The 115,343-nt window shown below is 58.3% G+C and carries 102 protein-coding genes and 5 pseudogenes (2 of these 107 running past the window's edge); 78 read left to right on the forward strand and 29 right to left on the reverse strand.

The features are described from left to right. Both ACLBWT_RS07630 and ACLBWT_RS07635 read left to right on the forward strand, forming a co-directional pair. A protein-coding gene (locus tag ACLBWT_RS07630; protein ID WP_447662462.1) for a glycosyltransferase family 2 protein crosses the window boundary here: on the forward strand, positions 1-751 show its 3' portion. 500 nt of this gene lie to the left of the window's left edge; only the last 751 of its 1,251 coding nucleotides appear in the window; the start codon falls outside the window, past its left edge; it ends in the stop codon at positions 749-751. 37 nt (positions 752-788) lie between these two features. Then, positions 789-980, forward strand: a complete 192-nt coding sequence (locus ACLBWT_RS07635) for a hypothetical protein (protein WP_447662464.1) — start codon at positions 789-791, stop codon at positions 978-980. A 619-nt stretch (positions 981-1,599) separates the two neighbouring features. On the opposite strand, the gene ACLBWT_RS07640 is transcribed toward ACLBWT_RS07635, so the two are convergent. Further along, on the reverse strand, positions 1,600-1,896 hold the full coding sequence (locus ACLBWT_RS07640; RefSeq protein ID WP_447662466.1) for a class I SAM-dependent methyltransferase: 297 nt from the start codon (positions 1,894-1,896) through the stop codon (positions 1,600-1,602). A 335-nt stretch (positions 1,897-2,231) separates the two neighbouring features. Between ACLBWT_RS07640 and gpmA the strand changes: the two genes are divergently transcribed. Further along, positions 2,232-2,981, forward strand: a complete 750-nt coding sequence (gene gpmA / locus ACLBWT_RS07645; protein ID WP_447662468.1) for a 2,3-diphosphoglycerate-dependent phosphoglycerate mutase — start codon at positions 2,232-2,234, stop codon at positions 2,979-2,981. A gap of 97 nt (positions 2,982-3,078) precedes the next feature. On the opposite strand, the gene ACLBWT_RS07650 is transcribed toward gpmA, so the two are convergent. Beyond that, positions 3,079-4,044, reverse strand: a complete 966-nt coding sequence (locus tag ACLBWT_RS07650) for a phosphotransferase family protein (RefSeq protein ID WP_447662469.1) — start codon at positions 4,042-4,044, stop codon at positions 3,079-3,081. Between the two features lie 251 nt (positions 4,045-4,295). Between ACLBWT_RS07650 and ACLBWT_RS07655 the strand changes: the two genes are divergently transcribed. The 8 genes from ACLBWT_RS07655 (at position 4,296) to wsfD (ending at position 12,926) form a co-directional block, all read left to right on the forward strand. After that, the gene (locus ACLBWT_RS07655) at positions 4,296-4,619 is read left to right on the forward strand and encodes an ArsR/SmtB family transcription factor (RefSeq protein ID WP_447662471.1); all 324 of its coding nucleotides are present in this window, start codon (positions 4,296-4,298) and stop codon (positions 4,617-4,619) included. A 105-nt stretch (positions 4,620-4,724) separates the two neighbouring features. Beyond that, positions 4,725-5,735, forward strand: coding sequence for an NADP-dependent oxidoreductase (locus ACLBWT_RS07660; protein ID WP_447662472.1), 1,011 nt, complete (start codon positions 4,725-4,727; stop codon positions 5,733-5,735). Between the two features lie 734 nt (positions 5,736-6,469). Next, positions 6,470-7,516, forward strand: coding sequence for an ABC transporter substrate-binding protein (locus ACLBWT_RS07665; protein ID WP_447662474.1), 1,047 nt, complete (start codon positions 6,470-6,472; stop codon positions 7,514-7,516). 7 nt (positions 7,517-7,523) lie between these two features. Further along, positions 7,524-8,483, forward strand: coding sequence for an ABC transporter permease (locus ACLBWT_RS07670; protein WP_447662475.1), 960 nt, complete (start codon positions 7,524-7,526; stop codon positions 8,481-8,483). After that, positions 8,483-9,277: an ABC transporter ATP-binding protein gene (locus tag ACLBWT_RS07675; protein ID WP_447662476.1), complete on the forward strand. Its 795-nt coding sequence runs from the start codon at positions 8,483-8,485 to the stop codon at positions 9,275-9,277. Before ACLBWT_RS07670 ends, ACLBWT_RS07675 begins: the two co-directional genes overlap by 1 nt. 304 nt (positions 9,278-9,581) lie before the next feature. Next, positions 9,582-10,214, forward strand: coding sequence for an HAD family hydrolase (locus tag ACLBWT_RS07680; protein ID WP_447662478.1), 633 nt, complete (start codon positions 9,582-9,584; stop codon positions 10,212-10,214). 220 nt (positions 10,215-10,434) lie between these two features. Further along, entirely contained in the window at positions 10,435-11,478 is a 1,044-nt protein-coding gene (locus tag ACLBWT_RS07685) for a glycosyltransferase family 2 protein (protein ID WP_447662480.1), read from the forward strand. Then, positions 11,475-12,926: a glycan biosynthesis hexose transferase WsfD gene (wsfD, locus tag ACLBWT_RS07690; protein WP_447662482.1), complete on the forward strand. Its 1,452-nt coding sequence runs from the start codon at positions 11,475-11,477 to the stop codon at positions 12,924-12,926. Before ACLBWT_RS07685 ends, wsfD begins: the two co-directional genes overlap by 4 nt. Before the next feature lie 479 nt (positions 12,927-13,405). Here the strand turns inward: wsfD and ACLBWT_RS07695 are convergent, their stop codons facing one another. After that, complete coding sequence (locus tag ACLBWT_RS07695; RefSeq protein ID WP_447662483.1) at positions 13,406-15,115, reverse strand: PucR family transcriptional regulator; 1,710 nt, start codon at positions 15,113-15,115, stop codon at positions 13,406-13,408. Positions 15,116-15,305: 190 nt separating this feature from the next. Between ACLBWT_RS07695 and ald the strand changes: the two genes are divergently transcribed. After that, positions 15,306-16,418 carry an alanine dehydrogenase gene (ald, locus tag ACLBWT_RS07700; protein WP_447662484.1) on the forward strand — a complete coding sequence of 371 codons (1,113 nt, stop codon included), beginning with the start codon at positions 15,306-15,308 and terminating at the stop codon, positions 16,416-16,418. Between the two features lie 278 nt (positions 16,419-16,696). On the opposite strand, the gene ACLBWT_RS07705 is transcribed toward ald, so the two are convergent. Continuing rightward, positions 16,697-17,377: a general stress protein gene (locus ACLBWT_RS07705; RefSeq protein WP_447662485.1), complete on the reverse strand. Its 681-nt coding sequence runs from the start codon at positions 17,375-17,377 to the stop codon at positions 16,697-16,699. Positions 17,378-17,640: 263 nt separating this feature from the next. Beyond that, positions 17,641-19,068, reverse strand: a complete 1,428-nt coding sequence (aspA, locus tag ACLBWT_RS07710; protein WP_447662486.1) for an aspartate ammonia-lyase — start codon at positions 19,066-19,068, stop codon at positions 17,641-17,643. 134 nt (positions 19,069-19,202) lie between these two features. Here aspA and ACLBWT_RS07715 point away from each other — a divergent pair, with 134 nt between their 5' ends. Next, complete coding sequence (locus ACLBWT_RS07715; protein WP_447662487.1) at positions 19,203-20,414, forward strand: ornithine--oxo-acid transaminase; 1,212 nt, start codon at positions 19,203-19,205, stop codon at positions 20,412-20,414. Between the two features lie 110 nt (positions 20,415-20,524). On the opposite strand, the gene ACLBWT_RS07720 is transcribed toward ACLBWT_RS07715, so the two are convergent. The 5 genes from ACLBWT_RS07720 to ACLBWT_RS07740 form a co-directional block, all read right to left on the reverse strand. Then, entirely contained in the window at positions 20,525-21,850 is a 1,326-nt protein-coding gene (locus ACLBWT_RS07720) for a GNAT family N-acetyltransferase (protein ID WP_447662488.1), read from the reverse strand. 258 nt (positions 21,851-22,108) lie between these two features. Beyond that, positions 22,109-23,341, reverse strand: coding sequence for a cation:proton antiporter (locus ACLBWT_RS07725; protein WP_447662489.1), 1,233 nt, complete (start codon positions 23,339-23,341; stop codon positions 22,109-22,111). Between the two features lie 2 nt (positions 23,342-23,343). Then, positions 23,344-23,835 carry a cation:proton antiporter regulatory subunit gene (locus tag ACLBWT_RS07730; RefSeq protein WP_048748754.1) on the reverse strand — a complete coding sequence of 164 codons (492 nt, stop codon included), beginning with the start codon at positions 23,833-23,835 and terminating at the stop codon, positions 23,344-23,346. Positions 23,836-24,050: 215 nt separating this feature from the next. Beyond that, positions 24,051-24,434: a hypothetical protein gene (locus tag ACLBWT_RS07735; protein ID WP_447662490.1), complete on the reverse strand. Its 384-nt coding sequence runs from the start codon at positions 24,432-24,434 to the stop codon at positions 24,051-24,053. Between the two features lie 137 nt (positions 24,435-24,571). Then, positions 24,572-26,272 (reverse strand): M3 family oligoendopeptidase, encoded by a 1,701-nt coding sequence (locus ACLBWT_RS07740; protein ID WP_447662491.1) that lies wholly within the window; start codon positions 26,270-26,272, stop codon positions 24,572-24,574. Positions 26,273-26,474: 202 nt separating this feature from the next. On the opposite strand from ACLBWT_RS07740, the gene rbsK reads away from it, so the two are divergent. Next, positions 26,475-27,449, forward strand: a complete 975-nt coding sequence (gene rbsK, locus ACLBWT_RS07745) for a ribokinase (protein WP_447662492.1) — start codon at positions 26,475-26,477, stop codon at positions 27,447-27,449. 1,354 nt (positions 27,450-28,803) lie between these two features. On the opposite strand, the gene ACLBWT_RS07750 is transcribed toward rbsK, so the two are convergent. Then, positions 28,804-29,454 (reverse strand): transcriptional regulator, encoded by a 651-nt coding sequence (locus ACLBWT_RS07750; RefSeq protein WP_447662493.1) that lies wholly within the window; start codon positions 29,452-29,454, stop codon positions 28,804-28,806. Positions 29,455-29,737: 283 nt separating this feature from the next. Next, on the reverse strand, positions 29,738-30,355 hold the full coding sequence (locus tag ACLBWT_RS07755; protein ID WP_447662494.1) for a TetR/AcrR family transcriptional regulator: 618 nt from the start codon (positions 30,353-30,355) through the stop codon (positions 29,738-29,740). Positions 30,356-30,613: 258 nt separating this feature from the next. Here ACLBWT_RS07755 and ACLBWT_RS07760 point away from each other — a divergent pair, with 258 nt between their 5' ends. Then, entirely contained in the window at positions 30,614-32,053 is a 1,440-nt protein-coding gene (locus tag ACLBWT_RS07760) for an MDR family MFS transporter (protein WP_447662740.1), read from the forward strand. A gap of 313 nt (positions 32,054-32,366) precedes the next feature. On the opposite strand, the gene ACLBWT_RS07765 is transcribed toward ACLBWT_RS07760, so the two are convergent. Next, a complete protein-coding gene (locus tag ACLBWT_RS07765; protein WP_447662495.1) occupies positions 32,367-33,338 on the reverse strand; it encodes an aldo/keto reductase in 972 nt (323 codons plus the stop codon). Positions 33,339-33,471: 133 nt separating this feature from the next. Here ACLBWT_RS07765 and ACLBWT_RS07770 point away from each other — a divergent pair, with 133 nt between their 5' ends. Then, the gene (locus ACLBWT_RS07770; RefSeq protein WP_447662496.1) at positions 33,472-34,065 is read left to right on the forward strand and encodes a hypothetical protein; all 594 of its coding nucleotides are present in this window, start codon (positions 33,472-33,474) and stop codon (positions 34,063-34,065) included. A 13-nt stretch (positions 34,066-34,078) separates the two neighbouring features. Here ACLBWT_RS07770 and ACLBWT_RS07775 read toward each other — a convergent pair whose 3' ends face one another. Then, positions 34,079-35,440, reverse strand: coding sequence for a hypothetical protein (locus ACLBWT_RS07775; RefSeq protein WP_447662497.1), 1,362 nt, complete (start codon positions 35,438-35,440; stop codon positions 34,079-34,081). A 442-nt stretch (positions 35,441-35,882) separates the two neighbouring features. On the opposite strand from ACLBWT_RS07775, the gene ACLBWT_RS07780 reads away from it, so the two are divergent. The 14 genes from ACLBWT_RS07780 (at position 35,883) to ACLBWT_RS07845 (ending at position 53,718) form a co-directional block, all read left to right on the forward strand. Continuing rightward, positions 35,883-37,118, forward strand: coding sequence for an ABC transporter ATP-binding protein (locus ACLBWT_RS07780; RefSeq protein ID WP_447662498.1), 1,236 nt, complete (start codon positions 35,883-35,885; stop codon positions 37,116-37,118). Continuing rightward, positions 37,118-37,918, forward strand: coding sequence for an ABC transporter permease (locus ACLBWT_RS07785; RefSeq protein ID WP_447662499.1), 801 nt, complete (start codon positions 37,118-37,120; stop codon positions 37,916-37,918). Before ACLBWT_RS07780 ends, ACLBWT_RS07785 begins: the two co-directional genes overlap by 1 nt. A gap of 62 nt (positions 37,919-37,980) precedes the next feature. After that, entirely contained in the window at positions 37,981-38,766 is a 786-nt protein-coding gene (locus ACLBWT_RS07790; protein WP_447662741.1) for an ABC transporter permease, read from the forward strand. After that, a complete protein-coding gene (locus ACLBWT_RS07795) occupies positions 38,763-39,839 on the forward strand; it encodes an ABC transporter substrate-binding protein (protein WP_447662500.1) in 1,077 nt (358 codons plus the stop codon). The genes ACLBWT_RS07790 and ACLBWT_RS07795 overlap by 4 nt, the downstream gene beginning before the upstream one ends. 343 nt (positions 39,840-40,182) lie before the next feature. Next, positions 40,183-41,532 (forward strand): outer membrane protein assembly factor BamB family protein, encoded by a 1,350-nt coding sequence (locus ACLBWT_RS07800; protein ID WP_447662501.1) that lies wholly within the window; start codon positions 40,183-40,185, stop codon positions 41,530-41,532. A gap of 420 nt (positions 41,533-41,952) precedes the next feature. Next, positions 41,953-43,254, forward strand: coding sequence for a multidrug effflux MFS transporter (locus ACLBWT_RS07805; protein WP_447662502.1), 1,302 nt, complete (start codon positions 41,953-41,955; stop codon positions 43,252-43,254). A 226-nt stretch (positions 43,255-43,480) separates the two neighbouring features. Further along, positions 43,481-45,268, forward strand: coding sequence for a histidine kinase N-terminal 7TM domain-containing protein (locus ACLBWT_RS07810; RefSeq protein WP_447662503.1), 1,788 nt, complete (start codon positions 43,481-43,483; stop codon positions 45,266-45,268). Further along, a complete protein-coding gene (locus tag ACLBWT_RS07815; RefSeq protein ID WP_447662504.1) occupies positions 45,265-46,410 on the forward strand; it encodes a response regulator in 1,146 nt (381 codons plus the stop codon). Before ACLBWT_RS07810 ends, ACLBWT_RS07815 begins: the two co-directional genes overlap by 4 nt. A gap of 161 nt (positions 46,411-46,571) precedes the next feature. Continuing rightward, the gene (locus ACLBWT_RS07820) at positions 46,572-49,037 is read left to right on the forward strand and encodes a hemoblobin-interacting domain-containing protein (protein WP_447662505.1); all 2,466 of its coding nucleotides are present in this window, start codon (positions 46,572-46,574) and stop codon (positions 49,035-49,037) included. A gap of 23 nt (positions 49,038-49,060) precedes the next feature. Then, positions 49,061-50,890 (forward strand): S-layer homology domain-containing protein, encoded by a 1,830-nt coding sequence (locus tag ACLBWT_RS07825; RefSeq protein WP_447662506.1) that lies wholly within the window; start codon positions 49,061-49,063, stop codon positions 50,888-50,890. A gap of 158 nt (positions 50,891-51,048) precedes the next feature. Continuing rightward, entirely contained in the window at positions 51,049-52,203 is a 1,155-nt protein-coding gene (locus ACLBWT_RS07830) for a DUF4062 domain-containing protein (RefSeq protein ID WP_447662507.1), read from the forward strand. Further along, positions 52,200-52,388, forward strand: coding sequence for a hypothetical protein (locus ACLBWT_RS07835; protein ID WP_021881857.1), 189 nt, complete (start codon positions 52,200-52,202; stop codon positions 52,386-52,388). Before ACLBWT_RS07830 ends, ACLBWT_RS07835 begins: the two co-directional genes overlap by 4 nt. Positions 52,389-52,486: 98 nt before the next feature. Then, positions 52,487-52,891: an acyl-CoA thioesterase gene (locus tag ACLBWT_RS07840; RefSeq protein ID WP_447662508.1), complete on the forward strand. Its 405-nt coding sequence runs from the start codon at positions 52,487-52,489 to the stop codon at positions 52,889-52,891. A 47-nt stretch (positions 52,892-52,938) separates the two neighbouring features. Next, the gene (locus ACLBWT_RS07845; protein WP_447662509.1) at positions 52,939-53,718 is read left to right on the forward strand and encodes a Cof-type HAD-IIB family hydrolase; all 780 of its coding nucleotides are present in this window, start codon (positions 52,939-52,941) and stop codon (positions 53,716-53,718) included. Between the two features lie 312 nt (positions 53,719-54,030). Here ACLBWT_RS07845 and ACLBWT_RS07850 read toward each other — a convergent pair whose 3' ends face one another. Beyond that, positions 54,031-55,245, reverse strand: coding sequence for an MFS transporter (locus ACLBWT_RS07850; RefSeq protein WP_447662510.1), 1,215 nt, complete (start codon positions 55,243-55,245; stop codon positions 54,031-54,033). 256 nt (positions 55,246-55,501) lie between these two features. On the opposite strand from ACLBWT_RS07850, the gene ACLBWT_RS07855 reads away from it, so the two are divergent. From ACLBWT_RS07855 to ACLBWT_RS07865, 3 genes are all read left to right on the forward strand, one after another. Next, on the forward strand, positions 55,502-56,452 hold the full coding sequence (locus ACLBWT_RS07855) for an NAD(P)/FAD-dependent oxidoreductase (RefSeq protein ID WP_447662511.1): 951 nt from the start codon (positions 55,502-55,504) through the stop codon (positions 56,450-56,452). Between the two features lie 1,164 nt (positions 56,453-57,616). After that, positions 57,617-59,056 (forward strand): GIY-YIG nuclease family protein, encoded by a 1,440-nt coding sequence (locus ACLBWT_RS07860; RefSeq protein WP_447662512.1) that lies wholly within the window; start codon positions 57,617-57,619, stop codon positions 59,054-59,056. Positions 59,057-59,507: 451 nt separating this feature from the next. After that, positions 59,508-60,380: an SDR family oxidoreductase gene (locus tag ACLBWT_RS07865; RefSeq protein WP_447662513.1), complete on the forward strand. Its 873-nt coding sequence runs from the start codon at positions 59,508-59,510 to the stop codon at positions 60,378-60,380. 178 nt (positions 60,381-60,558) lie between these two features. Here the strand turns inward: ACLBWT_RS07865 and ACLBWT_RS07870 are convergent, their stop codons facing one another. Then, the gene (locus tag ACLBWT_RS07870; RefSeq protein WP_447662514.1) at positions 60,559-61,383 is read right to left on the reverse strand and encodes an alpha/beta fold hydrolase; all 825 of its coding nucleotides are present in this window, start codon (positions 61,381-61,383) and stop codon (positions 60,559-60,561) included. A 252-nt stretch (positions 61,384-61,635) separates the two neighbouring features. Then, positions 61,636-61,836 (reverse strand): annotated as a pseudogene (locus ACLBWT_RS07875) (alcohol dehydrogenase catalytic domain-containing protein); the annotation flags it as partial. 152 nt (positions 61,837-61,988) lie between these two features. Here ACLBWT_RS07875 and ACLBWT_RS07880 point away from each other — a divergent pair. From ACLBWT_RS07880 to ACLBWT_RS07925, 10 genes and pseudogenes are all read left to right on the forward strand, one after another. Next, a complete protein-coding gene (locus ACLBWT_RS07880) occupies positions 61,989-62,606 on the forward strand; it encodes a TVP38/TMEM64 family protein (protein ID WP_447662515.1) in 618 nt (205 codons plus the stop codon). A 134-nt stretch (positions 62,607-62,740) separates the two neighbouring features. Then, entirely contained in the window at positions 62,741-63,448 is a 708-nt protein-coding gene (locus ACLBWT_RS07885) for a TrkA C-terminal domain-containing protein (RefSeq protein WP_447662516.1), read from the forward strand. 30 nt (positions 63,449-63,478) lie between these two features. Continuing rightward, a pseudogene (locus ACLBWT_RS07890) lies at positions 63,479-63,646 on the forward strand (DUF4385 family protein); the annotation flags it as partial. A gap of 34 nt (positions 63,647-63,680) precedes the next feature. Next, complete coding sequence (locus ACLBWT_RS07895) at positions 63,681-64,004, forward strand: thioredoxin family protein (protein WP_447662517.1); 324 nt, start codon at positions 63,681-63,683, stop codon at positions 64,002-64,004. A 235-nt stretch (positions 64,005-64,239) separates the two neighbouring features. Continuing rightward, positions 64,240-64,968: an amino acid ABC transporter ATP-binding protein gene (locus tag ACLBWT_RS07900; protein ID WP_447662518.1), complete on the forward strand. Its 729-nt coding sequence runs from the start codon at positions 64,240-64,242 to the stop codon at positions 64,966-64,968. 28 nt (positions 64,969-64,996) lie between these two features. Further along, on the forward strand, positions 64,997-65,854 hold the full coding sequence (locus ACLBWT_RS07905) for a transporter substrate-binding domain-containing protein (protein WP_447662519.1): 858 nt from the start codon (positions 64,997-64,999) through the stop codon (positions 65,852-65,854). Between the two features lie 4 nt (positions 65,855-65,858). Continuing rightward, the gene (locus ACLBWT_RS07910; RefSeq protein ID WP_076358822.1) at positions 65,859-66,512 is read left to right on the forward strand and encodes an amino acid ABC transporter permease; all 654 of its coding nucleotides are present in this window, start codon (positions 65,859-65,861) and stop codon (positions 66,510-66,512) included. A gap of 18 nt (positions 66,513-66,530) precedes the next feature. Then, positions 66,531-67,169: pseudogene (locus ACLBWT_RS07915) on the forward strand (amino acid ABC transporter permease); the annotation flags it as partial. Between the two features lie 172 nt (positions 67,170-67,341). Then, a complete protein-coding gene (locus ACLBWT_RS07920; RefSeq protein ID WP_447662520.1) occupies positions 67,342-68,103 on the forward strand; it encodes a sulfite exporter TauE/SafE family protein in 762 nt (253 codons plus the stop codon). A 25-nt stretch (positions 68,104-68,128) separates the two neighbouring features. Further along, on the forward strand, positions 68,129-68,926 hold the full coding sequence (locus ACLBWT_RS07925; RefSeq protein WP_447662521.1) for an alpha/beta hydrolase: 798 nt from the start codon (positions 68,129-68,131) through the stop codon (positions 68,924-68,926). Between the two features lie 200 nt (positions 68,927-69,126). Here ACLBWT_RS07925 and ACLBWT_RS07930 read toward each other — a convergent pair whose 3' ends face one another. The 4 genes from ACLBWT_RS07930 to ACLBWT_RS07945 all read right to left on the reverse strand — a co-directional run bounded on the left by ACLBWT_RS07930 (position 69,127) and on the right by ACLBWT_RS07945 (position 72,516). After that, a complete protein-coding gene (locus ACLBWT_RS07930) occupies positions 69,127-69,615 on the reverse strand; it encodes a C40 family peptidase (protein WP_447662522.1) in 489 nt (162 codons plus the stop codon). A gap of 264 nt (positions 69,616-69,879) precedes the next feature. Next, complete coding sequence (locus ACLBWT_RS07935) at positions 69,880-70,920, reverse strand: ABC transporter ATP-binding protein (RefSeq protein WP_447662523.1); 1,041 nt, start codon at positions 70,918-70,920, stop codon at positions 69,880-69,882. A 16-nt stretch (positions 70,921-70,936) separates the two neighbouring features. Continuing rightward, positions 70,937-71,746 carry an ABC transporter permease gene (locus ACLBWT_RS07940; RefSeq protein WP_447662524.1) on the reverse strand — a complete coding sequence of 270 codons (810 nt, stop codon included), beginning with the start codon at positions 71,744-71,746 and terminating at the stop codon, positions 70,937-70,939. Continuing rightward, positions 71,743-72,516 (reverse strand): ABC transporter permease, encoded by a 774-nt coding sequence (locus tag ACLBWT_RS07945; RefSeq protein ID WP_447662525.1) that lies wholly within the window; start codon positions 72,514-72,516, stop codon positions 71,743-71,745. The genes ACLBWT_RS07940 and ACLBWT_RS07945 overlap by 4 nt, the downstream gene beginning before the upstream one ends. 171 nt (positions 72,517-72,687) lie before the next feature. Between ACLBWT_RS07945 and ACLBWT_RS07950 the strand changes: the two genes are divergently transcribed. Beyond that, positions 72,688-73,551: a DUF421 domain-containing protein gene (locus tag ACLBWT_RS07950; RefSeq protein WP_447662526.1), complete on the forward strand. Its 864-nt coding sequence runs from the start codon at positions 72,688-72,690 to the stop codon at positions 73,549-73,551. Between the two features lie 38 nt (positions 73,552-73,589). On the opposite strand, the gene ACLBWT_RS07955 is transcribed toward ACLBWT_RS07950, so the two are convergent. Continuing rightward, positions 73,590-74,405 carry a YhcN/YlaJ family sporulation lipoprotein gene (locus tag ACLBWT_RS07955; protein ID WP_447662527.1) on the reverse strand — a complete coding sequence of 272 codons (816 nt, stop codon included), beginning with the start codon at positions 74,403-74,405 and terminating at the stop codon, positions 73,590-73,592. Between the two features lie 456 nt (positions 74,406-74,861). On the opposite strand from ACLBWT_RS07955, the gene coxB reads away from it, so the two are divergent. The 7 genes from coxB to ACLBWT_RS07990 all read left to right on the forward strand — a co-directional run bounded on the left by coxB (position 74,862) and on the right by ACLBWT_RS07990 (position 81,405). After that, a complete protein-coding gene (gene coxB, locus ACLBWT_RS07960; protein ID WP_076358831.1) occupies positions 74,862-75,902 on the forward strand; it encodes a cytochrome c oxidase subunit II in 1,041 nt (346 codons plus the stop codon). Between the two features lie 34 nt (positions 75,903-75,936). Next, positions 75,937-77,826 (forward strand): cytochrome c oxidase subunit I, encoded by a 1,890-nt coding sequence (ctaD, locus tag ACLBWT_RS07965; protein WP_447662528.1) that lies wholly within the window; start codon positions 75,937-75,939, stop codon positions 77,824-77,826. Next, on the forward strand, positions 77,823-78,443 hold the full coding sequence (locus tag ACLBWT_RS07970; protein WP_021878464.1) for a cytochrome (ubi)quinol oxidase subunit III: 621 nt from the start codon (positions 77,823-77,825) through the stop codon (positions 78,441-78,443). Before ctaD ends, ACLBWT_RS07970 begins: the two co-directional genes overlap by 4 nt. 3 nt (positions 78,444-78,446) lie before the next feature. Continuing rightward, positions 78,447-78,764 carry a cytochrome C oxidase subunit IV family protein gene (locus tag ACLBWT_RS07975; RefSeq protein ID WP_447662529.1) on the forward strand — a complete coding sequence of 106 codons (318 nt, stop codon included), beginning with the start codon at positions 78,447-78,449 and terminating at the stop codon, positions 78,762-78,764. Positions 78,765-79,002: 238 nt separating this feature from the next. Then, the gene (ctaG, locus tag ACLBWT_RS07980) at positions 79,003-79,908 is read left to right on the forward strand and encodes a cytochrome c oxidase assembly factor CtaG (RefSeq protein ID WP_447662530.1); all 906 of its coding nucleotides are present in this window, start codon (positions 79,003-79,005) and stop codon (positions 79,906-79,908) included. A gap of 48 nt (positions 79,909-79,956) precedes the next feature. Continuing rightward, on the forward strand, positions 79,957-80,421 hold the full coding sequence (locus tag ACLBWT_RS07985) for a DUF420 domain-containing protein (protein ID WP_447662531.1): 465 nt from the start codon (positions 79,957-79,959) through the stop codon (positions 80,419-80,421). A gap of 24 nt (positions 80,422-80,445) precedes the next feature. Next, on the forward strand, positions 80,446-81,405 hold the full coding sequence (locus ACLBWT_RS07990) for a carbohydrate kinase family protein (RefSeq protein WP_447662532.1): 960 nt from the start codon (positions 80,446-80,448) through the stop codon (positions 81,403-81,405). A gap of 159 nt (positions 81,406-81,564) precedes the next feature. Here ACLBWT_RS07990 and ACLBWT_RS07995 read toward each other — a convergent pair. Continuing rightward, positions 81,565-83,147, reverse strand: a pseudogene (locus tag ACLBWT_RS07995) (alpha-keto acid decarboxylase family protein). A gap of 208 nt (positions 83,148-83,355) precedes the next feature. Here ACLBWT_RS07995 and ACLBWT_RS08000 point away from each other — a divergent pair. The 5 genes from ACLBWT_RS08000 (at position 83,356) to ACLBWT_RS08020 (ending at position 87,874) form a co-directional block, all read left to right on the forward strand. Further along, positions 83,356-84,072 carry a hypothetical protein gene (locus ACLBWT_RS08000; RefSeq protein ID WP_447662533.1) on the forward strand — a complete coding sequence of 239 codons (717 nt, stop codon included), beginning with the start codon at positions 83,356-83,358 and terminating at the stop codon, positions 84,070-84,072. Between the two features lie 37 nt (positions 84,073-84,109). Then, positions 84,110-84,499: a GntR family transcriptional regulator gene (locus tag ACLBWT_RS08005; RefSeq protein ID WP_447662534.1), complete on the forward strand. Its 390-nt coding sequence runs from the start codon at positions 84,110-84,112 to the stop codon at positions 84,497-84,499. A gap of 23 nt (positions 84,500-84,522) precedes the next feature. Next, a complete protein-coding gene (locus ACLBWT_RS08010; protein WP_447662535.1) occupies positions 84,523-85,497 on the forward strand; it encodes an ABC transporter ATP-binding protein in 975 nt (324 codons plus the stop codon). Positions 85,498-85,659: 162 nt separating this feature from the next. Beyond that, on the forward strand, positions 85,660-86,562 hold the full coding sequence (locus tag ACLBWT_RS08015) for an ABC transporter ATP-binding protein (RefSeq protein WP_447662536.1): 903 nt from the start codon (positions 85,660-85,662) through the stop codon (positions 86,560-86,562). Next, the gene (locus tag ACLBWT_RS08020; protein ID WP_447662537.1) at positions 86,555-87,874 is read left to right on the forward strand and encodes an ABC transporter permease; all 1,320 of its coding nucleotides are present in this window, start codon (positions 86,555-86,557) and stop codon (positions 87,872-87,874) included. Before ACLBWT_RS08015 ends, ACLBWT_RS08020 begins: the two co-directional genes overlap by 8 nt. 214 nt (positions 87,875-88,088) lie before the next feature. On the opposite strand, the gene ACLBWT_RS08025 is transcribed toward ACLBWT_RS08020, so the two are convergent. Further along, positions 88,089-88,457: a hypothetical protein gene (locus ACLBWT_RS08025; protein ID WP_447662538.1), complete on the reverse strand. Its 369-nt coding sequence runs from the start codon at positions 88,455-88,457 to the stop codon at positions 88,089-88,091. Between ACLBWT_RS08025 and ACLBWT_RS08030 the strand changes: the two are divergent. The 3 genes and pseudogenes from ACLBWT_RS08030 to ACLBWT_RS08040 all read left to right on the forward strand — a co-directional run. Further along, a pseudogene (locus ACLBWT_RS08030) lies at positions 88,426-88,617 on the forward strand (tyrosine-type recombinase/integrase); the annotation flags it as partial. The gene ACLBWT_RS08025 and the pseudogene ACLBWT_RS08030 sit on opposite strands and share 32 nt — an antisense overlap. Before the next feature lie 88 nt (positions 88,618-88,705). Further along, positions 88,706-89,386 carry a hypothetical protein gene (locus ACLBWT_RS08035; RefSeq protein WP_447662539.1) on the forward strand — a complete coding sequence of 227 codons (681 nt, stop codon included), beginning with the start codon at positions 88,706-88,708 and terminating at the stop codon, positions 89,384-89,386. 274 nt (positions 89,387-89,660) lie between these two features. Next, a complete protein-coding gene (locus ACLBWT_RS08040) occupies positions 89,661-90,779 on the forward strand; it encodes a hypothetical protein (protein ID WP_447662540.1) in 1,119 nt (372 codons plus the stop codon). Here ACLBWT_RS08040 and ACLBWT_RS08045 read toward each other — a convergent pair. Together ACLBWT_RS08045 and ACLBWT_RS08050 are read right to left on the reverse strand one after the other, a co-directional pair. Further along, entirely contained in the window at positions 90,765-91,073 is a 309-nt protein-coding gene (locus tag ACLBWT_RS08045) for a hypothetical protein (protein ID WP_447662541.1), read from the reverse strand. The two genes, ACLBWT_RS08040 and ACLBWT_RS08045, sit on opposite strands and share 15 nt — an antisense overlap. Before the next feature lie 472 nt (positions 91,074-91,545). Beyond that, the gene (locus ACLBWT_RS08050) at positions 91,546-93,177 is read right to left on the reverse strand and encodes a diguanylate cyclase domain-containing protein (RefSeq protein ID WP_447662542.1); all 1,632 of its coding nucleotides are present in this window, start codon (positions 93,175-93,177) and stop codon (positions 91,546-91,548) included. A 333-nt stretch (positions 93,178-93,510) separates the two neighbouring features. Here ACLBWT_RS08050 and ACLBWT_RS08055 point away from each other — a divergent pair, with 333 nt between their 5' ends. From ACLBWT_RS08055 to ACLBWT_RS08090, 8 genes are all read left to right on the forward strand, one after another. Next, positions 93,511-94,677, forward strand: a complete 1,167-nt coding sequence (locus ACLBWT_RS08055; protein ID WP_447662543.1) for a helix-turn-helix domain-containing protein — start codon at positions 93,511-93,513, stop codon at positions 94,675-94,677. 93 nt (positions 94,678-94,770) lie between these two features. Beyond that, positions 94,771-95,154: a hypothetical protein gene (locus ACLBWT_RS08060; protein WP_447662544.1), complete on the forward strand. Its 384-nt coding sequence runs from the start codon at positions 94,771-94,773 to the stop codon at positions 95,152-95,154. 168 nt (positions 95,155-95,322) lie between these two features. Continuing rightward, complete coding sequence (locus ACLBWT_RS08065) at positions 95,323-96,261, forward strand: ABC transporter substrate-binding protein (RefSeq protein ID WP_447662545.1); 939 nt, start codon at positions 95,323-95,325, stop codon at positions 96,259-96,261. A 300-nt stretch (positions 96,262-96,561) separates the two neighbouring features. Then, entirely contained in the window at positions 96,562-97,788 is a 1,227-nt protein-coding gene (locus tag ACLBWT_RS08070) for a methyl-accepting chemotaxis protein (protein ID WP_447662546.1), read from the forward strand. 186 nt (positions 97,789-97,974) lie between these two features. Further along, positions 97,975-99,603, forward strand: coding sequence for a thiamine pyrophosphate-binding protein (locus ACLBWT_RS08075; protein WP_447662547.1), 1,629 nt, complete (start codon positions 97,975-97,977; stop codon positions 99,601-99,603). Between the two features lie 36 nt (positions 99,604-99,639). After that, entirely contained in the window at positions 99,640-99,981 is a 342-nt protein-coding gene (locus ACLBWT_RS08080) for a hypothetical protein (RefSeq protein WP_447662548.1), read from the forward strand. Positions 99,982-100,006: 25 nt separating this feature from the next. Next, positions 100,007-100,990: a 3-oxoacyl-[acyl-carrier-protein] synthase III C-terminal domain-containing protein gene (locus ACLBWT_RS08085; protein WP_447662549.1), complete on the forward strand. Its 984-nt coding sequence runs from the start codon at positions 100,007-100,009 to the stop codon at positions 100,988-100,990. Between the two features lie 202 nt (positions 100,991-101,192). Further along, positions 101,193-101,525: a hypothetical protein gene (locus tag ACLBWT_RS08090; protein ID WP_447662550.1), complete on the forward strand. Its 333-nt coding sequence runs from the start codon at positions 101,193-101,195 to the stop codon at positions 101,523-101,525. 442 nt (positions 101,526-101,967) lie between these two features. On the opposite strand, the gene ACLBWT_RS08095 is transcribed toward ACLBWT_RS08090, so the two are convergent. From ACLBWT_RS08095 to ACLBWT_RS08105, 3 genes are all read right to left on the reverse strand, one after another. Continuing rightward, positions 101,968-102,120, reverse strand: coding sequence for a hypothetical protein (locus ACLBWT_RS08095; protein WP_447662551.1), 153 nt, complete (start codon positions 102,118-102,120; stop codon positions 101,968-101,970). 147 nt (positions 102,121-102,267) lie between these two features. Next, positions 102,268-102,366, reverse strand: coding sequence for a hypothetical protein (locus ACLBWT_RS08100; protein WP_447662742.1), 99 nt, complete (start codon positions 102,364-102,366; stop codon positions 102,268-102,270). 80 nt (positions 102,367-102,446) lie between these two features. Further along, positions 102,447-102,935, reverse strand: coding sequence for a tetratricopeptide repeat protein (locus tag ACLBWT_RS08105; protein ID WP_447662552.1), 489 nt, complete (start codon positions 102,933-102,935; stop codon positions 102,447-102,449). Between the two features lie 187 nt (positions 102,936-103,122). On the opposite strand from ACLBWT_RS08105, the gene ACLBWT_RS08110 reads away from it, so the two are divergent. The 11 genes from ACLBWT_RS08110 to ACLBWT_RS08160 form a co-directional block, all read left to right on the forward strand. Next, positions 103,123-104,037 (forward strand): M15 family metallopeptidase, encoded by a 915-nt coding sequence (locus ACLBWT_RS08110; RefSeq protein WP_447662553.1) that lies wholly within the window; start codon positions 103,123-103,125, stop codon positions 104,035-104,037. 175 nt (positions 104,038-104,212) lie between these two features. Beyond that, on the forward strand, positions 104,213-105,583 hold the full coding sequence (locus ACLBWT_RS08115; protein WP_447662554.1) for a helix-turn-helix domain-containing protein: 1,371 nt from the start codon (positions 104,213-104,215) through the stop codon (positions 105,581-105,583). Then, positions 105,580-107,859, forward strand: coding sequence for a glycoside hydrolase family 3 C-terminal domain-containing protein (locus ACLBWT_RS08120; protein WP_447662555.1), 2,280 nt, complete (start codon positions 105,580-105,582; stop codon positions 107,857-107,859). Before ACLBWT_RS08115 ends, ACLBWT_RS08120 begins: the two co-directional genes overlap by 4 nt. 325 nt (positions 107,860-108,184) lie before the next feature. After that, positions 108,185-109,144 carry an acetylxylan esterase gene (locus ACLBWT_RS08125; RefSeq protein ID WP_447662556.1) on the forward strand — a complete coding sequence of 320 codons (960 nt, stop codon included), beginning with the start codon at positions 108,185-108,187 and terminating at the stop codon, positions 109,142-109,144. A gap of 83 nt (positions 109,145-109,227) precedes the next feature. Further along, positions 109,228-109,473, forward strand: coding sequence for a hypothetical protein (locus ACLBWT_RS08130; protein ID WP_447662557.1), 246 nt, complete (start codon positions 109,228-109,230; stop codon positions 109,471-109,473). A 229-nt stretch (positions 109,474-109,702) separates the two neighbouring features. Beyond that, positions 109,703-111,340, forward strand: a complete 1,638-nt coding sequence (locus tag ACLBWT_RS08135) for an ABC transporter substrate-binding protein (protein ID WP_447662558.1) — start codon at positions 109,703-109,705, stop codon at positions 111,338-111,340. 24 nt (positions 111,341-111,364) lie between these two features. Continuing rightward, positions 111,365-112,321 (forward strand): ABC transporter permease, encoded by a 957-nt coding sequence (locus ACLBWT_RS08140; RefSeq protein ID WP_447662559.1) that lies wholly within the window; start codon positions 111,365-111,367, stop codon positions 112,319-112,321. 13 nt (positions 112,322-112,334) lie between these two features. Further along, positions 112,335-113,213, forward strand: coding sequence for a carbohydrate ABC transporter permease (locus tag ACLBWT_RS08145; RefSeq protein ID WP_447662560.1), 879 nt, complete (start codon positions 112,335-112,337; stop codon positions 113,211-113,213). A 108-nt stretch (positions 113,214-113,321) separates the two neighbouring features. After that, positions 113,322-114,125, forward strand: coding sequence for an alpha/beta hydrolase (locus tag ACLBWT_RS08150; RefSeq protein ID WP_447662561.1), 804 nt, complete (start codon positions 113,322-113,324; stop codon positions 114,123-114,125). 207 nt (positions 114,126-114,332) lie between these two features. Continuing rightward, positions 114,333-115,058, forward strand: coding sequence for an SDR family oxidoreductase (locus tag ACLBWT_RS08155; protein ID WP_447662562.1), 726 nt, complete (start codon positions 114,333-114,335; stop codon positions 115,056-115,058). Between the two features lie 44 nt (positions 115,059-115,102). Further along, a protein-coding gene (locus ACLBWT_RS08160) for a ThuA domain-containing protein (RefSeq protein ID WP_447662563.1) crosses the window boundary here: on the forward strand, positions 115,103-115,343 show its 5' end (the start). Its footprint extends 398 nt past the window's final position; 241 of the gene's 639 nt are visible here — the first part of the coding sequence; it begins with the start codon at positions 115,103-115,105; its stop codon lies off the right edge, out of view.

Genomic DNA, 115,343 nt, shown 5'->3' on the forward strand with positions numbered 1-115,343 from the left:
GGAAATGGGCGGCTTCGACGAGCGCTTCGGCCTGGGCAACTATGAGGACGACGACCTGTGCATGAGAATCCGCAGCCGAGGCTACCGGCTGGTCGTCGCCTGCGATTCGTTCATCCACCATTACGGCCATGTGACGGTCAATGCGCTGGAGGATTTCGACCTGACGGCATTGCTCAGCGTGAACCGGGAAATCGCCCGGCGCAAATGGGGCGAAGATCTGATCGACCTGATCTACAAGGTCCAGCCTACGCTGACCTTATGCGTCGGCGCCGGTCCGGATGCCGGGCAGGAGCAAATGGAGCGGACCCTGGACAGCATGGCCGGGATGGCCGACGAAATCCTGCTCGTCCACTATGGAGGCAGGGAAAGCCGCGAGTCCGTGCACCGGACCGGTCTGATCCGCAATCTCAAGACGGTCTACGCCGAAGCGGAGGGGGAGCAGGGAGCGGAGGCGAATGGGGTGGCGGCCGGACTGAACGAAGCCGGGTGTGAATTCATGCTGTGGCTGCGGGCGGGCGAGGAGCTGCACCGGGATGATGCGCTCGCCTTCCGAAGCTTCCGGCGTTGTCTGAGCGCGGACATTCCGCTCGTTGCTTTCTCCTCGATTGGCTCTTCCCAGCCTGTGCGGATGGCTCTCTGCACCGGCGGCCTGCGCTGGGACCATGCGCTTGGGTTTGCGGCTGCTGGCGGAGACGAACGGCCGTATCAGCTGGACATCCGGGTGGGCGGCAGCGCCTGGGCGAGTCCATGAAGAAGCAAGGCCATAGCGGTCCCCGCAACGGAGCGGAATGCGGCTGCTCAGGCCCGGCGTTACCTTCGAGACCAAATGCTACGAGGAGGATTGGCGGGAGCTGCTGCTGACGGATCGGCTGAGGCAGGCGATCGAGCGCCATGAGCATCCTTTTGCCGAGAAAATTCTGTACATCAACAACGTCAGCCGCCCGGAGCTGGTCGCGGCATGCGCAACGCCTGGTGGATGAAGGCGTCCTGACGTCTACGCGGTCGTGGAGGCATTCAGCGGGGAGGCGCTGGATTTCTTCGGTCTGAGCCGGGACAGCTTCGAGGGAGGCTACTATTATTCTATCGCGGAGCTCGTCGCCATCTACCGGTGCCGGACGGAATATCTCCTCCACTGTTCGGGAGACTCGATGCTGGACGATACGCTGCCCTGGATCTCCCCTTCCCTGGACGGATGCGCGCCCAGCCTGCCCTTGTATGCGCGAGTCCGGTTCCGAACGGCAAGGAGGAGGAGGAGCGGCAGGAGGCATTCGCCGCCGATGAGGATTTCTACATCGGTTAAGGCTTCTCCGATCAGTGACGAATGGGCGGCATGCGCTTCCATGGACATCGTTATCACTACGATTGGGTCGCGAAGCCGCCTGGCTGGTACGCCGTCAGGTAGGACTGCGAGGCCCGAAACGGAATGCCGGCAAGCAGGGTTGCGGCTCGATCGGAGCGCACGCACGGTAGGCTGCAAGACCGGCATAAACGCGAATGCTGCCCATAAAGGGCTTATTGACCAGGCACGTAAAAAGGCTGCCGTGCGGCAGCCTTTTTGTCCTGCGGAGCAAGCTTATTCCGTGTCTGAATAATAACGGCTCAACGCCTGCCATTCGGCAAACAAAGACTTGGCCGCAGCGGAAATGCCTTTGGGAGCCAGAATGCCGAGACCGGCGGAAGGTGCTGGAAGTTTCTCGCGGGATGGCGCTCCGACAGCTCTCCCCACAGCTTCCAGACGCCGAAGTCCGCGATCTTGATCTCGGTGTCATGCAGCAGCACGATTCCATCCTCGGCCAGCTTCGGCAGCCAGCTCTCGTAGTCGGGGCGAACCGCTTCGTACGTATGGAGACCGTCGATGTGGAGCAGATCGATGGAATTCTCTGCAAAGGCGGCCAAGCTTCATCGAAGGGTGCCCGATGCAAAGCTGCAGGCCTCCGATCCGCTCCTCCAGCTGGCCGCGGGCGGTCATCATGATGACCGGAATCCGGCTGCCTTCCGTCATGCGGACGATGGAAGCATCGTCGTCCACGATTAGAATTCGATCCGTCATGCCGAGTCGGCTCCTCTCCCTTGCAGGGAGTAGTGGTATCTCCATAGAAGACGACTAAGCGAACTTAAAGTTGTGGCGGGATGGAGTTGGACAGGAGGGCTTGCATGCCGGCCAGGTGGGTAAAAATAGACTGGAGAAGAGCGCAGGAGTTCCACAACCGAAACGAGGAGTTGAACAAGCCATGATAAAAATCGTGCTTGTCCGCCATGGACAGAGCGAGTATAACGCACAGAACCGCTTTACGGGGTGGACGGACGTCGATCTGACCGACAGCGGCAAGGAGGAGGCCCGCCGTGCCGGGGAGATTCTCCGTCAGAACGACTATGTGTTCGACGTCGCGTATACGTCGGTGCTGAAGCGCGCCATCCGGACGCTCTGGATCATTCAGGATGAAATGAGCCTGCTCTGGATTCCGACGGACAAGACCTGGATGCTCAACGAACGGCATTACGGCGCCCTGCAGGGGCTCAACAAGGAGGAGACGGCGCAGGAGTACGGGGAAGAGCAGGTCTATCTGTGGCGCAGATCCGTGACCGTCCGGCCGCCGGCGCTGGAGAAGGACGATGAGCGCTATGAGGGAAGGGATCCGCGCTACAAGGATATCAAGGACCGGGTGCCGGTGACGGAGAATCTGGACGATACGGAGCAGAGGGTGCTGGATTATTGGAGAGAGAAGGTCGAGCCTTCGCTCCATGAGAACCGGCGGGTGCTGATCGTCGCTCATGGCAACACGATCCGGGCGCTGGTCCGCTATCTGGACGACATCCCGGGCGACGACATCGCGACGCTCAACATCCCGACCGGAACGCCGCTCGTGTACGAGCTCGGGGATGACCTGAAGCCGGTCCGTCATTACTATCTGGAGGAAAACAAGGAGAAGACCGATGTCAAGAAAGCGGCTCAAGGCGCTCCCGACGTCCGGTCGGAATAGTCGCCGGCGGCTTCCGCCGCGTCGCTGCAGTCTGCATAGCCGTACCGATTTCGTCATCGAAGCCGGACGGCTGTTTTTGTCTTCTTGCCGGTTGCCGTCAGCGGCTGCGCCAGGCCCGAGCCACGCTGGCCGGCGGCTGCGAATCCAGCTTCAGAAGGAAGTCGCGGGTGCCGTTGTAGGCGTCGGTCCAGCCCATTTTCGCATAAAAGCGAAGGCCGTCCAGTCCTTTCATATAGTAGGCGCCCAGCAGCCTCTCGTTGAAATCTGGAATCGTGATTCCTGCTTTCTCCTGGAAGTCTCGATAGGCGCGAACGACTCCGAGTCTCTCCATATGCCGGTCCAGAATCGCGAGATCGACAAGATAATCGCCATAAGCGCAGTTGCCGTCAATGATGCCGGTAATGCGGGTGCCGCTGGACAGAATGTTCCACTGGTGAAAATCTCCATGGATGAAGCTGCGGTGGGGTTCATTGTAAGGCGCGTAAGCCATCAGCCGGCTGTAGCACTCGTCGAACACATCCTTTTCCAGGCAAGTGCTGCGGAACAAGCCATGCCAGTTCTCCCAGAAGGTGCCCGTCTGATCCTCCGCGAACGAGGCCGTCAAGTAGTCCTTCCAGGTCGGATGCTTTCCATTGCCGTCCGGCCCGATCCACCCATAGCCGCTCGTAAACCCTATGTCCACCTGATTGAGCCGCGTCAAAATACCGATAAGCTCCGGCAGCTGCCCGGCTTGCTGCTCGGGGGTGCAGGCCGCGAGGCTGCCGCCATCGATCCGTTCCATGATGACGTAGGCCAAGTTTCCATGCTTCCCTTGTCCCAAACATCGGGGATACGGGATTCCCTGGCCGGACAGCAGCTCCGATAGGAACCGTTCGGTCTCGTAGGCTCCTTCCAGGTCGCTGAACTTGATGACATGCCCTGTTCCTTCGTGGTTGAAGGAGAAGACGCTGCTCAAGTTGCCGCCGTCCATGGACTTTATCTCCGTCGCGATTGATCCTAGATGAGCCTTCACCACGTCCTCGACTTCGCTTTCAGCCACGCTTGGCTTGTTGTAGGCCGTCATGGTCCGCACTTCCCTTCGTTGCGGCGCAAGGAGAGAGCCCGCATTTCCTTTCATCCCTACTATAGACGGATCGGCCTTCGCGTTCGAGGGAGAGGATGGGTATAAGCAAATAATCCGAAGAAGCGGACAAATGCGCCGTGAATGGAACCGGAAGCATAGAGAGGAGCTTCGAGCCCGGTCTTGATTTTATTTGCCGGACGGTTATAATTCAGTTTAAACGATTAAACCAATGAACGGATCGGGGGAGAACGATGAGCGAGCAAACCGGGCATGTCCTGCAGCAATTCCAAGAATGCATCCCTTTGCTGGATGTGTTGACCGATGCTGGCCGCCAAGCCATCATCTTGCTGCTGGCGCAGCACAAATCGGGACTTAACGTGAATACGATATCCAGCCATATGAAGCTGTCCAGACCGGCCGTCTCCCATCATCTGAAGGTGCTGAAGCAGGCCGGCTATATCGAAGCCGAAAAGAAGGGCGTCGAAAATGTTTATGTGCTGACTGTGCGCAAGCCGCTTGAACAGCTCAAGTCGTTGATTGCGGCCGTTGAAGCCGAGTGCAGCGGATCTCGGTAATGGGCGCCGGCAGAGGGAAATGCAGCCGCATAGACGGATGCTCTTGCTGCTGCTCGCCTAGTAGGTTGATTTGTTTAAACGTATAAACATTCAAGGGGGATGGACATGAAGGCCATGATCATTGAAAAGTATGGAAAGAACAGTCCATTGGTGATGGCGGAACGGCCCATGCCTTCTATTGGCGAGCATGACGTGCTGGTGGAAATTCATGCGGCCAGTTTGAATCCGATTGACTTCAAGATCAAGGAAGGGAAAGTGAAGTTCCTGCTGAAGTACAAGTTTCCTCTTGTTTTGGGAAATGATTTTTCCGGAACCGTCGTCCAGGCAGGCGGGGCTGTGAGGACATTCAAGCCCGGAGACCAGGTCTACGGGAGGCCCCGCAAGAACAGGATCGGGACACTGGCCGAATACATCGCCGTTCATGAGGATGACCTGTCCCTGAAACCGCGAAATCTAAGCTTTGAAGAGGCGGCCTCCATTCCGCTCGTCGGACTTACCGCTTATCAAGCGTTCACCGATATTCTCAAGCTTCAGGAAGGCCAAAAAATCTTGATCCACGCAGGGGCAGGAGGCGTCGGAACCTTCGCGATCCAACTGGCCAAAGCAATGGGCGCATTTGTCGCCACGACGGCAAGCGATAAAGGCTTTGAGCTGGTAAAATCGCTTGGCGCCGATCGGATCATCAATTACAGGAAAGAAAAGGCTGAAGAGCTGCTTGCCGGGTATGACGCGGTGTTCGACACTTTAGGAGGTGCCGCCCTGGAAAAGTCGTTTCGGATCTTGAAGGAAGGCGGGCAGGTTGTCTCCATATCGGGAGCGCCGAACGCCGCCTTCGGAAAAGAACAGCAGCTCGGCTGGATAAAAACGGCCTTGTTGGCCTTCGTCAGCCGCAGGATCACCGCGCTGGCGAAAAAAAGCCGGACGAGCTACCGCTACCTGTTCATGAAGCCGAGCGGAGCGCAATTGAACATTTTAAAAGAAATGCTCGAGAGCGGCCGCATCAAGCCGGTGATAGACAAAGTGTTCCAATTGGAGGATGCCGGGCAAGCTCTTCAGTATTTGGAAGGCGGAAGCGCCAAGGGAAAGGTGGTCATCCGGATAAAACCATTGGAATGATTGCTTTCGCCGATCCTCCATGAGCGCCTGCCGACTTTTATTAGCCTCGATCATTCCTGCCAATTCTTGATGAAGTTCTTTTGAAGGGATGTCCGCAGCTCATCCGATGATCCGGAACTCCGATTCGATGAAGCTCCCATGCGATGTCTTTCGGACGGCTTCTTCCTTTTATCCTTCCAGCAACTGCCTCGGTCCCACAGGATGGAAAAGCCGCGTTCTATTCGGATTCAATGCATCGTCAATTCGCTTGCAGGTGAAATCGCTGATCGGTCTCGGAAGCCCGTCTCTTGCCCAGAAGCGGCATTCCAGGATTTCCGGCGAGCTTGGCCGAGGAGCCCGCTGGGAAGGGGCGGCATCCGCCATGAACACAAAATGATGCATGGTCAGGGTCCGGATCGTAATATACGCCCGTCAGCTGTCCGATTCCATATGGACACGCATGAATAGAAAAAGATGCGCCCTTTCCGGCATTGTCTGCCCGTTCCGGAGAGAAAATTTCAGCCGCTGCCGGCTTTCAACCGATTGGAAATGAAAAGGCAGAGAAGGGCATGGGCTCATTTAAAGGAAAGCCGCTTTCAAGCACTGTCTGTTTCCTGCCTTTATGCGGTCGCGCTTTAATTGACGAAATTTCAGTTCCCCCTTAAACTGGGTACAGAAAGCTTTACAAAATGCTCAAAAGAGTGGAAGCAAAACCGGTCTGGACAAATTCATGAAATGGGAAAAGGGGTCTATTCATGGGAAAAAGAATGTGGGCATCGGCGCTCCTCGCGGTCGCATTGATGACGGCGGCAGGCTGCGGGGCAAAAAACACGAATGAGGGCGGCGCGGCGAGCCCGGCTCCGTCCGCAGGAGGCGCAGCGGAAGGCAAGACGTATTCCATCGCCATCTCGCAGATCGTGGAGCATCCGTCTCTGGATGCGACGCGCGAAGGCTTCCTCGCCGCCTTGAAGGATGCCGGCATCGTGGAGGGCGACAACCTCAAGGTCGACTTCAACAACGCGCAGGGCGACCAAAGCAACAACCTGTCGATCGCTCAGAAGATCGCCTCGGGCAAGAACGATCTCGTGCTCGCCATCGCGACTCCATCCGCGCAGGCTGTAGCGGAGAAGGTCAAGAACGCGCCGATCCTGTTCGCGGCCGTCACGGATCCGCTCGACGCCAAGCTCGTCACGAGCCTGGACAAGCCCGGCGGCAACATCTCCGGCGCCTCCGACACGAACCCGGACGCCATCGTGCAGCTGATGGACTTCATCGCCTCCGACTTTCCGAATGTGAAATCCGTCGGCCTCGTCATCAACGAAGGCGAGTCCAACGCCGTCATCATGGCCAAAAACGCCGAGCAGGCGCTTGCCAAGCATGACATCAAGCTGGTGAAAGCCCCGGTATCCAACACTTCCGAGGTGAAGCAGGCGGCCGAGTCGCTCGTAGGACGCGCGGACGCGCTCTTCACGACGCTCGACAACACGGTCATCAGCGGCGTCGACACGATCATCCAGGTGGCGAATTCCAAGAAGCTTCCGTTCTTCTCCAGCGACCGCGATACGGTCGAGAAGGGCGCCTTCGCCACAGTCGGCTTCAAATACTATGACCACGGCTATCAGGTCGGACAAATGGCGGCCGAGGTGCTGAAGGACGGCAAGAAGGTAGGGGACATGAAGGTAAGCATGCAGGAGAAGCTCGACCTCATCCTCAATCTCAAAGCCGCAGAGGCCCAGGGCATTGCCGTTACCGACGATATGAAGGCCAAAGTGAAAGACCAGGAAACGAACATTATCCAATAGCTAAGAGGTGGCTTCCTTGATCCTATCCCTGAACGGAGCGGTTGCGCTTGGGCTGATGTACGCCCTGATGGCGCTCGGGGTCTACATCACGTATCGCATCCTTGATTTTCCCGATTTGACGGTAGACGGCAGCTTCACGACGGGAGCCGGAATCGCGGCCGTGCTCCTGACGCATGGCTGGTCGCCGTGGATTGCCACGCTTGCCGCCTTCGGGGGCGGAATGGCAGCCGGCGCCTGCACAGGGCTGCTGCATACGAAGGGCAAGGTCAACGGCCTGCTGGCCGGCATACTCATGATGATCGCCTTGTATTCCATCAATATGAGAATCATGGGCAAGCCGAACGTGTCCATCTCGGGCGAGAATACGCTGCTCGGCAGCATCGCGGGCTCCGAATGGCTGACGTTCGGCGGCGTCTCCTGGTTCTATCCCGTCGTGCTGCTCGTCGTGGCGATTGCCGCCAAGCTCCTTCTGGACGGGTTCCTGCACACGGATCTCGGCCTGGCGCTGCGGGCGACAGGCGACAACAAGCGGATGATCCGCAGCTTCGGCGGCAACACGGACCGTTCCACTGTTCTCGGCGTCAGCCTCTCCAACGGTCTCGTGGCGCTGTCCGGCGCGCTCATCGCGCAGGATGCCAGCTTCGCGGACATCAATATGGGCATCGGCATGATCGTCATCGGCCTCGCTTCCGTCATCATCGGCGAGGCTCTGCTCGGCGCTCGCGGCGTCTTCATGACGACGCTCGCCGTGCTGGTCGGCGCCGTCGTCTACCGGATCGTCATCGCGCTGGCGCTGCGTTCCGACTTCCTCCATCTGGAGGCGTCGGATCTCAAGCTGATCACGGCGGCGATCGTCATCATCGCGCTCGTCATTCCGACGGTCAACCGCTCGATGAAGCAGAAGCGGCAGGCGCGCAGGCGCACCGCCGAGCTTGCGGCTGGGACTGCCGGAAGGGGGGAAGCCTGATGCTGCATGTGCAATCGGTATCCAAGCTGTTCAACCCCGGCACGCCGGACGAGAAGGTCGCGCTCATGAACATCGACCTGCAGCTGAAGGCGGGAGACTTCGTCACCGTCATCGGCAGCAACGGCGCGGGCAAGTCGACGCTCATGAATATGATCTCCGGCGTCATGAAGCCCGACATCGGACGCATCTCCATCGCCGATGCGGACGTGACGGGGGTATCCGAATCGAGCCGGAGCCGCTGGATCGGCCGCGTCTTCCAGGATCCCATGGCCGGCACGGCGCCGAACATGACGATCGAAGAGAATCTGGCGATGGCCTACAAGCGCGGCAAGCCGCGCGGACTGAGCTGGGCGGTGTCGGGAGCGAAGCGCGGGCTGTTCCGCAAGGAGCTCAGCCGCCTCGGCATCGGGCTGGAGAACCGGCTGCGCGCCAAGGTCGGCCTGCTGTCCGGCGGCGAGCGCCAGGCGCTCAGCCTGCTGATGGCCACCTTCACCAAGCCGGACATCCTGCTGCTCGACGAGCATACGGCCGCGCTCGACCCGGCGAGGGCCGAGCTGATCACCCGGCTGACGGAAAGCATCGTGCGCGACATGGGCCTTACGACGCTGATGGTCACCCACAACATGGAGCAGGCCATCCGGCTCGGCAACCGTCTCATCATGATGGACAAAGGCCGCATCATTCTCGATATTCCCGAGAGCCGCAAGCAGGGGCTCACGGTCCAGGAGCTGCTGCGTGAGTTCGAGGGCATCAGCGGCCAGAAGCTGTCGGACGACCGGCTCATCTTGGGCTAGGAGGGCTTTCTTCCAGGGGCGGGCCGATCGGCCGCAGGCAGAGAGCCGGCGCAAGCTGCACGGAGATCCAAGTCGCAAGGCTGCACGGAGATCCAAGTCGCAAGGCTGTGCGGAGATCCAAGTCGCAAGGCTGCGCGGAGATCTAAGTTGCAAGGCTGCAAGGAGATCCAAATCGCAAGGCTGCCTTTTCAGGCAGCCGATGAAAGCCTGCCCTGCATAGGGCAGGCTTTCGGCATGATCGGGGGGCGTTGCCGGGTGGACTCCCGGTTTCACGAAGGAACAATATTGAAAGGAAAGATAGAGCATGAAGATGGATTACATGCCTGATCGCAAGCCGCTGTCTGGTCCGCGGCCGCAGCTCGTGCTCGATGCGGGTGGCGTGCTCGTCTCCAATCTGACGCCTTCCATGTGGCAGGAGCTGGCGGAAATAAGCGGCCATGCCTACGGCGAGCTGAGGGACAGGTACAAGCGCGATATAGCGGGAAGGCTGTGGACGGGAGAGCAAGCGGCGGCGGAATTTTACCGCTGGATCGCCGGCTTCCGTCCCGATTGGACGGATGAGGACGCAGAGAAGCTGCTGAGATCCCATCTTCTGCCGCTGCCCGCCATGGACAGGCTGCCGGAGCTGGCACGGTCGGCCGACGTGCATCTGCTCAGCAACCATGTCTCGGAATGGCTTCGGCCGGTGCTGGAGCCGGCAGCGGAATGGCTCGCGAGCTTGACGATCTCCAGCGAGGAAGGGCTGAGCAAGCCGGATCCGGCGCTGCTGGAGCGGTGCGCGGGCAAGCTGGAGCCGGGCGCGCCGGTCCTGTTCGTGGATGACTCGCCCCGCAATGTCGCGGCCGCCGAGGCGTTCGGCTGGCATGCGCTGCTTGCGGACGATGACGGTCTGTGGGTGGATGCGGCGGCAGAGCGGCTGCGCGTCCTTAGGCTTTGAGCCGGCGCCATGCGTTTCGCCCATCGTTTAGGTTTCTGCAGGATGGGTTTAAATGGAAAGGAAAGAGGCTGCACTCCGCCATCTTCCACGGCGGCTGGCGCAGCCTCCTGTTTGCCTGTTATTCCCTCCAGCAGGGACTTTTCCCCGGACATGCGGTATAATAGGGCTAATTTTCGCGGCAGCCGGGGCGGCAGCCGGAAGCTTAGGAGTGAGTTTTGCCATGAGAGAACATAGGCCTGTACTGGGCGTCGTCGTGCCCTGTTATAACGAAGAGGAAGTGCTGGAGCTGACTGCGCCCGAGCTGGACGGCATGCTGGAGAGCATGGAGAAGGAAGGCATCATCGCGCCGGGGAGCTTCATCATGTTCGTCAACGATGGCAGCAAGGACGGCACCTGGCCGCTTATTGCGGATCTGGCCTCGCGCTGCCGGAGAGTGTCGGGACTCAACCTGGCGGCCAACGTCGGCCACCAGAACGCCCTGCTCGGGGGGCTGATGACAGCGAAGCGCCATGCGGACTGCCTCGTCTCGATCGATGCCGACCTGCAGGATGACGTCCGGGCGATCCGCGACATGGTGCTCCGCTATCTGGAAGGCTGCGAGATCGTCTACGGCGTGCGCAGCAGCCGGCAGCGCGACACCTGGTTCAAGCGCACGACAGCCGAAGGCTTCTACAAGGTCATGGAAGGGCTGGGCCTGCGCATCGTGAACAACCACGCCGACTACCGGCTGATGAGCCGCCGGGCGCTGGACGAGCTGGAGAAGTTCACGGAGGTGAACCTGTTCCTGCGCGGCATCGTGCCGATGCTCGGCTTCCAGACCGGCGTCGTGTATTACGAGCGGCTGGAGCGCGCAGCCGGCGAGTCCAAGTACCCGCTCAAGAAAATGATAAGCTTCGCCCTGGAGGGCATCACCTCCTTGTCCGTCAAGCCGATCCGCATGGTGACGGCCGCCGGCTTCATCGTGTTCGGCGTCAGCATCGTGATGGGTTTGTACGCGCTGATCTCCAAGATGTACGGCAACACCGTCTCCGGCTGGGCGTCGCTGATCGTCTCGCTCTGGTTCATCGGCGGCGTGCAGCTGCTGTCGGTCGGCTTGATCGGCGAATACATCGGCAAAATCTATCGCGAAGTCAAAAGGCGTCCGCTCTATATCGTGGAGCGCGAAGTGGAGCCTGCGGTCCGTCCCGCGTCCGCTGGGGTCCCGGCGGCGACAAGGTCTCAGAGCGGTCCCGACGCGCTGAGCTATCTGGGGGTGCAGCCGTGAGAACACGGTTCCGAATCGAATATCTGGCCGCCGCCGGCGCGGCCGGGATCATCATCTGGCTGCTGTTCACCCGTCCCTTCATCGGCATGGCCGATTCGGGGGACTTTTTGCGCGTGCTTATGACGGCGGGACTGGATTACAATCCTGCCGCCACTACATACGAGGACCGGTTCTTCAGCTACGCCAACCAGCATTTCGCTTATGGGAGCCTGAGAGGGGCGTACATCACCTCGCAGCTGATTCCGGTCTTCATCGCGCGGGGGCTGGGATGGCTCTATGATCCTTCCCTGTTCAACATCCGCATTCTGGCGGCGGTGTACGGAGCGCTGCTGATCGCAGCGGTCTACCTGCTGGTCCGCACGGGCAGGAAATACTCCATGGCGGCAGGCGTCGTTCTGACGGCCGGGCTGCTGTTCATATTCCTGGATGTCCGCTACTTGGCCTACTTCAATTCCTTCTTCGCCGAGCCGGTGTCGCTGATCTTCCTTCTGCTCACGCTCGGAACGGGCCTCCGGCTCGCCCATCAGGAGGAGCCGGGCCGCTGGACGCTGATCTTCTTTTTCTTCTGCGTGTTCATGCTCGTCTGCGGCAAGCTGCAGAATACGCCGCTGGGCGTCGTGTTCGCCCTCTACGGGCTCCGCTTCCTGCCGCTCCGCTGGGACCGCGCCTGGCGCAAGCTCGTGCTGGTCTGCTGCTCCGCGCTGTTCCTGCTGTCGGCGCTGCTGTACGCGTTCGCCCCGGACGGGCTGAAGCATATCAACCTGTATCAGACCGTCTTCTACGGCATTCTGAACGGCTCCCCCGATGTGAAAGGGGATCTCGACGATCTTGGCTTGCCGCAGAAGCTGGCGGGCAACGCCGGCTCGAACTATTTCCAGAGCGACGTTCCGATCAAGCAGGACGCGCCGGAAATGAAGGCCGACTTCTACGACCGGATGTCCCACGGCAAGGTCATGCTCTATTACGCGACCCATCCGCAGCGGCTGATCGGCCTCATGGAGCGCGCCGCCCACCAGAGCGTCTACTTGAAGCCGGGCTATCTCGGCAACTACGAGAAGGCCGAAGGCAAGCCTCCGGGCGCGTTCAACGACACGTACAGCGGCTGGAGCCGGTTCAAGGCGGCGCATATGCCGAATTCGCTGCTGTTCATCGTCCTGTTCTATATCGTGTATTACGGCGTGTGCGTGATCGAATGGCTGCGAGCGCGCGAGGGGTCGGCCAAAATGACCTCCGAGCTGCTCATGCTCGTCGCATTCGTCGGCTTCTTCGCTTTCCTGATTCCGATCATGGGCGACGGCCTGGCCGACATCGAGAAGCATCTGTTCCTGTTCAATGTCGCCTACGACATCATGCTGCTTGCTTCCGTGACCTGGCTGACGTACCGCATCGCGGTGCTGCTCGGGTTCGGAAGAGACGGCAGGAGAATCAGCTACGGCTCGTACCGGTAACCGCAAGCCTTCCGCAGGGATGACCTGGCGGAAGGCTTTTTTGCTTAGGGGACAGAGGTGCAAGGCTGCGTTGCCGAAAAGGCGGATGGCGTAAAAGTGAAATGGCATTGGCTAGAGTGTTGTCGAAGTCGAATTGCGGATACTTAGGAGGTAACTCCGCCTGCGGGCCGCAAGCGGAAAGAAGCCGAAAAAGTCGGCTTATTCCGCGAGCGAACGGCCCGAAGGCGTGAATAAGCCGAAAAAGTCGGCTTATTCCGCGAGCGAACGGCCCGCAAGCGGGAATAAGCCGAAAAAGTCGGCTAACTCCGCGAGCAAACGGCCCGCAAGCGGGAATAAGCCGAAAGAATCGGCTTATTCCGCGAGCGAACAGCCCGCAGGCGGGAATAAGCCGAAAAAGTCGGCTTATTCCGCGAGTGAACGGCCTGCAGGCGGAAATAAGCCGAAAAAGTCGGCTTATTCCGCGAGTGAGGCTTCCATCCTTACGGCCCCAGCCGCCTGCCGAGCGCGGTGCCCGTCTGAAGCTTATAGGCCATCAGCGCGATTTCCAGCCCGACGCGCTTATGCGGCTCCAGGAACGGCTCGCCGATCAGCTCGGTCAGCTTATCCATCCGGTTGTACAGCGTCTGCCGGTGGATGAACAGCCGTTTGGCGGTTTCATGCTTCGAGCCGAAGCATTTGAGATACATGTCGAGCGTCTCCAGCAGCTGCAGGCTGCTCTCCTTCTCCAGGCGCAGGATTGCGCCGAGATGGTCCTGGACGAACCGCTCCAGCAGCTGCGGATCGGGAATGGCTTTGAGCAGCTGGTAAGCGCCCAGGCTGGAATAGAACACGACCGGGCCGAGCTCGGTGACGCTCCGCGCTACCTCGAGCGCTTGAGCTGCTTCGCGAAAGCCTAGCGGCGCATCCAGCAGCCTGCTCCGCGGCTTGCCGGCGGCGGCGCGCAGCGTGAGGCCGTCGAGCTGTTCTTCGCCGAAGCGGCGGATGTCCTCCAGCAGCGACTGCGAGGACGACAGCAGCCGGTCGGAGGCCGCGGCAGGCGAAGCCTCCAGCGCCAGCAGGAACTGCAGTCCGCCGCTGCGCGCCTGCACGCTTCCCTTGAGGCTGTACTTTCGGATCAGCGTGCGCAGCAGCACGGCCAAATCCCTCAGAGCGGCTTCGAGGCGGTCTCCGCCATCCTCCGGGGAGCGCTCCTCAAGCTCCAGCTGTCCGGGCAGGCTGAGGCAGATGCGGTCCTGCGGAATGCGCCCGGTCAGCCCGATCATGGTGCGGGCTTGATCCTCGCTCGCGATCCGCCCTTCCTGCAGCTCCGGGATGAGCTGATCCTGCAGCCGGCTGTCGTGCTCCCGCCGGAATTGGGTGCGGAGCATGAGGGCGGCGATAGCCGAGGCGGCCGCATCCAGATAAGGAGAGAGCTGCGCGGCAGCCTCCTCGTCCGGCTCATGGTCCGGCAGAGGCATTCCGACAGCCGCGAGCAGCTGGCCGTAGCAGGACACGGGCCGCAGCAGCAGGCTGCCGCCGCTGTCCAGCGGCAGCAGAAGCTCGCTTTTGCCGTCGCCGAGAACGCCTTCGCGCTCAAGCCGGCGGAACGGGAAATCGGCAAGGCTGGAGGCTTCGCCGGAGACAGGCGGCAGCTGCGGGTAATGACGATCCGCTTCAATAAGGGAATAAAAGACAATTTGCCGTCCCGTGTCCCCATGAAGCAGGCGAAGGACGGGCATAATATCGCTGTGCTGGAGCGTCAGCTGCTGCAGGCGGCGGGAGAAGCCCTCCGCAAGATCCCTCTGGGAGCGCTGACGGTTGATGATGAGAGAGTGGATGTCTTGAGTAATCTCCGAGAAGCGCACCGGATGGTCGAAAACGATGACGGGGAAGCCATGCTGCTCAGCCAGCTCGAGCACCTCCGCGGGAACCTCCTCGATGCTCGTTCCGAGCTCGAGAATAAGCCCGGCGGCTTCCTGACGGATAAGCTGGCGCAAATATTCGAGACGGTCCTGCTGGGCTTGCTTCAGCCATAGGCCGGTCGTCAGGATCAGGTCGTCCCGGCTGATGAACGGGGCTACCTGCACGATTTCGATGACATGCACCCAGCCGACGCGCTTGCCGAGGCCTACCTGACCGGCGGCGAGCCGGGCATGGGCGAACAAGGGACGCTGAAGCACGTCCCGGACATGCAGATCGGTTGTTTTCACTCGCTAAGACACCTTTCCGGGCAATCGCGACATGCCGACGGCGGCAGAGCTGCCAGAGCCGTGTGAGCAATCGGCAAGAAGTCGAGCCCAAGGAGAGAAAATATCGACAACGTGTAAGATGCCAGACTTGGCCCCTTCCCGTATCATGACAGTAGAAGGCAATATCCATTATAGACGAGGTGGCTGTCCCATGAAAATCGGAATTCCAAAGGAAATCAAAAACAACGAGAACCGCGTCGCGCTGACGCCGATGGGAGCGGCCGAATTCGTGCGCGCAGGGCATACAGTGCTGGTCGAGCGTTCCGCCGGAGCAGAAAGCGGATTCGAAGACTCCCAGTACGAAGCCGCAGGCGCGGCCATCGTGACGGAAACAGCCGATGTATGGGGCAAAAGCGACATGGTCATGAAGGTCAAGGAGCCTCTATCCTCCGAATACGGCTACTTCCGTGAAGGCCTTGTCCTGTTCGCCTACCTCCACCTCGCAGCCGAGCCGCATCTTGCCGAAGCGCTTCGCAAGTCCGGCGTTACCGCCATCGCCTACGAGACGATCCGCGTGAACGGCGCGCTGCCGCTGCTCGCTCCGATGAGCGAAGTCGCCGGCCGCATGTCGGTGCAGGTCGGCGCGCAGATGCTGGAGCGCGCACGCGGCGGCAAAGGGATTCTGCTCGCCGGCGTAACCGGCGTCAAGCGCGGCAAGGTCGCCGTCATCGGCGGCGGCATCGCAGGCACGAATGCGGCGCAGATCGCCGTCGGCCTCGGCGCGGACGTGACCGTGCTCGATACCAATACGAACCGCCTGCGCGAGCTCGCGCTCATCTTCGGCAACCAGCTGCAGACGCTGCAGTCCACCTCGCATAACATCGCCGAAGCGGTCCGCGAAGCGGATCTCGTCATTTCGACGGTGCTGATTCCGGGAGGCAAGGCGCCGAAGCTCGTCACTGAGGAAATGGTCCGCTCGATGCAGAAGGGCTCCGTCATCGTCGACGTGGCCATCGATCAAGGCGGCAGCGTGGAGACGATCGACCGCATCACGACGCATGACGATCCGGTGTTCGAGAAGCACGGCGTCCTGCATTATGCGGTCGCCAACATTCCGGGAGCGGTGCCGTACACGTCCACGCTCGCGCTGACGAACGCGACGCTGCCGTTCGCGCTTCAGATCGCCCGGTCCGGAGCTCAGGACGCCATCCGCGCGTCCCAGCCGATCCGCGAAGGCGTCAACACGATGGGCGGCCATGTCACCTACGAGGCGGTCGCCCGCGATCTCGGCTATGCGTACAAAGCACCCGAAGAGCTGGTCTGACCCGCAACCGATTCCAATCCTTCCACTTCTAATCGCCAGCCGATGACTCCTGCGCAGCAGGGGTCATCTTTTTTGAGCAGAGAGAAGGGAGTCTGCCTGAGCAGCGCCGCTGCCATCGACGGCAGCACGACGGCGACAATAAATCCCCAAAAGGCGCTGTCCTCCGACCATTGCATCGTCGGCTGGGACAGCGCCTTTCCTTTTGATTCAGTTGGCGCTGTCCTCCGACCGCTGCATCGTCGGCTGGGACAGCGCCTTTCCTTCTTATTCGATTGGCGTTATTCTCCTGATGGAAGATGAGGCAGGATGACTTCCTGGACAGGGACAGGACCGTCCAGCATGGAATCGGAGGACTTGGAGCTGATGAACACCCTCAGGTCGTCGGCTGTTCCTTGCAGCGCCTCGTCGCGCATCGGAACGGAGTGGAAGCCGGCCGTAGACGCGGCTCCAGCCGTGCGGGAGACGGCAGAGGACGGAGCGAGCGAGCCGTACACCTGGAAGATGCTCTCCACCCGCGAGCGGCTCGCTGCGGGAGCGGCAACAATGACGAGCAGACGGTCATTTTCAATGAACATGCTGTAGTTCTCCGCCTCGAGCTCCGGAATGCCGAGTCCGACGAGTCCGCCCACGAGCGAGCCGGCTCCTCCGCCTACAGCCGCTCCCGCCAGCACGGTGGCGATCGGACCGGCCGCAAGCAGCGGACCTATTCCGGGGATAAAGAGCAGTCCGACCGTTGCGAGGATGCCGGCCGTGCCTCCCAGAACGATGCCGGCAGCCGCGCCTGCGGCCGCTCCTTCCGGACCGTTCGTGCTCGTTTCGACCGCTGTCGTCGCCTGCATCTCTTTGCCCCGCCTCAGCACCGAAATCTCCTCGTTCCGGCAGCCCGATGCTTTAAGCTCTTCCATCACGGCGATCGTGTCTTTCTCGGAGTTTAAAATCCCTACGATTGGCGTTGTCATGGTGTTTCTCCTCCTCATCGTTTTTGGAATCGGCTTAAGGCGCTTCAGCTGAATACTCGTAGATACACGGCTTCGGCCGGAGGGCAAACAGGGCGGACAAGCAGGCTGTGGCATTTATTTTTAGAACGGTCCGGCGAAAAAAATACGCCAGCCCGAAGTGCCGGCTGGCGTGATCATGTCAGGAAGCCCCGCAAAAACGGGGGCCGCTGAAAAGGTGTCGCTGCAGTCGGAAATCATTCTTCCGATCGCTCGATAGGTGCGCTCTATCTGGCGTCGTCCAGCAGCCGCTCGCCGGAAATGCCGGGAGAGGTCATCTGGTACGGATTGAGAATCTCGGTAATCTCCTCCGGGGTCAGCAATCCGCGCTCCAGAATCAGATCGCGGATGGACAAGCCGGTGCGGAGCGCCTCCTTGACGAGCTGCGCAGCGACCTCATAACCCAGATGCGGGTTGAGGGCGGTCACGATGCCGAAGGAGTTGTTGACGTACGTCTCGCAGCGCTCGCGGTTCGCTTCCATGCCCTCGACGGCGTATTTCAGGAAGACGTCCACGCCGTTGCGCAAAATTTTGAGCGATTGCAGCAGGTTGAAGGCGATGACCGGGCCCATCACGTTGAGCTCGAACTGTCCGGCTTCGCATGCCATGCAGATCGTATGGTCGTTGCCCATCACCTGGAAGGCGACCTGGTTGACGACCTCGGCCATGACCGGGTTCACCTTGCCCGGCATGATGGACGAGCCCGGCTGGCGCGGCGGGAGCATGAGCTCGGCGAGGCCGACGCGGGGGCCGGATGCCATCAGGCGGATGTCGTTGCAGATCTTGGACAGATTGACCGAGCATACCTTCAGCGCGGCAGACAGCTCCGTATAGCCGTCGCTGTTCTGGGTCGCGTCGACGAGATCCTCCGCCGCCTGGATCGGCAAGCCGAGCTGCTCCTGCAGATGGCGGATGACCGATTCGATGTATTCCGGCTTCGCGTTGAGGCCGGTCCCGACGGCGGTCGCTCCCATGTTGACGGTGAGGATATTGTCGGCCGACCGCTTGATGCGGGCGATGTCGCGCGCCAGAACGGCCGCGTACGCGCCGAATTCCTGTCCCATCCGGATCGGCACCGCGTCCTGCAGATGGGTCCGGCCCATTTTGATGACGTCGTCGAACTGCACCTTCTTCTGCATGAAGCCCGCATGGAGCGCGTTCAAAGCGGTCAGCAGGCTCTTGGTGAGCCCGAACGCCGCGATCTTGAGCGCGGTCGGGATGGCGTCGTTGGTCGATTGCGACATATTGACGTGGTTGTTCGGATTGCAGTGGAAATAATCGCCCTTCGGATGGCCGAGAATTTCCAGCGCCCGGTTGGCGAGAACCTCGTTCATGTTCATATTGATCGAAGTGCCTGCGCCGCCCTGGATGGAGTCGACGAGGAACTGGTCCGCGTATTTGCCGTCGATGATATCTTCCGATGCCTTGACGATAGCCTGGCCTACTGCAGGCTGCAGCAGGTGCACGTCCATATTGGCCCTGGCCGCCGCTTTCTTCACGTGGGCAAGAGCCGTCAGCAGCTCATGATGGATCGGCACGCCGGTGATCGGGAAATTCTCGACCGCCCGTAACGTCTGGATTCCGTAGTAAGCGCTTTCGGGAACCTGTTTCTCCCCTAGAAAATCATGCTCGAGCCTGAATGCCATTGTTCTCATCCCTTCTTGGATCCCTGTCCCAATCAATTGTAGTGTTTCCTGGCACGCTCCTATCATACCGCATTCTAGAAGGTTCGGGTATGCCTCCTCGCGGACGAAGCATAGAATGGATGGAAAGGAGGCGACGGCGCATCATGAGTCAAGCAGGCAACCATTCCGTCACCGATTCGGTCATCCGCCGGACGGAAGCCTACGGGGCGCGCAACTACCATCCTCTGCCCATCGTCATCAGCCGGGCGGAAGGCGTCTGGGTCGAGGATCCGGAGGGCGGCAGATATATGGATATGCTGAGCGCCTATTCGGCTCTCAACCAGGGGCATCGGCATCCGGCCATCGTCCAGGCGCTCAAGGATCAGGCCGACCGCGTGACGCTGACGTCGAGGGCATTCCATCACGACAAGCTCGGAGAGTTCTACGAGAAGCTGGCCGCTTATACCGGCAAGAGCATGATTCTGCCTATGAATACAGGAGCAGAGGCAGTGGAAACCGCCGTCAAGGCAGCGAGACGCTGGGCCTGCGACGTCAAGGGCGTGCCTGACGGGCTTGCCGAAATCATCGTCTGCGAGGGCAATTTCCACGGGCGCACGGTCACGGTCACCTCTTTCTCCTCCAGCGAGGAATACAGGCGCGGCTTCGGACCGTTCACGCCGGGCTTCCGGATCATCCCTTACGGCGACCTTCCTGCTCTCGAAGCCGCTATGACGGACCATACAGCCGCATTCCTCGTGGAGCCGATCCAGGGCGAAGCCGGAATCGTCATCCCGCCGGACGGCTATCTCCGGGAGGCCGCCAAGGTCTGCCGCGCCAGCAGCGTTCTCTTCGTCGCCGACGAGATCCAGACCGGCTTCGGGCGCACGGGCCGGCGCTTCGCCTGCGACTGGGAAGGCGTGGAGCCGGATGCCTATCTGCTCGGCAAAGCGCTCGGAGGCGGCGTCTTCCCCGTCTCGGCTGTCGCGGCGGATGCCGCCCTGCTCGGCGTGTTCGAACCTGGCTCGCACGGCTCGACCTTCGGCGGCAACCCGCTGGCGGCCGCGGTCGGAATCGCCGCGCTCGAGGTGACTCAAGGGGAGCGGCTGGCGGAGCGCTCCGACGAGCTGGGAGCTTACGCTGCCGGCCGGCTGCGCGGAATGGGCAGTCCGCTGGTGCGGGAAGTGAGGGGCAGGGGCCTATTTATCGGCATCGAGCTGTTCATGGAAGCCAGGCCGTATTGCGAGCGGCTGATGGAGATGGGATTGCTGTGCAAGGAAACGCATGCGAACACGATCCGGCTGGCACCGCCTCTGACGATAACCCGGGAAGAGCTGGATTGGGCGCTGGAGCGGCTGGAGCTGGCATTGACCCCTTGACCTCAGGTCCGGATTGGGACGCATGCAACGACGCACGCATATAACGAAGCAGCAGCCGTCCCTCGGCCCGCATCTTGCACGGGAGAGGGCGGCTGCTGTCTTTTCCGGACTTAGATATAGCTCAAGCCTGCCGTGTACGGAAACGGTATCGGGAAATAAGGCTTCAGCATCTGAGCCTGCTCTTGGGTGAAAGGGAGCCTCGGACCGCTCGACGGCTCCGCCGGGGTCTGGACGGCGACCGCTGTCTCAGCGGCGGCATCCGCCCCGGAGCGGCCAGCGGACCGGGCTGGCCCGGCATCCGCCCCGGAGCGGCTTGCGGACCGCGTTGACCCGGCATCCGCTTCCGGAGCGGCACATTGCCGGACAAACGCGTCGGGTCCGTCGTCCAGCTCGGCCTCGGGACCGTCGAACAGCAGCGCCGTCCACTCCCGCATGGAGAGCGGTATCTCGTCGTCTCCAAGCCGGAGCGCGAATTCGCCGCTGGGGCTGAGGACAGGCTCCATCACGGCAGGGGCGGCTTGCCCGCTCCTCGGCCTGCTGTCGAGATAGGGACGCAGCTGCCGCCACAGCAGCGGCAGGTCGATGATTTTCACCGTCCCTTGGTTATGGCTCGTGGAATACAGGCTGCCTTGCAGCAGCTGCCGCATCGAAGTTTCATGGGAGCCGACGAACAGCAGCAGGGAGGAAAGCCCCATCTCATGCATGGCGGCCCTCATCGCGGCCAGAGCCTTGGACTCGTCTCCGCCCCATTCCACGACGAACGGCTCCATGTCCGAGCCGGCGGGGATAGGACCGGAAGCGATGACGGCGTATGCGGTCAGCTCTCCGTCCTCCTCCAGGACATAGGAACTGTGCGCGAAATCGTACATGCTCGCCACTGCCGCGCTCTGGAGCTGACCGGCCAGCTCTGCGATGCTGCGCCGGTAGGCGGCGGGCTTGGCCTTTGAAAGCGAATGGAGACGGAACCAGTCGGAGGGCCGCAGAGGTCTCGTCCTCGCATCAGCTTGCGGCTGGATGCCGGCTTCGAGCCGGTAGCGGCGCATCGAGCCGAAGGCGTGGCAGCCGTTGCGGCGGTATAGGGAGCGGGTGCCGGAGATCAGCATGAGCGAGGCTCCTATGGCTTGTGCTTGATGGAACGCTTCGCCGAGCAGCACGCTGGCATGGCCCTGCCCGCGATAATCGGGGTGGGTGCATACCGATCCGAGCGCGCAGGCGTCGAGCATGGCGCCGCCGACGGCGATCTGCTGCGGCACGAAGCCGAGGAAGGAAACGACGTTCCCTTCCTCGATGACGCCGAGAGACAAGCCCAGAGCCGAGTCGAAAATAGCGGGGAACGATTGTCCCATCGAACGCTGGCCGGGATCCCGGAAGACGAGATCGGCGAGCTTCATTGCCTCGGCGAGCTCCAGCTTGTCCAGATGCTTCAGTTGCTTCATATGGAGCACTTCCTTCCGCAGGTGGATTTCCAGGCTGTGCCGGACGATCGGCTCCCTTCCTGTCCCGTCGGGGCCTGATCGCCCAGGGGCAGGAAGGTGCGGATTCGAGCCCTTCAACACCCTTTTAAACGCATCCGGCGCACTCTAAAGCCGAACGGTCCATGCTGTCTTTTTATACCATGCCTTTCGCCCGGGCGGCAAATGCGCGATGCCGATGAAAAAAACGGCAGGCCTGTCAGGCCTGCCGTTCAAAACCGGTCAAGATGGCTGCTGAGCGCGCTGCTGCTTGCGCCGCTCGGCTCTTGATGTGAAGCGGAAGATCGGATCCAGCACCGCATACACGCGTTTGCTTTCCTTGGTGAACAGCGGACCCAGGATAGCCAGGATCAGGACGTAAAGCGCGGCGAACGGCTGGATGATGCCCGACAGGCCGCCGGCTATGGCCAGGTTGGCCATGATGATCGAGAATTCTCCGCGAGCCACGATCGTCAGTCCGATCTTGGCCGACGCGTACGGCGGCATCCCGGCGCTGCGGCCGGCCAGCATGCCGGCGGCGAAATTGCCCGCGAGCGTCAGGGCGACGGCGATCAGAGCCATCCAGACGGCTCCGCCAAGGGCGGTCGGGTCGATGGTGAGGCCGAAGCCGAAGAAGAACAAGGCGCCGAAGAAATCGCGGAACGGCAGGATCAGCTTCTCGATCCGGTGCGCATGCTTCGTTTCCGCAAGCACGAGCCCGACGAGCAGGGCGCCGATCGCTTCCGCGACATGGATCGTTTCGGCGAAGCCGGCAATGATGAACAGCGCCGCGAAGACGACGAGCAGGAACAGCTCGCTGGAGCGGATGTCCAGCCATTTGTTCAGCAGCGGCACGATCTTGCGGCCGATGAACAGCACGCCGAGCATGAAGAACAGGGCGATGAGCGCCGACAGGATCACGCCTCCCACCGAAGAGGAGGAGCTGAGCACGAGGCCGGAGACGATGGAGATATAGACGGCGAGGAAAACGTCCTCGAACATGATGATGCCGAGAATCATTTCCGTCTCCGGGTTGGCCGTCCGCTTGAGATCGACCAGAACCTTGGCGACGATGGCGCTCGAGGAAATAGTCGTGATTCCGGCAATGATCAGCACCTCGGCAAGCGGAAGGCCGGTGAGGAAGCCGAACAGCAGGCCGACGGTGAAGTTGATGCCGATGTAGATGCTGCCGCCTACGGCGATCGACTTGCCGGATTTCAGCAGCCTTCCGACCGAGAATTCGAGTCCCAGGTACAGCAGCAGGAACAGGACGCCGATGCGGCCGAAGAAATCGATCAGCTCTCCGCTGTGGATGAAGCGGAGATCGAAATGTCCCCAGTGGAAGGCATGCGGCCCGACGGCCATGCCGATCAGGATATAAAAAGGAATGACCGAAAATTTAAGCCAGGCGGACAGGATGCCCGCCATGGCGACAAGAGCGATCGCCAAGCCGATTTCCAGTACGATATGCTCCATGCTCACTCACATCCGTTCTTCAGGATGTCCCGGAACGCCTTCTGCTGTCCGCGTTCGCCTGCGACGATGAGCAGCGCCTCCTCGGTCAGGACCAGCTCGGGTCCTGGATTGATATGCTTGCCGCCCGACCGGTCGACCACGGCCAGAATGCTCGCGCCGGACCGCTGCCTCACCTGGAGGCTGCCGATGGACTTGTTGCGGCATTGATATCCCGGCTCGACCCGGTACCACTCGATGATGAGGTCGTCCAGCGCCATCTCGATGCTTTCCACCGCGCGCGGCTTGTACTGCATGCCTCCCAGAATGGAAGCGATCATGCGGGCTTCGTCGTCTTCGAGCGTGAAGACGGGGAGGCTGTCATCGTAATCGTCCGTGTAGCGGAAGCATTCCCGCCTGCCGTCGTCATGCACGACGATGACAAGCTTGTCGCCGCCGATTGTAGTCAGTACGAATTTTTGCCCGATTCCGGGCAGATAGGTTTCACGGATATCCATATGGAAATCCCTCCTGTTCATGAAATGTCTCATGGTCCGCTGGTTATAGAATGCCTAAATAACCTCTTTCCAATCAAAGGCTGCTCAAGAAAAGATAGGCACGGTTAAAAGCGCAAGGGAGCGCCGAACAAGCCCTTGAAATAGCAAGGGAGCGGCAAACAGGCCCCTGAAAACCGTGGAGCAGGACGAAGTTTTGGGAAGCGGTTATGCGTCTTCTACAAGCAGCTTGGCGCCATGGATCCTTTCAGGACGGGAAGAAGCTTCTGGGACAGGAGTCTGCGCTCGATGCGCGGGGAAATGCTTGCCTTGCGCGGGAGGAAGAAAGACAGCAGGAACAGGAGCATGAAGGCTCCCGGTACTTTGGCGGTCTTCGGCATCGGCTTGGTCTTGAGGATGGCTGCGGCGTCATTGCTCGCGCTGGCGCTGGATCTTACGGTGGTGTGGATGCCGGTCTCCAGGCTGCGGACAACGGTCGCGGCGGAAGAGCTTTCGGCTGCTTCATGGATGCCAAGCGGGGGAGTGGGAGTGAACAAAGTCATGATGAGCACGATGAAAACAGATGAAAACAATCGGTAGAACGAGCGTGAGTGCATCATCATGATCTTTCCCCCCTTTTTCAGTCCATTACCCTGATTATAAGCCGAAAAAGCGCCAAAATGCAAAAAAGGCCGGTTCCCGCCGGACATTCCGGGGGAGCGGCCATTGCTTCAGAGGCTTCATCATTGAAGCCGGAAGGCTAGAATTTGCTGTCGTCGATGCTGTCCAGCCAGCCGTTGATCTGGCCGATGACGCTGGTGACGGCGCCGTCCTGGAACGGCGAGATCAGTCCCGCGCTGGCCACGAGGCCGGTAAAGGATTTGCTTCCGCCGAGGCGGCAGAGCGCGAGATAATCCTGCCATGCGGTCTGGAAGTCGTCGCCTGAGCGCTTCCAGAACTGGAACGCGCACAGCTGGGCGAGCGTGTAGTCGATGTAGTAGAACGGCGTTTGGAATATATGGCTCTGCTTCTGCCAGAACCCGCCGCGCTCCAGGTAGCCGTTGCCGTCGAAGCTTCGTCCCGGACGGTAGGTTTCTTCGATTTCCAGCCATTTGGCTTTGCGCTCGGCAGGCGTCGCCTCCGGATGCTCATAGACGAAATGCTGGAATTCATCCACGGAAACGCCGTACGGAATGAACGACAGCGCCGAATCGAGATGGTTGAAGCGGTACTTGTCCGTATCTTCCTTGAAGAACAGCTCCATCCAAGGCCAAGCGAGGAATTCCATGCTCATGGAGTGGATCTCGGCCGCTTCCAACGTCGGCCAGAGGTATTCGGGAATGTCGAAGCCGCGGCTCATGTAGACCTGGAACGCATGGCCTGCTTCATGGGTCAGCACGTCGATGTCATGCGAAGTGCCGTTGAAGTTGGCAAAGATGAATGGAGATTCGTAGGCGCTGATATACGTGCAGTAGCCTCCGCCTTCCTTGCCTTTTTTGCTCAAGAGATCCAGCAGCTCGCGTTCCGACATGAACTGGAAGAACTCGTCGAGCTCCGGAGCCATCTCCTTGTACATGCGGCGGCCGTTGTCGAGGATCCAGTCCGGATCGCCCTTGGGCGTGGCGTTGCCGCTGGAGTACTTGAAGTCCTCGTCGTAGTAATGCAGCGTATCCACGCCGATCCGCTTGGCTTGGCGCTCGCGCAGCTTGATGACGGCCGGGACGATATGCTCGCGGACCTGGCTGCGGTAGCCGGCGACCATCGCCGCGTCGTAGTCGGTCCGTCCGAGGCGGTCGTAGCCGAGCTGGACGAAGTTCTCGTAGCCGAGCTTGCGGGCGATGGATGTGCGGACTTTGACCAGATCGTCATAGATGCGGTCGATGACGGGCTCTTTTTCCGCAAAAAATCCGTACCGGGCTTCGCTGGCGCTGCGGCGCACCTCGCGGTCGGTGGACTGGGTGTACGGAATGAGCTGGGAAAGCGTCAGCTCCTTGCCGTCGAACGGGATTTTGGCGGATGCGATCAGCTGTCCGTATTCGGTCTTCAGCTTGTTCTCCAGCTGCAGATCCTCGATGATCTCAGGCTTGAAGGTTTTAAGCGACAGCTCGGCGATATCAAGCAGCTGCTTGCCGTATTTGGCTTCCAGCTCCGAGCGGAACGGAGATTCCGTCAGCTCCCGGTAGAAATCCGTCATGTATTCCTGGAGGACAGGACTAAGCTCGTCCGCGTACTCTTGTTCGGATTTGTAGAATTCATCGTTCGTATCCACGGAATGGCGGATGTAGACCAGCTGGAACATCGACTCGACATCGTTGCGGCTTTTGTTGAAGGCGGCGATGGCTTCATCCTGGGCTTCGAAGCTTGCTGCCTCGCGGATCGAGGCGTTCAGTTCCTTCAGAAGGCTGGTGACGGCCTCGCGCTCAGGGCGCTCATAACGGTATTCGCTGAATTTGACTGCCAATGAAATCCACCTCTTTGGATAAAAGGATATGTACTTCATTTAATTATAGCGGAACGAGATGACGGTGATCAGGTTTTTTTTGGAATTAAAGGAAAGGCCGGGAGGGGAGCGATCAGCAGAGAATGCGGCTTGCTGCGCTGTAACCGTCGATGAAAATATGGTATGGTTGGTCAAGCGAAAACGTTGGTGGAGGTTGCGGAAAATGAGCATGCGCGCAAATGGGACAGAGCCGCGGATTACAGTCGTGGGCAGCCTGAATATGGATTTGGTCATCAGCATGGACCGGATGCCGGTCGAAGGGGAAACGCTTGCAGGACGGGAGCTGCACACGCTGCCCGGCGGCAAGGGAGCCAACCAGGCAGCGGGAGCGGCGAGGCTTGGGGTCCGGACCGTCATGATCGGGCAGGTCGGAGACGATGCTTTCGGACGTCAAATGCTCGACCAGATGAAGAAGATGGGCGTACAATCGGAAGCGATCGGAGTCCATGAATCGGCGCCGACCGGAATCGCATCCATTTACCATACCAAGGAAGACAACTGCATCGTCATCGTGGCCGGAGCCAATGGGGAGTGCACCGGCGAGTGGGTGGAGCGGCACCGGGAGCAGATCGAGCAGTCCCATGTGCTGCTCGTGCAGCTGGAGGTTCCGCTGGATGCGGTACGCCGATCGCTGGAGATTGCCCGTGCGGCAGGTGTCGCGACGGTGCTCAATCCGGCGCCCGCACAGGAGCTGCCGGCGGACCTGCTTGCCCTGGCGGACTATGTCACGCCGAACGAGACAGAATTCGCGGCTCTCTCCGGCAAGGATCCGGCTGGCGATGCGGACATCGCGGAAGCGCTCGGGGAATGGCAGCGCGAGGTCGGCAGCCGCGTCATCCTCACGCGCGGCGGCGCAGGCTGCTCCTTCCTCGGCGAGGGCGGCACGCTTGAGACCGTGGCCGCTCCGAAGGTCGAGGTCGTGGACACGACCGGCGCCGGCGATACGCTGAACGCGGCCTTGTGCGTGAAGCTGGCGGAGCTTGCTGCTGGCGGCGGAAGCGCGCCGGGTGACGGCGAGCTGCGCGAAGCTCTGGCGTTCGCCGTGCAGGCGGCCTCGCTGTCTGTCACCCGCTTCGGCGCGCAGGACGGGCTTCCTTCGCGCGCGGAAGTGGACGCGGCGCTTGCTTCCGCCCGTTAGGCGGAGGCAAGCGCGGAGCGCGAGCAGCGTCGCTGCTGGGCGACTGGGATGGCGTAGCCCAGGCAAGCGTGAGGAGCGTTGCTGCTGGGCTGTAGCGGCCCAGGCAAGCGTGAGGAGCGTCGCTGCTGGGCTGTAGCGGCCCAGGCAAGCGCGGGGAGCGTTGCTGCTGGGCTATAGCGGCCGAGGCAAGCGCGGGGAGCGTTGCTGCTGGGCTGTAGCGGCCCAGGCAAGCGCGGGGAGCGTCGCTGCTGGGCTGTAGCGGCCCAGGCAAGCGCGAGGAGCGTCGCTGCTGGGCTGTAGCGGCCCAGGCAAGCGCGAGGAGCGTCGCTGCTGGGCTGTAGCGGCCCAGGCAGAAGCAGCTGTAGGCGTCGTCGTCAACTGCTGCCTGCAGGCAGACTATAGTTGGAGTTTGGGGACGTGTCCGCGATGCGGGAACAGCTGCCGGACTTTTATCGGACATACGATCCGTTATTTTCGAAAAAACCCATTAATTTTCAACTTATCGGACATAGGATCCGCTATTTGGCCCGAAATGAGCTGAAAACAGCCTTTCTACTCTAAATAACGGATCTGATGTCCGTTAAATTTTTTATAACGGTAGAAATGGGCTAAATAACGGATCGTATGTCCGATAGAACGGCGCAACATCTTATTGGCTCCTAAGCTGGCCTTGCATCAAATTCGGAACAGCCGCCCTGAAGAGCACGAGTGCAAGGCAGGCAGTTAACTAGTAAGATAACTTCCGCGAGTAAGCAAGAGCTTTAGTTAGTTGGCCAACAAGATAATTCCCGCCATGAACCATCGACATGAAACGTACGCGCATAAGGTAGTTAACCAGCAAAGCAAACCCCGCCACAAACAGACGACCTTGAAGCGAAAAGCATGAGTTAGTTGGCCAACAAGATAGTTCCCGCCATGAACCATCGACATGAAACGTACGCGCATAAGGTAGTTAACCAGCAAAAACAAACCCCGCCACAAACAGACGACCTTGAAGCGAAAAGCATGAGTTAGTTGGCCAACAAGATAATTCCCGCCATGAACCATCGACATGAAACGTACGCGTATAAGGTAGTTATCCAGCAAAACAAACAAACCCTGCCACAAACCGACGACCTTGATGCGCAAAAGCATGAGTTAGTTGGCCAAAAAGATAATTCCCGCCATGAACCATCGACATGAAACGTACGCGCATAAGGTAGTTAACCAGCAAAACAACCCCGCCACGAACCGACGACCTTGAAGCAAAAAGCATGAGTTAGTAACCAGCAATATAATTCCCGCCATAAACCATATAACATTATTCTTGCGCTTCATGAATTCAGATGGTTGGCTGGTCCTGACATCTCTCACCTTAAAGCCAAATTTGATAGGAACGTATACGCTTTGTGCCGCTTGCCGCTCTCAGCAGCTGAAGGGAGGCCAGCTTTCCGAGAATCCGCCTGGCGTGCCTGTCGCTGACCTTGATATGGGCTGCAAACTCAAGCGGACTGAATGGGCGCAGAATCCGCCTTGCATAGCGGAGAGCTTCAGCCTCGGCCGCCGTAAGGGAAGCAGACAGATCGGTGCTTACGAATTTGCCGATAAAGGCAAGGACCAGCTGCTGGCATTGCTTGGGCTCGTCCACAATGGACGGGTAGGCGATCGGCAGGAAGATCCACCCGTCCAATGCCAGCAGGCAGTGGCGTCGGCAGAGATCCTTGAAGCGTCTAACGTCCAAGTCCCTTGCATGAGGTCCGTAACCTTGGATTTCTATGCCGCCTTTAGCGTTTCCGGGTCTATAGGCCAGATCCAGGTACCGATAGCCGTTGGCAAAATCCCTGACCTCCCACTCGGGATACAGATGCTCAAAATGGCCGACGGAAGGAAACCAGATCGTCCGCAGAAATTCAACGGTGCCATGACCGAGCCCGCTTCCAAGACGTTCCCTCCTGCGCGGGTTTTCTTCTTCCTGGATGTTCTTGCTGAGCCAAGCCTCGTATTCCGTCTCGAATAAAGATTGCATAGCTATCACTCCCTTTAGATTGGTTTGCCAGGTATGATGCAACACGTCCAACAGGCAGAAAAAAAGCCGCCCTGGCCGCAGTAAAGCTGCGGACCAATGGCGGCATGTTCTTCATGACCGGCTGGCAATATGAGGATGGAAATGAAGTGCGAAAGAGGTAAAGCCCTTGCATGCTGCCGAATCATCCTTGCAGACGAATGATCCTTGCTGCCGAATCATCCTTGCAGACGAATCATCCTTGCTGCTGAATCATCCTTGCAGGCGAATAACCGGCTCATCCACATTAGACGAACAATGGAAGGACGATCGTCCGGTTGATGACCTCCGCCAGCTCCTCCGGTGAAAAGCCGGTCTGGTCCCGGAGATGGTTCAGCGACTGGGGAGCGAGCGTCGAGATGAGCAGATGGGTGTTGATGGGCGGGCAGACTCCCGGTGCTGCAGCGCCGGCATCTACGGCCTCCTGGAGCAGTCCCTGCAGCGTCCCGAACAGGAATTGGTAGGGAGGAGACTCGAAAAAGGTCGAGATCTCCTTCTCGCATCTGCGTCCGGCGAAAATGGCGGCATAGATCGTCTCCATCAATTGGATATTGTTCATCAAATAGAGCACAAGCTCGCGGATGACGAGCGTCGCTCTCTCTTTCACCGCCAAGGAAGCGTTTTCGGTCAGAGAGTTGCGGACGTCCTTCTGAAGGCGGTCGAAATAGCCTTCCATCAGCTCCATGCAAAGCTCGCCCTTCTGCGAATAGCGGCGGTAAAGCGTGCCTTGGCCGACGCCGGCCGTCTTGGCGATCTGATGCATGCTCACGGCGTCGACGCCGTGCTCGGCGAACAAGGCGCGGGCCGTTTCAAGAATCGACTCGCTAAGTTCCTGGGACTCCTTGCGCTTATAAATCGAAGACATGAACGTCACATCTTTCTATAGCAAAATAGCCGTATTGACACCCGGACAATTGTCCGCTATAGTCAATACGTTCATTAGCGGACAATTGTCCGCTGTCAGTCGGGGCATCGTTGCTCAGTGTCCATATTGTATCTTTTTGCTGGCAGACGGTCAATGAACGCAAAAAAAAGAGAAACCACGGAAACCGTGGAAACAAGGAGTGGGAAACCGGTGTCGAGCCAACCTCAAGCCTCGCCTTCCGCAGCTGCGGAAGTATCCATGCGCGCCATCATGGTGCCGCTGGTAGCCATCATCATCGGCATGTTCATGGTCATTTTGGACGGGACGGCGATGAACGTGGCGCTGCCCCAGCTGCAGCAAGATTTCGGCGTCACCTCGCTGACTCTGGTCCAGTGGACGGTAACCGGCTACGCGCTTGCCCAGGCAGCCGTCATTCCGCTCGCCGGCTGGCTGTCCGACCGTTTCGGGGCCAAAACGATCTTTCTCGTCTCCGTCATTCTGTTCACAGTCGGCTCGGGCCTCTGCGCTTTGGCGACGACCGTGGATCAGCTGATCATCTACCGCGTGCTGCAAGGGCTCGGCGGCGGCATGGTCGCGCCGATCGCCATGGCTTTCACTTACCGCATCGCTCCTCCGGGCAAGGTCGGAGCCGTAATGGGCATGATCGGCATTCCGATGCTGCTCGCTCCGGCGCTCGGTCCGGTCGTTGCCGGCTGGCTCGTTCAGGACGTATCCTGGCACTGGATCTTCCTCATCAACCTGCCGATCGGCATCATAGCCGTCCTGCTCGGCCTGCGCACGCTGCCTGCCATCGATCGGCAGAGCGTTCCGGAGCTTGATATCAAAGGCATGATTTTCGGGCCTCTTGCCTTCGCCGGTCTCGCCTATGGAGTATCCGAAGGCGGCACCGACTGGGGCTCCGCGCGAACGATTACCGGCCTTGTTGTCGGCGGCGTATCGCTTCTTATTTTCATCATCGTCGAGCTTAGCCGCCGCAATCCGCTGCTTGAGCTGCGGGTGTTCAAATCCGCCAACTTCTCTCGGGGCGTCATCGTCCAGTGGATTTCCCAGATCGCGCTCTTCGGCACGATCTTCATGATTCCGCTGTTCCTCCAAACCGGGAAAAACTATACGCCTCTGGAAACCGGCCTCGTCTTGCTGCCGCAAGCGCTGGCGGCGGGCATCTTCATGCCGATCGGAGGCAGGCTGTACGACCGCATCGGCGCTCGTCCGCTCGTCATCAGCGGGCTGACCCTGATTACGGGCGCTGCCTTCCTGTTCTCCCGCATCACCGTCGACACCGGCGTATCGGGCATGATCCTGCCGCTGGTCCTTCTTGGCGCCGGCATGGGCATTTCCATGATGCCGCTCAACACGCATATCATCCAATCGGCTCCGGCTCATCTGGTCGGACGCGTCACCTCGCTGACGGCCGCGCTGCAGCAGGTCATCTCGTCGCTGGCCATCGCGGGGCTGTCTACCTATGTGACCAGCCGCATCAAGCATTATGCACCGGAGCTCGGCCAGGATCCGCATAAGCTCCTTACGGCTTCTTACGGGGACACCTTCGCGATTCTGATCTGGGTCGCCGTGCTCGGCGTCCTGGTCGGATTCCTGCTCAATAAGCCGAAGCCGCAAAAAGGCGCGGACGGAAGCGATCTGAATCCGGAACCGCAAATGATGATGGGCGGCCATTGAGCAGACGAGGGCTGACGGTCATCAACGGCTGATCGCCCTTTGATCGTCATCGCAATCTTCTTTTGCTCGATCCTTCATACAAAAAGCAGAACGCCTTCCGGCATGGCCGGGGGGCGTTCTGCTTTTTCAAAACCGGCTCCCCCGGCCGCAAAAGCGCCACGGCCGCGAGGCTGCGCATGCCAGGCCTGTTTCCGCAAGCGCACTTCCGAACTGCCCTTTGCTCCGTCGTCTTATTGAACCTGATTCTCCCCCATGCCCCATGATGTCGTGATCAAGAGGGGGGCATGAGGCCTGCCTGCCGGCAGCGTGCGCTCTACAGCCGGTAGCTCGCAAATGGCTCGCCGTAGCGGAACGGGCGGCTGATCCGCTCAAGCTCGTCCTTGATGGACGGCTCCAGAGCAAGCTCGAGGCTGCGCAGATTGGCCTCCAGCTGCCTGGCGCTCGTGGCGCCGGCGATGACGCTCGCCACGGCAGGCTTGTCCAGCAGCCAGCGCATCGACAAGGCCGCCGGCTCGCATCCGGCTTCCTCGGCCAGCTCGGATACGTCTTGGCCGAGGCCGATATAATCGCCCTTCATGAAGCGGCCGAACGCCGGGTCTCTCTCCAGCCGGGAGCCTGCAGGGGCTTCGCCTCCAGCAGTGTATTTGCCGGTGAGAATTCCGCCTGCGAGCGGGAAGTAGGGAATCAGGCCGAGACCTTGATCCAGACATAAGGGCACCAGCTCGATCTCGGGCGTGCGGTCGGCGAGCGAGTAGCTTGTCTGAATCGAGGCGTAGCGGCTGAGGCCTAGACGATCGCTTATGCCGATTGCTTTCATGAGCTCCCAAGCCTGATAGTTGGAAGCCCCGATATAACGGACTTTGCCGGAGCGGACCATGTCGTCGAGCGCGCGGAGCGTTTCCTCCAGAGGTGTTTCGGGATCGAACGTATGGATCTGATACAGATCGACATAGTCCGTTCCGAGCCTGCGCAGGCTTCCTTCGAGCTCCGTCATGAGATGGCTGCGGGACGCTCCGCGGCTGTTCGGTCCTTCGCCTCTCGGAAGCCCGGCTTTCGTCGTCAGAACGATGTCGGCTCTCCGGCCCTGAATGGCTCTGCCGATGATCCGCTCGCTTTCGGTGCCGGCGTAGATGTTGGCGGTGTCGATGAAATTGATGCCGTGGCTGAAGGCGCTGTGCAGGATCGAGATGCTTGTCTCTTCATCGGCTCTTTTGCCGAAGGCGTTCGTGCCGAGACCGATGGCCGACACGCGCAGCCCGCTTGCGCCTAGCTTCCGGTATTCCATGGTTATGTTCCTCCTTGACGGGTGTTGGTCGGCCCGGATCGGGCCGATGCCGCGAATATTCCAGCGCTTCCAATCCATACTAGCGCTAGGCCGGCAATATTGGCAATCCGAGTGAATCGAGGTGCAGCATAAGATGAAAGCCTGGAAGAGAAAATCAACCGCCGGCAAAAGGCTGATATCGCCGGCAACGGCGTTCCTGCTGCTGGCTGCTTTTGTCATCGCCGGGGCCGCAGCCGCTCCGTTCCGTCTGGACAAGGATATCGTGGACGATACGACGGTCGTCAGCGCTTCCCAGCTTGCCAAGCAAGCCGACAGCATCGCCGTCGGCCGTTTCTCGGACAGCGCTCAGATGATTCTGACCGACCGCACGGCTCCTCAGGGGAGGCTTGTTAATTTTGTACAGCCGTTCACCGTGGAGCGGATGCTCAAAGGCCCGTCCAGCAGCTCGGTCCGAATCATTACGACCGGCATCGAGCCTTTGCCGCCGCCTTCTCAGACGGAGGCCAACGAGAAATTTCCCGGAGCCTGGGCATCCGGGCCGGATTACCTGATTTTCCTCAAGAAGCTGGAAGGACAGGACGGCTATCAGGTGCTCGGCTTGCTGAAGGGCGTATATCCGATTCAGGCTGGAAAGACGGTGAGCCTGAAGCGTCAAGGCTTCCCGGAGCTGAACGGGGTGTCCAAGGAGAATCTGGATTTCGTCGTGCGGGGACTGGAAAGCCGCTGAGCTTGCGGCTGAATTATATCACAGATGGGCCGGAAGCCGCAGGCTTCCGAAGCGGGAGCAGGAGGATGCGGCTGCCTGGCAATGGATTCGGCAGCGGCTCCGAACCGGCGGAAGCCAGCCGCTTCAGCAGCTCGGAAGGAATGGCGGACAGGCTGCGGCTGTCCGCCATGAGCGCTGCCGTCCGATCGGGCCGGGCGATCATCGCGCCGAGCGCGGCTGCAGCCGCCCTTTCCGGTCCTCCGGCAATGGGGATGAGCCGCTGTCCGGAGCGAAGAGGCGACGGGCTCAGCAGCTTCTCCAGACCAGGCTGATCGTACCGGACAAAGAGCAGGTCAGCCTGCTGCAGGGCTTCCTGAACAGGAGGCGGAGAACTCCGAAGCTTGGAGCGAGGGATCGCTTTTTTCGAGCGGGAATAGCCGGTCGCTTGGAGCCGGGAGCAGAGCGCGTTCAGGAACAGCCGGGGATCGCTGTTGAAGTCGGGGGAAGCTCCCGGGTTCCCATGGCGACAGCTTTCATAATTCACGCGGATAAGCCGGCCTCCTTCATCGCGGAGAAGGCCGGAAAAGGCGGGGGAGCATCCGAGTGCCAGCACCAGATCCGGCTTGGCATGACGGGAGCCGTCCGCAAGGCCGAGGTTGAGCGGCGATCCCGAGGGCAGCGAGTCCAGCCCGTCCAAGCTGGCTGCGGCGGCAATGCCCGTCAGATCAAGCAATTGCCGGAGCTCGGCAGCGGCGCCCGAGTGGCGGACTCCCGCTCCGATTGCCAGGAGCGGACGCCGGGACGAGCGCAGGCTATCGATCAAGTCATCGAGATCGGCATCGTGAATCGGGGGCTCCGAGGCGAGCAGCTCCCAGTATTGGTCCGATTCCTTGAAAGGCCGCAGCCGCAGGGAATCGGCGTCCCGCTCCAGGCGGATTCCGTCCAAGCGGAAGCATGCCTGGAGAGAATGGGCGCGGGCGGCCAGGCAGAGAGCCTTGCCGATCTTGTCGTACAGGTCGGAAGCAAGCGCAGCGTCGTCGAATGAGGCTCCGTCGTCAGGCTGAAATGGAGACAGCGGGAGATCGGATGCAGCCCTGTGCGACGGCACGGCAGGAGAACGTTCATGCTCGATATTCAAGAGCAATTGCAGCGTAATGGAGCCGCCTTGCAATGCGAATGTCCCGATGACGGCCGCGGTCAGGCCGCTTGCGGCGGAACAGCCTTCGGCCGCAGCCTCGGCCGTGGCGAGATCCGGCAAGCCTTCAGCGGCGATGCCGGAGCGGGCCGCTGCCGCGAGCAGGGATGCCTTCTCCGGCGAAACGGCGGAACAGTCATGGAACAGATGGCGGATTCCGTGGCGGGCGAGCAAGTTCATGATGGCGTCCGACAGTTTCATACCCGTTTGATGTCACTCCTTTGGATGGGTTCCTGGCGGTCATTTCAAGGGGCGGCTGCCTCGCAGCCGCTTCTTCTCTATTTACATATGTTTTCAAGCCAGTCATGGAATGGGACATTCGGTGACTTCATCGGATCGGACGTGAAATCAGGCGGATACGCAACAAGAAAAGGCAGCCCGGATATTCCGGACTGCCCTCGGTTCTACCAGGTCCGCGGACCGATGAGGTCCGCGAAGGTGGCTCGTAACAAAGGCCATACGGCTAAGCAATCGGGATATGATGGCATTTTCCGGGCCTTTCGTACCGGAATATTTTGCCTTTCGATGCAGGGAGAGAGGATTCCAAGAGAGGCGTAATCAGGTATAATGAGGCATAAAGATCGCCGGCGGACCGGATATTCGCCGGGGGCGCGGCTCAGGCCGCAGGAGAGGAGGAGCGTCGATGGACGATTCGAAGGTCATTTCGTTCCGCGGAGTGACCAAGCAGTATGACGACGACGTCCCTGTGCTGAAGGATGTCAGCTTCGACATCGAGCGGGGCAAGTTCTACACGCTGCTGGGGCCTTCGGGCTGCGGCAAAACGACGATTCTCCGGCTGATCGCCGGATTCATGGAGCCGACGGCCGGGGAGATTGTCATGGACGGCAAGAGCATCAACTCGGTTCCGGCCAACAAGCGGCAGGTCAATACGGTCTTTCAGGACTATGCGCTGTTCCCCCATCTCAACGTCTACGACAACGTCGCCTTCGGGCTGCGCATCCGCAAGCTCAAGGGAGCGGAGATCGAGCGCAAGGTGAAGGAAGCTCTCCGCTTCGTCAACCTGGAAGGGTACGACAAGCGCGAGATCCGGGAGATGTCCGGCGGCCAGCGGCAGCGCGTGGCGATCGCCCGCGCCATCGTCAACGAGCCGCAGGTGCTGCTGCTCGACGAGCCGCTCTCCGCGCTCGACCTCAAGCTGCGCTACGAGATGCAGTACGAGCTGCGGGAGCTGCAGCGGCGGCTCGGCATCACGTTCATCTTCGTCACGCATGACCAGGAGGAAGCGCTGGCGATGTCCGACGAGATATTTGTCCTGAACAAGGGGATCATCGAGCAGAGCGGCACGCCGACGGATATCTACGACGAGCCGATCAACCGGTTCGTCGCCGACTTCATCGGGGAATCCAACATCGTGCCGGGGCGCATGCTGGAGGATTACAAGGTGGAGTTCGCCGGACAGGCCTTTACATGCGTCGACCGCGGCCTGCGCCGGGGAGAGCCGGTGGAGGTCGTACTGCGTCCGGAGGATTTGGAGATGAAGCCGGCGGACGAGGGCCAGCTGCGGGCCGTCGTCGAGACCCAGCTGTTCCGCGGGGTGCATTACGAGATCATCTGCCGCGACGACATCGGCAACGAGTGGATGGTCCATTCGACCCGCAAGGCGATCGTCGGAGAGATCATCGGGCTTGATTTCGAGCCGGAGGCGATCCACGTCATGAGGTTCGGGGAGTCGGAGGCTGACTTCGACAGGCGTCTGGAGGGCTACGAGGACGCGGACGGCACGCGCGAGGCGGCCGAAGCAGGCGGAGCTGCCGGCGGCACGGATGCCGCCGGCGCGGCCGGAGGAGGAGCCGAGCCGGGTTCGGGAGCGCCTGAGCCGGCGTCCATCGAGACGGGCAGGCCCGGAGGGAACAGCTAGTGGCCGTCCGCAACCGCAACTTCTTCCTCGTTCCCTATGTCCTGTGGATTCTGCTGTTCGTGGCGGCGCCGATCGCGCTGACGCTGTACAAGTCCTTCTTCGACGTCGACGGCGCGTTCACGCTGGACAACTACGTCCGCTTCTTCACGCCGGTCTACCTCAAGATGACGCTGAACTCGTTCTGGTACGCGTTCCTCATCACGCTGTTCTCGCTGCTGATCGCCTACCCGGCCGCCTGGCTGCTGACGCGGACGAAGCACAAGCAGCTGTGGCTGCTGCTCATCATTTTGCCGACCTGGATCAATCTGCTGCTCAAGGTGTACGCCTTCCTCGGCATCTTCGGGACGTACGGCGCCGTCAACCGGTCGCTGGAGTGGCTCGGCATCGGGGCGCAGCAAATTCTGTTCACCGACTTCAGCTTCGTGTTCGTCTCGGTCTACATCTTCATTCCGTTCATGATCCTGCCGATCTTCAATTCGCTTGAAGAGCTGAATCCGTCTCTCGTGTTCGCGGCGAGGGATCTCGGCGCATCGCCATGGACGACGTTCCGCCGGGTCGTGTTCCCTCTGACGCTGGACGGCGTCAAGGCCGGCTGCCAGGCCGTGTTCATCCCTGCGCTGTCGCTGTTCATGATCACGCGGCTCGTCGCCGGCAACCGCGTCATTACGCTCGGCACGGCCATCGAGCAGCATTTTCTCGTCACGCAGGACTGGGGCATGGGCTCCACGATCGCGGTGTTTTTGATAATCGTCATGGTGCTGATCATGTTCGCAGCCGGTAAACGGGAGGTGAGAAGGTAGAAGTGAATGCCACCAGAAAATGGCCATGGTCCAATCTGTATCTGATCGCGGTCTTCGCGGTCATGTACGCGCCGATCTTCTATCTGACGTTCTACTCCTTCAACAGCGGCGGCACGATGCACGGCTACGAAGGGTTCACGCTTGATTGGTACAAGGAAGTGTTCGCCGATACCCGGCTGCTGATCATCGTGCTGAACACGCTCGTCATCGCCCTGCTGTCCGGCCTTCTGTCGACGGTGCTCGGCATCGTCGGCGCGCTCGCCATCTATGAGGTGCGCCGGCGGCGGGACAAGAACACGCTGCTCAGCTTCAACAATGTGCTGATCGTAAGTCCCGATGTCATCATCGGCGCCTCGTTCCTCATCCTGTTCACGATGATCGGCATCCGGCTCGGCTTCTTCAGCGTCCTGCTGTCGCATATCGCCTTCAGCGTCCCGATCGTCGTGCTCATGGTGCTGCCCAAGCTGCAGGAAATGAGCCCGACGCTCATCGATGCCGCCCGCGATCTCGGCGCAAGCCGCTGGCAGGTGCTTACGGGCGTCGTGCTGCCGTTCATCCGTCCAGGCATCTTCGCCGGCTTCTTCATGGCTCTGACCTACTCGCTGGACGACTTCGCGGTGACGTTCTTCGTCACCGGCAACGGCTTCTCCACGCTCTCGGTCGAGATCTACTCGAGGGCGCGCCAAGGCATCTCGCTGTCGATCAACGCCTTGTCGACGCTCATCTTCCTGTTCACGATCCTGCTCGTCACGGGATATTACTTCATCACCCGGCGGAGCGGGGCGAGAGCTGTCGCGGCGTCGCGCAGCGGCGTCATGACCGGAGCCGGAGAGGGGGGATCGCGATGAAGGGCTTGATCCAGGCTTTCGCCGCCATTCTGGTCGCCTCCCTCGGGTGCATGTACCTGGCTTCCTACCTCAATTCCAGCCAGGGATATTCCGGGTCCAATACGCTGACCATCTACAACTGGGGCGATTATATCGATCCCGACCTGCTGACGAAATTCCAAAAGGAAACGGGCATCACCGTCATCTACCAGACATTCGACTCCAACGAGGCGATGATGACGAAGGTGCAGCAGGGAGGGACGACGTTCGACGTCGCGGTCCCGTCCGAGTACGCCATCGACAAGATGACGCAGGAGGACCTGCTGCTGCCGATCGACCACGACCGCCTGCCTAATCTCAAGCATATCGATTCGCGGTTCCTGAATCTAAGCTTCGACAAGGACAACCGGTATTCCATTCCTTATTTCTGGGGAACGGTAGGCATCGTCTACAATCCGGAGCTGACGCCGAAGGATCTTGTGTTCGACAGCTGGGACGACCTGTGGGACCCGCGCCTCAAGAACAACCTGCTGCTCGTCGACGGCGCGCGCGAGGTGATGGGCTTCGGCCTCAACAGCCTCGGCTATTCGCTCAACGACCGCAAGGAGGAGCATCTGCAGGAAGCGCTGCGCAAGCTGCAGAAGCTGACGCCGAACGTGAAGGCGATCGTCGGCGACGAGATCAAGATGCTGCTCGCGAACGAGGAAGCGGCCGCCGGCGTCGTCTGGTCGGGCGATGCGTCGGAAATCATGGACGAGAACGACAAGCTCGACTACGTCATTCCGAAGGAAGGCTCCAACGTCTGGTTCGACAACATGGTCATTCCAAGGACGGCCCGCAATCTCGACGGAGCCTACAAGTTCATGAACTTCATGCTCGATCCGGCCAATGCAGCCCAGAACGCCGAATACGTCGGCTACTCCACGCCGAATAAGGACGCGATACCGCTGCTGCCCGAGGAAATCTCCTCGGATGAGCGCTTTTATCCGCCGGAGGAGCTGACGGACCGGCTCGAGGTGTATGACAACCTCGGCAAGCGCATGCTCTCGCATTACAACGAGCTGTTCCTGGAATTCAAGATGCATCGGAAGTAAGAGTGCTCCGGCCATCCTCCAACATAAAACCTGTTCCCACGCATGCCTCCAGGCATGCCGGGACAGGTTTTTTTTGCTTCTTCCGCTTCTCCGTGACGGGGCTTTCCGCGAGAAGAGAGAGAAGGACGGGCGGCGTGTGGAAGGAAAGGGAGCAAGGGAAGGAATTTGGGATAGAAGCGCGTTTTGGTGAGAATACGGGCGCGCCCGAGGCAACTTTTATCCGCTAGCTCCGTCTAGAGATAGGGAACTGGGAGTTAAACCCAGACGGGAATGAACCGCTGCCGGTTGTTCCGGCGGGATTCCTGCTCCACTACCTTCAACGATGGAAAGGATGCATGCCCATATGTTGACTTCTACCCGAAAAAACTCCGCTCTGCGGCTGTCTTCCGCGCTGCTTGGCGTATCCCTGCTGCTCGGAGCGGCGATTCCCTCCGCTCCGGCAAGCGCCGAGGCGCCGGTACTGTCCGCGCCGGGCTACGCGCCGGCAGCGCTGAACGCGCCGCTGGCCAAGCCTCTTTGGACCGCCCCGATCGACAAGCCGGGGCCGCAAGGCTTCCTGTACGCGACCAATGCGGTCGCGGAGAAAGGAATTGTCTATTCCGTCATGGGCGGAAAGCTCATTTCCCGCAGCGCCGAGAGCGGCAAAGAGAAGTTCCGTTACGGAACGGGACTTCGACCCTTTGTCGTGTATGAGGGCAGTTCCGTCTATGTCGTGCAGCGGGACGGCAAGATCGCCGCTCTGAATGCCGCAACCGGCAAGCTCAAATGGACATCGTCCGCAGGCGCGCAAGAGGAAGGACGCACCCCTATCGTGCGCGGCGATACGGTGTACGCGACGACGGGGAATGTCGTCACGGCGTTCCGGGCTTCCGACGGCAAAAAGCTGTGGAAGCAGACGGAGAAGTCGGCAAGCTACGCGCCTTATGAAATCCAGGAGCATGACGGGGTCGTGCTGATGTCCTATGTCGTATCTGGGGCCATTACATCGATCCAGTTGGACGCCGTGGACAAGGAAACGGGCAAGCTGCTGTGGAAGGCGGACTCTACGAGCAGCCTGCTCGACGTGAAGGACGGGAAGGTCTATGCGGTCAAGGACGGCTTGCCCAATGCCGATCTGGACGCGACACCGAACCGCGTCTTCAAGGTCTCGGTGCTCGACCTGCGGACGGGCAAGTCGCAGGGAACCCGGGAATACGGCTACAAGCTGCCGGGCCAGCCTCCCTATCCGTACGGAGGGGAGAGGGCATTTCTGGACGGAAACGATCTCTATCTGGATACGGGTGCCAATGTGCTGAAGTTCGACTTCAGCCGGTACGCCTCGGGCCAGAAGCCTTCGAAGACATACGCCAAGCGCAGCGAGCGGACGGAGCTGGCGGGCAAGCCGGCCTCCGGCAGGCTGTTCCTGGTGGACCGGGACAACGGAGCGCTGCGCGGGCTCAAGACTGCCGACGGAAATCCCGTGTCCTGGGCCGGTGATAATCCTGCGGTCCGTACGGAGGTGTTCGGCAACGGCGTCTACTCCGCCCAGTCTGACGGCTTCCTGTATGCGTTCAATCTCCAAACGACGGATTCTGTCCTGAAGGTGAACGCGGGATCCCGCCTGTTCGGACCTACTCTCCGGACCGGCTCGGTCCTGATCGTGCAGACGGACAGCAAGCTCATTGCCGTCCGCATCCCTGGCGCGCTGAACTAGCAAGTCCCGCCCCTTCAGGCTGAAGTTATGAGCTTCGAGCCTGCCGATAGGCTGAAATCCCCGAGGAAGATCACACTGCCGCCTTCAGAAAGCGGCGGAATTGTGGCCGGCCGAGGGGGTTTTTTCTAATCCCGGAAGCAGGTCGAGGAGCTGGCGGAAGCTGTTTCGTTCGGGCGTATGGACAAGCCGTTGATGGATGAACGGGATGGAATCTTGTCCGGGATGGCGAAGGCGCCTTGAGAATATAGGCATAGCCGAGCCTTGCGGTGGAAGGGAGAGATATCTTCCTTCAACGAAAAGAGAGATTGGCGGGAGGCGGGATTTGCGGTACGATAGGTGAATTCGATGTATTTCGGCCGGGCGGGATTGGGCGGATCGCTCCCTTCCCGCATCCGCGGCTGAATCCAAGGAGGATGCATCTTGCCGACCACCACTGAAGACCATCCGCAGCCGGGCCAAGAAGGAGCTTCTTCCCGACAGCCGGCCGGCAGCCAGGCAGCGGTCTCAGCCGGGCAGCCGGACGCCGGAGCGGATTCCGCAGCGCCGCGCCGCTGGGGATTGGCGATCATGCTGGGCTCGCTCACGGCGATCGGGCCCTTTTCGCTGGATATGTACTTGCCGGCGCTGCCGGAAATGACGGCCGAGCTCGGCGGGACCAAGCTGCTGGGGCAGCTCAGCCTGACGTTCTGCATGCTCGGCCTGGCTGCCGGGCAGCTGCTGGCCGGTCCGCTCAGCGACGCCCGGGGCCGCAAAAAACCGCTGCTCGTCGCTCTCGCCATCTATGCGGCTTCCTCGCTGCTCTGCGCCTTCAGCGGCAGCATCGCGATGCTGCTCGCCTGCCGGCTGATCCAGGGCCTCTCCGGAGCAGCCGGCATCGTCATCGCCAGAGCGGTCGTGCGCGATCTCTACTCCGGCAAGGAGATGACGCGATTCTTCTCGCAGCTCATGCTGATCAACGGCGCCGCCCCGATTCTGGCGCCGATCTTCGGCGGCCAGCTGCTCCGCTTTGTCAGCTGGCGCGGGACGTTCGTGTTCCTCGCCATTCTCGGCGTCATCCTGCTGACCGCCGCATGGCTCGCGCTGCCGGAGACGCTGGCTCCGCAGCGCCGCGCCAAGGGCGGGCTGAGGCAGACGTTCGGCAGCTTCCGCTTCTTCCTGCGCGACCGTTCCTTCATGGGCTTCGTGCTGACGATGAGCCTTGTGTCGGGAGCGATGTTCGCGTACATCTCCGGCTCGTCCTTCGTACTGCAGCAGCTGTACGGAGTGTCGCCATCCCAATACAGCTTCATCTTCGCGCTCAACGGAGCGGGAATCATCATCGCTTCCCAGTTGACCGGAAGGCTCGCTATGAGCATGAACACGGAGCGCCTGTTCCGCAGCGGCGTCCTGCTCGCACTCTGCGGCGGCGCCGCTCTGCTCGCGACCGTGCTGCTCGGAGGAGGCCTCGCTCCGGTAATGGCCTCGCTGTTCATCGTCGTCTCGAGCGTGGGCATCGTCGGCACGGCATCGACGTCTCTGTCGATGCAAAATGCCGGCAGCGCCGCAGGCAGCGCATCCGCGCTGATCGGCATGCTGCAGTTCGCCGCAGGAATGGCGTTCTCGGCGCTGTCGGGACTCGGAGGCGAGGGCAGCGCCCTCCCGCTCGCGGTTGTCATCGCCGCCGCCGAAGTTCTGGCCCTGCTCGCGATGGCGACGCTGCTCGGCCGCCGCCGTACCCGCTGAGGCCTGCCGCCGGCCAGCGCGTCCGGTCAGGGCGGGCATATACGCTGGACGGAGGCTGCCCTCCGTCCAGATTTGAATCCCAACCAACGGCCTCCGCGTGGACGAAATCGTCCGGCGGAGGCTTTTTTTCACCCCCTCGAACCTCGTCGAATCTTGTCATTGTACTGTCATCGGGAGCGCGTATAATGGAGAAAAAGCCTATCTTCCGCTGAGGAGCTCCCCCTGCATGAACTTCAATCTCTACCTATCGGCCTTGTTGTTGGCAGCTACGTCCTGCTCGGCCGTCGTCGTCTTTCTCTGCTGGAAAAGAAGGGAGCTGCCGATCGCCGTCAGCTACGGATTGGGCATTCTGACGACCGCCTTCTATACGTTCGGGTATGCGTCCGAGATCGTCAGCTCCTCGCTGGAGGCGATCCGCTTCTGGCTGCGCGTCGAATACATCGGCATTCCGTTCGGCACGGTGTTCTGGATGATCATGGTGCTTCAATATACAGGCAGAGAGGTTTACATACGCAAGTGGACCGTCGCGCTGGCGATGGTCATCCCCATCCTTACGTTCGTCTCCCACAACACGAATGAATGGCATCATCTGTTCTACCGAAGCCTGACGCTCGATTATTCCGAGGGCTTCCCGCTCGCTCGGATCGTCCGGGGGCCGCTCTACTTCCTTCATGCCGCTTATTCCTACCTGCTCATTTTCATCGGGACCGGGATGCTGCTGCAGATGTACCGGAGATCGACTCCGCGCATGCGCAAGCAGATCGGCCTCATGCTCGTCGGCTCCTGCGCGCCTTACGGGTTCACGCTGGTCCACCTGAGCGGCGTCCTGCACACTCCGCTTGACATCTCGCCTTTCGGGTTCGTGCTCTCGGGCGTTTTTTTCCTGCTCGGCATCTATCAGTTCAATCTGCTTCGGCTGGCGCCGATGGCTCTTCAAAAGGTGTTCGAGTCGATGCAGGACGCCGTTCTCCTGCTCGATCTCGATGACAACATAAGCGGCTTCAACCAGGCGGCTTGCCGCGCCATACCGGGGCTGGGCCGCAAAAACGGCATCGGGCTGCCGGCCGCGGCGCTGCTCAGGGGGCAGCCCGAGATCCGCCGGATTGCGCTTGGCCGTGATAACAGCGGACGGGAGCTGATTCTGGATGAGGCATATGGCCGGCATTATCAAGTCCAGCTGTCGGAAATCTACGACTACCGCTCCAGACCGACCGGCAAGATGCTGCTCCTCCGCGATGTGACGGATACGGTGCTCTCCGAGGAGCGGCTGCACGAGAACGCCAGGCAGCTGAGCGAGCTGAACGCCTTCAAGGATCAGATGTTCAATGTGGTGGCCCACGATATCCGGGATCCGATCGCGGTGCTCCACAACTTGATGGAGCTGCTGGAGGAGGAGACGACGGACTGCAGAGAGGATGAGCAGGAGATCGTCCGAGAGATGGGGGGGCAGGTGCGCAACATATTTGCGCTGGTCGAAAGCCTGCTGGAGTGGTTCCGCAGCCAGCGCGGCGGCATGAACTTCGCTCCTGTCGTCATCTCCCTGGAGGACGCGGCCTTGCGGAACGTTCAGCTTCTCCGAAGCCGCAGCGAAGGCAAGGGCATCGACATCGTATCCGATATTCCGGCCGAAGCGTTCGTGCATGCGGACAAGAATATGCTGGATTTGATCCTCCGCAATCTGCTCTCCAATGCCGTCAAGTTCACGGAGCCGGGCGGCCGCATCCTTCTGGGCGCTGCAAGCTTCGGAGACAGCCTGCTGGTATCCGTCCGCGATTCGGGCGTCGGGGTGCCTGCAGACCAGATCCATACGCTGCTGAACGAGGACTTCTCCATTCCTTCCGAGGGAACGGCGGGGGAGCGGGGAGTCGGCCTTGGCTTGACCTTGTGCAGGGAGTTCGTCCGGCTGAGCGGCGGGGAAATCTGGTTCGACAGCGTTCCCGGTCAAGGAAGCACCTTTTATTTCACCATGCCGTCCGCGAATGTCGCGGAAGAGGACAAGAGGGAGATACGATGAGAGTCCTCCTTATCGATGACGAAAAAGCGATGCATCTGATCTTGAAACGGATGCTGGCCAAAATCGGCGACTGGATCGAAATTGCCGGCAGCTTCACCGATACCGCTTCGGCGGAATCGTTCCTGAGCGGGGCGGAGGTGGACATGGTTTTCGTCGACATCCAGATGCCGAGAGACAACGGCTTTGCGTTCGCCCAGCGGCTCCGCAAGCGCGGCAGCGATGTGAGGCTTGTTTTCGTCACCTCTCATGCTGCCTATGCGCTGCCGGCTTACGATTTGTACGCCTACGACTATATGGTGAAGCCTGTCGTCCAGGAACGGCTGCAGCAGACAGTGATGCGGGCGATGGCGGAGCTGGGCCGGGAGGCGAGCCGTCAGGAGAGCGCAGCTGGGGCCTTGCCGCAGGCGCAAATCAACTGCCTCGGGCGGATGGAGATCCGGAGCAGCACGCTGGGGCTGGTCAAATGGAAGTCGAGCAAGAGCGCCGAGCTGTGCGCCTACCTGCTGCTGCAGCGCGGCAGCCTTGTATCGCGAGCCCGGCTCATCGAGGATATTTTCGGAGGGAAGCCGCTCAAGAATGCTGAAATCTATCTGAATACGACCGCCTATCAGCTGCGCAAGCTGCTCGATACGGTCGGACTGAAGGGAAGCCTGCATTCGGATCCGAATCATTATGCGCTCGATCTCAGCCTGGCCCAGGTGGACATGGTTCGTTTCGAGGAGGAATGCCGGGAGCTGGCGTCCATCGACGAGAGCAATTTGGAGCAGGCGCTGGAGCTGGAGCGGATGTATGCCGGCAGCCTGTTCGGCGATCTGGCTTATCCATGGGCGTGGAGCGAGGTCGAGCGGATATCCCTTCTATACGCCGGCTTCGCCCAGCGGCTATGCCTGGCGCTGCTGGATCTCGGAGACGTTCCGGCCGCGCTGCTGCTGCTCGGCAAGCTGAGCCTCCACAACGAGCTGGACGAAGAAACGTTCAAGCTTGAGATGAGGGCGCTCGTCATGCAGCATAATCGGGAGGGCTTGATTCGCCGCTACAGGGAATATGAGTCGGTGCTGAGAGAGGAGCTTGGCGTCGGCCCTTCCACCGAGTTGAACCAGCTGTACGCCGAGCGGCTGAGCAGCCTGGATGAAAGGAACTGAATAAGTCCAGGATCGGCAAAGACCCCTTTCAAATCTTTGGAATGGGTCTTTTGTTTCATATAAAAGACAGAATTTTCGTCGAAGTTTGTCATTTAGCCGTCATTGACTCTCATTATACTCATTTAGAAGCTATTAATCTCTTTGGGAGTGACTAAGGGAGTATGAAAAAAGGTCTAATCGTAGGACTGCTTGGAATCATGGTTTCTTCTTCTTTCCTGCCTGTGCCGTACGCGTCGGCGGCAGGCGAGCTGCCGGCCAATCGTCCATGGACGGAATGCGCCGGTGAAAGGAGCGTCTGCTCGTTCGATGGAACGAAGGAAGTGGCCCTGGCGCCGGAAGGCATGCCGGAGGCGATCGCCTCGCTGGGCGAGGACTTCAAAACGCTGACCATCGCCTTCGACAGCGACGTGAAGCCCGCGGCCGCGGTGGAGGATTTGAAAAGCGCCTTCACCATCCGCAAGACGGAGAGCGGCGATTTTGCCGCTCTTGACGCAGCGGACACGGTCGTATATGACGTGGACAACACGCTCGTCCTCACGCTGGCGCAGCCGCTGATCGGCACGGGCAATGCTGTCGCTATCGCGGCGAATACGCTCGTATTTGGCGAGGATACGGAGCCTTATGCACAGTCCATTGTAATTGATTCGATCGTTGGCGCGGACTTCACGCCGCCTGCATTCATCGGAGCCGAGAAGGGAAAGAACGGCCAGGAGGTCAGCCTTCATTTCGACGAGTCGTTCCAGATCGCTTATCCGACTGATGTCACGGATGATGTCGACAAGGAAGCTTACCTGCTGAGCGGCCTGCAGCTTGCACAGGATGGGGAGCATTTCTCGCCGCTCGTGAATGGCCTTGCCTACGGACGCGTCGACGGAAGCAAGCTTGTTATCGGGTATGGCGATGATCTCATGATTGTTTCGGGGGCGAAGACGAAAATCAAGCTTGCCGCCGGCCTGCTGAAGGACGGGGCCGGCAACGCCAACCCGGAGCTGACTTTGAGCGTGAGCCCGCCAGCGATCCGCAGCGCCGAGCTGAGCCCGGACAATCATGATGTGACGGTCACGTTCGACCGCATCGTCTATGCAACGCCGTTCGTGGGCCAGGAGGAGCTGAAGTCCAGAATCCGGCTGCAGAATTCGGACAGAACCTGGAATCCGGGCGCTGGCGATACGGTGTCGATCGCAGGGGACAAGCTGCTTCTGCATATGGACAAAGCGCTGAGCGGCGAGGCAATCCAGATCTTCTTCCAGGGCGGAACGATCCAGGACGCGGACGGGAACTACTCGGCTGATGGTGTCGTCACCCCGTACCTGCAAGCACATGCGGACGGCGACACGGCGGATACGACGCGGCCGCAATTCGTCAAGTATTTGCTTTCTTCCGATCTCAGGGATCTGACGCTCATCTTCAACGAAGATCTGGCCATGAGCGAGGACGACATCGCAGCGTTCAAAGCCGGCATTTGGTGGCGGAACAATTGGTGGGACGTCCCTCTTCCTTCCAATGCGTCGGTGACCGTGTCTGGCCGTACCATAACGGTCCATTTTGAAACGTATACAAGCTCGACACATTATTTGTATGGCAGTCTGGCAAGCGTCAAGGATGCTGCAGGGAATGCGGCTGACGACTATTTCTATTCGAATCATTTCCAAGTCAACGATGAGAACGTCATCCGTCTGGAGAATGGGTATATCGGCTTGAAGGGGCGGTTCCTGGGCCTCTATCTCCGAAATCCTTTCTCGTACGAATTAGAGGATCTGACGGCCGATGAGAACGGGTCCCGCCTGCATGAGCTGATCTCGATCTCAAGCGACAACGGAGCGACGTATCAGACCTTGTCTCAAGGTGACAAGATCATCCTGCAGGGAAATCAAGTCGGCATCTTTTTGGAAAATCAGATCAAGTCGGGAAGCGTTCAGGTGAAGATCGCCGCCGGCGCCTTCATCGACTCGCATCGCTACAAGGCGAGCGGCGAGCTGAAAAAGACGATTTCCTATACCGATTCCCAGCTCACCGGCTATCTGTTCAGCGATGCCGATACGGTGTTGAAAACGGATGACGACAGCGCCTGGAGCAGCCGTATCCGCAACGTGAAGGTATGGGACCGATGGAACTGGAATGGATACCGCGAACTGACTGAAGCGGAGTACAGCGTCGCTGGGGGCAAGCTGACGATCGCCAAGGGCGCGTTCCTGAAAGACCGCAGCTATTGGATCGAGGTCGAGGCCGAAGGCTACGGCACCCGTGTATTCGACGGGTACTCCTATAAATCTTCCGAGATCTTCTACATGACGGCGCCCGCCGTCACGAAAACAAACGGCGTTACCGCCAAAGTGTTCATCTACAACCAGGCGCAGTCGGACGAAGCCGGAACTCAGTCTGTCGTGTTCGAGCTGTTCGACGGCACGACGCCGGTCAGCATCGCCTCGACCGAGCTCATGGTCGGAACGGGCACATATACAGCAAAGTTCAACGTATCGGATGCGGCATCCAAAGCCTATACCGTCAAGGCGTTCCTCGTCAGCAGCTTCGACAGCGACACGATGGATCTCGGCCTTAGTCTCGGCACGGTCAAGACGCAGGCGGAGATCGACGAAGCCATGCTGCGGAACGCATACAACGACTAATGAAGAAGCGGGGAAAACAAAACGTGAAATCGCGAGTGCTGCAATTAGTTTTGATGCTCACGCTGTGCCTCGCCCTCGTGGCGCCGGCGGCCTCCGCCTCCGGCTCCGCGGCCGTTGCGCTTGATGCCGTCACGGCGGTCAAGGCGGGGGAAAGGGTCGATCTCAAGGGCAGCTCTTCTCTGGACGAGGTCATCGTCAAGGTGCTGCGGCCCGACGGCAGCATCGTCTACTTCGATATCGTACCGGTGACCGGCGGCAGCTTCGCAGCTCCCTTCACGCTTGGCGCGGGAGAGCCTGGAGGTACCTATACGGCCGTTGCCGGAAAAGGAAACCAGGTGGACAGCAAGCGTTTCGACGTGACGGCTTCGTCAGCCGGAGGCGGCAACGGAGGCGGAGATGGAACGATTACGACGCCTCCGCCGGCGACGCCGACGTCCACACCGACGGAAACATCAACGCCGATCTCCACGCCGACGCTGACGCCGACACCAACGCCGGCGCCAGGGGGCGGATTCACAGGCGGCGGCTCTGCGGCGACGCCGGCTCCAACGACGACGCCTGCCCCATCCGCCAAGCCGATCACGCCGATCGGCTCCGGCGCGGCTCCGATCGGCGTAGACGCAAGCAAGAGCAAGCTCTCCGAAGCAGTCGACGGCGCAGGCCATCCGGTAACGGTCGTCGCCCCGGATGCGGCTGCGCTTGCCGAAGCGCTGGCCAAGGCGGCCAAGCAGGACAACCACGGGGCGGCGCCTGTCGTCTACATCGCGTTTGACGGCAAGGCGGGCCAAACGGTACGCTTCGACCTGCCGCTCTCCGCATTGAAGGATGCGGCCGCAGGCACGCTCGTATCGTTCCAGACGGTGGAGGGCGAATATTCGCTGCCTCTATCGGTGCTGGATCTCGCAGCCATTGCGAAGCAGCTGGGCGCTTCGACTGCGGACATCACCTTGCAGATCACCATCGATCCGGCGGGAAATGATCTGAACAGCAGCATCAAGAAGAGCGCTGCGACGATCGGCGCATCACAGCTTGGCGGAGCGATCGGATTCTCGATGTCGGCGGCAGCCGGCGGGAAGGCCGTTGAGCTGAACGAATTCGGCTCGACTTATGTGTCCCGCACGCTCGTCGTGACGGGAATCCAGAACGGTGACCATGCGACCGTCGCGCTGTATGATCCGCAGACGGGTACGTTCAGCTTCGTTCCCGCACTCTTCGCCAAACAGGCGGACGGCACGACCAAGATCAGCTTCAAGCGTACCGGGAACAGCATATACGCCGTATTGACGGCAGATAAGTCGTTCGGAGATCTGAACGGGCATTGGGCCAAATCCGATGTCGAGCTGCTCGCTTCCAAACTCGTCGTGAACGGAGCTGCTGCGGGCAAGTTCGCTCCGAACAGCAGCATTACGCGGGCGGAATTCGCGGCGCTGCTCGTCCGCTCCCTCGGCCTCTCGCCTGATGCTGCGGCAGCCGCCTTCAGCGATGTCGCAGCGAGCGACTGGCATGCCGGCGTTGTCGGCGCAGCGGTGAAGGCGAAGCTGACGGAAGGCTTCGCGGACGGCAGCTTCAAGCCGAACGACACGATCTCGCGTCAGCAGATGGCGGTCATGATCGGCCGCGCCATGACGTTCGCGCAAGGCTCCGCAGCCGCTTCCGCATCCTCTTCGCTCGACGGCTTCAAGGACAAAGCCGGCATCGCCGGCTGGGCCCGCGCATCCGTCGCGCAAGCCGTCGATGCAGGCATCATCACAGGCATGACCGCAGACTCCTTCGCCCCTGCGGCGAAGGCAAGCCGCGCCCAAGCGGCCGTCATGCTGAAGCGGTTCCTGCAGCACGCCGGCTTGATCGGCTGATCGATGCAGCTCGGATTTTCCAACACTCAGGCCAGCCGGTTGTTCCGGCTGGCCTTTTGCGCTCGGATTGCTCCTTTTGTCCCTCGATCCCTTCTTTCCTTATGGTACAATCAGGAAACGAGCTCTGGCTGCACGGCCGCACGGGAGGGGAAGCCGGTATGGGCAAAACGAAAGTATTCATCAGCTCCGTCAACGAGGATGGATTGAAGCCGCTGCGGCGGACGGCTTTCCGGGAACTGGAGAGCCTCGGCCATGAACCGCTGCTGTGGGAAGAAAATCTGGGCCCGTGGCCCTCCTATCTCAACCCGGTGGAAAAATGCCTGGAAGCGGTCGGGGAGTCTGACCTCTATGTGCTTTTCATCGGAACGAAGGCAGGGACCTACGATCCCGTCTCGGGCATCACGGTGACCCATTCGGAGCTGATCTCAGCGCTCGACAAAGGGATCGCGGCTCTCGTCTGGGCCGACGTGCAGGTGAAGGGCAAATTTTTTGCCTCTGTGGCTTACCGGCTCGATGCCTATATCGATCATTCGGTCGAGGAGACCGGCCAGTATCCCGATAATGGCCGGCTGCTGGATTTTCTCCGCACCTGCGAAGAGGCGGACGCCCATGTCGATCCCTATGTCTGGCTGCTGCTGTACGACATCCGCCAGCGCGGCATCTATATGGAGGATCTGGCCGCAGCGGTTCCGATCGACTGGAAGAGCTGCTTCAGCGATCTGCTCCGCCGCGGCCTGCTGCTGCTCCCGCTGGAGCCGTCCATCATGGACAACAGCCTGCGGCTGGAGCAGGCCGGCCAAAGCTTCGACCTGATGACGGCGCTGCTGCCGCAAGTTCGGCTGGAGCCTCCGGGCAGCTGGGCGGACTGGCTGGGCACGGTCAGCCAGCGGCTGCAAGGCCGCCAGGTGGAGCATGCCTACGGCAGCTGGAGCCGCGAGACCGTAGGGCATTACGAAGCATGCAACGGGGCGTCTTTATACCGGCATGAGGACGGAGAGCTGCGGTTCGTCGCCTGCTGCGGGGAGACATCGGCGGTGCGGGCTTTTGCCCTGGGCGATCAAAGCTCCTATGTCGCGCTCACGTACGGCATGGGAAGCCGTGCCGAGGGCGTATACTACAAGGAAGCCCGCCAAAAGTTCTTTTATTGTGTCCGCAGCGGCCCTTATGTAGCGACATTCCATTTTCCGGCGGGACCGTCCTGGAGCAACCTCCGCTATATGCGCTACAAAGACAGCGTGAATAATGCTATAATAGGGCCTAACACGCAGATGATCCGGCTGGTGAGCTTATTTCTGGGAGGGATGCGGCAATGAAAAGCTGTGTATGGGTATCCAAGAACGGCCGAGTATCCGAAGCGGACGGCATTCAGCCCCGGGACGCGCTCCTGTTCGCCACCGGAACGGCAACCTCGGAGGACCTGCTCCTTCAGCAGAGAATAGCCGCCGAACAAAATATCAGACTGATCCGGTCGAGGCTCGCGGAAGCGACCCGGCGGTAGCGGTTACATGAATCCGTCCCCTGTGGCGGATTTTTTGCTGCATCGCGGGATGAGCCGGCTGCGCAAGGATGCTGAGTCAGGAAATGGAGGCGCCCGCGATGGTTTCGGAGCTTGAACTGATCGTCCGGTCGACGGAGATCGATGTGAACGGGCATGTGAACAACGCCAAGTACCTGGAGTATCTGGAGTGGGGACGGGAAGACTGGTACGAGCGGGCGGGACTGGATTACGCGGCCTTCCTTGAGATGGGCATCCAGACGGTGACGGTCAACGTCAACATCAACTACAGGCGGGAATGCGTGCAGGGAGACCGCCTGACCGTGCGCACGCATCCGCTGCGTGCCGGTCGGACCAGCTATGTCCTGAAGCAGGAGCTCGCGGATGCGGCGGGAATCGTGAGGGCCGATGCCGAGGTGACGAGCGTCTGCATGGATGCGGCCGAGCGGCGCAGCCGGGAGCTGCCCGATCGGCTGCGCGAGGCGCTGCAGGCAGTGGACGCATAGGATCGAGGAAACGTTTTTAACATAGGGAACCTAGAGGGGGAATCACGATGACAGGCAAACTGATCTTTTTCGATATCGACGGAACGCTGCTCGACCACGACAAGAACATCCCGGCATCAGCCAAGGAATCCGTACGGCTGCTCCAGGAAGCGGGCCACGAGGTGGCGATCGCTACGGGACGCGGACCGTTCATGTTCAAGGAAATCCGCGAGGAGCTCGGCATCGAGTCGTTCATCAGCTACAACGGCCAGTATGCGGTCCGGAAGGGCGAGGTGATCGTACGCAATCCGATCCGTCCGGAATACCTGCAGCGGATTACCGAGGCTGCTGTAGCTAATGACCATCCGATCGTCTACATGAACGAAGATGCGATGAAGGCCAATATCGAGCAGCATGATTACATCGACGAGAGCATGAGCTCGCTGGCGCTCAAGAACAAGGTCATGGAATGGGACAAGGAGTACTATATCGGGCGCGAGATCTACCAGTGCCTGCTCTTCTGCACGATCGGCGACGAGCTGAAGTACCGGGAGACGTTCCCGGAGCTGGACTTCATCCGCTGGCATCAGTTCTCGATGGACGTGCTCCCGCTCGGCGGCTCCAAGGCCAAGGGCATCGAGGCTTTCGTGAAGCTGGCAGGCGTCCGTCCGGAGGATGTCTATGCGTTCGGCGACGGGCTGAACGACATCGAGATGCTGCAGCTGGTGCATAACAGCGTGGCGATGGGCAATGCGATCGAGAGCGTGCAGAAGGCTGCCAAGCATGTGACGAAGGACGTGGCCGAGGACGGCATCAAGCATGGCCTGGAGCTCGTCGGCCTGTTGTAGGTGTCGGCATGCATCGGCGGAAGGCGGTCAGCTTCTCGGCAAGCTGGTTGGTCCATATGGACCATGGCTGCCGCCAATGCCCGTTAAAAGAATGAACATCAATGCGCAGCAAAACCATGAATACCAATGCAGAGCAAAACTATGAACCCCAATGCATAGCAAAACTATGAACCCCAATGCATAGCAAAACCATGAGCGAGCAGAACAAGAACACACACAATGGCTTAGCAAAACCATGCACACAATGTCATAGCAAAACCACGCACAAAAAAACCAGCCGTCGAACGGCTGGTTTTTTTGATTCATTTCCCGTCAGCTGCGAGCCTGAGCCGTCCGGGTTACCCGCTGCTCGAGATGCCGGGTGCGGATGAGTATGGCTGCGCCGACGAGCATGAGTCCATTGATGACGAACACGTATCGGATCGGAATCCAGCCGCCCAGCAGCCCTCCGATCATCGGGCCGAGCATCGTCGCCAGCTGGGTCGCGGACTGGTTCAGCCCGAAGGCGCGGCCTCGAAATTCCGGCTCCGTCACTTTTACGATCATGGCGTTCAGGGCCGGATACACGCCGGCGAAGCAGAGGCCGTAAAAGAAGCGAAGCACGCCGAAGCCGACATAGCTGCTGGAGAAGAACTGCAGCAGGTTGCCTATTCCGCCTCCCATCAGGCCGATGACGAGCACGTTCGTATAGCCGATCCGGGAGCCGAACTTGCCCCACTGGGGAGCCGCGATCAGCGTCGCGATGCCGACAGCGGAGAAGATGATGCCGGAGAGCAGCGTGGCGTCGCTCTTGCCTGCCCCAAGCTCGATCACATAGACGGTCAGCAATGGCTCTAATATCATGACGGAGAACGTTCCCAGCGCGACCAGTCCCAGCATCGTGACGAAGACTCGGTTCGAGAAGGCTTCCTTCAGATCCTGACGGACCGAGGAGCGCACCGTCTTGCGGTTGAAGTTCTGCTCCTTGACGAAAAAGACCGCGATCAGCGCGGAGACGAGCACGATGCAGCCCGAGAAGACGAAGCTTTCGCGGTTGCCCATGTAATGGCTGACGATGCCGCCGATGAGCGGGCCTAGAATGCCGCCTGTCGCGCCGGAGGTCGCCATGATGCCGAGCGCGTAGCCGGTTTTCTCCTCCGGAGTATTCGTCGCCACGAGCGCGATTGCCGCGGGCACGTATCCGGCGAGCAGGCCCTGGCCGATGCGGAGCAGCAGGAACAGATAGGGATCGTGGATGAAGAAGGTGAGCATGTACAAGGCCGCAAGGGCGAAGCCGGAGCGGATGAGCATCGGGCGCCTGCCGTATTTGTCCGAGAGGGAGCCCCAGTAGGGAGCAATCAGCGCACTCGCGAGAAACGTGATGCCGAAGGCGAATCCGGACCAGAGGGTGAGCCGGCTCGAGACGCCAAGCTCATTATGCAGAAAGATCGGGATGAAGGGGATGGAGATCGAGTAGGCCGTGCTGCAAAAAAAGACGCCGGTCCACAACACAAAGAGGTTGCGCTTCCATAAGAATGAATCCGCCATGAGGGGTATCAAATCCTTTCTGGGGGCTGGCTGGACCCTAGTTCTAGCCTGTATTCGGTTCAAAATTCTTAATCCGGTTGCTTGCGGTGTTCTCCGATCGTTTCCGTCATCTTCCATTCTACTCCTCCCCCTCTCGGAATCCAACCCTCAAAGGCAAGTTGGGTGAGGGGCTGATTCCGTGTATGCCGATTAGCTTCAGTTGAGTGTCGGTAATAATAGCAGGAAGAAGCTACGCCGGAAGGAGACAAAAAAAGCGATGCTATACGATGTCGTCATAGTCGGGGGCGGACTTGCGGGACTGAGCGCGGCGGTTCAGCTGGGCCGCTACAACCATAAGGTGCTGGTCATCGATTCCGATGACGGAAGATCGAACTTCTGCCTTCGCTACCAGAATCTGATCGGCTGGAAGAACGGGGTAAGCGGTCCGGAGCTGCGCAAGGCGGGCAAGGAGCAGGCCGAGAAGGTCGGTGTCCGGTTCGTCAAGGGAACAGCAGTAACCGCGAAGGCGGACGGAGAGGAAGAGTTCGTCATCGAGACGGATGCCGGAGAGCGGTACGAGGGACGGAGGCTGCTGCTGGCGACAGGCGTCATGGACAGGCTGCCGCCGCTCGAGGGACTCGTTCCGTGTCTCGGCATCAGCATCTACGTCTGCCCTGATTGCGACGGCTACGAGCTGTCGGGCCGGAGGGCGATCGTCATGGGTTCAGGCAATCCGGGAGCGCATATGGCGGATATCCTGACTTATTGGACGCAGGATCTGGTCTATGTGAACCATGAGCAAAAGGAAGTCTCTCCCGATCTCATGAACAAGCTCCGGCAAAAGGGCGTCGAAATCATGGAGGAGCCGATCCGCCGCCTGATCATCCGGGATGAGCAGCTGCAGGGAATCGTGCTGGAGTCGGGCAAGGAAATCGAGGGCGGCAAGGCATTCGTCGCCTTCGGCGGCAACGAGGTGCGTTCCGGACTGGCGGCGCAGCTCGGCGTCACGCTGCACGGCAACCGCCATATCGAAGCGGATCCGCGCACCAAGATGACGAATGTCCGCCATGTGTGGGCTGCAGGCGACGTGCTTGCGCATTCGGAACAGGCTTCCATCGCCATGGGAGACGGCTGCCAGGCGGCGATCTGGATTCACAAGAGCCTGATCGAGAAGGATGGGAGCACGGCGCTGAGACCTTTGGAGGCGGCGGCTGAGCAGGGTATGTAGGAGGAAGGATTGCTGCGGCATTGGATGCAGGCTTTGGCTGCATATACCAGCAGCGGCGGGCAACCCGTTTGTTTCAGACAGGGCTGACGAATGGCAGGAAGCTTCGCTTCCGGCGGTCCGGCAGCCCTGTTTGTGTCCGCGAGAGGGCTCTAGGCGAAGAAGCTGCCTATTAGCTGGTTGATGGGGGATGATGGGAGACAGGATAGGATGATGGGAGACATATTGGAACATTGGCTGCCTATCAAAGGATCCGATGGGGCATATCATCCGTTATCTGTAGAGTTTATTTGGATGGGATCCAATAGACAACCTTTCGGAACCACGTCCATTCGCTTGTTATCGGACATACGATCCGTTATTTTTGAGCCGAAAGGACAGCTGTTTGCTTGTTATCGGACATACGATCCGTTATTTGAGACGAAAGACGTCCAATCGCTCGTTATCGGACATACGATCCGTTATTTTCCTGTTTTAAGGTCTTTAGAGGTCTGTTTTTAGGAAATAGCGGAACTGATGTCCGATAAATTTGAAAAACACGTGTTTAAGGCCAAATAACGGATCTGATGTCCGATAAAGGCCAGAACGGCATTTAGACTGCCCATAAATGGAGCGGGCTGTCCGACAATCCGAGAGGACATGGTTGCGGAGCCCGATTGCCGAACGCGATGTCCGGACATGCGAGAAAACGCAAGTTAGCGTGCCGATAGCCGATCCAGGTTCGTTCGGATGGCCGATAGTACTCCTGACGATTCGGTATCGGCCAATTGACGGGTTGAATGTCTAAATGCGGCGGTTTTTCCGGTCGAGCCGCCCACCGCGATCCAGCCTTTCGCCGAGCGAGACTTTCCAGCTTTCCAACCGTTTGCTGCGACCGCCGCAAAGGGCTGCGCAAATCCGGACGATACCGAGGAGGCACCAAACCAGTTCGTACGAGGCGCCCTCGTTTCTTTCTATGATGGCACTAGGAGCATTGCGAATCACGGAAAAACTCCTTTCTCCATATATCCGTTGTGGTGACAGTGTATCAAATCGGCCTGTGCCAATCCACTTTTTTACAGTTTAATGACGGAATGGCTCATGATCTTCCTTTTTCCGTATGCCGGCGTTAAAATGAGGCTCTAGAACAAATGTTTGGAGCCGCCGAACAACGGAGGAGGACAGGCGATGCCGTTCCAGTTCAAGGCCGGGGATTATCCCGACAAGCCCGGCTGCTACCTGATGCGCGACGCATCGGGCCGTCTGCTGTATGTCGGCAAGTCCAAGAAGCTGAGGAGCCGTCTGCGTTCCTATTTTCATACAAATCATAAACGCAAGCGGCTGAGAGAGCTCGTCGGCCTCATCGATTCCATCGAAGTGCTGCTCGTCAACAACGAAACCGAGAGCCTGCTGCTGGAAAACAACTTGATCAAGATCCATAAGCCGCCCTACAATCGAGCGCTGAAAAAGGACAACAGCGGCTACGCCTACCTGATGCTGACCGCCGAAAGGATTCCGAGGCTGGACGTTTACTATCGCGACCGCCGCGAGCAGGGGGGCGCAGCCTCTTCCGCCGAGGCAGCTGGTCAAGCATACCTTTCCTTGCAGCCGAAAGATCTGAATGCTTCAAACACCTCGAATCCCTTGAACGCCTCAAAGGAGCTGAATATCTCGAACGATTCGAACGCCTCGAATGGTTCGAACATCTCGAATGGTTCGAGTGCTTCAAATGTCTCTGATGCCTCGAATGGTGCGAGTGCTATAAATGTCTCTGGGGCCTCGAACGGTTCGAATGTCTCCAACGCTTCAGATTTGCCGAACGCCTCGAACGAGCCGAACGCTTCAAACGCAACAAGAAGCGGGTGGAACCATTCAGCTTCAACAGCCTCGGCTGCAGGCAAGAACAGCCCGATGAATGCCGGACTGGAGCCGAAGCGCTTCGGGCCGTTCGCGAGCGCCCGCTTCCGCAACGAGTTGTTGGAGTTCGTCGCCGACCACTACAAGCTGCGTTCCTGCACCAAGCTGCCCAAGCGGGCCTGCCTGCTCTACCACATCGGCAAATGCAGCGGAATCTGCGAAGGGCATATCAGCGAGGAGGAGTACGGCGAGAAGGTCAAGCAGGTGTCCGATCTGCTGTTCAGCGGCAGCAAGGAGGCGCTGATTGCTCAGATGTACCGTCAGATGGGCGAATATGCCGAGCAGCTGAAGTTCGAGAAAGCGCAGAATATGCTGGGCCATATCCGCAACCTCGAGAAAACGCCGGACAAGCAGATCGTCGACCGCGAGACGAATGTGAACCAGGAGGTTCTCTACTTCGGCGAGGAAGGCGTCATGATCGCCAAGGTGCAGGAAGGCATGCTCCGAGACCTGCAGCTGCACGAGCTGGAGCGAGGATACGGCGAGGCGGCCTGCGACCGTTTCCTGATCCATCGCTATCGGCACAATACCAAGCCGGACGAGCTCATCGTCAATGTCGTGTCCGATCCGGGAGCGGTGCGGAGGGCGCTGCGCATGCCCGGAGAAGGCCGGGCCCGCCCGCTTCTCATTACGCAGCCCAAGCGCGGATTGAAGCATGCGCTGCTGCAGCTGTGCAAGGAGAATTACGACTACCGCAAGGGGGGCGGCTGACAGCCGGACATTGGAACTTGCTTCCGGACGTTAAGCTTGCCTCCGGATATTAGGCTCGCCTTCGGGTATTAAGCTTGCCTCCGGATATTAAGCTCGCCTTCGGGTATCAAGCTCGCCTTCGGGTATCAAGTTGCCTTCTGATACTAAGCTTGCCTTCGGGTATTAAGCTTGCCTTCGGATAGTAAGCTTGCCTTCGGGTATCAAGCTTGCCTTCTGATACTATCCGATACTAAGCTTGCCACCGGATATTAATCTTGCCTTCGGATAGTAACCCTGATGCCGGATTGTATAGCTTGCCTCCTGGATAATGAAGCTTGCTTCTCCTCCGGCGTGGGTAATAGGACATAGCTTGAACGCAGATGCGAAGATTCGAAGCCTGCGGCGAGCGGAGACAGATCCGCATCGCACGGACTTGACCGGATTCAGGCTATTCAGGAGAGGAGACGCAGCCATGCAGCAGCCGTTGATGCTCGTTACCGGAGCGAACTCCGGCATGGGTCTGGCTACGACCGTAGAGCTTGCCCGATCGGGCGCTAAGGTCGTCATGCTTTGCCGCGACGCTCGGCGAGGAGCGGAGGCGAGGGAGGAAGCCATCCGCCGCAGCGGATCGAGCGATATCATGCTGATGACGGCCGATCTAGGTTCCCTCGACAGCATTTCCCGGTTCACCGAAGATTTCCGTGCCCGCTACTCCCGGCTTGACGTGCTCGTGAACAATGCCGGGGTTGTCACCGTGAAGCGGGAGACGACGGAGGACGGGTTCGAGCGGATGATCGGCGTGAACCATCTGGGGCATTTTGCGCTCGTCCACGGATTGATGGAACCGCTCCTTGCAGCGGGTAACTCTCGGATCGTAATCGTCTCCTCCGGCGCCCATAAGGCGGGCAGCATTCATTTTCCCGACCCGCATCTTACGAAGGGATTCAATGTCGTCAAGGGGTATGCCCAGTCCAAGCTCGCAAACCTGCTGTTCACGCTGGAGCTGAGGAAACGCTGCTGTGATCGAGGGATTCACGTGCATGCCCTCCATCCGGGGGCAGTCTCGACCAGCCTTGGCGTCAGCCGCGACACGGGCTTCGGCCAGGCAGTCTACAAGCTGCTGACCCCGTTCTTCCAGACGGCTGAGGCAGGCGCTTCTACGGCTATCTACCTGGCGTTGTCGGAAGAGGGTGGAGAGGAAGGGAGCTTGTATTATATCAAAAGCAAGCCGGCCGAGCCTTCCCGCAAGGCTTTGGACGAAGAAATGGCCGCGCGGCTCTGGCAGTGGAGCCAGCAGCAGACTGGCTTGATCTGGAGCGAGCCGCCGGCGGCCGTGCTCCGCTGAGCTGCGGGACGTCGGTCGGATTGTCCGACGGCTTAGGTCCAAATAGACAAAAAGGCAGCCGGAACTTCCGGCTGCCTTTTCCTTGTATGGCCGAGCGACGCCGCTCCTTCACGGTTCTCCAACCTTCACGGTTCTCCAACCTTCACGGTTCTGCAACCTTCACGGTTCTCCAACCTTCTCATGCATGCGGCCGGACTGCCGCCAGGAAATCCTCCAGCCTTTGCTGGAACAACTCCGCCTCGTCGAACAGCAGGCCGTGCCCGCTCTTTTCGAATCGATAGGCTGTCGCTCCGGGCAGAGCAGCCGCGAGCTGCTCGGAAGCGGCTAGCGGGACAATGCGGTCGTGCACGCCGTAAAAGACGGCGGAAGGCAGCCCTGCAAGCCTCTTCAGCTCGCCGCTCAAATCTTCGGCCAGCGCCGCCTCGGCCCCCGAGACGGTTCCGGCAAGCGAAGCTTCCAGCCCGAGCGAAGCGAACCAGCTCATGAATTCAGGACTGTGGTAGCGGTAAAACATCTGTTTGGCATAACCGGTCACCATGGCCGGCCGGTCTGCCTTGGCTTTGTCGATCAAATCCTTCGTTTGAGCCGCCTGCAAGCCATGAGGCCATTCTGCGCTCTTGGCAAGAGAGACGGCGGCGGAGACAAGAGCGAGTCCGGCCAGCTTCTGCTTGCCGTGGCGGACCGCGTACCGGATCGCGGCCCCTCCTCCGGTGGAGAAGCCGGCCAGCAGAAATCGTCCAAGACGGAGCGACTGCCCGATATCGTCCAAATCGTCAGCGGTCTGGTCATGGGAATAGCCGTTCCAGGCGGCGTCCGAACGGCCGAAGCCTCTCAGATCCGGTGCGATGCAGCGATAACCGAGAGCGGGCAGCCGCGCCAGCTGGGTATCGAAGATCCGATGGTTCAGAGGCCATCCGTGCACCAGCAGCAAGGGAACGCCTTCGGAGGGGCCGGAGACATGGACATAGAGGGCGGTGCCGTCCCGGGTTTCGATATAAGGCATGCTGGACCTCCTTTGGACCAAATAAGACTGGACTAAAAGGATATGTCCGCATTCTCTTTCTTATGAAAACGTTCTGTCCCTTTCCTGCATCCGGAGGGGCTTCTATTCGAATGCAGGGCATGCGATTAAACTGAGAATGGACAGAGAATGGACAATGAGAGTGTGATGAGAAAAGGCACCTATGACCCCTGATCAGGAAGCAGAAATCATCCGTGAAGAGAAATTCGAGATCATAACGTCGGCAAGCGGGACCTCCACGATGCCCATCGGTTCGTGGCCGATGACGTAATCGTCGTACATTCCCTTGATCTCGCCGTTGAAGATGTGCAGGTCCGAGCCGCATATGGCTGTTGTCTTGATCCGGACGAGCACGTCGTCCTTCTTCTGAAGCTTGGCATCTCTGACTTCCTTGACCTCGACATTGCGTCTTCCCTGGTAAGTCAGTGCTTTCATGCGCATGCGCTCCTTTGATCGCTTTAATCAAACAGCTCTTGCAGGACGGATTGATGGTGCGGCAGCTGTCATCGGCGCATAATATCGCCCCTTTATTTGAGTTTCTAGCCGCACTGTATGTAGAATGAAACCATAAGGAGGCGGGAGTCTGGATGAACAAACTCAAATGGCTGTCGGCCGCCGGATATGCCGCCGTTCTGGCTGCCGTCTATTTCTATCATCAGCCGATTATCGCCTGGATGAAGGATGGGAACGCCCCGGCGGCGCTGATGGCCCTGGCGGCGGCAGGCTTCGCTTTTTTTCCGATCATTCCTTACGGAATCGTCATCGGCGCGCTCGGCTATATGTACGGTCCTCTCGCGGGAGGGCTCATCAGCCTGTTCGGGGCATGGACAGCGGCTCTGCTGATGTTCGGGGCGCTCCGTTATTTCTTCCAGGACAAGGGACGCCAGTGGCTTGGCAAGGTCAGGCAGCTGGACGGCTTCGTGCGCATGACGGAGCGCCATCCCTTCTTGTCCATCCTGATCGCCAGGATGATTCCGGTCATTCCGCAGTATGCGGTCAACGCTTACGCCGCGGTCGCGGGAATTCCGTTTGCGCTATATGCTGCGGCTTCGGCGCTGGGCAAGGTGCCGGCGATGCTTATCTATGCTTACGCCGGCCAAAGCCTTGCCACTCATCCTTCCCGCATCTTCGCTCTGGCAGTCTTGTATATCGCTTTTCTCGGGCTGGTCCTGATCGCCTACAGGCGTCTGGCGTCGCGTTCGTGAGAAAGGATGAATGAGACGTTGCCTTCGCGGGTAGAAGAAAGGTGAAGGGAACGATGCGGGCGGCTGTTCCGGGGGAACCGTAAGCTGCCGGCAAACCGGATCGATACGCGCTCCCTGACAAGGGAACAGGAAAGGTGCCGACATCCATGGGCTATGCCTTTATCGCGCTATATTTGCTGATCATCCTGATCGTGCTCCGTCTAAGCACGATCCTGCTCGTCATGACCGGCATGGAGCCGAGCCAGTCCAGCTTCCAGGCTGCGTCCATGCTGACAGGAGCCGGCTTCACGACGTCCGAATCGGAGCTCGTCCTGCGCCACCCTGTCCGCCGCAGGATCGGTCTGGCGCTCATATTATTCGGCGCCTTCTCCCTCGCGGTGCTGGTGTCTGTCATCAGCAGCCTCATCTCCGAGAACAGCCACATTTCCGTGCTGGCGGCTGTGGCGGCCGTGCTCGCCTGTGCCTGGTTTCTGCTGAGAGTGCCTGCGGCCAACCGCCGAGTCGCCCACTGGATCGCGAGCCGGGTTCCGTCCCATACGGAAGCAGCTCCGGTGCCGGTAGAGGAGCTGGCGGACGACCAGCATCAGGAGGACGTCATGGGCGTCCAGATCGCGGCGGATTCGCCTTGGCTCGGCTTGACCTTGAGGCAAGTGCTGCCCGAGGGAGAGGAAATCGTGCCTCTGGCCATCAAGCGCGACGGCCGCAAGATCCGCAAGGCCCGCTGGGAGACGCCGATCGAAGCCGGCGACTTCGTGCTGTTGTATGGCGAGGAGGAAGCGATCCAAGCTTCTTATCGGGCGATCTCGGCATCCGAGGGCGCCATCAAGGAGGAAGGCGGATGACCGCGAAGAAAGGTAGGAAATTCGACTACGGAATATAAGGATAAAGCTGAATTTCCCGGCATGGACATGGCACGCAAATTTCTGAAGATGGGCTATGCGAGAGCTGTGTTCAAGGATGCTTGGGATTCAGCCAAGAAAGACCTGGATTATATTCGGATGAAGCAGAAGCATATAATCAATCACGAGCAGGAAGGTTAGGCTTCCTGTCCCAAAGAAAGGCAGGAAAGAACGGATGGCTTTGACGGAAATGAACGAAAACACCTTCCTCGCGCTTGGGCGCATCCACCGCAGGGAGGCTCTTTTCTTTTCGACCCCCTTATGCGGAACATGCCGGGTAGCGGAGAGGCTGCTGGAAGCTGCCGCTTCCATCGGCGGCACGGTGCCGGTGAGCAAAATCAATATCAACTTCGCTCCGAAACTGCGCGAGAAGTGGCAGATCCGAAGCGTGCCCGCGCTTGTCATCCTGGAGAACGGCCAGCCGGTCGAGACGGTCTATGCGATGCAGTCGGCGGCAGCGCTATTTATGAGGCTGCAAAAACCGGATATAGAGGCTTGATGGAAGAACATGATTCTAAAGAGCTGGAATGTATCTTATTCATGGGAAAGTATCTTTCATGAGTAAGAATTCATTTTATATTGCAATCGCTTCCTCTGACATGAGGAAGAAATTTTCTGCTTTTAGTTCAAAAGGAGCGGATTATAAGTTATGATAGTTAACATATTCTTGTTGGAAAAAGGATAACGGCAGGATGGATCTCTTACTTTTCATTTCATCGGAACGGAGGTATGCCATGATTTCTTTCCGGCAGGTCAACAAGCACTTCGGGAATTTTCATGTCCTTCAGGACATCAGCCTCGATATCGCCGAAGGCGAGGTCGTCGTCATCATCGGGCCTTCCGGATCGGGCAAAAGCACGCTTCTGCGCTGCATCAACCGGCTGGAGGACATCTCGGACGGATTGCTTGAGGTGGACGGCGCGGCCGTTCATGACAAAGGGACGGACATCAACGCTCTCCGCCGCCGCATCGGCATGGTTTTCCAGCATTTCAACCTGTATCCGCATCTCAAGGTCATCGACAATATTACGCTCGCTCCGGTGAATGCCGGAGGCGTAAGCAAGGAAGAAGCGCGCAAGACCGCCAAGATGTATCTCGAAAAGGTCGGCATACCGGACAAAGCGGATTCGTACCCGTCCGAGCTGTCGGGCGGCCAGCAGCAGCGGGTTGCCATTGCCAGAGGCCTTGCCATGAAGCCCAAGATCATGCTGTTCGACGAGCCGACCTCGGCGCTTGACCCCGAGGTCATCGGAGAGGTGCTCAGCGTCATGAAGCTGCTCGCCAAGGAAGGCATGACGATGGTCGTCGTCACCCATGAGATGGGCTTTGCCCGCGAAGTGGCGGACCGGGTCGTGTTCATGGACGGCGGACGGATCGTCGAGGAAGCGAAGCCGGCGGACTTCTTCGAACGTCCGCAGCAGCCTCGCGCCCGCGATTTCCTGAGCCGGGTCATCAATCATTAAACCAGACAAAGAAAAGGGGAAACGGACAATGAAGAAAAACAAGCTTTGGGGCGCAGGCGCGTCTCTGCTGCTGGCAGTTGCCCTCGTGGTTTCCGGATGCGGAGCTAAGAACGACAATAACGGAGACGGCTCCGCAAGCAACGGCTCGGCAGGCGGTACGGAAGCAACGGGCGTCATCAAGGATATCAAGGACCGCGGCAAGCTCATCGTGGGCGTCAAATACGACACGAAGCTGTTCGGCCTCAAGGATACGGCTTCCGGCAACGTCGAAGGCTTCGACATCGACATCTCCAAGGCGATCGCCAAGAAGATCTTCGGCGACGAGAGCAAGATCGAGCTCAAGGAAGTGACGAGCAAGACCCGCATCCAGATGCTCGACAACGGCGACATCGACCTCATCGTGGCGACGATGACGATCACCGACGAGCGCAAGAAGCAGGTCGACTTCTCCGACGTGTACTTCAAAGCAGGCCAGTCGCTGCTCGTCAAGCAAGGCAGCCCGATCACCGGACTGAAGGACGTCACGAAGGACACCAAGGTCCTTGGCGTCAAAGGCGCGACTTCGATCAAGAACATCGAAGACAAGGTCCCTGGCTTGCGCGTGCTGCAGTTCGAGAATTACCAGGAAGCTTTCACCGCTCTGAAGGCGGGCAAAGGCGATACGCTCACGACCGACAACGCCATTCTGTACGGCATGGCCAAGCAAGATCCAGGCTACACGGTCGTAGGCGGCACGTTCACGGATGAGCCTTACGGCATCGCCGCCAAGAAAGGCAACGCCGATCTGGTCACCCTCGTCAATGAAACGCTGAAAGAAATGAAGGACAGCGGCGAATACGCCACCATCTATGAAAAATGGATAGGCGAGAAGCCTCCGACGGAGTAGGCCTATGCTGGACTTCTCGGTACTGACCAACAACATGGACGATTACCTCGAAGGGTTCAAGTATACGATCTATGCCAGCCTGCTCGGGCTGGCAGGCAGTTTCGTGCTTGGCACGCTGATCGCCGTGTTCCGCATTTCTCCCTTCGCGGCGCTTCGGGGCTTCGGCACGGCATATGTGGAATTCTTCCGCAATATTCCGCTGCTTCTGGTCGTTTATCTGTTCTATCTGGGATTGCCTACGGCGGGAATTCAGCTGGACGGCTTCCAGGCAGGTACGCTCGGATTGACGATTTATACGTCTTCCTTCATCGCAGAAGCCATTCGCGCGGGCATTCAATCCGTTCCTGCAGGACAGATGGAGGCTGCACGCTCGTCTGGCTTGACCTACCTCCAAGCTATGAGGCATGTCATCCTTCCCCAGGCGGTGCGGATCGTCATTCCGCCAATCAGCAATCAGTTTCTGAACCTGGTGAAAAACTCGTCTATTCTAGGAGTCGTAGCGGGTTTGGACCTGATGTATTTCGCGGATCAAGTCAATCTCAACACTTTTCTACCGGTAGAGACTTATCTATTCACGGGTGCTTTCTACCTCATTCTGACCTTCCCGCTGGCTTATGCGACGCGCGTTCTGGAGCGCAAGCTGGCGCGAGCCGGTTAAATAAGGGGAGGACGCCACATGAACTTTGCAGGAGCACTTGCTCCCCATAATCTCAAATTTCTGCTGGAAGGTTTCTTGCTTACGCTTGAAGTGGCGGCGATTTCCATCGTTCTGAGCTTTGTTCTGGGCGTACTTCTCGGCATTCTGCGTTATGCAAAAATCCGTATCGTTTCTCCGCTTACGGGTATTGTCGTGGAAACGATCCGCAACCTTCCGCTTATCCTGCTCATTTTCTTCACCAAATTCGCGCTGCCGGAATTTGGCATCAAGCTGTCTATTTTCTGGGCGGCTGTTGTTGCCCTCTCCATTTTCGAAGCGGCCATGATCAGCGAGATCGTGCGAAGCGGTCTCAAGTCAGTGAACAAGGGGCTCGTCGAGGCGGCGCGATCCTCGGGTTTGAACTACATTCAAACCCTTCGTCTCGTCGTTCTTCCGATCGGCCTGCGGCGGATGGTTCCGCCGCTCGTAAGCCAGTTCATTTCCTTGCTCAAGGATACATCGCTTGCCGTCATCATTACGCTGCCGGAGCTTATGCATAATGTAGCGATCGTATCCGGCCAGGATCCTAAGCAGGTATTCCCTGTTCTCATCTTCGCCGCCCTTCTCTACTTCCTCGTCAACTACGGCCTTTCCCTGCTTTCCAAGCGATTGGAAGTCAACGAGGGAGCGCGCCGCAAGGCGACCGGCAAGAAGGCAGGGCCGGGAGCGGGAACCAAAGCAGCTGCAGAAGCCTAGATCATCCCGACGGGGCATGGACATCCATGCCCCGTTCGCTTTACAATGGACTCACTTGCCGTCCATATTACTGCAATCGGGGTTGAAGACATCCATGACATGGGACTTATTCGCTTTAGTGGCGGCCGGGGGGTTTCTGGCCGCCTTTGTCGATTCTGTCGTCGGAGGCGGAGGCCTCGTCTCCGTGCCCGTCCTGCTGACGGCCGGGCTGCCGCCGCATCTGGCGCTCGGGACGAACAAGCTCGCCGGCACGATGGGCTCGCTTACGAGCACGCTTGCGTTCATGCGCTCCGGCAAGGTGGAGATGAGTGTCGTCAAGCGGTTGTTCCCGCTGACGCTCATCGGCTCAGCATGCGGCACGCTGCTCTTGCAAGCGGTGCCATCGGCCTGGCTGAAGCCGCTTGTCGTCGTGCTGCTGCTGGCCATCACCGTCTACACGCTGCTCAAGCGCAGCTGGGGCGGCGAGGGCGCCTACCGCGGCAGCCTGACGCGCCGAGCGGTTCTGCTGCTTGCTGCCGCAGCCCTGCTGATCGGGGGTTACGATGGCTTTTTCGGACCCGGAACGGGATCGTTCCTCATCTTCGTCTTCCTGATGGCAGGCTTTGATTTCGTCCGAGCGGCGGGTAATGCCAAGGTGCTCAACTTCGGCAGCAACATCGCCAGCCTCATTACGTTCGCATGCCTCGGAAGCATCGATTGGAGAATCGGCCTTACGATGGGCGTCTTCATGGTCGCCGGCTCGCTAGCCGGATCCCGGCTTGCTATTCGTCAAGGCGCCAAGTACGTCCGGCCGCTGTTCATTGCCGTCAGCTCGCTATTGATCCTCAAGCAGATCTGGGATCTCGCATCCCGCTAATCTATCGATGAAGGGAAGTCTTTCGATGGCTCTTATCCAATGCGACTTTTTCTCCGATGTTCTCGGCTTGTCCTGTTCCATGAACGTAATCCTGCCGCAGCAGACGACCCGTCAGATCGGGATGGAAGGAAAGGCGGGAGAAGGAGGGCGCTACCCGGTGCTGTATCTTCTCCATGGCATGTCGGATGACCACTCCATCTGGCTGAGGCGCACATCCATTGAGCGGTATGCGGCTGGCCTCGGCCTTGCCGTCGTCATGCCGGCGGTGCAGCGCGGCTTCTACGCGGACATGCATCGTGGGGGACGGTATTGGACGTTCGTGAGCGGGGAGCTGCCGGAGCTCGTCTCCCAGTTTTTCCCGATCTCCAGCAAGCGGGAAGACAGCTTTGCGGCCGGCCTTTCCATGGGCGGATACGGGGCGATGAAGCTAGGCCTTGCGCTTCCGGACCGCTTCGCGGCCGTGGCCAGCTTGTCAGGCGCGATGGATGTTCGCCGCCGGTACGATCAGGGCGTGGCATCGCGTCAGGAGATCGAAAATATTTTCGGTCCGGAGGAGCAGCATCCCGGAAGCATCAACGACCTGTTCCACTTGGCGGAGCAGACGGCGGCGCTCCCGGCGGAGCAGCGGCCGATGCTGTATCAATGCTGCGGAACCGAGGACTTCTTATATGAAGAGAACGTCGAGTTCAAGGAGCATGCTCTTCGTCTCGGCCTGCCGCTTCTTTATGAGGAAGGACCGGGCGAGCATGAATGGGGATATTGGGATGTGGCGATCCAGCGCGTGCTGGCGTGGCTCCCGCTCAAGGACGAAGCGCGCTCGTAGGAGCGCGTTTTTTTACGGAGCAAGCCGGCTTCCACGGATTTCCTGCAACCGTACAGCTTGAGGATGCGTCAAAGGTGATATAGAGGAAGACAGCCGGCAGACCGCTTCTGGGCGCTTCGTGATCCCGCTGCATTATCTCCGGGCAGACGAAAAAAGCTCCCCGAAGGGAGCTGATCGATCCGGCAGCAGCCGAGCTTGTCCTAGAGGACGCGGCGAGCCGTGTTGTAGTGGTTCTTCCACCAGCCGGAGTTGATGGTGCTGGTCGTGACGCCCGGCTTGCCGTACGTGTGAACGATTTTGCCGCCGCCGATGTACATGCCGACATGCGTTACAGGGGAGTAGAAGAAGACGAGATCCCCGGGCTTGAGGTTGCTTTTGGAGACGTATTTGCCTACCTTGGATTGCGCTTTGGACGTACGGGGAAGCGTAACGCCTACTTTCTTGTAAGCATACTTCATCAAGCTGGAGCAGTCGAAGTACTTGGTCGTGCTGGTCGAAGCGCCGAACTTGTAAGGAGTTCCCATCTGCGCTTTGGCGGCATTGATGACGGTTGTGGCTTTCGAGGAAGCCGATGCGGTTGCCGCCTCTGCTTTCGGTGCCGACAGGAGGGCGCCTCCGGAAATGGCGATGCTAAGTGCAAGCGCAGCAGCTGCGATTTTTTTTGTAAGTTGGCTGAAGGTGAATGTCATGATGTATGATTCCTCTCTTCTTGTGGAAGTATTGGAGCGGCTGATCAATTCCGCATAAACACCATAACACAGCTGAAAGCTGCCAACCCTTTCCTCTGAGACCTAAGAACTAGATTTCATGCGGCTTTCCCCTCTTTTGTGAGAAAAAGATGAGAAACCTCTCATATCGGCTTATGCCTGCTTTCAGCTGGTTTTAAGCCCGAAAAGGCGCCAAGCAGACCGGTTTTCGGTCTGCTTGGCGCCTTTTCTTCATTTCCTTTCGCGCTAGTACAGCTTATGGACGACATCCTCGAATTCCGGTTCCCTCATCCGGATATCCTCCAGCTCGCCGTATTTTTCAAGCTCCCGAAGCACCTGGACGCTGCTTGACGTCTCCAGATCGCATTCAAGGACGAGCGTGCGGTCTTCAAGGGATTTCAAGCGAATGCCGGCAGCGGCTGGGGAAGGCGGCTCGGGACGGGAAAGCCCGCCTGCCGCCTCAGGGGCGCTTTCTCCCAGGCTTCGAAGCTGCTCGGCCGCTGCAGCGGCGCTGTCCGCCTGCCGGAAGGTAACCTCCATGACGGCGGGCAGCCCGATGCGGGCCCGCAGCTGCGCGATGCCGCCGTCATAGTCGAGCTTGCCTTCGCTGATGACGAGCACCCGGCTGCACAGCTGCTCGATATCGTCCATATCATGCGTCGTAAGCAGGATGGTCGTCCGCATCCTCTCATTAATATCGCGCAGGAGAGAACGGATATCCCGCTTGGATGCGGCATCCAGGCCGATCGTCGGTTCATCCAGAATGAGAATGGACGGCTCATGCAGCATCGCCGCCGCCAGATCGCCTCTCATCCGCTGGCCGAGCGACAGCTTGCGGACCGGCGTGTCCATGAAATCCGACAGGCGCAGCAAGTTCTCAAGCTCTTCGATCCGATTTTTTTTCCGCTCCGGGGTCAAGCCGTACATAGCTGCCAGGATATCGTAAGAATCGCGCAGCGGCAAGTCCCACCACAGCTGTGTACGCTGCCCGAACAGCACGCCGAGCGTGCGCGCGGCTTCCTTGCGCTTGCGGTGAGGATTGATTCCCCCCAGCATGACTTCACCTTGGGTGGGATGCAGAATTCCCGAAAGCATTTTGATGGTCGTGGATTTGCCGGCTCCGTTCGGGCCGATGAATCCGGCGAATTCTCCTTCGGAAATCGAGAAGCTGATATCCGATACGGCCTGCTTCGGTATGGACCGCCGGCGGAACAAGCCGCGCCGCTTGCCCGATGCTTCCGGATCCGGCACCCGGAATTCCTTGGTGAGTCCAATCGCTTCAATCATTTTCATTCTCCTTTCGTCACGAGCCGGTGCTTTGATAGCGCGACAGGCCGAATTTCCACAGCTGGAGGGACAAGAGGAGCATCGCTGCCGCTACGCCGACGCTGAGTCCGAGCGTCCAGGCGCCATGGGTGCCGCGGATGATGTAGAGAGCGGGCATATAATTAATGAAGGCGACCGGAATAAGGCCGGTAAGCAGCCCTTGCAGCCAGCCGGGATAAATGGTGAGCGGATATTGGGCGGCGGTTCGCGCGGCGTCTTCGGTCAGCACCTGTAAAGCTTCGATCCGGGTCAGCCAGAATCCGGCTGAGGCCGTGAGCAGCCCGATGCCGAACATCAGGACGGCTCCTGCCGTCATAGCGACAAGCGTCAGCGGGATTGCAGTCCAGATGCCGGACCTGCCTTCGAAGATCGCTCCGAGCGAGATGGCGAGCATGGAGACGCCGAGCAGCGTCTCGCCGAATCTCGGCGAGAAGTTCTGGGCCATCAGGATGAGGAGGACGGGAGCCGGACGCAGCAGCAGCCCGTCGAGATCGCCGCTGACGAGATACTTCTCGAGGTGATGGACATCCGAGGCGAAGCTGCGGTACAGCGCCTTGGACAAAGTGAGCACGGCGTACAAATACCCGGATTCCGCGATGCTCCATCCCTCGATCGTGCCGAAGCGGTTCAGCACGACGGCAAGAAGGGCGAACTCTACCGCATTGATCATGGCGGCTGCGGCAATGCCGACCCAGAAGTTGAATGAATACTGCATCCGGCTCCGGAAGCTGGAACGGATCAGAAGGCGGTACATGGTCGCGAATCGGTTCCATTCGGCTCGGTTCATCCGCCCTGCACCTCCACCTTGCGCCTCATGAAGCTGGTGACAGCCAGACAGACGAGGGTGAGCACAATGCACCAGACCAGCGACGGACAGATCGCGGCAATGCCGTCATAGCCGAGATAAATCCGGCTTGGTATGTAGCTGAGGCTCGGGTAGAAGGACCAGCGGCTGATCCATCCCATCCAGCCGGGCAGCCATTCGATCGGGATCAGGAAGCCGGACAGAAGAGTGGAGAAAGCGTAGTTCAGCCACTGGAACCAAGCTGATTCCGTTGTCCAGAGCGCGGCTGCGCCGATGAGATAATGGACGCAGATGGAGAGGTAGGCCGCGCAGACGACGGCAGCCGCGGAGGCAGCGGCGGCAGGCAGGGCAGGGAGTCGGAGCGGAACGGCGAACAGGTAGACGATGTAGATCGGCAAGCTTTTGTAGATAGCCTGGTAAGCAAGCTGTCCCCATTCCCTGCACATGAGCTGGTAGAACAAGTGCACCGGCCTGACGAGCTCGGTGGCGATCGCTCCGGTACGTACGAGCTGCGGAATTCCGAGGCCGTTGGAGGTGAAGGACGTCACCCATAAGAGGCATTGGTTAAGGGCGACGTAGGACACAAGCCCGGAGAGCCCGTAGATTCCGAGATCCTTGGTCTCGCCGATCCCGGTCCATATCGACAGATAGATGAAGCCGAACAAGGCGCTGGCAACGTTGTGAAGCAGATGGGATGCGCGGTATTGCAGGTTGCGGTTGAAGCTGGCGCGCGACAGCGCATAGAAAAGCATGAGGCACCTCGATCCTTCAGATATTGGGATATCTTCCAAATAAGGTGAAATGCGTAAGAGAGCGGAAGAACATCATATAACACCGCATGCTTTCGGTGCAATCCTTTTTTGACGCATTTTTCCGTATTCTCTGGACAACCTAGGAAAGATACGGAAAGGAGGAGTCCAACAATGCCGCAATGGCTGGAAATCGTGCTGCGCACGCTCAGCTCGGTGGCGGTCATGTTTATCGTAACGAAGCTGCTCGGCAAACGCCAAATCTCCCAGCTATCGTTGTTCGAGTACATAACCGGCATATCCATCGGCAATATCGCCGGTTATATCTCCATGGACACCGATACGACATGGTATCTGGGGTTTGTAGCGATCGGTACGTGGTCGATTATGTCGATCGCCATGGAATATGCCACCATGAAGAGCCGGGCTCTCGGCGGTTTTGTCGACGGAAAAGGAACCGTGCTTATCAAGAACGGTTCTATTCTCGAGAAGAACTTATACAAGGAAAGACTGACGATCGACGAGCTTCTCGAACAGCTGCGAAAAAAGAGCGTATTCAAGGTTTCCGAGATCGAATTTGCCGTCATGGAAAAGAGCGGGGAGATCAACGTGCTGCTCAAAAAGGAAAACCAGCCGCTGACGCCCTCCATGCTAGGCTGGAAAATGTCGAGGGAGCAGGAGACGAAAACCGTGATGATGGACGGTCGTGTGCTGCAGGATCAGCTGAAAGAGACAGGGTTGGATGAGGATTGGCTGCGCCATGAGCTGGCCAAGCTCAAGGTGAAGCCGGAAAACGTGTTCCTGGCGCAGGTCGACGCCCAGAAGCAGCTGACGGTGCAAACGGGTTCTCTGGATGGCTCCCTCGAACCGAACAGCCTTACGCCGAGACAGCAGCTGCTCGCAACGCTCCAGCAGGCCAAGGCGGATCTGGATCAGTTCGGCCACTTCGCCCGCACCGACGAAGAAAGGGAGGCCCTTCTGTCCGGATCGCGCCAGCTGGATCAAGTCATCCGCCTCGCGCAGCCGGAGCTGAAGTGACGCTCCCCGTACATTGGTTCTATTTATATAGAAGCTTGTCAGCGATTCTGGCTGGCGCCGCCCGCGTCGCCAGGATTGCCGAAGCTTCCGGTCTCCGGATCGGAGCCGCTGTATTTGCCGATGATCGCCTTCCCGCCGTTTTTGTCGGCCTTCTGCTTGATGATCTGCAGAGGAACGGGCATTTCGTTGCCGCCGGCAAAATGCTTCTGCACCAAAATGTTGAACGGCTTCACATAAGGGCTTAGATCGTTGCCGGCCCAGGATTCGCGGGAGTACTCGACGAACTGGTTCACCAGATCGCGATTGGCCGTAATGTGGACCTCCTGAACCGCGGGTGCAAGCTTGCGGACACGCACGGCGATCGTCTGCTTCAGCTTGCTCGAGAGCTCGTTGTGGTCGTTGACGGAGAAATACGAATTGTATGGTGTGACAAGCTGACGGTTGTCCCATTTGTCGCTGCCGGTCTGATGGTTGTAGACGCCCTCCATCCAGCCGCCGTTGTTCTGTTCGCGGATGACCTTGCTGCCGCTGCGGACTGCATGGGTTGCCGTTCCGTCGAGCACGATGCCCACATAGGCGTTCTTGTCGGTCAGCATGACGATGGCTTGCCCGATTCCGTTGAGCCGGGTAACGTCGCGCGAGAGCTGCGAGCTGTATTCGAAGAAGCGGTTCTGGTGCTGGGTGGAGTCGGTGCCGAGCGTTCCGTACATCCGGCTTCCTTGCATTTTGGGATCGTTCTTCTGGCGCGTGCCGTAATTCTGGTCGCTGTTCTGGACATGCTGCTTGTAGCTGCAGCCGCCGAGCAGCAAGGATAAGATCAGGGCGGAAGCAAGTACCCGTGATGGCTGTCTCATGAAGTGGGCCTCCCCTTTCGTTTGTGGCGAGTGCCTTTAGGATTCGCCGCGGAGGGGTAAATATGCGGTCCCAAACCGATACATAATTGACCATGGGTTTGGTGGACAATAACAAGGAAGACAGGGGTGCAATCCATGAATTGGAAGCCTTTTTCGGCGTCCGAAGCTCTTTTTGACAGCTTTGAGAACAATTTGTGAACTCTCTGTGGAACATTGACAATTAGGGGCTTCAACTTTATATTTAATAAAGTAATTGACATGCAGGAGTTGCCATTTTTACAGCTGTGCATGAAGCATTTGCCTCAAGACGTACATAAGGAAGAGAAAGCGTTTCACCGGATGAATCCGGATGGTTTTCCAACTCCTACAATCGTTCCGTAAACGGATGATCGCCTTCCGGCGGTTCTCCGTTTTTGCTTGGGCAAATGCCGAAAACGTCAAAAGTGGGGTTGATGAATGATGAAACGGTGGCATCTTGCACGACGTCTCCTGCCGTTGCTCGCAGGAATGGCTCTGTTCCTATCGGCATGCGGACGAGCCGACTTGTCCACGCTGAGGCCGCAAGGTCCAGTGGCGCTCGAACAATTCAATCTGATGAAGCTCACCATCACGATCATGGTGCTCGTTATCGTGGTTGTTTTCGCACTATCCTTCTATGTAATCGTTAAATTCCGCCGTCGTCCCGGAGACAACAAGGTTCCGGTACAAGTGGAAGGCAACCACAAGCTCGAGATCATCTGGACCGTCATTCCGATCGTTCTCCTTCTGATTCTTGGCGTCCCTACGGTCCAGTCGGTATTCGGCCTGGCCAAGGACTATTCCAAGGACGACAACGCCGTACAGGTCATCGTGACCGGCCATCAATACTGGTGGGAGTTCGAATACCCTCAGTACGGCATCAAGACCGCTCAGGAACTGATGATTCCGACTGGCAAGACGATCTCCATCTCCGCCAAATCCGCGGACGTCATCCACTCGTTCTGGATTCCATCGCTTGCCGGCAAGATCGATACGAACCCGGGAAGCAACGTCAATAAAATGTACTTCAGCTCCAAGCATGACGGAGTGTACCTCGGCAAATGCGCCGAGCTGTGCGGACCTTCCCATGCTCTCATGGACTTCAAGGTGAAGTCCGTCAGCAACGATTCCTTCGACCGCTGGGTAGCGGGAATGAAGGAGCCCGGACAGCTGCCGGCCGATGCGGCCATCAGCGACGTGTTCCAGAAGCAATGCCTCACCTGCCACGCGGTAGGCGACAAAGGCCTGCAGCTGTATCCGAACCTGACCAACATCGGCGACCGTGAGACGATCGGCGGCATCCTGGTCAACACGGACGATCCGAAGTATAAAAACGAAGGCTCGACTTACGACAACCTGAAACGGTGGATCTCCGATCCGCAAGCGGTTAAGCCGGGCAACTCCATGCCGAAGGTTGACCTGACAAAGGAACAGATCGACGGCATTGCCAAGTATCTGTCCGAATACAAGCAGAAGTAGCATTCACCTATCGGTATTGAAGGGGGTACCAGCCTTGGCTCACGCACATCCGGTCAAGCGCCATACCGGTCTCATGGACTGGCTGACGACTGTGGACCACAAAAAAATCGGCATTCTGTATTTGATTGCCGGCGGATTCTTCTTCCTGATCGGCGGCCTCGAGGCGCTGCTGATCCGGGTTCAGCTTTGGAAGCCGCTCAACAACTTCGTCGGCGCGGACACGTACAACGAGCTGCTGACGATGCACGGCACGACGATGATCTTCCTCGCGGCGATGCCCGTCATCTTCGCGCTCATGAACGCTATCGTGCCGCTGCAGATCGGCGCGCGCGACGTCGCCTTCCCGTTCGTCAACTCCCTCGGCTTCTGGACGTTCTTCTTCGGCGGTCTGCTGCTCAACATCAGCTGGCTGGCCGGCACGGTTCCGGATGCGGGGTGGACATCCTACGTCCCTCTCGCAAGCCCTACGTATAATGTAGACAAAGGCGTCGACTTCTACGTTCTCGGCCTCCAGATCGCCGGTATCGGCACTCTGGTCGGGGGCATCAACTTCCTGGTCACGATCATCAACATGCGCGCTCCGGGCATGAGCTTCATGAGGATGCCGATGTTCACCTGGACGGCATTCATCACCTCAGCCCTGATCCTGTTCGCCTTCCCGGCCCTTACCGTCGGCCTGGTCGCGCTTATGTTCGACCGGCTGTTCGAAGCCAACTTCTTCGAAGTGGCGGGCGGCGGCAACACCGTCCTATGGGAGCATATCTTCTGGATCTTCGGTCACCCGGAGGTTTACATCCTGATTCTCCCGGCTTTCGGGGTCATATCCGAAGTCATCAGCACCTTCTCGCGCAAGCGGCTGTTCGGGTACAGCTCGATGGTATTCGCCACCGTTCTGATCGGCTTCCTCGGCTTCATGGTATGGGCCCACCATATGTTCACGGTCGGCCTGGGACCGGTAGCGAATGCGCTGTTCTCCATCGCAACGATGCTGATCGCGGTTCCGACCGGAATCAAGATCTTCAACTGGATCTTCACGATGTGGGGCGGCTCGATCCGCTTCACCTCCGCCAACCTGTTCGCCGTCGGCTTCGTTCCGACGTTCGTCATGGGCGGCGTGACCGGCGTCATGCTGGCCGCGGCTCCGGCCGACTTCCAGTATCATGACAGCTACTTCGTCGTTGCCCACTTCCATTACGTCATCGTAGGCGGCCTCGTGCTCGGCCTGTTCGCCGGCCTGCACTACTGGTGGCCGAAGATGTTCGGCCGCGCGCTGAACGAGTTCATCGGCAAGCTGACGTTCTGGACCTTCTTCATCGGCTTCCATCTGACGTTCTTCGTCCAGCATTTCCTCGGCCTCATGGGCATGCCGCGCCGGATCTGGACGTATCTGGACGGGTTGGGCTTCAACACGATGAACCTGATCAGTACGATCGGCGCCTTCCTGATGGGCCTCGGTACGATCTTCTTCATCATCAACATCATCGTCACGGCTGCCAAGCCGAAAAATGCAGGCAACGATCCGTGGGAAGACGGCCGCACGCTGGAATGGTCGATTCCGTCCCCGGCTCCTGAATACAACTTCGCCCAGACTCCGCTCGTCCGCGGATACGACGCTCTGTGGAAAGAGAAGATGGACGGCAACGAGGGCATGTCGCCTGCGGAGCCGATCGGCCCGATCCACATGCCGAGCCCATCGATCCTTCCGTTCCTGATGTCCGTCGGCCTGTTCATCGCCGGCTTCGGATTCCTGTACGCGAAGAACGACTGGAACAATGCATTTGTCTCCAACGTCTTCGGCAACCATATCGTCGCTGGCCTAGGCCTCGCGATCACGCTGGGATGCATGGTCGTCCGCTCGCTCAAGGACGATCACGGCTTCCACATCGAGCCGGAAGAAATTACGGGCAAGGGGGTTAAGGCATGAGCGCACATTCGCATCTAGACGGCAAGCTGCCTCATGAACCGGAACGCGCGACCCTCGAAGGACGCAACAAGGTTCTCGGATTCTGGCTGTTCCTTGGAGGAGAGACGGTGCTGTTCGGCACCCTCTTCTCCGCCTTCCTGGCGCTTCGCGACCAGGTCGGCGACGGAAACCCGACTTCTCAAGAGCTGTTCAAGCTGGCTACGGTGGCGATTGCGACCGTTATCCTGCTGACATCCAGCTTGACGAGCGTGTTCGCCATCCAGGCGATGCACCGCGGCCAAGTGAAGGCAATGCAGAACTGGCTGATCGTAACCGTCGTGCTCGGCCTTGCCTTCCTCGGCCTCGAGGTCTACGAGTTCATCGAGTACACGCATGAAGGCCATCAGTTCAGCACCAGCGCCTTCAGCTCCTCCTTCTATACGCTGGTCGGCTTCCACGGAGCCCACGTCGCCCTCGGCGTCGTGTGGATCTCGCTGCTGATCGGCCAGGTTTACCGCAAGGGCCTGACGGTCGTCACCGCGCCGAAGGTATATGTCGCCGGCATGTACTGGCACTTTATCGACGTCGTTTGGGTATTCATCTTCACCGTCGTTTATTTGATGGGAAAGGTGGGATAACGAATGGCCAACCATACGACCCATTCCGAAGAGCCGGCCAAGCGCCACAAGCACGAAGGTCCCAAGAAGCATATCATTGCTTACATCTTCTCGATGCTGCTTACGCTCATTGCCTTCGCTACCGTTATCGGCGGCGAGATCAATACCTCCTTCATCTACATCCTGCTAATCATCATGGCGATCATGCAGGTCATCATCCAGATGGGCTTCTGGATGCATATGAAGGACCGGGGACATCTGTTCCCGATCGTAGGCATCCTTTCCGGCGTGTTCGTCGTGTTCACGATCGTCATCATGGCGGAATTCTGGACCTGGTGGTAAACCGGTTCATCTATACCAAAACGAAAGGGGAGAGTCTTAACCGACCTCCTCTTTTGTTGTTTTCAATGTCTTTAGACGAGTCTTGCCGTCCGGCGCCCGACTAGGAAGAAGTTCTCAATATTGCCTTTTGCTTTGACGTCCCCAATCAAGTAAGCTTAGCTTATCCGTGTCCGCTGCCATGCTGCTCATGGCCGGATGCAGCGGGCCGCAACGCGGCCGAAAGAAAGGAGACCGCTTCATGCTCGGACTTGAATATTTCAGCTTCCGCGCTCTCTGGAGTCCCTGGCTGCTGTTTCTGACGATCGCTTTGCTGATCGGATATTTCTATGTCATCGGCCCGTGGAGGCTGAAGCATTTCCCGGAAGAACGGCGGGCTACCCGATCGCAGCAGCTCATGGCCGTCTCGGGAATCGTGCTGCTGTACATAGCCCAGGGCGGACCGATGAATCTGCTTGGCCATCTCATGTTCACCTTTCATATGGCCAATATGTCCATTTCCTATCTGATCGCTCCGCCGCTCATCATTTTGGGCATTCCGGCTTACGTATGGAGATTCACCTTCGGCAAGGCTTTCTGGAAGCGGTACAGCGCGTCCATGAATCCGATCTTCACGCTGGTTCTGTTCAATGTGCTGTTCTCCTTCTATCACATTCCTGCGGCGCATGATTACATCATGACCAACTATTTGCTGCATGAGTTCTACTATTTTGTGCTGCTCGTCACAGCGATGATGATGTGGTGGCAGATCACCTGCCCGGTGCCGGAATGGAGCCGGCTCAACGGCTTGCGCAAGATGGCGTACGTATTCGCCAGCGGCGTGCTGCTGACTCCGGCCTGCGCGCTCATTATTTTCGCAGGCGAGCCGATGTATGCCGTCTACAACGATCCGAGCGTATGGGCGAAGGCGATGAATTACTGCGTCGCCGGCAACACCCAGCAGCTGCTCAACCAGTTCCAGGGGCCGGCTTTCTTCAATCTGATGGCTCCCGCAGAGGATCAGCAGCTGGGCGGCATTCTCATGAAGCTTGTTCAGGAAATTATGTACGGCTGCATTCTGGCTTATATTTTCTCGCAATGGTACCGTCAGGAAAATGCGGAGTCGGATGGCGATCTGCGCGGGACGGGACCGGCGGGAACGGTTTAAACCTCGCGATTGCTTCGCGGTTATTTTCGGATTGGAGTGGGGATCAGCTTGGACAAGTACACGATTTTTCCGACCATCAGCACCTTTTTCATCGTACTGAGCGCGATTCTTGTCGCGATCGGCTGGAATCTGGCCATCAAGCGCCGCCTGGAATCGCACAAAAAAATGATGCTTGCCGGGGCGGTCGCCGCCCTGATCTTCTTCATCATCTATACGTCCAGAACGCTCGTCATCGGCAACACCGACTGGGGCGGTCCGGACAGCCTCAAGCCATACTATCTCGTGTTCCTGCTGTTCCATATCGTGCTCGCCACGGTAGCCGCCGTCTTCGGCATTACGACGATCGTGCTCGGATACAAGCAGAAATTCGCTCGCCATCGGAGGCTCGGACGCTTCACGTCGATCATCTGGTTCATTACGGCCATTACGGGAACCGCCGTATACATCTTGCTGTACCTCATGTATCCGGGCGGGCACACGAAGCCGGTATTTCACGTTATTTTCGGCTGGTAAGCCGTATGATCGAGGAGGATACGGATGTCAACTGTATTTACGATCGGGGAAGCCCTTATTGACTGGATTCCGAATCAGAGAGGCGTGGAGCTGAAGGCAGTCAGCGGATTCAGCCGAGCGGCGGGAGGGGCTCCGGCCAATGTCGCCAGCGCAGTGTCGCGGCTTGGCGGCAGAAGCGCGTTCATCGGCAAGCTTGGCGAGGATGCCTTCGGCGATTTCCTGGTGGAGACGCTTGCGGAAGCCGGAGTGGACGTCAGCAGGGTGCTCAGGACGCGGGAAGCGAATACCGCGATGGCTTTCGTCAGCCTGAAGGCTGACGGCAACCGCGATTTCAGCTTTTACCGCAATCCGAGCGCGGACATGCTGCTGGATAGGGATGAGATCGGAGACTGGTTCGAGCCAGGAGATCTCCTGCATTTCTGCTCGGTAGACCTCATCGAGGCTCCGGTCAAATACGCGCATCGGGAAGCGATCTCCAAATGCCGCGAAGCCGGGGGAATCGTCAGCTTCGATCCCAATGTAAGGCTGCCGCTTTGGAACAGCCCGGAACAATGCCGTCAGGCCATTCTGGAGTTCCTCCCGATGGCTCATATCGTGAAGATCTCGGACGAGGAGCTGGCGTTCATTACGGGCATCTCCGATGAGGACGAAGCGCTGAAGTCTCTGTTCACCGGCGATGTCAGGCATGTCATTTATACCCGCGGACCGGCAGGAGCGACGTGGCTGTCCAAGGACTTCCGCGTCGAAGTTCCGGGCCATGCCGTAAGCGTCATCGATACGACAGGCGCAGGAGATGCCTTCATCGGCTCGCTGCTGTACGGCGTCCAGCGCCAATCGGACTTTCTCGGCGGCATCGAGGCGCAGACGGCGAGAGAGCTGCTCGCGTTCGCCAATGCAGCCGCAGCGATTACGACGACGCGCGCTGGCGCGATCGCTGCGCTGCCGACGGTCGCGGAAGTCAACGTCCTGCTGACAGCGGAATGAAGGGCGGCGGTGAGGCTTCATAGTTAGCCTGGATAAGAGGCTGCAGCTTTACATCAAGGCGGCGGAACGATAGGCGGCGGATCATGGCCGCTTGCATGCATACAAAAAACCAAAAAACCAGTCTGTCCGGAGCTTGACCGGGCAGACTGGTTTTTTGGGTCAACTGTTCCTTTTTTGCGCTTCAAGAATGGCTCTGGTTTTCACAAGGAAAGGCGGAGCATCCATGGGGTTGCCGGGTATGAGCTCGATCATGCACAGCCGGGAACGGCATTCCGATTCCGCCTGCTTCATGGCATCGCGGAGCTCGGCGACGGTTCTGGCGGTCGCGGTGAAGGCGTCTCCGCCTAATGCTTCCGGCAGCTTGGTGAAGTCCCACTTGGGAATGACGTTATAACCGGGATTAACCGCGTTGACATTCAAATAATTTTCCACAACGTACAGGCCGTTGGTAAGAATGAACAGGATCGGCTTGCACTGATGCTCCAGCATGGAGCTAATCTCCTGAGCCGTCAGTTGGATGGAGCCATCGCCTGTGAACAGCAGCACCCTCCGGTCCGGTACGGCGATGCATGCTCCGAAGGCTGCCGGAGTGGCATAGCCGATGGCTTGCCATCCCCCTTGCGCCACGTAGGTGACGTTCCGGGGCAGCTTCAACTGGGACATCCCGTCGAACAAGGTGCCGGTTTCCACGACGACTACATCGCCTTCCTGGATGAATTGCTGGAACATCGGATAGTAGTTGGCTGCCGCCAGGTCATCATCCGGCTGTCCCTGCGGAAGATCATAGGGAAAGATCGCAGCGGGAACGGGAACGGCCTGTACGATCTGGAGCTGCATGAGAGCATTCATCATATCCCGGGCTTGTATGCCTGCATACATGGCCGCTCCGATCCGGACGTTGTCCGGGTTGATTTGCAATCCGCATTTTCAACGGCTTGGCGGACGGATTCCTCGCCGCATCCAGCGGAGTACATGCCAATATAGTTGGGATGGCTCTCGTCGAAAGAGCCTTTTCCGTACACCATGGACGCTGCGGGTAGATGAAGCTTTTCCGCCAGAAGCTGGACGGCATTCTCCAAGCCGTATCGCATCACCTTCACATCGGTCAGCAACACCGTGCGGCTGCTTCCCTTCAGCAGCTGGCCCGCATGAGCCGCCGCCTCTGCGAGGGAGGATGGAGTTGTTGCCGAAGCGGGCCATGATTCTATATGCGCCTGAATCGGTTTTGGAATCAGATCGTTTGGTATGTTCAAATATACCGGCTTTTTTTGAGTCTGGGCAATGTGCAGAGCTTTAGGAATTTCATACGCGGCGTTCTCCAGGGTGATGGACGCAGCATAGGCGGTCAAGGATTCATAGACCTTTCGGAACGTTTCGAAATTCCCGTCCATCAGGGAATGATGCACGAGTTTATGAGCGGACTGATCCATAGAAGGAGGAGAGCCGACGATGTGCACCACCGGAATGGATTCGCTGTTCGAGCCGGCGATGGCGTTGCAGGCGCTGAGCTCGCCGACCCCGAAGGTGGTGAGCAGGGCGGACATGCCCTTCAAGCGGGCGAAAGCGTCGGCGGCATAACCGGCGTTCAGCTCGTTCCTGCAGCCGATGAAGCTCAGCTCGGGATGGCGGCGAAGCTCGTCCAGGATGCTGAAATTATAATCGCCTGGAACGCCGAATATGTTGGAAATCCCGGCTCGGCTTAGGCAGCTGAACAGGAACGCCCCTAATGTTGGCTGATTCAAGCTCTATTCCTCCTTTTATGGTAGATGAAGATTAGTTTGTCATCTTGATGGCTTTATATGTGGCTGAACAAATGTGGATGGAATCAGGGAATGCAAGTTCGTTCCAAATTTAGCTGTTGACTAAAACTGGAATTGGTGTGTATAGTGTATATAAAGATATACACAGTATGTACACCGTATTAACGCGGTGTGGAGAGGAGGAACGCTCTTGAGCACCTGGCAAGGCGCCAAGCTGCTTGTCAAATACGACTGGATGTCGATCGGGTACGGGTGGCTGTTCAATATCGCGATGCTCTTTTACTTCATCGTGACGACGACTCCGCTGGTCATGCAGCTCCGGGATGCGGGGCAAGCCGAATCGAGCTCATGGGCAATCGACTTCATCATGCTGGCAATCATACCGGTCCTTGGATTCTTCATGAACATGACGACCATCGGCAACTGGAAGCAGGCCAAGGTCGCGCGCAAGATCGCGCGGATCAGGCTGCTGCCGATCAGCTATCGGCAGATCGCCGTCGGACGCCTTCTGACGATGGCAACGATATTCACGCCCATGCTGCTGATCTACTTCGGAGCCCAATATGTCCTTGTTTATCATGAATTTCTGACACTGCTGCAATTTTTGAATTTCGGCCTGCAATGGTTCGGATACGGCATTGCAATCGGCTGCCTTTATGCTTTTCTGGAGATGGGGCTTGGAGGGAAAGCTTACCTCTGGTTCAGCGTTGTCATCATGGTTTTCATTCTTGCCGTCGCACTCTTTTTGTCCTTCAACCGCATTGCGCTGGTCAACCACCAATTGCAAGCCGTGCAAGAGGGGAATTGGACTTGGGCAATCATCATGCTGGCTGCCGCGGCGCTCAGCTTCGCCGCCACGATCGGGCAGATGGCCAGGCGGCTCAGCCGCCGCAACCTGCTGGGTTAACCGGCCGAGAATGTTTTCAACTTAAGGGGGTGCAGCCGTGCGGCTACCCATTCATATCAACGAGCATAGCGCCGAGCCGCTGTACCACCAGATTGAATCCCAGCTCAGGACACTGATCATAAGCGGCCAGCTGGAGGAGAATACGCTGCTGCCCTCCAACCGCGAGCTTGCCCAGAATCTGCACTGCAGCCTCATCACGATCCGCAGGGTCTATCAGGATTTGGAGGCGGAGGGCTTGCTCCGTACGAAGCAGGGAACAGGCACCTTCGTCGCCAAGGTCGATGTCGAAGCAGGCGCCAAGCAGCGGCTGGAGGCCGTAGAGACGGCCATCTCGGCTGCGGTGGACGCAGGAGCAGGCGCAGGCCTCGGCCGTGCAGAGCTGGAGAGCATGCTGCGCGAAGAGCTGGAGCGGAGGAAGATGATATGACGAACCGATCGGAGGGAAACCGGGTGAGTACAGCTGTTCAGAATGTGAAGGAGGCAGCGGGAAGCAGACCGCAGCAGGCCGCTGATGGAAGCGCTTCAGCCGCGAGCTTCTCGGGCGTGCTGCTGAACCGCAGCCGGTTCCGGCTAGGTCCCCTGGATCTGGAGCTTCCGGCAGGCTATGTGACCGCGATTGTAGGTCCCAACGGCTGCGGCAAAAGCTCCACCTTCCGGCTGCTGCTTGACCAAGCTCGCCCCGATGCAGGGGAGATCACGATGCTGGGCGAACAGGTCGGCAAGGGGGCGGATGATACGGAGCTCAAGCGTAGGATCGGCTACGTCCCGGAAGAAGACGACAAGCTCGACAGCAGGCTGCGGGGCACGGCCAAGGCGGACTTTGTCCGTCAGTGGTATCCCGGATGGGATCGCAACGAATTCGAGAGAATGCTCAGGCAATTCGAGGTAGATCCTTCGCTGCGCTTGGGAAAAATGTCCAAAGGCATGCGCCGTAAATACGAATTGGCTCTCGCCATGGCGCATGGTCCGGAGCTGCTGCTGCTCGACGAGCCTTCATCGGGTCTGGATCCGCTGGCCTGGCGTACGATGGTCGACGAGCTTCATCGGTACATGGACAGAGGCAGCCGGACGATTGTCATGGCTACCCATATCATCGACGAGGTGAAGCGGCTGGCCGACTATATCGCGATCATGGACTCCGGCCGGATCATCGGCATGTATGAGAAGGATGAACTGCTCGGATCCTGGCATACGTTCTATATATCGGCGCCAGAAGGCGCTTCGCCGGCCGACGCAGCTCTCGCTGCCGCTGAAATGCCCGGAATCGTCCGGGTCGAGGAGACTGGAGGAGGCACCTGCCGCGTAGTCACCTCCCGCGCATGGGAGGCGGAGCAATGGTGCCGCCGGCAGGGCTATCCGGTCAGCGGCCAGAAAGCTCTGGAGCTGGACGATATCCTGGACCATCTGATCCGGCATAAGAGATAAGAGGATTGCGCAGAAGTAAACGCACCGCAGCGATTGGAATGCAGCCTATCAATTGGGAGTGCGGCACATGGACTGCAGCAGCATGGACTGCAACAACATGGACTGCAGGCCATACGGCAAGCATTTTCGACATCCGATCAGAAGAACAGGGGGAAACAAGAAGTGAAACCTCTCATTGTGGAACGAGTCGTCAAGCAATATGCAGACAAAACCGCCGTCAACGGCATCAGCCTGGAGGTGGACAGCGGAGAGATCTACGGCTTGCTCGGCGCCAACGGCGCGGGCAAGACGACCACGATGCGAATGGTGCTCGGGCTGATCTTTCCCGACGAGGGCCGAATCCTGTACAACGGCAAGCCGTACACGAAGCAGCAGCTCAGGGACATCGGCTACCTGCCGGAGGAGCGAGGCCTCTATCCGAAAATCAAGGTCAGCGAGCAGCTGGTATACCTTGCCCGGCTGAAAGGAATGCCGGCGGCCGACGCCGATAAAAGCCTCAAGATGTGGCTTGAGCGCTTCGGCGTGCCGGAATATTATGACAAGCGCGTGGAAGAGCTGTCCAAGGGCAATCAGCAGAAGATCCAATTCATCGCGACGATTATCCATAGGCCGAAGCTGATGATTCTTGACGAAGCGTTCAGCGGACTTGATCCGGTCAACGTCGAGCTGCTGAAATCGACCGTCAAGGAGCTCCGCGACCAAGGAGCATCCATTCTGTTCTCGACGCACCGGATGGAGCATGTCGAGGAGCTATGCCGCAACATTACGATTCTGCATCGCTCGAACGAGGTGCTCAAGGGCAGCCTCAAGGAGATCAAAAACCGTTTTCCGAAGGAGAGAGTCATGCTGGCAGCGGACGGAGAGATCGCCGGACTGGAGGAGCTGCCAGGCGTTATCGGCGTCAAGCGGCATGAGCATGCCTACGAGCTGCGGATCGCGGATGAAGCTTCCGGGCGCGCGGTTCTGCGGCATGCGATGCAGCAGAGCGACGTCACCCGCTTCGAGATCATGGAACCGACTTTGAACGAAATCTTTATTAAAACGGTAGGTGAAAATCATGAATGAGCTCTGGACGGTCACCGGCTTTACGTTCCGCAACAAGGTCAAAGGCAAAGCCTTCCTCATCACGACGCTTATCCTGGTCCTTATTCTATCGCTGGCCATCAACCTTCCCTACATCATCTCGCTGTTCAAATCCGGCGGCTCGGACAGCCCGAAGACGATCGGGTACGCCTCCATGCAGAGCGACGTGGCGCAAAGCAGCGTGACCCCGACTCTCGTCGGCGATTGGGTCAAGGAATATTTCGACTCCCAGCCGGCAGGCCGGCAGAAGCTCAAGCTGGAGAAGATCGATGGAGGATCGAGCGCGGCTTCGGCGGAGGCCGCTCTCAAGAAAGCTCTGAACGAGGGCAAGATCAGCGGCTACATGCTGCTGGAGCCTAACAAGGAGACCGGCTTCTATACGGCTGTCTACAAATCGGAGAAAATGCTCGACGATTCCGCGGTCGAGGAACTGAAAACCGCGCTGCAGATCGTCAAGGCGAATACGGCTGGACTTACGGCTGAGCAGAAGACGCTGCTGTATGCGCCGGTCGACGTGAAGGCGCTGCAGATCTCGGCGGACGGAACCTCCGAGGATGCCGGCCGCACGGCTGCCCAGCAAGCCGTCAACATGGGCATGGTCTATGCGGTCCTGTTCCTGCTCTTCATGTCGATTATGGCGACGGGCCAGGTCATCGCCAGCGAAGTGACGACTGAGAAGAGCTCCCGCATCATGGAAGTGCTGATTACGAGCGTGTCTCCGCTGAACAGCATGTTCGGCAAAATCTTCGGCATGTTCCTGGTCGGCCTGCTCCAGATCGCGATCTACGTGGCGGCAGTCCTCATCAACATCCAGATTCCGACCAACAGGGAAGCGCTCGGCAATCTGGATATCCATCTCAGCGACGTCAGTTCCGACCTGCTGATCTTCGCTCTCCTGTTCTACCTGACCGGCTACTTCCTGTTCGCGACTCTGTACGCGGCCGTCGGATCCCTGGTCAGCCGGACCGAGGATCTCGGCCAGGCGGTCATGCCGCTTACCTTCGTTTCGCTCGCCGGGTTCTATCTGGGCATCTTCAATCTGGCGAGTCCCGACAGCATGCTGGTCAAGGTGACTTCGTTCATTCCGTTCTTCTCGCCGTATGTCATGGTTCTGAGAGTGGGCGTAGGCCATGTGGCGACATGGGAGGTGCTCGTCGCGCTCGGCATCATGCTGATCAGCATCTACGTTTTAGGATGGCTGTCCGCCAAGATCTACCGCACCGGCGTCCTGCTCTACGGCAAGCGTCCGAGCATCAAGGAGCTGCGCAAAGCGATGAAGGCGTATAAAATCTAGGGCCAGCTTCGCCGAGGCCGATATGTGAGTAATGTTTATAAATGAGATTGATAATAATAATAAATGAAGTTTTATGTAACATGTTTGAGATCATTTACTGCATAGCCAGTGAGTTCAATCCATTGATCTTACTGGCTTTTTCTTTGTTTTCATTAATTTATCTTATCAGAACGATTTTTCAAGTTTCTCGAAATATAACGATTTACTAATGTGCCTATAAATGATAGGAAACAAGAAGGGAAAGATAGCAATAAAAATAGATTGATGGCGTTAACGAAAAATAGCTACGATGATATATGATGGACTTCGAAGAAACGGCAGACGTGTTGTATACCTGCCGCTCGGCTGGGATGGTGCGGTTGCCATTGTCATTGCCGTTTCCGTTGCTGTCCAGCCGTTCCTTGCCGCTAAATACTCGATTCTCCGGCAGCTCGATCGCGATCTCTGGTATTTTCCCTGTCTGGAAGCCATGAAGCGTAAGGGTTACAGCTTGAAGGCGCGCCGGGCGTATTGGGGTCATATGGAGCGGTGCTCGAAAAGCCAAACGAACCTCCGCCATCCGCAAGCCACTCACCATCCACACCCTCCGCAACTCCTTTGCCACCCACCTGCTCGAGGACGGCACCGACCTGCGCTGCATCCAATCCCTGCTCGGCCACGCCAGCCTCAAAACCACCCAGCTCTACACCCACCTTGGCATCCATAACATCCTCCGCGTGCAGAGTCCGTTGAATCGGTCATAAGGCATGAAAGTGATAAACATTTCGCAGAAAAGACTTATCTGCAATTCTTGCTATGAGAAAAAATAATATGGTTGCGAGGAGTTTAGATATGAATTTTAATTATATCTTTACTGATGATCAGTTAGTAATAATCGAGGATAATGATAACAGGTATAAAGTATTTCAAGTTGACGAATGTAATTTAGGAGAACTTCGAGGGATGTTTAGTAGGTACCTATCACTGCTTGCTTATGAACATGATCTAATATATTCAAGAGCGTACATCGATCAAATGTTTTTTACAGAGGACTCAACCTTGATTGATGGCGCACTTATAAATAGCTCTATACAACTTTTAGTAAAGTGCTTTTCGAATTCAGGTGGAAAGGGTCGTTCTCAGTTAGATGCTAAGCAAGTATTCGACTCATTTGCTAATAGTATTGGGAAGCATAGTTACTTAAAACAATTCAATGATTTCCGAGATATACGGAATCGTACTCTGGCTCATGACGAAAGTGATTTTAAAGATAGCAAAGTTGGCATTACAGTGGATACTAAAAACTACAAAATTGTAGAAATAGCCCACGTAAAAGTACGTCGAAATTTTTTATATAAACAAAATGTAACTATCCTAAGTGAAATGATAACAATAGCACTTGAATATATTAGTGGTCAAAAACAGAAGATAGAAAAAATGATGATGGATTATTATGGATCTAAACCCTTTTCAGAAATTTCACAATATAGATTATTAGATTCTAAGGGGGCAGATTCTTTCAACGTATGGTAGGAGTGTGACTGTTAGGTGCAAGATTAGCGATCTCGAAGAGGGCAGGAACTGCAGATAACACCGCATGTCACGCGTCGGTCGCTGTCGCTCCCTCGGTCCGCTGGAGGTATTTCGGAGAAGCGGATTCAGCGGACAACACCTGCGAGGCTAAGATTTCGACCTGGCGGAGCGATTACTTCGTTTGATCGCAGATGCAGCTTAAGCCTCTCGGGTCGTGAATGCGTAAGACGTTATACGAAATAGCCTTAAATAAATCGTGGGGGTTGTATCGAAGATGAATAACGGATATACATTATTTCATTCAGATATCTTTCGGCATAGGACTGTTAGTTTAAGCAATGTGGTATACAAAGATGGTCTTTCGTTGGACAATGATCGATTTGTTAATCTACGTATAGGACAACTGATGGAGAGTATTCTATACTACGATTCTGTTTTTATTGAACACCTAGAATTGCCTGTAGTAGTGAGGTTCTTGAGAAATAAGGATGCACTTCTGGAAACAGTGATTAAGGGTCACTTATCTATAGTAGATGTTGGTAAAAGCCATATAGGAGCTGTAAAACACAATCATATTTATACCCTTGCAAAAGTTCATAGACCTACACATATAAATATCAAAGAACAAGGTGACATTGATCATTTAATAATGAGTCCTGGCTGGGCAGGTGATTTTTCTGGTTTATCCAAGCCTCTTTTCGAAACAATGAAAACAATTACTCCAAGCTTAATCGACAATATAATGGTAGGAATAGAAAGTGATTTTCAAGATAGAAGCCTCTCATCCCGACTTTCATTGTCATCACGGACCCCGAAGACCTTTTTTAGTAATGACGCCAAGATAGTAAATCGATTATCGGAAACATATTTTAGAACTACGGTATGCAATGATCTTGATATTACAAATGTATTTATGGATGACGTCTTGGTAGATGTCATAAATATTAAACTAGAGAATTTTGCCGACCGGTTTGATGCAAAGTATAGAGATGGCTTCTTGAAGCTTACAAGATCCTATGGCGTACCTGATATACCAACTTTGTTTATTAACGGAAAAATCACATTAGATGATATTTTAAGGTTGAAAGAAACTTCAAGTTTTAAAGTTATTGTTGAGTGGTTACGGCATATAATCGAGGTTCGTGCTGATAAAGAATCGGACGATATTGTTAAGGACTTTATCAACGAGATCGATAAACGCTCGAAAAACATAGGTGATTTGCCATTTATTAAAACTCTGAGGTTAGCAACTGCTGTAACGGCAAGTTTTAAACTTACCCCGTTGGCTGGTGCAGGAATAACTTTGATGGATTCTATTTTCTTTGATTATTTTTGCAAGAAAGACTCACCTAAAGTATTTCTAGATGAATTCAGCGAATTATTTAAAGAGTAAGAGTAGGTTTTTTCGAAGAAAAAGGCTACTTATTATAACAAAGCATTCACGCATCGGGCCATATGGCCCTCGGTCCGAAGAAGTAGTTTCAAGGAAGTCCCCTACAAGCGCCTTCTGGGTTGCAGACAAAGCATCATAGGCTGTACGTGCTTGAGCTGCCGCTGCTTTGTCGGCCAGAGTGACAGCCTCTTTTGATGGCAGAGCGGAAATTTGCGCTTTCACCGCATTGGCCGCTGCCTGATCTGCTGCTGCTTGCGCTTCCAGCGCCGCAATAGCCGCCTCTGCTTCCGTCAAGTCCTTCTTCTTCCAAAACAATCATTACACCGGGACGGACGAGGACAGCTCCAAAAACCGTACTTTCACCATTGGCGACGGCGTAAAAACAGCAACAATCATGCTGAATGGGAATTATGCCAACATGGCTAATTTGGTCAGTGCTCTGAATAATCAACTAAGCAGGGCATCCGTTTCCGCCACAGCCGTAAAAGTAAACGAGAATCAATTCAAGCTCGTCCCGAACTCTTCCGATAAAACCATAACGGTTTCGGGAAGAGACAAAGATCAATTCTTCGGCAATTAAGAGTTTAATGGCCGAAGAACAAGGATGAAGGAGCAGGCTCTGCGTGATCCTGCTCCTTCATCTATTTAGCACGGAAATTCGGAACGTAAAAAGTTTCCACACGCTCTCCTTGTGGACAGCCGCGGGACGAAAACGCAAAGAGACCGCATACCGATCGGTATGCGGTCTCTTTGCGTTTTCAAAAGGCTAGGCTTCCTTGCCCGCGAAGGTCAACCTGTTCTTGCCTTCGCGCTTCGAGCGATACAGAGCCTCGTCGGCTTTGCGGATGACCGAGATCGGATCCGGGTCGTCATCCGGCCATCGGGCTGCGCCTACGCTGCAGCCGATTTGAATGGAATGGCCTTCGATCGCCAAGGGCTCATTGATGGCCTGGATGATCCGGTTCGCAAGCGCTATACCGCCGGCTTCGGAATCGCTTGCGGAGGTATAGAACACGGCCAGGAACTCGTCGCCTCCCAGACGGACCGCAAGCTCTCCAGCGCGCATGCAGGAGCGAATTCTAGCCGCCGTCAGCTGCAGGAGCTGATCGCCCACTTGATGGCCGTACTCGTCATTGACGGATTTGAAGCCGTCCAAATCCATGTAGAGGAAGGTCAGAACCTTGCCGCTGCGGGCGGCGGCGACCGCGTGGTCCAGATACGAATCCAGCGCGCGGCGGTTGGGAAGTCCCGTAAGCTTGTCCTGATGGGCCTGATTTTCCATCTCATCCAGCGCCAGCTCGGTCTTTGTCAGGTCCGTGACCAGGTGATGGAGGGTTTCCGACAGAATTTCGATGTCGCGGATTCCTTTGTGGATCGGGATGGCCGATGGCTCGCCCCGGAGCAGGCGCTCGGCGGCAACCGTGATCCGTTTTAACGGGCGGGCGGCCATGCCGGCGGTGAACCAGCCTGCGATCGCAAACAAGAGTGCGGTTATAATGCCGATCCCAATAATGAAATTCCGGATGCCATCTACGGGAGCGAATGCGATGTCGATCGGCTGCCTGACGATGACGGTCCAGCCAAGTCCCTTGTAGTTCTGGTACCCGTCTCCAAGCGCGTATCCCGTCAAATAGGTTTTGCCGTCGCTCCAGCGCTCCTTTGAATAGCCGTTCTTGCCGGCTTGAGCTTCCGACAAGCTGTTCAGCACCAACGGCTTGCCCACCATGGAGGAGGGGCCGATGAGAACCGTATCGTTGTTCTGGCTTACGACCAGAATATCCGCATTTTCTTTGTGCTCTTTCATGGGCTGCAAAATAGAAGCTTCGATCTCGCGCGCCCAAGCCCAGCTGAGATGGGCGGCAAGCACTCCTTGGACGTTCAAGGCCTTGTCGTAGATCGGCAGGCTGATGTCGACGAACTGCATCGGCTCTCCGGTTGGATTGGGAAGAAGCTTGCTCAGCAGAACCGCCTCATGGACGTCTCCGATGAACTTCCCTTTTATCCCTTCCTGGAATACAGGGCGCTGAGCGATGTTGCTGCCCGTCAAAATCCCGTCAGTGGAAGCGATGACCGTTCCCTTCGGGTCCAGATAGCCTACCCACGTAAATGAAGGCAGGCTCAATTTCAACTGATCGAGCAAAGCTCGGATTTGCTCCGGGGAGCCTGGATGCTGCAAAGCTTCCAGCTTGCTCAGCACATCGAGCTCCCCCGAGCGGGACCACATGAAGGAATCCAGTTTATCCGCCATTTGATAGGATGTTTCCGATAGGGACTGGCCGATCTGGGATTCGATTTCAACGGTTGTTTTGCTGCCGATCGACCAGCTCAGCACTCCGGTCAGCAGAATGATTACGGCGGCGAGCAAGACGGCGAACATGGATCGAAGCGAATAAGACATTAGCAGGATTCGGTTCCTTTCTTGGCGTGTGCCGTCGTAAGGGATACGATGGAGCTGCAGCACCGCAGTTTGAATAATCAGGTATGTAAGAGAAGAGAGATCGAGCTCAGGAAATCGAACAAGAATGGCGATGACAGCCCCGCCGATTCGGCAGCTTCATCTTCTCAATCCTTATATCGGTTAGGTACAATGGACATGATAGCGCAATGTTTTTCCCAGGCAGAATCCGAGCCGGCATCGATTCCGCTATACCGCCCGTCTGCACAATGGTCGTCCAAGCGGGCAGAATAGTAGCAAGTGTTTTTCACTTTTTTTCATATGGAGGCATCGGGCGTGGATAAAGTTGCGGTCCCGGAATGGGTGGAATCCCGATTTCCGTTCTATACATTCGGCAGCATTCAATCGCTCTATGGCAGCGCGAATCTGCCGATCGGGCAGAACTCTACCGCATTGGTCGCCATCGCCGGCGGCAAAGGCATCTTCAAGTCCGGCGATCTCAGCGTCGAGATTGCGGAAGGGAGCGTCATCCTGCTTTCTGCATGCAGTGAGGCCGCTCTGATTGCGGACCGTCTGCAGGCGCTCCATGCCTACACCCTCTCCATCGGCTCCATAGAGCAGAAGCAGCTTGCAGAGGAAATGATGCGCAAAAGCGGGATCGCCTCTACTTCAGAGCTTCACTTCTTTCCTTGTGAGCCGGAGATGACTGCCTTTGTGGAGGAACTGTACGTCCATCGCTCTCCGGATAGCGAAGCCCGCCATGTCCGCAATCAGATCGTCTTCCACCAGCTCGTTCTAGGGCTTGTCGAGCGGCTGGAATCCAAGGAGGCAGCAAGCCTGCAGCCGTCCATGGAACGAAGCCTGGCTTACCTGGAGAATCAATACAGCGACAAGATGACGCGGGATGCCTTGGCCGAAATTGCAGGAGTGAGCTCATCCCATTATTCCATGCTGTTCAAGCGGCTGACCGGTTTCTCCCTCAATGAATACTTGTCGCGCCTTCGCGTTCATCGGGCCAAGGAGCTGCTCCTGAGCGGCTCGGGCACGCTGAGAGAGATCGCGCTCAGGGTCGGCTACAAGGACGAGTTCTATTTCAGCCGGCGGTTCAAGCAGCAGACGGGAATGCCGCCCTCAGCCTACAATCGGATGTCTTTGCGGCGCGCCGCCGTCATGCTGACGCCATACGCCAGCCACCTGCTGCTTCTCGGGCTGGAGCCGTCCGTCCTCATATCCGACAACAGCGAATACGTGAACGCGGAAGGGGTTCAGCCGCCGCAAGCGATGACGTTCATTCATGCCGACAGCTCCGTCGAGCAGGTAAGGTCGGCTTTGCTCGCCCATGACATCGAGCTGCTCATTGCCGACAGCCGGCAGCTGGACGAGCATGGGCTGCATGCCGCCCAGCTGCGTGTCGCCGCCCCAATCGCGGAGATTCCATGGATGGGGGTCGGGTGGAAAGAGCATCTCCGTCTCATCGCCCAGGTGATCAGGCGAGCCGAGTAGGCGGAGCAATGGCTGGCCGAATTCGAGCAGGAGGAGCGGGCAGCCCGTGCACGGATACAGCATAGCGGAGCGGCGGACGAGACGATCGCAATTGTGGTGATCAAGCCGGATAAACTGCTCGTATACGGAGCACGCAATGTCGGGTATGTCCTCTACAGCTCGCTCGGTCTGCAGCCGCCCGCCAGAATCAAGCAGGAGATGGATCGCCTCGGGGAACAATTCCATTCCATCCCTATTGAAATCTCGCAGCTTGCGGACTATGCGGGCGACCGGATTATGGTCATCGTGTTTCCGGATGTCAAAGGGTCGACGGCGCATTCCGAAGCGGTGCTGGGCTCCTCTTACTGGGAGGAGCTTCCCGCTGTACGCCGCAATCGCGTCCACTTTGTGGAGAAGGATGACTGGGTGCCGTACAATCCGGTTTCGATTCGATTGCAGCTTCAGCGGGCGGAGGCGCTTTTTATTGGCAATCAATAGTCCAAGCCGTTTTCGATGCCGGCAATCAATAGTCCAAGCCCATTTCCCAACAAAAAGGCATGGCATGAAAAGCAATGGCTCTCTATAATAACTCATGTAAATGAGAATGATTTTCATAATCATTTATTGGCTGTGTAGAGATCGCATCTAAAGGGAGAGAGTCATGTCATGAAAAAGCTTTCCGTTTTATTTGTCCTTGCCTTCGTTGTTCTGCTGAGCGCCTGCGGCAGCAATCAAGCCAATGATGCCGACGCCGGAAGTTCCCCGGCTCCCGCAGCGTCGCCCGCATCGGAAGCGGCAACCTTTACTTATCAATCCGAGAACGGACCTGTCGAGGTTCCGACTCATCCGCAGCGCGTCGTCGTGCTTACCCGGTTCCTGACGGGCAACGTCATGATTCTCGGTGTACCGCTGGTCGGCGTGGACCAGATGTCCTTGGACAATCCGAATTTCGCCGGCAAGCTGGATGGCGTAGAAGCTGTAGACGAAGAAAGCCTCGAAAAAATCGTGGAGCTGAACCCGGATCTCATCATCGGGCTCTCCGATATTAAAAACATCCAAAAATTCAAGGAAATTGCCCCTACGGTCACCTTTACGTACGGAAAAGTCGACTTCAAGCAGCAGCAGCTGGAAATCGGCAAGCTGCTGAATAAAGAAAAAGAAGCCCAGGCCTGGGTAGACGACTTCGACGCCCGTACGAAGAAAGCCGGAGAAGAGATCAAGGCGAAGATCGGCGCCGATGCGACGGTCTCGGTCATCGAGACGTTCAACAAGCAGCTCTATGTATATGGAGACAACTTTGGCCGCGGAACCGAAATTCTCTATCAGCAATTCGGCCTGCATATGCCGGACAAGGTTAAGGAAGCGACGAGCAAGGACGGTTACTTCGCCGTATCGAATGAAGTCTTGAGCGACTATGTCGGCGACTATGTCATTTTCAGCAAAAACGCCGATGAGGACAATTCGTTCCAGACGACGGAAACGTACAAGAACATTCCCGCTGTTCAAAATCAGCATGTCTTTGAAGCCGACGCAAAAGCGTTCTACTTCAACGATCCTCTAAGCATGGAATATCAGCTGGACTTTTTCATCAATTTTCTCGGCTAAGCTCGGCGGCACCATGAATCCGAGTTTCGAACCGGCCCTTCTGGCCGGTTTTTTTCTTGTCGGCTCGGCATGAGAAACCTGGGCGGCGGCATGGAAATAGAACAGATTTCGACAAAAATCGTTTAAATTTGCCATGAAAGTTAAAGAATGCATCGTTATATTCCGATATGTCTAATGTTTGCAGTCGATCCGCCGGGAGCGGAAAGGAGCGTCATCATCAACGAAAGCTCAACAAGCAACCTGGCATTCAGGCGGGGAGCAAACAGGAAACCATAGTCAGTAGAGAAAGCGGGCATGATCATGAACAATCCGTTTACGGCCGGAAGGCCTTTGGCTCTTGCGTTTGCCGGATCGGCCGCGCTGATCGGAGCGGCATCGGGTATCGTCCATTTCGCTGTGCTGTCGCTTGCGGGTGCAAGCGGCCGCAGCGCCGCAGGGGGCGGAATGCTGACCTTTGTCCTGGTTCTTGCGGGGGCGGCTGCATTGACGGCGCTCTCTCCGAAGATTCGCCGCCGCTTCGGCCTGGAGCCGGCAGCAGGCGAGGCCGAGGCTACGCCTGCACCGCTGGAGGAGCAGTCCCAGAGCACGGAGCGCATCCTGTCCTTGGCCAAGGAAGCGGCTGCGGCTTCCGGTTCGCTCGTCCGGGACAATGAATTCTGCAAAGACCTGGTGGAAGGAATAACGGCTTCCATCGAGCAGATCTCGCTCGGCAATGAGTCCATCGCGGCGGAATCCAGAAACAACATGGCCATGCTGGAGGAAGTCACGAAAGGTATGGAGCATATCGCGAACTCCTCGATGTCTCTTGCAGAGGAGACCGCCGTTGTAGCGGAGACGGCCGACCAGGGAGCCGCGGTCATCGACAATGCGGTATCCCAGATGAATGTCGTCTCCGAGCATGCCGCGGCTTCGTCGGAAGCATTGTCGGGAATGAGCGGCTTGAACGAGGAGATCGAGAAGATCGCCCACGTCGTGAGCCAAATTTCCAGCCAAATTAATCTGCTTTCCCTGAACGCGGCGATCGAGGCTGCCCATGCGGGTGAATTCGGCAGAGGCTTTTCGGTCGTTGCCAGCGAGATTCGCCAGCTGGCCGAGCAGTCCTCCTCTTCGGCCAAGGATATCGCCAAGACGGCTGCGGATATTCGAAACTATTTCCGGCGCTCCTCCGAAGCGATGAACCGTTTCAACGCGGAGCTGCAGTCCGGGGTAAGCAGCGTGAACTCGGCCGGACAGGCTTTCCATGAGATCGTCGGTCTGACGGGAAGCGTGTCCGAAAAGGTTCAGGAAATATCCAGCGTTACGCAGCAGATCAACGCAAGCACGGAAGAAATTTTGACCTCCGTCCGCGGAACTTCGGAGAGCACGGAAGTCGCGCTGGCCGGGTCCAAGGAAATCTCCATGTCCGCGGAGGAGCAGCTGGATGCCATGACGCAGTCGCTTGATTCTGCACGTCTGCTGAGGCAGCAGGTGCTGGCCATCCAAGAAGAAGCATCCCGCCATGCGGCTGATCATGAAGGAAACAGATAAAAATGAACATTTGATTCAACAATTGCCGGAGAAGGCTGCTCCTTTCATGGAAGAGCAAGAGGCTGCCGGTCCGGCGATCGCGGCCTCCATCGGAGGCCTGCATGAGCTTGCTCCGGCGCAAGCCGCGAAATGGAACGCCTAATCGCCTTTTACAGAGAAGATTTATAAAATCGGAGAGTGGATTTTTTGAAACTCGCAGAAGCCATGCTGCGCTATTTGAAGTCTGCAGGAGTCGAGTATCTGTTTGGAATTCCGGCCGGCATCATCGGACCTATCTATGATTCGCTCATCGACGTGGGCATCAAGCCCGTCATCGCGAAGAACGAGGCGGGATCGGCCTATACGGCGGCCCGTTATTCCAGCACTTCGGGAAGGCTGTCCGTATGCGCCGGAGCGGGAGCTGTGGGCGTCAGCAACATGATGAACGGCATTGCGGACGCGAAGCGGGCCAAAGCCCCGATGCTGGTCATCGCTGGCGGCATCAACCGCTGGCAGATGGGCAAAGGAGCCATCCAAGAGCTTGACGGCGAACAGATGGTGAAGGGTGTCACCAAGTACAGCGCTACGGTGCTGCGCGAGCAGGATGTGCTGGCGGAGCTGGACAAGGCGGTGCGGATCGCTCTGACTCCCCCTTGCGGTCCAGTGTACCTGTGCATTCCTATCGACATCCAGCGCTTGGATCTGGACGTTCCTATTCCCGAAGCGCCGGCTGCAGCCGAGTTCTCAGCTCCTCTGCCGGACCCTGCCTCGCTGGAGCAAGCGGCTGAGCTGATCCGCTCCGCAAGCAAGGGGCTGATCATGGTCGGCCGCGGCGGGCGCGGCTTCGGCGACGGCATCAGGCAGCTCAGCGAGAAGCTGCAGTGGCCTGTAATTACGACGCCAGCCGGCAAGGGAATCGTTTCGGGAGATTTTCCTTTGAATCTGGGCAACTACGGGTTCTCCAGCACGGAGGCAGCGAGCCGGTATGTGAATTCGGCCGAGCCCGACTGCGTGCTTGTGCTGGGCAGCAGTCTCGGAGAAGCGTCGACCTGCAACTTCAACGACGTGCTTGTCGCCGGACGGAATGTCGTCCATGTGGACCGCGATCCCTCCGAGCTCGGCAAAGTGTTCCGGACGGATGCGGCCGTATGCGGCGATCTGAAGGAGGTTCTTCCGTATCTCCTGAACGCTGTTCCGTCCGCATCCACCCGGCACATTCGGCAGGATCCCGTGAACGAGCCTTACGAGCTCAACCATACCGGAATGTCTCTGAGGCTGTTCCTGGAAAACCTGAAGCACACCATGCCTTCGGACACCCGGTATGTATGCGATATCGGGGAGTTCACCAACTTCGCGCTGAAGTACATCCATGTCCCGGACGGGGGAGACTTCGAAATCAATCTCGATTACGGAGCGATGGGCTCGGCAATCTCGGGAGCGCCAGGACTGGCCCTCGCCGATCCTTCCCGGCCGGTCGCCGTCGTCGCAGGGGATGGATGCTTCTTCATGAACGGGATGGATATCCTCACTGCCAAGGAATATCGGATTCCCGTCATTTACTTCATCATCAACAACGCGATGCTGTCTTATGTGGAAAGAGGCCAGCAGTTCCTCTTCAGCCGCTCCATCCCGGATTACAAGCAGGAGCGCATCTCCATCGCAGCCATGATGGAAGCTGCCGGGATCCGGTCCATGTCGGTAGGAAGCATCGAGGAGATGGCTGGCATTCCGTCGTTCATCGATAGCCTGGACGGACCGTGCCTCATCGAGGTCATTACGGATGGAACCGAGCCTGCTCCGATACTGGACCGGCTCAAAGCGCTCGTCGTCAACTGACTTCAACTAAACTCGCCAAGAAAGAAGGATACAGAAATGGGTAGCTTCAATATTGATCTGGATAAAACGAACAAGATTTTCAACGCGCAGGTAGAGGGAACGTTCTCTCCCGAGGACGGCATGAAATCCGTGGAGGCATACAAAGCCACGATCGCGACGATCGATACGTCCGAGTACGAAATCCGTATCGACTGCACGCAGCTCAATGTATCGGCTCCGAGCTCGCTGCCGATCCTCGAAGGCTGCTTCGCGCTGTACAAGGAAGACGGCTTCAAGAAGGTTTCTCTGCTGCTTGCCAAAAATCCGGTGCTCAAAATGCAGCTCGGCCGCGTAGCGCGCGGAGTTGGCTTGGAAAACTACGAAATCAACGAAGCCTGATCACGATCCAGAGGAGGAAAAGCCAATGACAGCTGTCCGAATCCGCAGCCTGGAAATCTATCATCCTTCCCACGAAGTGGACAATGAGTATTATGTGGAGCGCTTCCGCCAGTCCGGCGTTGAAGTGTCGGGCTTGCTGAAGGCTCTTGGCCGCGACAAGCGGTTTGTCATCGACAGCCAGGACGAGAATACGTACACGATGGCGCTGGAGGCATCCCGCAAGGCGCTGGCCGCCGCTGGATGCGCGGCCGAGGACCTCGATCTCATCATCTTCTCCTCCCAGACGCCGGAGTATCTGCTTCCGAGCAACGCTCTCAAGCTCCATAGCGGACTTGGCGGTAGCAAGCGGACGATGTGCTACGATATCAATGCGAACTGCGCAGGCATGCTGGTGGCGGTCGAGCAGGCGAGCCGCACGATGCTGAGCAACCCCCGGATCAAGCGGGCGCTCGTCGTTGGAGCGGATCATTTCTCCGTCCACAGCCCGCAGGAGCCGGTCTACCATTCCAACTTCGCCGATTCCGCGGCTGCCGTCATTCTGGAAGCGCAGGAAGGAAGCGGCGGCTTCATCGATTCGCTCTATCAGACGGACACGGCGGTCATCGACAATTCCCTGTTCCCTGCCAATGGGCTGTCGAACCTGTACCGCGGGGACGCTGCCGAAGCCCAGGTCAGATTCACTCCGTTCGACGACTCCGTATGCGTCGATTCCGCGGTGGATTCCCTGCGCGAGCTGATGGAGAGCAACGGAATCCGGGATGTGGAGGTCGGCGCTTATCTGTTCTCCCAATTCTCGGTCGGTAACGTGAAGCTCGTCTCGGAGCGGCTCGGCATCGACGGCTCCAAGGTCGCTTATGTCGGGGACAAATACGGCTATACCGCCAGCAACAGCCCGTTCCTTGCCCTGCATGACGCCCTGCGGGACGGCAAGGTCAAGCGCGGCGACTATCTGGTGTTCTGGACGGTCGGCGCAGGCTGGCAGAACGTATCCATGCTGATGGAATACTGATTCATTATTCTTGTTTTGAAAAGCTGTCTTCTTGCCGAAAGGCAGGGGGACAGCTTTTTTTATGGATAGGTTTATTTTGAATTGCTGCGATGCTGCCGTTGTGTTCGGAGAAGGGAAATAGGGACTTTTATTGAATTCATACCTGTACGGCCGATTGGTAAACGCTGGTAAACAGCAGTCCCATTTTGCATAGGAGGATGGCATGAAACCAAAGTGGATGTTCATTCTGGCAGGGGCAGCCGTGCTCCTGTTCGTTGCCGCAGCGTTATGGCGCTCGAACCTATGGCAATCCCCGCTCCCTGCCCGTATTTTGGTTCCGCTGCCGAGCTTATCGGAAAACGGGAAGGTCAAATGGACGTACGAAGAAAACAAAACATCCTCTGCAATCGATTCCCTCGTAATTATTGAAGACGAGCGCAATAGGCATCATCGGCCAGGCGATGAAATCAAGCTGATGAATACCGTCTATGTGCTGAAGGAAATCAAAAAGGTTAATGGAGTCGAATATGCGGCAGAGCTCATTCTCAAAAAATAGCCTTCGGACGCATTCTGGAGATCGGGACGGGCTGGGCCAAGGAGTCCGGAGCGCAGTTGCTGGTCAATTCCATGGAGGAGGGCGGCGCCTGCCTGATCGACAATTTGACGCCGATGCATCTTTGGCCCTCGGAATGGATCGGCTAGCCGGATTCTGTGCTTGAATTCTGGCTGAATCATCGAGATCTTATTTCCTCGGAAATAGGGCTCGATGAACGAAGCTCGGCGATTGTAGCGGTCAAGCGCTTGTCCCGTCCATGAAGCGAAGCAGCAGCCCCTCTAATCGCCTGGTTAGAGGGGCTGCTTTCTCTTCTAAGAGGTTGCAGGGAGAGGGGGGAGAGGCGGTCAAAGCCCCTAAAGCAATAAAAGCCCTCAAAGGTCGGAGAGGACTTCGGCAGCACGGGATCAAGCGCGCATGAGCATTTATTCGGGGAAGGCTTTGTTCAGGCTTGGGGCTGGAGAAGGTCCTGGTACGATTTGTACGCCAGAATGGCGACAATCAGAGATCCGATAAGGAAAAACACGGATCCTCCCAGTGTAAACAATCTGCCGATCAGAGTGTATTTAGCGTCTTCGATCTGGGCAAGCTGGTTCATTTCTGTCCCTCCCTAGGCCATTTATCCTAGTGTATGCATCCCTGCTCAATCGGTTCTAATCCCAGCCTGGTTCGGCAGGCTGGGAACAAGCCTTCGCTTTACAGGGAGTATTTCCTGTACATGCCGACGGAAGCGGGCTCCGTATAGTCAAAGCCGTATTGCTTGTACAAGAGGAACATCGGCAATGAGGCTTACGTAGGAACCTTTCGGCGCATGGCTATCCAGGTACTCCATCAAATGGGCCATCACGAGCTTGCCGAGTCCTCTCCCTTGATGAGCGGGATCTACCGCGATTCATTTCCCCTTTCGATCTTCGTAGAGACGGATCAGCCCTTCAACAGTTCCTTGGCGCTGGATTCTATCTTCTGCCGATACCGAGGCAGATGGCCGGCGAGCGCGGCGAGCGCGATCGATGCCGCCTGGCGCTCTTCGCCGGCATCGGCCAGGCATAGAGCCAGGAAAGCCTGGACGGCGTCGTCCAGATGATCGGACCCGCGCCGCTGTTCGGTAGAGAGCAAGGCGATCGCCTCCGGCAGCGCGCCGATGCCGCGCAGCAGGCTTGCGAGCTGGATGACGGCAAGCCTCCTGCGCTCTCCCTTCAATCCTCTCGATAGGGCGCGCCGGTACAGCGGCACGGCCAGATCGGACTGTCCGGACTGCTCCAGGGAAGCGGCACGCTCGAAGGCCGCTTCAGGGCTGTCTTCGGGTAGCTCGGAAGCGAGCCGTTCCATTCGGGCGACGAGCTCCTCTCCGCTCAAGGCGCTTGCGCAGTCCCATAGCTGCGCCACCCGTTTATCCCAATCTTCATCAAGCATTGGACATCTCTCCTTGCACGCTTTCCTTTCCTCTAGTATAGGGCTTGCGCTGACAGGAACCAAGCTTGCGCGACGGAACGGGACGTTACATTTTCAGCAGAGTCGTATACAATCGGTGTATACGATTTTGGCGAAGAAAGAGCGAAACCTGGCGTCGTGCCGGGAAAGAAGGCAGAGGAGGAGCTCCATGCATTCGAAAGGAAAGAAGCTGCTGGCATGCTTGCCGGCCGCATGTCTGGCCATCCAGCTGACGGCTTGCGCCGCTCCGGCCGATGCCGTGGATTCCGGCGGCCCCAGCCTCGCTGGGCCGGAGAACGGAGCCGACGAAGCCGCCCGTGAGGCGGCAGCCGCCCGTACCCCGGTTCCGGCGAACGCTGCTCACGCGGATTCAAGCGCGCCGCAGCTTTCGAGTGTCAGCCCGCGGCCTTCCCCCGCCGGCAAGGCCGCGACCGCCAAGCAAGGAGAGAAGCCAGTGGCAGAGAAGAAGCATCGACTGCCGGAGGGCTTCGTTTACTTGGATGAAATCATCCCGACGGTCAAGTCCGAAATCCGGTATTACAAGGACTACAATTTCGTGGGAAGAAGGCTGAACGGCTACAAGGCTCCTTACGCCATCTTGTCCGAGCAGGCGGCCAAAGCGTTGAAGGCGGTCAGCGACGATCTTTCCGCAAAAGGACTCGGACTGCTGGTCTACGATGCCTACCGCCCGGTCAAGGCTGTCCGGCAGTTCATGTCCTGGTCCAAGGATGCGGACGATTCCGCCATGAAGGACGTCTTTTATCCTGAAGTGGACAAGGCCGATGTGTTCAAGCTTGGTTTCGTATCTTCCCGTTCGGGGCATTCCAGGGGCAGCACGATTGATCTTACGACCTACAGCCTGAAGACAGGCAAGCCGACCGACATGGGCAGTCCTTTCGATTTTTTCGGGGAAATCTCGAGCCACGGCACCAAGCAGATCGGAGCCGTCCAAGCGGCTAACCGGGCCGTTCTCAAGAAAGCGATGGAGAAGCGCGGCTTCCACCCCTACAGCAAGGAATGGTGGCATTATACGCTCGAAAAGGAGCCGTTTCCCAAGAAATACTTCGATTTCGACATTGAATGACGGGATGTTCCATGCTGCGGGTGCTTCGCAGCCGCGTCACGAGAGGCATGGAGTGCGGCAGCACAATTCATGCAGGCATCCATTTTCTATAGGCGGCATCATAGCTATCCTCTTAGGGGAACGCGGTGGTGGCGCCTTTTCTTGCGACTTGCTGCAACTGGAAGGGAGGGGCAAGATGGCGTCGTTGCTCAGCGAAAGGAAAAAAGAGGATGTGCTTGCGTTAATAAACGGGTGCTTCGGCATTGCCGTTCGTTTCATCGATCCGCAGCATCCGAACAGGGAAGAGCGGGAGTATGCAGCGGGAGAGGCTGTCCCTCTCATCCCCGTTCCGGGAGACATGCGGAACCTGAGCGCCGAACCCCGGGACGGGGCCGCAGCCATCCTTCATCAGACGGACGAAGGGCTGAATTATATCGAGATTCGCGTCCACGGCGATGAAGCATACGAGGGCAGCTTCCTTGCCGGTCCAGTCCTTTACGCTGCTGAGCAGGGGAGTAGAGCCGACGTCATCAAGGCGGGCGGGGACGGCCTCGATGACGACTCGCATGCAGGCGGACCGGACAAAAAAAGCATGAGGCTTCATTCCCGCAGCCTGCCCGTGCTGGGCAAGAATCGTTTTCTCGAAGCCGGCGTGCTGATGCATTATTTGGTTTACGGCACTCTGATCGCCGCCTCCGATATCCGGAAGGTGGACCATGCGGCAGCATGGGATTCCGGCATGGAAAGGAAAGCGGATCTCGATGTTTCCATGCGTCTGTACGAACTGGCTGGCCATCACGATCTGTCATTTGAAAAAAAGCTGATCCGGCTCGTCAAGGAAGGACGCGTAGAGGAGCTGGCTGCCGAATTCAGCGGCCTGGAGACGATGCAGGGCATCGGGATCCTTTCCCGGAAAAGCAGGGTTCGGCACGAGAAGAACCTCGGCATCGTCGGCATCGCGCTTGCCGCGAGAGCGGCGATCGAGGGGGGACTTCATCCCGAGGTCGCCTACACGATGAGCGATCTGCATATCCAGCATATCGAGGAGCTGGTCGGCATGAGGGATATCCGCAAGGCGATGGGCGGGGCGATGACGGATTTCGCGCGCAAGGTCCGGGACAGCCGCGACTGCTCGGTCTCCATTCCGATCGCCAGATGCAGGAATTACATCTTCATGCATCTTTATGAGCCCATCTCTCTGACGGATTTGTGCCGGCTGGTCAACCTCAATGCCAGCTACTTGTCGCGGCGGTTCAAGAAGGAGACCGGCTTCACCGTCATGGACTGCATTCAGAGCATGAGGGTGGAGGAAGCCAAGAAGCTGCTCGGGTTGACGGAGCTGTCGATTACGGAAATATCGACCCGGCTCACGTTCAGCGATCAGAGCTATTTCACCAAGGTATTCCGGAAATGGACGGGCATCACCCCGGGGAAGTACCGCAACGGCACGGAGGCTGCTGGAGCAGCAGGTCAAAATCATGCCAAAAAAGACGAATACCTACAAGGCTTTGAAGAAAACGCTTTCTATACTAGGAGGGAAAGCGAATTCGGGAGGGAACGTCGATGAAGCGGAATCTGGAAGAGCTGGTCAATCAGATGACGGCAGAGGAAAAGGCGGGGCTGTGCAGCGGCCTTGATTTCTGGCACTTGAAGGGGGTAGCGAGGCTCGGCATCCCGTCCATCATGGTGACCGACGGCCCTCATGGACTGCGCAAGCAAGCGCAGGGCGCGGACCATCTCGGCCTGATGGACAGCGTTCCGGCAACCTGCTTCCCTTCGGCGGCGGGGCTGGCCAGCTCATGGGACCGCGAGCTGATCTACAGCGTCGGCGCCGCGCTCGGCGAGGAGTGCCAGGCGGAGAACGTGGCTATCCTGCTTGGACCGGGCGTCAACATCAAGCGCTCGCCGCTGAACGGCCGCAACTTTGAATATTTTTCGGAAGATCCTTACCTGTCCTCCGAGCTCGCGGCATCCCATATCCAAGGCGTCCAGAGCCAGGGAGTGGGCACCTCGCTCAAGCATTTCGCCGTCAACAACCAGGAGCACCGGCGGATGACGACGGATGCGATCGTGGATGAGCGGACGCTGCGCGAGATCTATCTGGCAAGCTTTGAAGGAGCGGTCCAGCAGGGCAAGCCGTGGACGGTCATGAGCTCCTACAACAAAGTGAACGGAACGTATGCCTCGGAGAACGCCAGGCTGCTGACGGATATTCTGAAGGATGAATGGAATCATGAAGGCTTCGTCGTATCCGATTGGGGAGCGGTAAACGAGCGCGCCGACGCTCTGGCGGCCGGGCTGGAGCTGGAGATGCCCGCCAGCGGCGGGCTCGGCGAGAAGAAGGTGCTGGAGGCGCTTGCCTCGGGCAAGCTTTCCGTGGAAGCTCTGGACCGCGCCGTGCTGCGGCTGCTGCGGATCATTTTCATGGCGGTCGACCAGAAGAAGGAAGATGCCTCTTACGACAAGGACGGCCACCATGCCCTGGCGCGGCGGGTAGCGGCCGAGAGCATGGTGCTGCTGAAAAACGAGGATCGGGCGCTTCCGCTCCGCGGCGGCAAGCTCGCCGTCATCGGAGCGTTCGCCGAGACGCCGAGATTTCAGGGCGGCGGCAGCTCCCACATCGTGCCGACAAGGGTAGACAGCCCGCTCGAGGAGCTGCGGAAGCTGCGCGGCGGGGAAGGAGGCGGAATCGCCTATGCGCCCGGCTATAGCATAGGCAAGGATGCTCCGGATGCGGGGCTGGCCGCAGAGGCCAAGCGGATCGCGGGAGATGCGGATACGGCCGTGCTGTTCGTCGGCTTGCCGGACCGGTACGAATCCGAGGGATACGACCGCAGCCATATGAATCTGCCGGACAACCAGCTGCAGCTCATACAGGAGATCGCCGCCGTCCAGAATAACCTCGTCGTTGTGCTGATGAGCGGCTCGCCGGTCGTCATGCCTTGGCTGGGCTCCGTCAAAGCCCTGCTCCAGGCTTACCTCGGCGGCCAGGCGGCCGGGGGAGCGATCGCCGACCTGCTGCTCGACCGGGCCAATCCTTCCGGCAAGCTGGCGGAGACATTCCCGCTCAAGCTGAGCGACAATCCGTCCTATCTGAACTTTCCGGGAGAGGGAGACCGGACCGAGTACCGCGAAGGCGTGTTCGTCGGCTACCGGTATTACGACAAGAAGGAAATGGATGTCCTGTTCCCGTTCGGGCACGGCCTCAGCTACACGGAATTCGAGTACAGCGATCTGGAGATCGACCGTGATTCCATCCGGGATACGGAGACGGCGCAGGTTTCCGTAACGGTGCGGAATATCGGAGCGGCGGCGGGCAAGGAAATCGTGCAGCTCTATGTGTGCGATCCCAGGAGCAAGGTCATCAGGCCTCTGCAGGAGCTCAAAGGATTCGCCAAGGCCGCTCTGGAGCCAGGGGAAGCAAAGACGCTGTCGTTCACGCTGGGCAAGCGCGCCTTCGCTTATTACGAGACAGCGGTTGCCGATTGGCATGCCGCGACTGGTGACTACGAGGTTCGGGTCGGATCCTCGTCGCGGGACATCAGGCTTGCCGGGAAGATCAGCGTTGAATCCACCGTCAAGCTTCCCAAAACGTATTCGCTGAGCACGACCGTAGGAGATTTGCTGGCCGATCCGGAGGCGCTTCCGGTTATCGGGCCGCTCCTTCAGAAGATGAAGGAATCGAGCGGCCTCGGAGAAGCGGGCGGCGAGCAATCGGGCATGGGGGAGATGATGCAGGCGATGATTGCCTACTTGCCTCTGAGGTCCGTTCTCGCCTTTGGCGGCGGAGCCGTCACCGAGCAAGAGCTGCTGGCATTGATCGGCAAGCTTAACCGCAGCTGATTCCAGGATCAAGCCGGAGCCGTCGGAATCCATGTCAATAGGAATAGACAGGCGTGCCGCTTGGCGGGAACGCAGGAACTGACGCAGTTGAAACGAAGCGATCCCCATCTGTCCGGCTTGACCAGCCGGATGGATGCGGATCGCTTTATTTATTTTCGGGTAAACAAAAAATTCTATGATCCCATCCAAATGGTTCTGTGAGGTTCGTGAGAACGGGGGAGCAAGGTGCCCAAGCGAGGGTTGACGGGTCCGGCATGCCGTGATAAAAGGAAAGGAATGACGGTTTTTGGCCGCCTAACTAACCAAACGAAAGAGGTTTTCGACGATGCCGATGCTCGACATGCCGCTCGAGGAGCTGCGCCGATACGAGGGGCGCAACCCGCGTCCGGCCGATTTTGACGCCTATTGGGAGCGCGCGCTGGCAGAAATGAAAGCGGTTGATCCTCAGGTGGAGCTCGTGCCGGCGGCCTTTCAGGTGCCGCATGCGGAATGCTTCGACCTGTATTTCACCGGGGTCAAGGGTGCGCGCATCCATGCCAAATACGTGCGTCCCAAAAACATCCCGCAGCCGCATCCGGCGCTGCTTCATTTCCACGGCTATTCCGGCCAATCCGGAGACTGGGCGGATAAGCTCGGTTACGCGGCGCTCGGATTTTCCTTCTTCTCCCTGGACGTCCGCGGCCAAGGGGGCTCCTCGGAGGACGTCGGCGGAGTGAAGGGCAACACCTTGCAGGGCCATATCATCCGCGGCCTCGACGGCGAGCCGGACGATCTGCTGTTCCGGCACATCTTCCTCGACACGGCCCAGCTGGCCGGCATCGCCATGGGCATGCCGGAGGTGGATCCGGAGCGCGTCGGGGCGACCGGCTGGTCGCAGGGCGGCGCCTTGACGATCGCCTGCGCCGCTTTGGAGCCCCGCATCAAGCGCGCCGCGCCGGTCTATCCGTTCCTGAGCGATTACCAGCGGGTATGGGAGATGGATCAGGCCAAGGACGCCTATGACGAGCTGCGCGGATATTTCCGCCGCTTCGACCCCCGTCATCAGCGTCAAGAAGAGATCTTCACTCGGCTCGGCTACATCGATATCCAGCATCTGGCCCCGCGCATCACTGCCGAGGTGCTGCTCGGAGTCGGGCTGATGGATTCCATCTGCCCTCCGTCGACCCAGTTCGCCGCCTACAACAAGATCGCCTCGCCCAAGTCCGTGGAGATCTACCCGGATTACGGGCATGAGGGACTTCCCGGCCTGCATGACGACATCGTGCAGTTCATGCTGAAGCTGTAAGAGGAGAACCCCAGGGAGGCAGCGGAGGACATCTGTTTCGTCCTGCCGCCCAAGCGGGATGTCGAGCAGAGCTCCGCTTTGTCATGGGCTTTTTTCTGAGCCCTGCACAAGAAGAGCCTGCGAGAAAAACCGGCGAGAGCAGCGCCGCAAGCAGCCGCATTGAGATCCTTGATCTCGATGCGGCTTTTTTGCATGAAGTGCCGGCATCTTCCAGAAACATTTTCAACTTTAGCTTATACGATTGGTTGCTGTTTAGGAAATTAAATCAAAATAAACCGAACCAAAGTTTCTATGATGGTCTTGCCAATCTCTTAAGTCCGCCCCGTTGAACGTGACACACTGGCCATTCAATAGGTAAAACCATAATATAAACAAATTGAAACAATTTATATAAAATTTAAATTTGTTGTTTACAAGAAGAATGGAGGCGGCTTATAATCTACCTGTAATTAATTGAAAGCGCGTTCATGCCCAGCAGAGGATAAATCTTCCCTTAGACTGGCTCGGACCGATTGTGTTGCAAGGGCAAGACCATCACACTAAATGGGGGAAACAAGCATGAAAAGGACGACAATGCTTCTCTCGGTATCTCTGGCCATGGCCGTGCTTACGACGGCCTGCTCCAGCGGGAATGGAAACGGCGATTCCGCGGCCGGCAACAGCGGAGCGGCCAACACCGCAGCTTCGAATTCGAACGGAGATACGAAGGAAGCCTCCAAGGAGCCTTTCAAGATCAAGATGGCGCTCATGGCCGGTCCTAAAACCCCGGATTCCTGGGCGGAGAAGGCTCTGGAGGAAGAGCTCGCGAAAAGCATGGGGCGGCCGGTCGATGTACAGCCGATCTTTCTGCCCGACTGGTCCGAGCTGAACACGAAGATCAATCTGCTCATGAGCGCCAAGGACACGCGTCCCGGCATCCTGTGGACGGGCGACACCAAGGAGTACTCGAAGTGGGTTGATGCCGGCATCGCACAGGACGTGACTCCTTCCCTGCAGAAATACGGCAAGGAAATCCTGGATTACTACCGCAAGGACACGCTGTTCTACCACTGGGACAAGAGCGGCAAGATCTTCCGCATTCCCGGCGACGTGCCGGAAGCAAGCTATATGACGACGATTCTGCGCAAGGACTGGCTCGACAAGCTCGGGCTGCAGGTGCCGACGACGCTGGACGAATACGTCGAGGTGATCCGGGCATTCGCGAACGGAGATCCGGACGGCAACGGCAAGAAGGACACCTACGGCATTTCCGGCGACAACTATTACCGTTCCCTGGCCCCGTTCTTCTACGCGAACGGTCTTGATGTCGAGAACTTCGTCAAGCAGCCGGACGGCTCCATCAAGTTCGGCGCGCTGGATCCGAAGGTCAAGGATGTGCTGGGGCTGCTGAACAAGCTGTATAAGGAAGGCGTCATGGATCCGCGCATGACGACGAGCGCCAACAACGACGACAGCAAGGTCAACGACATCTTCGCCTCCGGCAAGGTCGGCTCGTTCTACCGCTGGGTCGATTATTTCAACCCGGGCAACTCCGTCAACATGAGCTTCAAGAAGCTCAACCCGACGGGTGAATTCATCTCCGTCCCTCCGATGAAAGGGCCGGACGGCTTCAGCTCCGATCTGCCCGATCCCGGCATCGGCTGGTGCTACCTGGTCGTGACGGACGCGACGGACGTGGACAGCGCCGTCCAGGTGCTGAACACGATGGCGACGCCGGAAGTGTTCAAGAAGATCACCTTCGGCAACGAAGGCGAGCATTACAAGATGGAGAGCGGCATCTTCACGCCGACGATCCAGCCGGAGGAAGGAAGCAAGCTTGGATTCGGCAACTTCGGCTGGTATATCCAGCGCAAGGACGCGGCGAACATCAAGAACACGCCGGAGGTGACCAAGATGTTCGAGGACAAGATCGCCACCTCCCAGCCGATGCGCGACAAGATCGTCGTCTTCAAGGCGATCGAGCGTCCGGAGTGGGACCGCTACTCGGCTGATATCAAGAAGGTGCGCGACGAGCTGTTCTGGGGCATCATCACCGGCAAGACGCCGCTGGACGCCTTCGACAAGTGGCCGGCCCAGTACGAGAAGCTCGGCGGCAAGAAGGTCGACGAGGAAGCGGCGGGAATGTTCGACAAGGAGCAGACCGAGCGCGTCGAGTACGACAAATGGTACGAAGAGAACATCACGCCTTATAAATAAGCCGCACGGAAGGAGGAGCGCCTCATGGCTGTTACGAAACCGGCCGTCTTGGCCGGCGAGCGGACGCGGGCGGCCCGCGGCTCGCTGCTGAAGGATATCGCGCGGGACCGGTATCTGTACCTGCTGCTGCTGCCGGGGCTGCTGCTGGTGCTGGTGTTCAAGTACATGCCCATGTACGGCGTCGTCATCGCGTTCCAGGAGTACAACATCTACAAAGGCATCTCCGGCAGCGAATGGGTCGGCTTCGACCAGTTCACCCGCCTGTTCCACTCCCCGGACTTCGGGGAGATCCTGGGCAACACGATCATCATCAGCCTCTACAAGCTGGCTGCGTCCTTCACGCTGCCGATCGTGCTGGCGCTGCTGCTGAACGAGCTGCGAAGCAAGCTGTTCAAGCGCTTCGCCCAGTCGGTCGTCTATTTGCCGCATTTCATCTCCTGGGTCATTTTCTCGGGCATCCTCATTACGTTCCTTAATCCAGTCGACGGCCTGATCAATATGATCATCCAGAACTTCGGCGGCAGGCCGATCGACTTCCTCGGCGACGTGCGGTACTTCCGCTCCGTGCTCGTCATCAGCGACGTCTACAAGGAGGTCGGCTGGGGCACGATCATCTACCTGGCTGCAATCGCCGGCGTCAACGCGGATCTGTACGAGGCGGCCCGCATCGACGGCGCCAGCAAGCTCAAGCAGACTTGGCATGTCACGCTGCCGGCGATCCGCCCGGTCATCCTCATTCTGCTCATTCTGAGCCTCGCCAACATTCTGGAGGCCGGCTTCCAGCAGATTTTCCTCCTGTACAGCCCGCTCGTCTACGATGTCGCGGACATTATCGACACGTACGTGTACCGGGTCGGCATCCAGGATGCGAACTACAGCTACGCGACAGCTGCGGGCCTGTTCAAGTCGGCGGTCGCGATGACCTTGATTCTGAGCGTGAACACGATCGTCAAAAAAAGCGGCCAGGAAGGCCTATGGTAAGGAGGAATCGGCCATGACGCCGATATCTAGAGGCGAACGCGCCTTCAATGTCGCCAACATCACCTTTTTCATCCTGCTGATGGCGCTGATGATCTATCCGTTCTGGTATATGGTCATGGCTTCGGTCAGCGATCCGGATCTGACGGCGAGCGGCGGCCTGTTCCTCCTGCCTGCAGGCTTCTCGTCGACCGCATACCAGGCGGTATTCCAGAATGTCTCGATCCTGTCAGGCTTCAAGGTGACGATGATCACGACGGTCGCCGGCACGCTCATCGGCACGTTCTTCTCCGCCGGGATGGCGTATGCCGTCTCCAAGAAGCGGCTGCGCGGCGGCAAGTTCTTCTCGCTGCTCATCCTGTTCACGATGCTGTTCAGCGGCGGGCTGGTGCCCTCTTACCTGCTCATCAAAATGCTCGGCCTGATCGATTCCTACGGTGCGTTCATCCTGCCCGGCGCGATCGGCGCCTGGAACATTTTCGTCATGATCAGCTTTTTCAGGGGCATTCCCGACGAGCTGGAGGAAGCGGCCAAAATCGACGGAGCGAACGACCTGACGGTGTTCTTCCGGATCGTGCTGCCGCTCTCCAAGCCGGTGCTGGCGACGGTCAGCCTGTTCATCGCAGTCGGCTACTGGAACGACTTCTTTTCCTCCGTGCTGTATGCGACGGAGAAGGATATGTGGCAGCTGCAAATGGTGCTCAAGGACCTGATCAGCAACACGTCGCAGGCGATCTCCCAGGCCGGAATCTCGGTTGCCGTCCAGCAGCAAGTCAATCCGTTCACCGTCAAGATGGCGTCCATCCTCGTGTCCAGCGCTCCGATTCTGGCTGTATATCCTTTCCTGCAAAAGCATTTCGTGAAAGGGGCCTTGATCGGCTCCGTGAAAGGCTGACGAGAACGAACCAGCCCCTGGAGCTTTTGGCCGGGGGCTGGTTTTCGTTTCGGAGAACCCTTAGATGCAGTCGCGTACAGCTCGAATCAGGCAAAGGAGGCGAAGCGCATGCCGCTGGCCCAAATCGAATTTTTCTCAGAAACGCTGAGCTTGTCCAGCTCATTCACCGCTGTCATTCCGCAGCAGGCATCGTCGATCGGGACGAAGGGCGGGCTGGAGCAGGGCCCTCCTTATCCGGTGCTCTATCTGCTGCACGGAGCGACGGACAACCATACGAACTGGCAGCGGTTCACCTCGATCGAGCGCTATGCGCAGGAGAAGGGCATTGCCGTCATCATGCCTTCGGTCCATTTGAGCTTTTATTCGGATCAGAAAATGGGGCTGCCTTACTTTGCTTTTCTTTCCGAGGAGCTGCCGGCAGTGGCGGGCAGCCTTTTCCGCCTGTCGGACCGGAGGGAGGATACGTTCGCTGCCGGCTTGTCGATGGGCGGATACGGCGCGTTCAAGCTCGGCATCCGTTGTCCGGAGCGGTTCGCCGCCGTGGCGAGCCTGTCAGGCAGCCTCAGCCAGCGGACGCGGCTGACCGGAGAGTCGCCGATCGGCAACGCAGCCATGCTGCGGATGGCGATGCTGACCTTCGGCTCGGCGGAGGAGTATGACGGCAGCCCGAACGACTTGGCCCATGTGCTGGAGCAGCATCTGGCTGCGGGCACACGGTTGCCGAGGTTTTATCAAGGCTGCGGGACGAGCGACTTCAATATCGGGCTGAACCGCGATTTCCGCCGCCAGTTCGAGGGCCGCATCGATCTGACCTACGTGGAGACGGCGGATGCCGGCCATGAATGGAGCTACTGGGACGCCGCGATCCGGGATGTGCTGGATTGGCTGCCGCTGCGGCGAGGCGCCAGTTAAGGAGGACGGAACGGACCCTTGGACAGAATGAAGAGAGACGAGAGCGGGAGATAGCTGAAAAAATCGTCTTATTCGGCTGTAAAAAGCGGAAAGCATAGGAGGTTGCCGATGGGAGAGCGGCATCCTTATCCAATGCTAAGAGGAATATTATGGATGGCGCCGCCCGCGCGTCGCAGGTAAGATGAAGGGACAAGGAGGAATGCGAATATGAAACATGCCTTTGTGACCGGAGCGGACAGAGGGCTCGGCTTCGATCTGACGCTGGAGCTTCTTGAAAGGGGATACACGGTGTTCGCCGGACGGTATATGCCGGATTGGGACGCGCTGGACGGCGTTCCCGAAGGACGGAGGGACCGACTTTATGTGCTGGAATTGGACGTTTCGGATCCCGCCAGCGTGGAGAAGGCCGCGGCGGCCGTATCCGGGAAGACGGAGAGCCTCGACCTGATCGTCAACAATGCCGGCATCAGCGGCGACAAGGAAGGCTCCATTTTCGGCGACATCAACTACGAGCATCTCAACAGGATGTACGCCGTCAACGCGGTCGGTCCGCTGCGGATCGTCCAGGCATTGAGCGGCTTGCTGCTGAACGGTGCGGACAAGCTTGTTGTGAACATCTCCTCGGAGGCAGGACAGATCAACCAAGCATGGCGCGAAGGCTGGTACGGATACTGCATGTCCAAGGCCGCTCTCAACATCCAGTCCAACATCGTCCATAACGAGCTCAAGGGGCATGGCGGCAAGGTGCTTGTGCTTCACCCGGGATGGATGAAGAGTTATATGGGTGGAGTCCTCAGCACGGAAGGCGATCTCACGACCGCGGAAGCGGCCGAGCAGATCGCTGGCACGATTCAGCGCTATCTGGAAGATCAGGAAGAGCGCAAGCACCCCGATTTCCGAGATTACGCCGGGCGCGAGATGAGCTGGACTTGATGGAGACGGACGTGTCCGGCAAAAAAAGCACGGGAGGCGACCGCATGACCAGATCGGCAAAGGCGCTGCTGCTCGGCGATCAGGTCCATGCGGCCTATCATCCGCTGGAGCCTGCTGAGCAGGAGCTGCGCGAATTGTTAATGGACATGCAAGTGGAGGCGACGGAGGATTACAGCTGCCTGTCGACGGAGGGGCTGGCAGGTTATGACCTGCTGATCTCCTATTCCGATCAATGGCGGGTGAAGAAGTCCCGGAGACAAGTGGCGGCGCTGCTGCGGTACGTCA

The organism is Paenibacillus sp. D51F (genome assembly GCF_053345695.1).

Coding starts and splice junctions, on each gene's coding strand:
- ACLBWT_RS07635 (WP_447662464.1), top strand. CDS start 789: ATGCGGCTGCTCAGGCCCGGCGTTACCTTCGAGACCAAATGCTACGAG.
- gpmA (WP_447662468.1), top strand. CDS start 2,232: ATGATAAAAATCGTGCTTGTCCGCCATGGACAGAGCGAGTATAACGCA.
- ACLBWT_RS07650 (WP_447662469.1), bottom strand. CDS start 4,044: ATGACGGCCTACAACAAGCCAAGCGTGGCTGAAAGCGAAGTCGAGGAC.
- ACLBWT_RS07655 (WP_447662471.1), top strand. CDS start 4,296: ATGAGCGAGCAAACCGGGCATGTCCTGCAGCAATTCCAAGAATGCATC.
- ACLBWT_RS07660 (WP_447662472.1), top strand. CDS start 4,725: ATGAAGGCCATGATCATTGAAAAGTATGGAAAGAACAGTCCATTGGTG.
- ACLBWT_RS07665 (WP_447662474.1), top strand. CDS start 6,470: ATGGGAAAAAGAATGTGGGCATCGGCGCTCCTCGCGGTCGCATTGATG.
- ACLBWT_RS07675 (WP_447662476.1), top strand. CDS start 8,483: ATGCTGCATGTGCAATCGGTATCCAAGCTGTTCAACCCCGGCACGCCG.
- ACLBWT_RS07680 (WP_447662478.1), top strand. CDS start 9,582: ATGAAGATGGATTACATGCCTGATCGCAAGCCGCTGTCTGGTCCGCGG.
- ACLBWT_RS07685 (WP_447662480.1), top strand. CDS start 10,435: ATGAGAGAACATAGGCCTGTACTGGGCGTCGTCGTGCCCTGTTATAAC.
- ald (WP_447662484.1), top strand. CDS start 15,306: ATGAAAATCGGAATTCCAAAGGAAATCAAAAACAACGAGAACCGCGTC.
- ACLBWT_RS07705 (WP_447662485.1), bottom strand. CDS start 17,377: ATGACAACGCCAATCGTAGGGATTTTAAACTCCGAGAAAGACACGATC.
- aspA (WP_447662486.1), bottom strand. CDS start 19,068: ATGAGAACAATGGCATTCAGGCTCGAGCATGATTTTCTAGGGGAGAAA.
- ACLBWT_RS07715 (WP_447662487.1), top strand. CDS start 19,203: ATGAGTCAAGCAGGCAACCATTCCGTCACCGATTCGGTCATCCGCCGG.
- ACLBWT_RS07720 (WP_447662488.1), bottom strand. CDS start 21,850: ATGAAGCAACTGAAGCATCTGGACAAGCTGGAGCTCGCCGAGGCAATG.
- ACLBWT_RS07725 (WP_447662489.1), bottom strand. CDS start 23,341: ATGGAGCATATCGTACTGGAAATCGGCTTGGCGATCGCTCTTGTCGCC.
- ACLBWT_RS07730 (WP_048748754.1), bottom strand. CDS start 23,835: ATGGATATCCGTGAAACCTATCTGCCCGGAATCGGGCAAAAATTCGTA.
- ACLBWT_RS07735 (WP_447662490.1), bottom strand. CDS start 24,434: ATGATGATGCACTCACGCTCGTTCTACCGATTGTTTTCATCTGTTTTC.
- rbsK (WP_447662492.1), top strand. CDS start 26,475: ATGAGCATGCGCGCAAATGGGACAGAGCCGCGGATTACAGTCGTGGGC.
- ACLBWT_RS07750 (WP_447662493.1), bottom strand. CDS start 29,454: ATGCAATCTTTATTCGAGACGGAATACGAGGCTTGGCTCAGCAAGAAC.
- ACLBWT_RS07755 (WP_447662494.1), bottom strand. CDS start 30,355: ATGTCTTCGATTTATAAGCGCAAGGAGTCCCAGGAACTTAGCGAGTCG.
- ACLBWT_RS07760 (WP_447662740.1), top strand. CDS start 30,614: ATGCGCGCCATCATGGTGCCGCTGGTAGCCATCATCATCGGCATGTTC.
- ACLBWT_RS07765 (WP_447662495.1), bottom strand. CDS start 33,338: ATGGAATACCGGAAGCTAGGCGCAAGCGGGCTGCGCGTGTCGGCCATC.
- ACLBWT_RS07770 (WP_447662496.1), top strand. CDS start 33,472: ATGAAAGCCTGGAAGAGAAAATCAACCGCCGGCAAAAGGCTGATATCG.
- ACLBWT_RS07775 (WP_447662497.1), bottom strand. CDS start 35,440: ATGAAACTGTCGGACGCCATCATGAACTTGCTCGCCCGCCACGGAATC.
- ACLBWT_RS07780 (WP_447662498.1), top strand. CDS start 35,883: ATGGACGATTCGAAGGTCATTTCGTTCCGCGGAGTGACCAAGCAGTAT.
- ACLBWT_RS07790 (WP_447662741.1), top strand. CDS start 37,981: ATGTACGCGCCGATCTTCTATCTGACGTTCTACTCCTTCAACAGCGGC.
- ACLBWT_RS07795 (WP_447662500.1), top strand. CDS start 38,763: ATGAAGGGCTTGATCCAGGCTTTCGCCGCCATTCTGGTCGCCTCCCTC.
- ACLBWT_RS07800 (WP_447662501.1), top strand. CDS start 40,183: ATGTTGACTTCTACCCGAAAAAACTCCGCTCTGCGGCTGTCTTCCGCG.
- ACLBWT_RS07810 (WP_447662503.1), top strand. CDS start 43,481: ATGAACTTCAATCTCTACCTATCGGCCTTGTTGTTGGCAGCTACGTCC.
- ACLBWT_RS07815 (WP_447662504.1), top strand. CDS start 45,265: ATGAGAGTCCTCCTTATCGATGACGAAAAAGCGATGCATCTGATCTTG.
- ACLBWT_RS07820 (WP_447662505.1), top strand. CDS start 46,572: ATGAAAAAAGGTCTAATCGTAGGACTGCTTGGAATCATGGTTTCTTCT.
- ACLBWT_RS07830 (WP_447662507.1), top strand. CDS start 51,049: ATGGGCAAAACGAAAGTATTCATCAGCTCCGTCAACGAGGATGGATTG.
- ACLBWT_RS07835 (WP_021881857.1), top strand. CDS start 52,200: ATGAAAAGCTGTGTATGGGTATCCAAGAACGGCCGAGTATCCGAAGCG.
- ACLBWT_RS07840 (WP_447662508.1), top strand. CDS start 52,487: ATGGTTTCGGAGCTTGAACTGATCGTCCGGTCGACGGAGATCGATGTG.
- ACLBWT_RS07845 (WP_447662509.1), top strand. CDS start 52,939: ATGACAGGCAAACTGATCTTTTTCGATATCGACGGAACGCTGCTCGAC.
- ACLBWT_RS07850 (WP_447662510.1), bottom strand. CDS start 55,245: ATGGCGGATTCATTCTTATGGAAGCGCAACCTCTTTGTGTTGTGGACC.
- ACLBWT_RS07855 (WP_447662511.1), top strand. CDS start 55,502: ATGCTATACGATGTCGTCATAGTCGGGGGCGGACTTGCGGGACTGAGC.
- ACLBWT_RS07860 (WP_447662512.1), top strand. CDS start 57,617: ATGCCGTTCCAGTTCAAGGCCGGGGATTATCCCGACAAGCCCGGCTGC.
- ACLBWT_RS07865 (WP_447662513.1), top strand. CDS start 59,508: ATGCAGCAGCCGTTGATGCTCGTTACCGGAGCGAACTCCGGCATGGGT.
- ACLBWT_RS07870 (WP_447662514.1), bottom strand. CDS start 61,383: ATGCCTTATATCGAAACCCGGGACGGCACCGCCCTCTATGTCCATGTC.
- ACLBWT_RS07880 (WP_447662515.1), top strand. CDS start 61,989: ATGAACAAACTCAAATGGCTGTCGGCCGCCGGATATGCCGCCGTTCTG.
- ACLBWT_RS07895 (WP_447662517.1), top strand. CDS start 63,681: ATGGCTTTGACGGAAATGAACGAAAACACCTTCCTCGCGCTTGGGCGC.
- ACLBWT_RS07900 (WP_447662518.1), top strand. CDS start 64,240: ATGATTTCTTTCCGGCAGGTCAACAAGCACTTCGGGAATTTTCATGTC.
- ACLBWT_RS07905 (WP_447662519.1), top strand. CDS start 64,997: ATGAAGAAAAACAAGCTTTGGGGCGCAGGCGCGTCTCTGCTGCTGGCA.
- ACLBWT_RS07910 (WP_076358822.1), top strand. CDS start 65,859: ATGCTGGACTTCTCGGTACTGACCAACAACATGGACGATTACCTCGAA.
- ACLBWT_RS07920 (WP_447662520.1), top strand. CDS start 67,342: ATGACATGGGACTTATTCGCTTTAGTGGCGGCCGGGGGGTTTCTGGCC.
- ACLBWT_RS07925 (WP_447662521.1), top strand. CDS start 68,129: ATGGCTCTTATCCAATGCGACTTTTTCTCCGATGTTCTCGGCTTGTCC.
- ACLBWT_RS07930 (WP_447662522.1), bottom strand. CDS start 69,615: ATGACATTCACCTTCAGCCAACTTACAAAAAAAATCGCAGCTGCTGCG.
- ACLBWT_RS07935 (WP_447662523.1), bottom strand. CDS start 70,920: ATGATTGAAGCGATTGGACTCACCAAGGAATTCCGGGTGCCGGATCCG.
- ACLBWT_RS07940 (WP_447662524.1), bottom strand. CDS start 71,746: ATGAACCGAGCCGAATGGAACCGATTCGCGACCATGTACCGCCTTCTG.
- ACLBWT_RS07945 (WP_447662525.1), bottom strand. CDS start 72,516: ATGCTTTTCTATGCGCTGTCGCGCGCCAGCTTCAACCGCAACCTGCAA.
- ACLBWT_RS07950 (WP_447662526.1), top strand. CDS start 72,688: ATGCCGCAATGGCTGGAAATCGTGCTGCGCACGCTCAGCTCGGTGGCG.
- ACLBWT_RS07955 (WP_447662527.1), bottom strand. CDS start 74,405: ATGAGACAGCCATCACGGGTACTTGCTTCCGCCCTGATCTTATCCTTG.
- coxB (WP_076358831.1), top strand. CDS start 74,862: ATGATGAAACGGTGGCATCTTGCACGACGTCTCCTGCCGTTGCTCGCA.
- ACLBWT_RS07970 (WP_021878464.1), top strand. CDS start 77,823: ATGAGCGCACATTCGCATCTAGACGGCAAGCTGCCTCATGAACCGGAA.
- ACLBWT_RS07975 (WP_447662529.1), top strand. CDS start 78,447: ATGGCCAACCATACGACCCATTCCGAAGAGCCGGCCAAGCGCCACAAG.
- ctaG (WP_447662530.1), top strand. CDS start 79,003: ATGCTCGGACTTGAATATTTCAGCTTCCGCGCTCTCTGGAGTCCCTGG.
- ACLBWT_RS07990 (WP_447662532.1), top strand. CDS start 80,446: ATGTCAACTGTATTTACGATCGGGGAAGCCCTTATTGACTGGATTCCG.
- ACLBWT_RS08020 (WP_447662537.1), top strand. CDS start 86,555: ATGAATGAGCTCTGGACGGTCACCGGCTTTACGTTCCGCAACAAGGTC.
- ACLBWT_RS08035 (WP_447662539.1), top strand. CDS start 88,706: ATGAATTTTAATTATATCTTTACTGATGATCAGTTAGTAATAATCGAG.
- ACLBWT_RS08040 (WP_447662540.1), top strand. CDS start 89,661: ATGAATAACGGATATACATTATTTCATTCAGATATCTTTCGGCATAGG.
- ACLBWT_RS08050 (WP_447662542.1), bottom strand. CDS start 93,177: ATGTCTTATTCGCTTCGATCCATGTTCGCCGTCTTGCTCGCCGCCGTA.
- ACLBWT_RS08065 (WP_447662545.1), top strand. CDS start 95,323: ATGAAAAAGCTTTCCGTTTTATTTGTCCTTGCCTTCGTTGTTCTGCTG.
- ACLBWT_RS08070 (WP_447662546.1), top strand. CDS start 96,562: ATGAACAATCCGTTTACGGCCGGAAGGCCTTTGGCTCTTGCGTTTGCC.
- ACLBWT_RS08080 (WP_447662548.1), top strand. CDS start 99,640: ATGGGTAGCTTCAATATTGATCTGGATAAAACGAACAAGATTTTCAAC.
- ACLBWT_RS08085 (WP_447662549.1), top strand. CDS start 100,007: ATGACAGCTGTCCGAATCCGCAGCCTGGAAATCTATCATCCTTCCCAC.
- ACLBWT_RS08090 (WP_447662550.1), top strand. CDS start 101,193: ATGAAACCAAAGTGGATGTTCATTCTGGCAGGGGCAGCCGTGCTCCTG.
- ACLBWT_RS08095 (WP_447662551.1), bottom strand. CDS start 102,120: ATGAACCAGCTTGCCCAGATCGAAGACGCTAAATACACTCTGATCGGC.
- ACLBWT_RS08100 (WP_447662742.1), bottom strand. CDS start 102,366: ATGGCCCATTTGATGGAGTACCTGGATAGCCATGCGCCGAAAGGTTCC.
- ACLBWT_RS08105 (WP_447662552.1), bottom strand. CDS start 102,935: ATGCTTGATGAAGATTGGGATAAACGGGTGGCGCAGCTATGGGACTGC.
- ACLBWT_RS08110 (WP_447662553.1), top strand. CDS start 103,123: ATGCATTCGAAAGGAAAGAAGCTGCTGGCATGCTTGCCGGCCGCATGT.
- ACLBWT_RS08115 (WP_447662554.1), top strand. CDS start 104,213: ATGGCGTCGTTGCTCAGCGAAAGGAAAAAAGAGGATGTGCTTGCGTTA.
- ACLBWT_RS08120 (WP_447662555.1), top strand. CDS start 105,580: ATGAAGCGGAATCTGGAAGAGCTGGTCAATCAGATGACGGCAGAGGAA.
- ACLBWT_RS08125 (WP_447662556.1), top strand. CDS start 108,185: ATGCCGATGCTCGACATGCCGCTCGAGGAGCTGCGCCGATACGAGGGG.
- ACLBWT_RS08130 (WP_447662557.1), top strand. CDS start 109,228: ATGGGCTTTTTTCTGAGCCCTGCACAAGAAGAGCCTGCGAGAAAAACC.
- ACLBWT_RS08135 (WP_447662558.1), top strand. CDS start 109,703: ATGAAAAGGACGACAATGCTTCTCTCGGTATCTCTGGCCATGGCCGTG.
- ACLBWT_RS08140 (WP_447662559.1), top strand. CDS start 111,365: ATGGCTGTTACGAAACCGGCCGTCTTGGCCGGCGAGCGGACGCGGGCG.
- ACLBWT_RS08145 (WP_447662560.1), top strand. CDS start 112,335: ATGACGCCGATATCTAGAGGCGAACGCGCCTTCAATGTCGCCAACATC.
- ACLBWT_RS08150 (WP_447662561.1), top strand. CDS start 113,322: ATGCCGCTGGCCCAAATCGAATTTTTCTCAGAAACGCTGAGCTTGTCC.
- ACLBWT_RS08155 (WP_447662562.1), top strand. CDS start 114,333: ATGAAACATGCCTTTGTGACCGGAGCGGACAGAGGGCTCGGCTTCGAT.